General features: G+C 62.9%; 78 protein-coding genes (2 of these 78 only partly in view). 39 read left to right on the top strand and 39 right to left on the bottom strand.

The window, feature by feature from the left end:
- On the top strand, positions 1–3,107 hold the 3' portion of the coding sequence (locus AC51GT_RS13195) for an AfsR/SARP family transcriptional regulator (protein ID WP_496329043.1). 145 nt of this gene lie to the left of the window's left edge; only the last 3,107 of its 3,252 coding nucleotides appear in the window; its start codon lies off the left edge, out of view; it ends in the stop codon at positions 3,105–3,107.
- A gap of 1 nt (position 3,108) precedes the next feature.
- Here the strand turns inward: AC51GT_RS13195 and AC51GT_RS13190 are convergent, their stop codons facing one another.
- Entirely contained in the window at positions 3,109–3,930 is an 822-nt protein-coding gene (locus AC51GT_RS13190; protein ID WP_496329042.1) for an ABC transporter permease, read from the bottom strand.
- Positions 3,927–4,916, bottom strand: a complete 990-nt coding sequence (locus AC51GT_RS13185) for an ATP-binding cassette domain-containing protein (RefSeq protein ID WP_496323029.1) — start codon at positions 4,914–4,916, stop codon at positions 3,927–3,929. The genes AC51GT_RS13190 and AC51GT_RS13185 overlap by 4 nt, the downstream gene beginning before the upstream one ends.
- Before the next feature lie 105 nt (positions 4,917–5,021).
- On the opposite strand from AC51GT_RS13185, the gene AC51GT_RS13180 reads away from it, so the two are divergent.
- On the top strand, positions 5,022–5,315 hold the full coding sequence (locus AC51GT_RS13180) for a hypothetical protein (protein ID WP_496329041.1): 294 nt from the start codon (positions 5,022–5,024) through the stop codon (positions 5,313–5,315).
- A gap of 131 nt (positions 5,316–5,446) precedes the next feature.
- Here the strand turns inward: AC51GT_RS13180 and AC51GT_RS13175 are convergent, their stop codons facing one another.
- From AC51GT_RS13175 to AC51GT_RS13135, 9 genes are all read right to left on the bottom strand, one after another.
- Positions 5,447–5,707 carry a response regulator transcription factor gene (locus tag AC51GT_RS13175; RefSeq protein ID WP_496323030.1) on the bottom strand — a complete coding sequence of 87 codons (261 nt, stop codon included), beginning with the start codon at positions 5,705–5,707 and terminating at the stop codon, positions 5,447–5,449.
- Positions 5,708–5,833: 126 nt separating this feature from the next.
- Positions 5,834–6,922 carry a DUF8320 family protein gene (locus AC51GT_RS13170; RefSeq protein ID WP_496323031.1) on the bottom strand — a complete coding sequence of 363 codons (1,089 nt, stop codon included), beginning with the start codon at positions 6,920–6,922 and terminating at the stop codon, positions 5,834–5,836.
- On the bottom strand, positions 6,907–8,112 hold the full coding sequence (locus AC51GT_RS13165) for an ATP-binding protein (protein WP_496323032.1): 1,206 nt from the start codon (positions 8,110–8,112) through the stop codon (positions 6,907–6,909). Before AC51GT_RS13165 ends, AC51GT_RS13170 begins: the two co-directional genes overlap by 16 nt.
- The gene (locus AC51GT_RS13160; RefSeq protein WP_496323033.1) at positions 8,109–8,777 is read right to left on the bottom strand and encodes a response regulator transcription factor; all 669 of its coding nucleotides are present in this window, start codon (positions 8,775–8,777) and stop codon (positions 8,109–8,111) included. The genes AC51GT_RS13165 and AC51GT_RS13160 overlap by 4 nt, the downstream gene beginning before the upstream one ends.
- A gap of 180 nt (positions 8,778–8,957) precedes the next feature.
- On the bottom strand, positions 8,958–9,266 hold the full coding sequence (locus tag AC51GT_RS13155) for a hypothetical protein (protein WP_496329040.1): 309 nt from the start codon (positions 9,264–9,266) through the stop codon (positions 8,958–8,960).
- Positions 9,267–9,392: 126 nt separating this feature from the next.
- Positions 9,393–10,544, bottom strand: coding sequence for an o-succinylbenzoate--CoA ligase (gene menE / locus AC51GT_RS13150; protein ID WP_496329039.1), 1,152 nt, complete (start codon positions 10,542–10,544; stop codon positions 9,393–9,395).
- Positions 10,537–10,887 carry a DUF3349 domain-containing protein gene (locus AC51GT_RS13145; RefSeq protein ID WP_496329038.1) on the bottom strand — a complete coding sequence of 117 codons (351 nt, stop codon included), beginning with the start codon at positions 10,885–10,887 and terminating at the stop codon, positions 10,537–10,539. The genes menE and AC51GT_RS13145 overlap by 8 nt, the downstream gene beginning before the upstream one ends.
- Before the next feature lie 101 nt (positions 10,888–10,988).
- Complete coding sequence (locus AC51GT_RS13140) at positions 10,989–11,270, bottom strand: hypothetical protein (RefSeq protein WP_496329037.1); 282 nt, start codon at positions 11,268–11,270, stop codon at positions 10,989–10,991.
- 5 nt (positions 11,271–11,275) lie between these two features.
- On the bottom strand, positions 11,276–12,601 hold the full coding sequence (locus AC51GT_RS13135) for an inorganic phosphate transporter (protein ID WP_496323038.1): 1,326 nt from the start codon (positions 12,599–12,601) through the stop codon (positions 11,276–11,278).
- 213 nt (positions 12,602–12,814) lie between these two features.
- Between AC51GT_RS13135 and AC51GT_RS13130 the strand changes: the two genes are divergently transcribed.
- Positions 12,815–13,867 carry an LLM class F420-dependent oxidoreductase gene (locus AC51GT_RS13130; RefSeq protein WP_496323039.1) on the top strand — a complete coding sequence of 351 codons (1,053 nt, stop codon included), beginning with the start codon at positions 12,815–12,817 and terminating at the stop codon, positions 13,865–13,867.
- 75 nt (positions 13,868–13,942) lie between these two features.
- Here the strand turns inward: AC51GT_RS13130 and AC51GT_RS13125 are convergent, their stop codons facing one another.
- The 3 genes from AC51GT_RS13125 to AC51GT_RS13115 form a co-directional block, all read right to left on the bottom strand.
- Positions 13,943–14,872: a hypothetical protein gene (locus AC51GT_RS13125; protein ID WP_496329036.1), complete on the bottom strand. Its 930-nt coding sequence runs from the start codon at positions 14,870–14,872 to the stop codon at positions 13,943–13,945.
- Positions 14,873–15,030: 158 nt separating this feature from the next.
- Positions 15,031–16,905: an ABC transporter ATP-binding protein gene (locus tag AC51GT_RS13120; protein WP_496329035.1), complete on the bottom strand. Its 1,875-nt coding sequence runs from the start codon at positions 16,903–16,905 to the stop codon at positions 15,031–15,033.
- Positions 16,902–18,647, bottom strand: a complete 1,746-nt coding sequence (locus AC51GT_RS13115) for an ABC transporter ATP-binding protein (protein ID WP_496329034.1) — start codon at positions 18,645–18,647, stop codon at positions 16,902–16,904. The genes AC51GT_RS13120 and AC51GT_RS13115 overlap by 4 nt, the downstream gene beginning before the upstream one ends.
- Positions 18,648–20,602: 1,955 nt before the next feature.
- On the opposite strand from AC51GT_RS13115, the gene AC51GT_RS13110 reads away from it, so the two are divergent.
- The gene (locus tag AC51GT_RS13110) at positions 20,603–21,643 is read left to right on the top strand and encodes an alpha/beta hydrolase (RefSeq protein WP_496329033.1); all 1,041 of its coding nucleotides are present in this window, start codon (positions 20,603–20,605) and stop codon (positions 21,641–21,643) included.
- A gap of 65 nt (positions 21,644–21,708) precedes the next feature.
- On the opposite strand, the gene AC51GT_RS13105 is transcribed toward AC51GT_RS13110, so the two are convergent.
- Complete coding sequence (locus tag AC51GT_RS13105; protein WP_496329032.1) at positions 21,709–22,644, bottom strand: 1,4-dihydroxy-2-naphthoyl-CoA synthase; 936 nt, start codon at positions 22,642–22,644, stop codon at positions 21,709–21,711.
- A 36-nt stretch (positions 22,645–22,680) separates the two neighbouring features.
- Positions 22,681–23,664 (bottom strand): GGDEF domain-containing protein, encoded by a 984-nt coding sequence (locus tag AC51GT_RS13100; protein ID WP_496329031.1) that lies wholly within the window; start codon positions 23,662–23,664, stop codon positions 22,681–22,683.
- 124 nt (positions 23,665–23,788) lie between these two features.
- Here AC51GT_RS13100 and AC51GT_RS13095 point away from each other — a divergent pair, with 124 nt between their 5' ends.
- Positions 23,789–24,460, top strand: coding sequence for a PaaI family thioesterase (locus AC51GT_RS13095; protein ID WP_496323046.1), 672 nt, complete (start codon positions 23,789–23,791; stop codon positions 24,458–24,460).
- Between the two features lie 2 nt (positions 24,461–24,462).
- Here the strand turns inward: AC51GT_RS13095 and AC51GT_RS13090 are convergent, their stop codons facing one another.
- Positions 24,463–24,726 (bottom strand): hypothetical protein, encoded by a 264-nt coding sequence (locus tag AC51GT_RS13090; RefSeq protein WP_496323047.1) that lies wholly within the window; start codon positions 24,724–24,726, stop codon positions 24,463–24,465.
- Between the two features lie 136 nt (positions 24,727–24,862).
- Between AC51GT_RS13090 and AC51GT_RS13085 the strand changes: the two genes are divergently transcribed.
- Both AC51GT_RS13085 and AC51GT_RS13080 read left to right on the top strand, forming a co-directional pair.
- Positions 24,863–25,936 (top strand): enoyl-CoA hydratase/isomerase family protein, encoded by a 1,074-nt coding sequence (locus tag AC51GT_RS13085; RefSeq protein WP_496329030.1) that lies wholly within the window; start codon positions 24,863–24,865, stop codon positions 25,934–25,936.
- A complete protein-coding gene (locus tag AC51GT_RS13080; RefSeq protein ID WP_496329029.1) occupies positions 25,933–26,709 on the top strand; it encodes an enoyl-CoA hydratase in 777 nt (258 codons plus the stop codon). The genes AC51GT_RS13085 and AC51GT_RS13080 overlap by 4 nt, the downstream gene beginning before the upstream one ends.
- An 82-nt stretch (positions 26,710–26,791) precedes the next feature.
- On the opposite strand, the gene AC51GT_RS13075 is transcribed toward AC51GT_RS13080, so the two are convergent.
- The 9 genes from AC51GT_RS13075 to AC51GT_RS13035 all read right to left on the bottom strand — a co-directional run bounded on the left by AC51GT_RS13075 (position 26,792) and on the right by AC51GT_RS13035 (position 37,239).
- On the bottom strand, positions 26,792–28,168 hold the full coding sequence (locus AC51GT_RS13075; RefSeq protein WP_496329028.1) for a cytochrome P450: 1,377 nt from the start codon (positions 28,166–28,168) through the stop codon (positions 26,792–26,794).
- An 82-nt stretch (positions 28,169–28,250) separates the two neighbouring features.
- Positions 28,251–30,884, bottom strand: a complete 2,634-nt coding sequence (locus tag AC51GT_RS13070; RefSeq protein ID WP_496329027.1) for a helix-turn-helix transcriptional regulator — start codon at positions 30,882–30,884, stop codon at positions 28,251–28,253.
- A gap of 113 nt (positions 30,885–30,997) precedes the next feature.
- Positions 30,998–31,204, bottom strand: a complete 207-nt coding sequence (locus tag AC51GT_RS13065) for a hypothetical protein (RefSeq protein ID WP_496323052.1) — start codon at positions 31,202–31,204, stop codon at positions 30,998–31,000.
- 115 nt (positions 31,205–31,319) lie between these two features.
- Positions 31,320–31,586 (bottom strand): response regulator transcription factor, encoded by a 267-nt coding sequence (locus AC51GT_RS13060; protein ID WP_496329026.1) that lies wholly within the window; start codon positions 31,584–31,586, stop codon positions 31,320–31,322.
- Between the two features lie 113 nt (positions 31,587–31,699).
- Positions 31,700–32,695 carry a DUF8320 family protein gene (locus AC51GT_RS13055; RefSeq protein WP_496329025.1) on the bottom strand — a complete coding sequence of 332 codons (996 nt, stop codon included), beginning with the start codon at positions 32,693–32,695 and terminating at the stop codon, positions 31,700–31,702.
- Positions 32,692–33,915, bottom strand: coding sequence for a sensor histidine kinase (locus AC51GT_RS13050; RefSeq protein ID WP_496329024.1), 1,224 nt, complete (start codon positions 33,913–33,915; stop codon positions 32,692–32,694). Before AC51GT_RS13050 ends, AC51GT_RS13055 begins: the two co-directional genes overlap by 4 nt.
- Positions 33,882–34,544: a response regulator transcription factor gene (locus AC51GT_RS13045; RefSeq protein WP_496323056.1), complete on the bottom strand. Its 663-nt coding sequence runs from the start codon at positions 34,542–34,544 to the stop codon at positions 33,882–33,884. Before AC51GT_RS13045 ends, AC51GT_RS13050 begins: the two co-directional genes overlap by 34 nt.
- Positions 34,545–34,710: 166 nt before the next feature.
- Positions 34,711–35,688 carry a WecB/TagA/CpsF family glycosyltransferase gene (locus tag AC51GT_RS13040; RefSeq protein WP_496329023.1) on the bottom strand — a complete coding sequence of 326 codons (978 nt, stop codon included), beginning with the start codon at positions 35,686–35,688 and terminating at the stop codon, positions 34,711–34,713.
- Positions 35,689–35,730: 42 nt separating this feature from the next.
- Entirely contained in the window at positions 35,731–37,239 is a 1,509-nt protein-coding gene (locus AC51GT_RS13035; protein WP_496329022.1) for a sugar transferase, read from the bottom strand.
- A 538-nt stretch (positions 37,240–37,777) separates the two neighbouring features.
- Here AC51GT_RS13035 and AC51GT_RS13030 point away from each other — a divergent pair.
- From AC51GT_RS13030 to AC51GT_RS12990, 9 genes are all read left to right on the top strand, one after another.
- Entirely contained in the window at positions 37,778–38,845 is a 1,068-nt protein-coding gene (locus tag AC51GT_RS13030) for a Gfo/Idh/MocA family protein (protein WP_496323059.1), read from the top strand.
- On the top strand, positions 38,842–39,834 hold the full coding sequence (locus AC51GT_RS13025; protein ID WP_496329021.1) for an NAD-dependent epimerase/dehydratase family protein: 993 nt from the start codon (positions 38,842–38,844) through the stop codon (positions 39,832–39,834). The genes AC51GT_RS13030 and AC51GT_RS13025 overlap by 4 nt, the downstream gene beginning before the upstream one ends.
- Before the next feature lie 23 nt (positions 39,835–39,857).
- Positions 39,858–40,964, top strand: a complete 1,107-nt coding sequence (locus AC51GT_RS13020) for a DegT/DnrJ/EryC1/StrS family aminotransferase (RefSeq protein ID WP_496323061.1) — start codon at positions 39,858–39,860, stop codon at positions 40,962–40,964.
- The gene (locus AC51GT_RS13015) at positions 40,964–41,611 is read left to right on the top strand and encodes a NeuD/PglB/VioB family sugar acetyltransferase (protein WP_496329020.1); all 648 of its coding nucleotides are present in this window, start codon (positions 40,964–40,966) and stop codon (positions 41,609–41,611) included. The genes AC51GT_RS13020 and AC51GT_RS13015 overlap by 1 nt, the downstream gene beginning before the upstream one ends.
- Entirely contained in the window at positions 41,608–42,744 is a 1,137-nt protein-coding gene (locus AC51GT_RS13010) for a DegT/DnrJ/EryC1/StrS family aminotransferase (RefSeq protein ID WP_496329019.1), read from the top strand. The genes AC51GT_RS13015 and AC51GT_RS13010 overlap by 4 nt, the downstream gene beginning before the upstream one ends.
- 55 nt (positions 42,745–42,799) lie before the next feature.
- Positions 42,800–44,065: a glycosyltransferase gene (locus tag AC51GT_RS13005; protein WP_496323064.1), complete on the top strand. Its 1,266-nt coding sequence runs from the start codon at positions 42,800–42,802 to the stop codon at positions 44,063–44,065.
- Positions 44,066–44,082: 17 nt separating this feature from the next.
- A complete protein-coding gene (locus AC51GT_RS13000) occupies positions 44,083–44,673 on the top strand; it encodes an acyltransferase (RefSeq protein WP_496329018.1) in 591 nt (196 codons plus the stop codon).
- Positions 44,670–46,451 carry a glycosyltransferase gene (locus AC51GT_RS12995; protein WP_496329017.1) on the top strand — a complete coding sequence of 594 codons (1,782 nt, stop codon included), beginning with the start codon at positions 44,670–44,672 and terminating at the stop codon, positions 46,449–46,451. The genes AC51GT_RS13000 and AC51GT_RS12995 overlap by 4 nt, the downstream gene beginning before the upstream one ends.
- A 369-nt stretch (positions 46,452–46,820) precedes the next feature.
- Complete coding sequence (locus AC51GT_RS12990; RefSeq protein WP_496329016.1) at positions 46,821–47,861, top strand: hypothetical protein; 1,041 nt, start codon at positions 46,821–46,823, stop codon at positions 47,859–47,861.
- A gap of 47 nt (positions 47,862–47,908) precedes the next feature.
- Here AC51GT_RS12990 and AC51GT_RS12985 read toward each other — a convergent pair whose 3' ends face one another.
- From AC51GT_RS12985 to AC51GT_RS12970, 4 genes are all read right to left on the bottom strand, one after another.
- Entirely contained in the window at positions 47,909–49,240 is a 1,332-nt protein-coding gene (locus AC51GT_RS12985) for an O-antigen ligase family protein (RefSeq protein WP_496329015.1), read from the bottom strand.
- Positions 49,241–49,244: 4 nt separating this feature from the next.
- Positions 49,245–49,907, bottom strand: a complete 663-nt coding sequence (locus AC51GT_RS12980) for a hypothetical protein (RefSeq protein ID WP_496329014.1) — start codon at positions 49,905–49,907, stop codon at positions 49,245–49,247.
- A gap of 74 nt (positions 49,908–49,981) precedes the next feature.
- Complete coding sequence (locus AC51GT_RS12975; protein ID WP_496329013.1) at positions 49,982–53,344, bottom strand: glycosyltransferase; 3,363 nt, start codon at positions 53,342–53,344, stop codon at positions 49,982–49,984.
- A 10-nt stretch (positions 53,345–53,354) separates the two neighbouring features.
- Entirely contained in the window at positions 53,355–54,767 is a 1,413-nt protein-coding gene (locus AC51GT_RS12970) for an oligosaccharide flippase family protein (protein ID WP_496329012.1), read from the bottom strand.
- A gap of 1,965 nt (positions 54,768–56,732) precedes the next feature.
- Here AC51GT_RS12970 and AC51GT_RS12965 point away from each other — a divergent pair.
- The 4 genes from AC51GT_RS12965 to AC51GT_RS12950 are packed head-to-tail and all read left to right on the top strand — an operon-like array spanning position 56,733 to position 63,100.
- Positions 56,733–58,028 (top strand): hypothetical protein, encoded by a 1,296-nt coding sequence (locus AC51GT_RS12965; protein WP_496329011.1) that lies wholly within the window; start codon positions 56,733–56,735, stop codon positions 58,026–58,028.
- Positions 58,025–59,443 carry a glycosyltransferase family 2 protein gene (locus AC51GT_RS12960; RefSeq protein ID WP_496323073.1) on the top strand — a complete coding sequence of 473 codons (1,419 nt, stop codon included), beginning with the start codon at positions 58,025–58,027 and terminating at the stop codon, positions 59,441–59,443. Before AC51GT_RS12965 ends, AC51GT_RS12960 begins: the two co-directional genes overlap by 4 nt.
- Entirely contained in the window at positions 59,440–61,401 is a 1,962-nt protein-coding gene (locus tag AC51GT_RS12955) for a hypothetical protein (RefSeq protein WP_496329010.1), read from the top strand. The genes AC51GT_RS12960 and AC51GT_RS12955 overlap by 4 nt, the downstream gene beginning before the upstream one ends.
- Positions 61,391–63,100, top strand: a complete 1,710-nt coding sequence (locus AC51GT_RS12950; protein ID WP_496329009.1) for a hypothetical protein — start codon at positions 61,391–61,393, stop codon at positions 63,098–63,100. The genes AC51GT_RS12955 and AC51GT_RS12950 overlap by 11 nt, the downstream gene beginning before the upstream one ends.
- Before the next feature lie 59 nt (positions 63,101–63,159).
- Here AC51GT_RS12950 and AC51GT_RS12945 read toward each other — a convergent pair whose 3' ends face one another.
- Positions 63,160–64,374, bottom strand: coding sequence for a hypothetical protein (locus AC51GT_RS12945; protein ID WP_496329008.1), 1,215 nt, complete (start codon positions 64,372–64,374; stop codon positions 63,160–63,162).
- Between the two features lie 550 nt (positions 64,375–64,924).
- Between AC51GT_RS12945 and AC51GT_RS12940 the strand changes: the two genes are divergently transcribed.
- Complete coding sequence (locus AC51GT_RS12940; protein ID WP_496329007.1) at positions 64,925–65,803, top strand: alpha/beta hydrolase; 879 nt, start codon at positions 64,925–64,927, stop codon at positions 65,801–65,803.
- Positions 65,804–66,263: 460 nt separating this feature from the next.
- Here AC51GT_RS12940 and AC51GT_RS12935 read toward each other — a convergent pair whose 3' ends face one another.
- Entirely contained in the window at positions 66,264–68,411 is a 2,148-nt protein-coding gene (locus tag AC51GT_RS12935) for an acyltransferase family protein (RefSeq protein ID WP_496329006.1), read from the bottom strand.
- A 1,281-nt stretch (positions 68,412–69,692) separates the two neighbouring features.
- Here AC51GT_RS12935 and AC51GT_RS12930 point away from each other — a divergent pair.
- The 16 genes from AC51GT_RS12930 (at position 69,693) to AC51GT_RS12855 (ending at position 105,534) form a co-directional block, all read left to right on the top strand.
- The gene (locus tag AC51GT_RS12930) at positions 69,693–71,069 is read left to right on the top strand and encodes a sugar transferase (RefSeq protein ID WP_496329005.1); all 1,377 of its coding nucleotides are present in this window, start codon (positions 69,693–69,695) and stop codon (positions 71,067–71,069) included.
- Entirely contained in the window at positions 71,059–71,625 is a 567-nt protein-coding gene (locus AC51GT_RS12925) for an arsenate reductase/protein-tyrosine-phosphatase family protein (RefSeq protein ID WP_496329004.1), read from the top strand. The genes AC51GT_RS12930 and AC51GT_RS12925 overlap by 11 nt, the downstream gene beginning before the upstream one ends.
- 10 nt (positions 71,626–71,635) lie before the next feature.
- Positions 71,636–72,976 carry a UDP-glucose dehydrogenase family protein gene (locus AC51GT_RS12920; protein WP_496329003.1) on the top strand — a complete coding sequence of 447 codons (1,341 nt, stop codon included), beginning with the start codon at positions 71,636–71,638 and terminating at the stop codon, positions 72,974–72,976.
- Between the two features lie 485 nt (positions 72,977–73,461).
- Positions 73,462–74,031, top strand: coding sequence for a glycosyltransferase family 4 protein (locus AC51GT_RS12915; protein WP_496329002.1), 570 nt, complete (start codon positions 73,462–73,464; stop codon positions 74,029–74,031).
- Positions 74,031–75,038, top strand: a complete 1,008-nt coding sequence (locus AC51GT_RS12910; RefSeq protein WP_496329001.1) for a glycosyltransferase — start codon at positions 74,031–74,033, stop codon at positions 75,036–75,038. The genes AC51GT_RS12915 and AC51GT_RS12910 overlap by 1 nt, the downstream gene beginning before the upstream one ends.
- Entirely contained in the window at positions 75,035–76,255 is a 1,221-nt protein-coding gene (locus tag AC51GT_RS12905; protein ID WP_496329000.1) for a polysaccharide pyruvyl transferase family protein, read from the top strand. Before AC51GT_RS12910 ends, AC51GT_RS12905 begins: the two co-directional genes overlap by 4 nt.
- A gap of 62 nt (positions 76,256–76,317) precedes the next feature.
- Complete coding sequence (locus AC51GT_RS12900; protein WP_496328999.1) at positions 76,318–77,547, top strand: MATE family efflux transporter; 1,230 nt, start codon at positions 76,318–76,320, stop codon at positions 77,545–77,547.
- Positions 77,513–79,042, top strand: a complete 1,530-nt coding sequence (locus tag AC51GT_RS12895; RefSeq protein ID WP_496328998.1) for a hypothetical protein — start codon at positions 77,513–77,515, stop codon at positions 79,040–79,042. Before AC51GT_RS12900 ends, AC51GT_RS12895 begins: the two co-directional genes overlap by 35 nt.
- The gene (locus tag AC51GT_RS12890; RefSeq protein ID WP_496328997.1) at positions 79,035–80,123 is read left to right on the top strand and encodes an acyltransferase family protein; all 1,089 of its coding nucleotides are present in this window, start codon (positions 79,035–79,037) and stop codon (positions 80,121–80,123) included. The genes AC51GT_RS12895 and AC51GT_RS12890 overlap by 8 nt, the downstream gene beginning before the upstream one ends.
- A gap of 124 nt (positions 80,124–80,247) precedes the next feature.
- Positions 80,248–80,976 (top strand): polysaccharide lyase family protein, encoded by a 729-nt coding sequence (locus tag AC51GT_RS12885; RefSeq protein ID WP_496328996.1) that lies wholly within the window; start codon positions 80,248–80,250, stop codon positions 80,974–80,976.
- Between the two features lie 253 nt (positions 80,977–81,229).
- Positions 81,230–82,699: a tyrosine-protein kinase domain-containing protein gene (locus AC51GT_RS12880; protein ID WP_496328995.1), complete on the top strand. Its 1,470-nt coding sequence runs from the start codon at positions 81,230–81,232 to the stop codon at positions 82,697–82,699.
- A gap of 38 nt (positions 82,700–82,737) precedes the next feature.
- Positions 82,738–100,572: an amino acid adenylation domain-containing protein gene (locus AC51GT_RS12875; protein WP_496329103.1), complete on the top strand. Its 17,835-nt coding sequence runs from the start codon at positions 82,738–82,740 to the stop codon at positions 100,570–100,572.
- A 13-nt stretch (positions 100,573–100,585) separates the two neighbouring features.
- Positions 100,586–102,373, top strand: a complete 1,788-nt coding sequence (locus tag AC51GT_RS12870) for a DUF4012 domain-containing protein (RefSeq protein ID WP_496328994.1) — start codon at positions 100,586–100,588, stop codon at positions 102,371–102,373.
- Positions 102,354–103,298 carry an ATP-binding cassette domain-containing protein gene (locus AC51GT_RS12865; protein WP_496323095.1) on the top strand — a complete coding sequence of 315 codons (945 nt, stop codon included), beginning with the start codon at positions 102,354–102,356 and terminating at the stop codon, positions 103,296–103,298. The genes AC51GT_RS12870 and AC51GT_RS12865 overlap by 20 nt, the downstream gene beginning before the upstream one ends.
- Positions 103,298–104,185 carry an ABC transporter permease gene (locus AC51GT_RS12860; RefSeq protein WP_496328993.1) on the top strand — a complete coding sequence of 296 codons (888 nt, stop codon included), beginning with the start codon at positions 103,298–103,300 and terminating at the stop codon, positions 104,183–104,185. Before AC51GT_RS12865 ends, AC51GT_RS12860 begins: the two co-directional genes overlap by 1 nt.
- 386 nt (positions 104,186–104,571) lie before the next feature.
- Entirely contained in the window at positions 104,572–105,534 is a 963-nt protein-coding gene (locus AC51GT_RS12855; RefSeq protein WP_496328992.1) for a GGDEF domain-containing protein, read from the top strand.
- Positions 105,535–105,544: 10 nt separating this feature from the next.
- Here the strand turns inward: AC51GT_RS12855 and AC51GT_RS12850 are convergent, their stop codons facing one another.
- The 7 genes from AC51GT_RS12850 to AC51GT_RS12820 form a co-directional block, all read right to left on the bottom strand.
- Positions 105,545–107,002, bottom strand: coding sequence for a hypothetical protein (locus AC51GT_RS12850; protein ID WP_496328991.1), 1,458 nt, complete (start codon positions 107,000–107,002; stop codon positions 105,545–105,547).
- Positions 107,003–107,082: 80 nt separating this feature from the next.
- The gene (locus AC51GT_RS12845) at positions 107,083–108,456 is read right to left on the bottom strand and encodes an exopolysaccharide biosynthesis polyprenyl glycosylphosphotransferase (RefSeq protein ID WP_496323099.1); all 1,374 of its coding nucleotides are present in this window, start codon (positions 108,454–108,456) and stop codon (positions 107,083–107,085) included.
- Positions 108,453–109,556, bottom strand: coding sequence for a glycosyltransferase (locus AC51GT_RS12840; RefSeq protein WP_496329102.1), 1,104 nt, complete (start codon positions 109,554–109,556; stop codon positions 108,453–108,455). The genes AC51GT_RS12845 and AC51GT_RS12840 overlap by 4 nt, the downstream gene beginning before the upstream one ends.
- A 51-nt stretch (positions 109,557–109,607) precedes the next feature.
- Positions 109,608–110,711, bottom strand: coding sequence for a glycosyltransferase (locus tag AC51GT_RS12835; protein WP_496328990.1), 1,104 nt, complete (start codon positions 110,709–110,711; stop codon positions 109,608–109,610).
- A complete protein-coding gene (gene rfbF / locus AC51GT_RS12830; RefSeq protein ID WP_496323101.1) occupies positions 110,711–111,484 on the bottom strand; it encodes a glucose-1-phosphate cytidylyltransferase in 774 nt (257 codons plus the stop codon). Before rfbF ends, AC51GT_RS12835 begins: the two co-directional genes overlap by 1 nt.
- Entirely contained in the window at positions 111,481–112,638 is a 1,158-nt protein-coding gene (locus tag AC51GT_RS12825) for a DegT/DnrJ/EryC1/StrS family aminotransferase (protein ID WP_496328989.1), read from the bottom strand. The genes rfbF and AC51GT_RS12825 overlap by 4 nt, the downstream gene beginning before the upstream one ends.
- Before the next feature lie 23 nt (positions 112,639–112,661).
- Positions 112,662–113,690, bottom strand: a complete 1,029-nt coding sequence (locus AC51GT_RS12820) for an NAD-dependent epimerase/dehydratase family protein (RefSeq protein WP_496328988.1) — start codon at positions 113,688–113,690, stop codon at positions 112,662–112,664.
- A 221-nt stretch (positions 113,691–113,911) separates the two neighbouring features.
- On the opposite strand from AC51GT_RS12820, the gene AC51GT_RS12815 reads away from it, so the two are divergent.
- Together AC51GT_RS12815 and AC51GT_RS12810 are read left to right on the top strand one after the other, a co-directional pair.
- Positions 113,912–115,060, top strand: a complete 1,149-nt coding sequence (locus tag AC51GT_RS12815; RefSeq protein ID WP_496328987.1) for a hypothetical protein — start codon at positions 113,912–113,914, stop codon at positions 115,058–115,060.
- On the top strand, positions 115,057–115,343 hold the beginning of the coding sequence (locus tag AC51GT_RS12810; RefSeq protein WP_496328986.1) for a Wzz/FepE/Etk N-terminal domain-containing protein. The gene runs 1,198 nt beyond the window's last position; the window shows 287 of its 1,485 coding nt (coding positions 1–287); the start codon lies at positions 115,057–115,059; its stop codon lies off the right edge, out of view. The genes AC51GT_RS12815 and AC51GT_RS12810 overlap by 4 nt, the downstream gene beginning before the upstream one ends.

Raw genomic sequence — 115,343 nt, 5'->3', positions numbered from 1 at the left:
TGCCGGGCAGCCACCGGTCGCAGTCGGCGCTCATCGACGGTGTCTGGGGCGACAACCTCCCGCGGTCGCCGCAATCCGCGCTACACACGCAGATCTCACGCCTGCGGCCACTGCTCCCCGAGGGCGCCATCGAAGCCGGCCCGGCCGGATATCGACTGACTCTGGCGCCCGAGGACGTCGATGTCTTCCTGGTCGGCTCCTTGCTCGCCGACGGTTCGGCCGATGCGTTACGAGCGGCTGCCGCGCTGTGGCGCGGTGATCCTGGCGATGATCTCGGCGACGACGACCTCGCCCGATCGGTTCGCCAGGCCGCCGACCGTGTCCGCATCGAACTCGAGGAGCGCCGGGCGCAAAATGCGCTGGCCGACGACGACTTCGAGACCGCCAGGGCCTTGGCCCAGCGCCGATGCGACGCCGATCCGCTCGACGAGTCGGCGCACGCGGTCCTGATGCGTGCGCTGTCCGGGTTGGGGCGTGCAGCCGAGGCCCTGGCCGTGTTCGCGCGCCTGCGCCGGACGTTGTCCACCGAACTCGGAACGGATCCCGGGCCCGAGATCATCGCTCTCCATGAACAATTGCTGCATCCGGCCGTGGCTTCACCCGCGCGCAGAGCCGGACGTGCGACGTCGGTCGGATTGTTGGCGGAACCCAATGAGTTGTTGGGCCGCGCCGGGGACGTAGCGCACATTCTCGCGCTGCTCCACCGGTCCCGAGTGGTGACGATCCAGGGGCCGGGAGGATCCGGGAAGACACGTACCGCCAACCGCATCGGACACCTGGTCGCCGCCGATGGCGTCCGGGTTTTCTTGGTGGAACTGGCCTCCGTACGCAGTGAGGACGACGTGCTGGCCGCGGTGGCGGCAACGCTTGGGGTCGGTGAATCTGACACCGGTCCCGGTGGTCGGCCCCGGGTCGCCTATACGAACCTGCGGACCAGGCTGGCCGACGCGCTGACCGCGCAGTCCCTGGTCATCTTCGACAACTGCGAGCACCTGGTTGATGCCTGTGCCCGGATGGCAGCCGATCTCGTCGGCATGTCCGAGAATGTGCGGATACTGACCACCAGCCGTTCGCCGCTGCGGGTAGGCGCCGAGGTGATCCATCAACTTCCACCACTTTCCATCGACGAGTACGGTTCGGCGGCCACGGATCTGTTCGCCGCTCGGGCCCACGCGATCCGGCCCGACGTGAGCATCGACGTCGCGGAGGTCGCCGAACTCTGCCGGGCGCTGGATGGATTGCCGCTGGCGATCGAGTTGGCCGCGGCGCGGGTCCGGACGATGAGTGTTCGTGAGATCTTGCAGCGTCTGTCGCACCGATTCGACCTGCTGAGTACCGGCGACCGGTCGTCGCCTGCCCGGCATCGGACCCTGCATGCGGTCATCGAATGGAGCTGGGAGTTGCTCGACGAGCCGGCGCGGATCGCGTTGCGCCGGTTGTGCCGATTTCCCGGCGGGTTCTCGCGCCCCGCCGCCGGCGCAGTGGTCGGGGTCACCGGCTTCGAACTCGATGATGTTCTCGACGCGCTTGTGGATCAGTCGCTCCTGAACGTTGTCGAGAACGACGGTGTACGGTACCGGATGCTCGAGACGGTTCGCGAGTTCGGTGAGGAGCAGCTGGCCGTCGCTGATGAAGGGATGCAGGTCAATTCGGCGATAGCGGCATGGGCTCGCAGGTTTGCCGACGACACCCATGCGCCCTTCGAGGATGGGCGCCAACCGGAGGTGGTGGCCGCGGTCTCTGCAGAGGTCGACAACCTCGTCTGGGTCCTGCGCCGTTGCATGGAGGCCGATGTGGCTGTGCGGCCGGAGGATTGGGAACGAACACTTGTCAGCTGTTTCCCGGTCATCGCGGGATTCTGGGCCATCCGCGGGCTCCACGGCGAGGTGATGGCCTGGTCTCCCCGGGTGATCAAGGAATTGCCGCACCTGGATCGAGCCGCGGTCGACGCGATGGGTGAGGCGGAACGTGAGCGCAGGCAGGCGACATATCTGATTGCCGGTGGTCATTTGTTGATGTCCCGCCGGTTGCGTCCACTGGCAGTTGCCAAGTGGCAACTCCGGTTCCTGTACCGCGGTGATCGCGCCGACGATCGTCCGATGGATTTTGTGTCATCGCTGGTGCTGTCGCACAGCGGATTCGGCACACTGCGCCGACTGGTGGCCGGTGCGCGACGTCCGGCTCCGCAGGTGCGGATGATCGCGACCATGTTGTGCGTCAATGCCCGTGAGAACAAGGCCGATCGTCTCGGGGCACTGCGGATGGCGCGGGCGAATCTGGTGGTGGCGCAGGCCCGGCGGGACCACTGGATCACGGCGATGACGTTGGCCGAGATCGGTGGCCTGCATGGTCAGGCGGCAGAGTTCGAGTCGGCCATCGAGAGCTATCGCCGGGCAATCGAGTTGCTCGATATGATCGGTTCGGAGCACGATGGCCGTCAGACTCGTGGGCATGTCGTGGCCGCGCTGATCGGTGCGAAACGATTTGATGAGGCGCGCGCGGAGTTCGCGCAGTTCGCCGAGGGTTGGGTGCCCGCGGATCCGGACCCACGCGTCCACCCTGAGATCGCTGCCGGGATCATGTTGGCGGCAGCGGAATTGGAGTGGTCCGAAGGCCGGGGCGAGGCCGCTGCAGAGTTGTTCGAGCGGTCGGTGCGTGGACTGCTGGAGAATCATCCACTGGCGGAGCAGGATCCGTTTGTCGCGATGGTGATCAGCGTCAGTGTCTGTGGGATGACACTGGCGGGCAGAGCAGCGAAGACCGAACAGTACCTACCGAATCTGGCCAACGTGGCAAAGTACATGTTCGGTCCTGTTGGATTCGGTGACATTCCGCAACTCGGTTCGGTGGCGATGGCCTTCGGGACCTCGGTCTGCGGACGGTCGTTCGGCTCGCTCGAAGGTGCCCGACTGCTGCACCTGGCGAAGAGGGTCGGGTGCCGGCTGGACTACCCGGCGCTGGTCGCTGTGATGGACCGGCGGCAAGAGTTGGCCGGTCTCGGTGATGCGCAGTGGCGGGAACTGGGCGCAGAAATCGACAAGATGTCCCGCAGGCAGGCCGTGCAGGACATCTTGTCGATCACCGAAAGGTACGTTGCCGTCGCCTGATTCAGGCGTTGCGCATGTACGACTTCACGGTGAGCGGCGCCATGATCACGATGATGATCGCGGCCCCGATGAGAGACCAGAGCACGTGGATACCGACATGACCGTTGTTGGTCAACTCGCGTACGGCCGTGACCAGATGTGAGATCGGGTTGACCTTGACGAAGGCCTGCATCCAGCCCGGCATGGTGTCGGGTTGTACGAAGGCGTTGGACATGAAAGTCAGCGGGAACAGAATGAGCATCGAAACACCCTGCACTGCAGATGCTTTCTTCATTACCGTACCCATGAAGGCGAAAATCCACGACACGGCGAAGCTGCAGACGATCACCAGGAGCGTCGCGCCGATCACCCCGAACGCGTCGGGCCGCCAGCCCATGGCGATACCGACGACGAAGGTGATCACCGTGGCGATCAGGTACCGGACCACGTCGGCGAGCAGCGCGCCTGCCAACGGACTGATCCGGGCGATGGGTAACGAACGGAAGCGATCGAAAACGCCCTTGTCCATGTCTTCGCGGAGTTGGGTGCCGGTGACGATGCTGGTGACGATCACCGTTTGGACGAGGATGCCGGGGATGATGATCGGCAGGTAGTCGGCGACGCTTCCGGCCAAGGCTCCACCGAAGATGTAGGTGAACATCAGGGTGAAGATGATCGGTTGCAGGACAACGTCGAACAGTTGCTCGGGGTTGTGGCGGATCTTGAGCAGTCCGCGGTAGCCCATGGTGAACGACTGGGCGATCGTGTCGCGGAGCCCGATGCTGGTGGCGGTTTCTGGTCCGGATCGATCAGTGGTGGTGGGCTTTTCGATGATGGTGGTCATGCTGCGTCCTCCTGCGAGGTGGTATCGGATTCGGCGGGTTTGCCGGTGATGGTGAGGAAGACCTCGTCGAGGCTCGGCTTCTGGACGTTCATGCCCTCGACGACGATGCCCTGTTCACGCAGTGCGATGAGGATGTCGGGCAACAGATCTGGGTGGACCAGCGGGGCAGTGATCCTTCCGGCCTCGGGGCTGAGCGTGGCGTGTTCGGAAAGAATCCGCTCGATGGTCGCCAACGCGGCCGGTGCCAGGGACTTGTCGGCGGGCGTGAGTTGCAAGGTGGTCGAGCCGATGGAGTTCTTCAATTCGTCGGCGGTCCCGTCGGCGATGACCCGGCCGTGATCGATGACGGCAATGCGATCGGCGAGTTGGTCTGCCTCGTCGAGGTATTGAGTTGTCAGCAGGACGGTGCTGCCGCCGGCCACGAGTCGCCGGATGGTGTCCCACATCTGGGCTCGGGTCCGCGGATCGAGTCCGGTGGTCGGTTCGTCGAGGAACAGCAGCGGGGGAGTGGCGATCAGGCTGGCGGCAAGATCGAGTCGTCGCCGCATACCGCCGGAGAACTCCTTGAGTGGCCGCTTGGCGGCCATGGTGAGGCCGAACTCCTCGAGCAGATCACTCGCTCGCTGCCGCGAGGCTCGTCGACTCTTGCCCAGCAGCCGACTGAAGACGATGAGGTTCTCGGTGGCCGAGAGGTCTTCGTCGACGGAGGCGTACTGGCCGGTGACACCGACCAGCGACCGCACCGCGACCGAATCGTCGACGACGTCGTATCCGAAGATCTTGGCCTGCCCGGCGTCCGGGCGCAGGAGGGTGGCGAGCATGCGGACGGCGGTGGTCTTGCCGGCCCCGTTGGGGCCGAGGACGCCGTAGACCGTCCCGGTGGGAACCACCAGGTCGACGCCATCGACGGCTTTGGTGGAGCCGAAGTGTTTGACCAGTCCGCGGGCCTCGATGGCCGGCGCACCGGAGTGCAGGGGTGTGTTCATGCAACAGACAGTGCACCGACGTCCTGTCGTCTCACTGACACCGGCTGTCGTCGGCTGTCACCTCGTCTGACACCTCAGTGGGTGGAGGGTGTTTGCGCCGGTGCGATGACCGATCACCTGCACGAGTCGGATGTTCTGCCGGGTGATGTGGTCATGGTCGATGGGCATCGGGTGACCAGCCTGGCGCGGACCGTGGCCGACGTCGCGCGGGAAGGTGACTTTCTCGAGGCGTTGGCGGTACTCGACTCTGGCCTGCGGAGCGGGTTGTTGACGCGTGCCGATGTAGAGGCGATGGTCAGCGGTTCCATGGGTTTGTCGGGGGTGCGACGCTGCGCGATGCGGTGCAGTCGGCCGATGGATTGGCGGGAAATCCGGGAGAATCACTCAGCCGCGGACTGATGCTCGATTGCGCGCGTTGGGTGTTCACGTCATGCGCTGGACGTGGGCCGACCTGATGAATCCACGCCGGTTTCGGGCCCTGCTGAACAGAGGTCTGCGGTTGGGTGGGGGAGGGCGCGCACCCCCCCAACTCACAGTTCGTTCAGGTGGACGTGTCCGTCTTGCAAGGCGCGTGCGATCAGGGCTGCCTTGGTGGTGGCCGGGCGTCCGATGGCGGCGTATTTCAGCCGGATCCGGTTGATGTGGGTGCTCACGGTCGCGGGTGTGATGTACAGGGTCGCGGCAACTTCGGATTTGGTGTCCCGCATGGCCCATTCACGCAGAATTTCGATTTCGCGAGCTGTGAGTTTGGGCGCGGGTAGGGGCTCAGAAGTGTTCGACGGCAGCGACATGTTCGGGGGTACTCCTCGGATACCGGATGGGGCTATCCGGCGGATAACCCTAACCAGTGCGCCGGTGGCGTCGGTAGTCGCCAAAGGGTGTGCCACCCGTTCAGGGGTCATCCTTGGCGGAGCTAACTACATTGTCTGTGGCTGACCCGGGAGGTGAGGCGCCCGAGTGTCTTTCGCCAGGTTGCCCATGCCGTCGATGTCGATCCGGTGGGTTCCGGTCTCGTCGTGTTGATAGATGGTCGCGACGTTACTGCGGCCCGGCGGCATCACCCGGACCCGGACCTCGCCCTCGTCGGCGCTCTGCAGTGCCGCGATGACTTCGCGTCGGACGACCGATTTGATCGGTTCGGGGATATCGACCAGCCCGCCGTCGTCGATCAGCATCACCTCGACACCCCGGGCGCGGGCCGCGCGGGTCGCCGCTGACATTTCCGGGCTGACCAGTGCCGGTGCGCGGAGCTGGTCGCGCAGATTGGCTTCGAGTAACTCGCATGACTGGCGCTCGGCATCGGACAACGGAACCCCGGTCGCAATGCGAGCGAGAGTCGGTTGTGCGAGTTCGCCGAGTTCAGTGAGTCGGGCGTGCCGCTCCTCGAGGGCGGCGGCGACGGCGGACGCATCGGCCACCCGTTGGAAGCCGGCAGCCCGCAGCGAAAGCACCGATGCGGTGGTCGTCCGAAGCGCGTGGGCGATCAATGTGACGGCCAGGAGTGCTCCCGCGTTGAACACCGGTATCTGTGCGCCCGCCCAGATGCCCTGGTCGGTCGCGGTGGACCACCCGGCATGCACGACGACCGAGACCGCGACGCTGGCCCAGGCGAGGAAATACCGTCCACGGATACACATGAAGACGTAGATGAGGGTCGCGTACCCCGACACCCACACCTGATTGCCGATGGCCAGCGGTACCGGGACGACGAACAAAAGGATGGCGGCGGCCAGTGGGGGAGCCAGGGCGATCGCGATGGCGGGGCCGAGCGGCAGTGGATCGTGCGGCACGGTGATCAGGGCGATCGTGGCCGCGGCGATGATCCCGGTGACCAGCAGAACCGGCCAGCGGGGCGAAACTCCGGCCAGACTCTGGGCTGCCCCGAACAGCATCGCAACCACCACCAGGCCGACCATCGCGCAGGTCACCGGGGTACGAAGGCCCAAGATGTCGCGGACGTCCACGGGGTCGACGTAGCGCACCGGATCGGTCATGTTCTGTCCCATCGCATCCGCACCATGGTGCCCTGGCCTGGGGCGGAAATCACCTCGGCGCTCCCGCCGGTCAGTCCCTCCACGCGCGCGTGGATGCTCCCGGACACGCCGAGCCGATCGGGGCGGATGCTGTTCGGATCGAATCCGACACCGTTGTCGACCACCTCCACGCACAGCTCGCCGTCGGTCACGATGATGTTCAGCGCTCGCGTCGCCTCGGCACCTGCGTGTTGGATACTGTTGCGCGCCGCCTCGGCCGCCGCTTCGGCAACGGTGCCGACCACCGGTCCGGGAATCAGCTCATCGCGGGCCCGCCATGAGATATCCGTGTGCACAGCGATGGTTCCATCGACCTCGGTGACGGCGAAGATGATCTTTCGAACCGCGTCGTCGACCTCGAGCGGACGAACGTCGGCCTCACCGATGGCTTTGAGGACCTCCAGTTTGGACAGCGTGCTCGTCGCCTGTGCCACGAGTTCATCGGACATCGGATGCCTTGCGGCGCTCAGCAAAGTCGCCATCACGCGGTCGTGGGTCAACGCATCGAAACGGGCGCGCTCGTCGGCTCGGGCGACGGCGGCCGCGACGTCTGCCACGGCCTGGGCCGACTGGGCCCGGGTGGCGTCGAGTACGCGCCCGGATCGAAGCGCGGCCACCGCGATCGCGTAGGGAATCGCGCACAGGCAGACGCTCCAGGCGATGTCGGTGGGTACGTTCGCGGCGTATACGGGTATGCGGACGGCGTCGTTGACGAATTGCACCGACACCAGCACGAAGATCAGATAGGGCAGCGACCACCGAACGCGCCAGACCACGGCGGCGGTGACCGCGGCGAATCCGTTGAACTGGGTGAACCACATGCCGTAGTTGGCGTCGATGAGTTCGCCGTTCCACACCAGTGGCCAGGTCGCGACGGCAAGCCCGTAGCCGATGACCAGGGCTCGTCCCGACCACCGCACCCAGGCGACGTCCCCGCGACGGAAGGAGGCTGCGAACATCACCACGGCGGTGCCGTGGACGGCCAGGACGACTGCGATCGTCCACCAGAGCGGGACCACCTCGAGGGTGTCGACGATGGTGCCGAGGAATGCGAAGAAGCTGAATATGTACGCGACTCCGAGATAGCGACTGAACTGGCGAAAGATGTTGTCCGCGGAGCTGCCGGAGTCAGATGTGCTCAGCGATGAACCGAATTGATTCAACGACGGAACAATCTCGGGATGGGTAGCCACCCGTCCTCGAGAGCCCGCTTGTACAGATCGGTTTTGGTCGGGGCGGGCCGACCGGCGTCGGCGTATTTACGCCGGATCCTGGAGAGATAGGCGTTGACGGTCTCGATCGACAGGCCCGTGATGGATGCCACGCGCGCCGCCGGCTCCCCGGAGGCATACAGCTCCAGCACTTCACGTTGACGCGGGCTCAGGTCGACGGTGGCCAGGTCGGGGTCGGCGTCGATGGCTGCCGCCCAATCCATGGTTGCCACCGTATGTCCCTGGGCAGCAAGCCGGATGGCCTCCACGAGTTCTTCGTTGCGGGCGGATTTGCGCATCACGCCGGCAACCCCGGCGGCGATCGCCGACCGGACCAGATCGGGATAGTCGGCGGTGGTGAACACCAGGACGTTGATGTTGTGGGCGTGCAATTGTTCGGCGTTGGACTGCGGGCTGGAACCGTCTTCGAGACGCAGGTCGAGTACAACGACATCTAGATCGGTGGATACGTCGAGCAATTCACTGACGGTGGCCGCACCTGCGGCAAACGTCATTCCATCCGCTTCTTCGATGATTGTTTGCAGACCCTTGAGCTGCGACTCGAAATCCTCGACGACACCTACCCGGTAGCTGCGTCCTGAATCGCTGATGCTCACCTGTCCCCCCGGTCATCGCCGGGCCCCGCACACGAAGGTCTCGGGTAGGGGAGCCCGCGTTCATTTCCAGCCCCGGCACAAGAAATTTCCTGCACGGCTTCGGCTGCCGCGCGGCCGAAATTCCGGGTTGTGGACTAACTTTACCCATCGCAACCTGGAATGAAACATCGACCGACGTGCTCATGAATGTTTGAGGAACCGGCAAATTGGATTCTTTCGCCGATTGGTCTTGGCGATTTGCTTTCGCATAACAGTCGCTTGCTTGCCGCTGATGGCAATACGAATCAATCCGCAGCCGCCGTCGAATGGTTCGAGGGCTTCACCGATGACGGCCGAATTGTTATCTGGACCATCGACTTTCATCGCGTGGCCGAATGTGGTGGTGGACGGGATCAGTAGATCTCCGGGGATGATCGGACCGCCGCTGTCGTCGACCTTGCAGTACGCCGTCGGCGGGGCGACCGCTCTTCGGGTCAGGATGGAAGTCATGTCGACGGCCTTTCGGATCTGACGAGTGCCTGATTCACAGTTTGCTCTGTGAGGCTCGTGTGGGTCTCGGGTAGTCGACTACCCGATATCCCGGGATTCCATACCCGCAGACTCCGGTGGCGAGCGCTATCGGCGCAGGAGCACGCGCAGCGCGGCGCGATCGACCTTGCCCGGACCCCGCCTCGGCAACTCGTCGACGAGGTATACCTCGCGCGGTACGGCCGTGCGATCGAGTTGTTGGGCGGCAACGGCTTTGACCGATTCCGCGCTGAGTTGAGCACCCCGTGCCGGTACCACCGCCGCGACCACTTTCTCGCCGAGACGGTCATCCGGCAATCCGAGTACAGCGCACTCGCTGATCGTCGGATCCGACAGCAACACGGCCTCGACCACCTGCGGCACGATGGTCAGACCGCCCGTGGTGATCGCCTCGTCGGCCCGGCCGATGATGGTGAGCACACCGTTCTCGTCGACCTGCCCCAGATCGTCGGTCCGGAACCATCCGTCCTCGGCGAAAGCCGGATGATCGGGTAGTCCGCGGTAGCCCGAGGCGACCATCGGGCCGCCCAGGACGACACGGCCCGGCGGTGTGCCGTCGATGCGGATCTCGACCCCGCGCAGGGGTCTGCCGTCGTAGACGCAGCCGCCGCAGGTCTCGCTCATGCCGTATGTCCGGACGATGGGTATCCCGGCGTCGACTGCCCTGCGACGCAACGGTGCCGGGGTTGCCGCACCACCGACGAGTACCGCATCGACCTCGCTGAGCGCGGTGGTCGCGGCGGGATGCTCCAGGACTTTGAGCAACTGGGTCGGCACCAGCGAGGTGTAACGCCGCGTGGACGTCATCGAGGCGATCGCATCGACCAGGGCGGCGGCGTCGAATCCGGCAGACACATCCATGGTGATCGGGACGTGGCCGGCCCGGATGGACCGCAGGAGCACCTGCAGTCCGGCGATGTGGTGCGGTGGCAGCGCCAGCAACCAGCCGCCGGGACCACCGAGATACTCGTGGGTGGCGTCGATGGATGCGATCAGCGAGGTCGCCGAATGCAGTGCCCCTTTGGGCGTGCCGGTCGTCCCGGAGGTGGCGACCACCAGCGCGACATCGGGGTCGATGGGCTCCCCGGCACCCAACGCGGCGCACAGTCGGGCGGTCTCGATCGGGTCGGCGGCCGGGACCGGTAGGTAGCTGGCCGATCCCGCCAGCAGATCGGTCAATGCGCCGGTATCGGGTGTCGCCGACAACGGCAGTGGCTGCAGGACCCGCAGGTCACTCACCGGTTTCGGATCTACCGGCGGTATCGGTCAGCGGGTGGGGATCGAACGGCCAGCCCTTGGATTCGAGGTGCTTGCGGATCCGTTCCATGTCGGCTTCGAGGGGCAGTTCCGCGGTGATCTTGGTGATGAGGACCCCGGCGTCGATCGAGGTGATGGGCGCGGGCCGGTTATCGGGGATCTGCCCGCTGCTGATCAGCTGCCGGGAGACCGACGTGACCTCTTCTTCGGACAGCTGTCTGCGAAGTAGAGCGAACAGGGGCACGTAGTCACTGGACGGGACACCATTGGGATAGCCCTCTCGGAGCCAACTGACCACTCTGGTGAGAAATTGCGGCCGATCCATATTCGCCTCCTTCGCAACTCGAGGCGTTCCCCGGCAGCCTCTTCCAGACTGCCCGGGCTCACCCGATTTTACTGATCCAGCTCATCTACGTTCGTTTCTGATCAGCCCTCGACAGACGGAAACAGGTCGATGCCGAAGTAATAGTCGATCGTTCCGCGCGTGATCCACAGGATGCCGACCAGGATGACAGCTGCGATGATCGCGAACAGCACGTAGGCGATACCTTTGAACAGCAGATTCGGTCCGGTCACCGTTCCGTCGGCCTGCACGTCCCCGGATCCGGCCGCGTAGAGGCGGATGCCGATCGCGTAGATGGCGGGCAAACCGGCGCCGAGGATGAGGCCGACAACCAGAACGCGCAGGATCGATTCGAAGGTTCCCATCGGGCTCAGACCCCTTCCTTGTGGCTGAACGGTCTGGGAGATGCGGCGGCGTGTGCGTCGTCGATGATCGCGACCGGGATGTTCGCCTGCATGGCAGCGGTGATGGCCGCGTCGTCGGATTCCTTGGTGGCGAGTTCGGCCGGGATGACGCTGCCGGTGGTCTCGTCCCAATCGGCGTTGACGTTGTTGCTGTCGACCTTCTGCTGCTGTGCGCGCCAGTACATGTAGCCGCACGCGGCGACGAGGATCGCGAAGATGACGATCGCGCCGGCCGCGCCGCCGGTCAGGTTGGCGATCGCGAACGACACCGCACCCATCAGCCCGGCTGCGGGGAGCGTGAAGATCCAGGCCGTGGCCATCCGGCCGGCCACCGACCAGCGAACCGAGGCGCCCTTCTTGCCGATGCCGGAGCCGAGGATCGATCCGGTGGCGACCTGCGTGGTCGACAGCGCCATGCCGGCGGCACTCGACGTCAGGATGATGGCCGCCGACGATGCCTCGGCCGCCATGCCCTGCGGGGATTCGATCTCGACCAGACCCTTGCCCAGGGTGCGGATGATGCGCCAGCCGCCGAGGTAGGTGCCCAGCGCGATGGCGGCGGCACAGCTGAAGACGATCCAGAACGGCAGCCCGTGCTCCACGCTCGAGGCGTCGAGGTGTCCACCGGCGATCATCGCCATGGCGATCACGCCCATGGTCTTCTGAGCATCGCCGGTGCCGTGGGCGAGCGCGACCAGCGATGCGGTCGCAACCTGGCCGACCCGGAATCCCTGGGCCTTCTTGCTGTCGGCGATCGTCTTGGTGAGTTTGTAGATGAGGTACGTGCCGCTGGCGGCCACGATGCACGCGATGACCGGTGCCATCAGGCCGGGGATGAGGATCTTCTTGGTCAGACCTTCCCAGTTGACGCCCGACGAGCCGAGCGCGGCGATGCCGGCGCCGATCAATCCGCCGAACAGTGCGTGGGATGAGCTGGAGGGAAGTCCGAAGAGCCAGGTGAAGACGTTCCACAGGATGCCGCCGACGAGGCCGGCGAAGATGATGAGCATTGCCTTCTGGGCGTCGAGACCGCCGATCAGGTTGCCGGCATCGTCACCGCTGGTCTGCTGGATCTTCAGCACATCCTTGGTGATCGTGGCAGCGACCTCGACCGAGAGGAAGGCGCCGACCAGGTTCAGGATGGCGGCGATCGTCACCGCTGTCTTGGGCTTGAGTGCGCCAGTTGCGATGGACGTTGCCATCGCGTTCCCTGTGTCATGAAAGCCGTTGGTGAAGTCGAACCCAAGTGCAGTGATGACGAGCAGCACGAGGATCAACATTTCTGCGCTCATGCTGAATATTCTGCGGTCGACGTGGCGGAATCGCCTAAACGGTCACCGATCTGAAACACAGCCTGACCAGCGGTTAGCTTTGCTCCGCAAATATGTTCATTCATTGTTCACCTTTGTGCCGCTCCCCGGACGGGCTGAAGCGGGTTCAGGGTGATGTGACACACTTTTCGAAACCTGTCTCGTAGATCTGCGCGGCTCTTTGGGAGGACATATATGAAGATCGGTATGGGCATCAACTACTCGGGGGATTTTGCCGAGACGATCAACAATCTTGTCGACTTCGAAAAGGTTGGCCTCGACCGGATCACGGTTCCGGAAGCGTACAGCTTCGACGCCGTCAGTCAGCTCGGTTTCATCGCAGCCAAGACGACGACTTTGGAACTGGCAACCGGCATCTTGCCGATGTACACGCGCACACCGACGAACCTCGCAATGACCGCAGCCGGCCTCGACTACATCTCCAACGGTCGCTTCGTGATGGGCATCGGCGCGTCCGGGCCGCAGGTGATCGAGGGTTTTCATGGCGTGAAGTACGACGCCCCGGTCGGTCGCGCGCGGGAGACCGCCGAGATCTGCCGGATGGTCTGGCGCCGGGAACGGACCGAGTACAACGGCAAGTACTACAAGCTGCCGTTCTCGAAGGAAGACGGCGGGACCGGACTCGGCAAGCCGCTCAAGATCATCAACCATCCGATCCGCGAGCGGATCCCGATGCTGCTCGCCGCCATCGGCCCCAAGAACGTCGAACTCGCCGCCGAGATGTTCGAGGAATGGCAGCCCATCTTCCTGCATCCCGAGCACCTGACCACCGTTTTTGGTGAATCGCTCGCGAAGGGCAACGCCAAGCGCGACCCGTCACTCGGCAAGCTGGGGGTCTCGGCCACCGTCACGGCACTGATCACCGACGACAAAGATGAGCAGAAGAACGCTCTCGAAATGGTCAAGCACCACTCGGCGCTGTACATCGGCGGCATGGGTGCGCGCGGCAAGAACTTCTACAACGACCTGGCAGTGCGCTACGGCTACGCCGACGCCGCCAAGAAGGTCCAAGACCTCTATCTCGACGGCAAGAAGGCCGAAGCGGCCGCGGCGATCCCGGACGAGCTGGCGTCCGGCATGTCGCTGATCGGACCGGCGAGTTACGTCAAAGAGCGTCTGGCCGCGTTCGACGAGGCGGGCCTGAGCATGCTGCTCGTCGGTTCACCCGCCCCGACTCACGAGGCCCGTGTCGACCAGATCCGGCAGCTCAAGGAATTCACCAGCTGATCTGATCTCCGCTCAGTTTTCTCACGCTCGCGAGGTCTGCAGGCCTCGCGAGCGTGAGAACGGTGAGCGAGAAGGTCAACGTAGTCCTGCGCGGACCAACGCTTGGCGAAGAATCGCCGGCAGGGTGCCGTTGACGAGATCGGCCCATACCCATCGGACCACCTCTATCCCCATCCGGCGGAGGCCATCTTCTCGGATCTTCTCGGCGATGACCACGTCGGTGGCGGTCTGACCGGGCTTCATCGATCCACCACCGTATTTCATCAGGCCGTCGAACTCGCCGACGAGCCGTCCGCCCCAGTCGAAGTCGGTGCGGGCGACGAATCTGCCGTCCGCGGAGTAGAAACGGTGCTGCAGGCGGGGCTCGGAAATGTCGAGGCACGCAAGCATCTGGGCGCGACTCCACGACTCGCCGACGCTCTCCGACAAGGGATTCGCACAGGCGAGAGCGCGCCGGGCGCTTCCGACACCGCGTTTACCGCGTCGGCCGTCGATCAAGGTGGTGAGCCGCTCGCGGTCGGCGTCGAGCCGCAGTGCGCCGTCGAATGCGGCCAGACCCTGCGCGAACGTTCCCGCCTGCGCGGTATCGACAGCAGTACGTTCGATTGTGGTAACCGCCAGGCCATCGATCTCGGTGAGGTCGCCAGGCAGTAATAGTCCCGAATGCACGTGCCGTCGGGTTTCGATACGTCCTCCGCCGTCGCGCCCGTTTGTCAGATGCACTCTGTCGTAAGACGGTTGCAGCGTCGGCAGGCGATGTAGAAGGGCGGCGGATTGGTGCGAAACAGGCATGGCCTCGCCGCAACTGCGGACCGCGGCGACGATACGCAGGCGTGCCAGCCCGTCCGGCGTGAATCGGTGAGTGGCAGATACGTACACACCCGGCCAGATGCGGAGCAGTTGTCCGCTGTGTACTGCGCGCTTGATCTCCTGGTCGCTATGCCCCTGCGCTGTTGCCGTCGAGCGCCAGATCAGGCCATCGTTGTCCTCGGTGAAGTCCCCCATGCGATGACCATGGGGGATCTGCCTCGACGGAGCCGGCTAGGTGAGCCCGGTTCCGCTCGACCTGTGGATGAGTCCGGAAATTGGGGACGACTGCAGCCGCTCATTGTTCTCACTCACGCTCGCTCTGCAGGCCGAGCGAGCGTGAGAAGAGCGCGCGGCTACTCGAACTGGGATTTGTACATGATGGCGTAGCGGCCGCCGTGCTTCAGGAGTTCGGTGTGGGTTCCCTGTTCGGTGACCACGCCGGCCTCCACGACGGCGATGCTGTCGGCTTCACGGATCGTTGAGAGTCGATGTGCGACAACGATTGTGGTCGTGCGGTCCTGCAGGGTCTCCAACGCGCGCGCGATGAGGAGTTCGGTGCGGGAGTCGACCGCGCTGGTCGCCTCGTCGAGCACCAGGATTCTCGGCTCGGCGATCATGGCGCGGGCAATGGTGATGAGTTGGAGTTGCCCCTCGCTCAGGGCGGTCCCGCCATCGCCGATGATCGTGTCGTACCCGTCGGCGAGGGTGTCGATGAACTGCGCGACGTGGCTGTCCCGGGCGGCCTGTTCGATGGCGGCGCGGGTGGCGTCCGGGCGGCCGAACGCGATGTTGTCGGCGATGGTCCCGGTGAACACCCAGCGGTCCTGCGTGACGATGGCGGACTGGCTGCGGACGAACGACCGCTGTGCTTGCTCGAGCGGCCGACCATCGAGTTGCACCGATCCGGATGACGGATCGTAGAGCCGCAGAACAAGATTGGTCAGGGTCGTCTTTCCTGCGCCGGTCGGTCCCACGATCGCAACCGTGGAACCGCTGTCGATGTGGAGTGAGAGGTCATTGATGACGTCGACCGTCCGGTTCTCGTCGTCCGACGCCTGGCGATACCCGAACCGCACCTTGTCGAAATCTATTGCCGGCGGCTCGGTATGGCGGCCGATGTGTTCTGGCGTCACCTCGTCGATCGCCGGCGCATCCTCGGTGGGTTCTTCGAGCAGCGACCGAATGCGGCCCAGTGACACCAAACCCGACTGGAGTTGGCTCATCATCGCGGTCAGGTCGTTGAGCGGCTGACTGAACATGCGCGAGAACGAGACGAAGGCCTGAACCTGTCCGACATTGAGCGAGCCGGCAAGGACCTGGAACGCTCCGACCACCGCGACGGTGAGATAACTGAGCGTTGTGATCGCCTGCAGCACAGGCAGGATCGATCCTGAATAGGACTGCGCGCTTCGCGACGAACGCGCCAGTCCGGCGGTGATCTCCTCGAAGTCGTCACGTGCCCGTTCCTGCGCGCCGTAGACCCGCAGGGTGTGGAGCTGCGCGTAGCTCTCGTCGATGTGCGTGGTGAGATTCGTGGTGGCCTCCCACTGGTCCTGGAAGTGGGGTCTGGCCCGCTTCGCGATCAGCACACCGAACGTGACGATGAGCGGAATAGACGCCAGCACAACCAAACTCAGCTGCCAGGAGATGATCGGCATCACCACCAGCAACGCGACCATGGTCAGCACCGCCCCCGGCAACTTCACGAACAGCGGACTGAACACCGATGAGACGTTGTCGATGTCGGCGGTGACCCTGGTCAACATCTGTCCGCGGGCGGCGGTGTCGAAGTAGGCGACCGGCAGTCGGTGGATGTGCTGCTCGATGTCGGCCCGCATCCGGTTCATCGCCCGCTGGGTGATGCTGTTGACCATCGATGCCTGGACCCAATTGCCCAGGGAGCCGAGCGCATACACGACGACGAGCGCCGCGAGCAGCTTCCACACGGTGTCGAAGTCGATGCCCACGCCCGGCACCGCGTCGGCACCCCGGACGACGTCGGCGTATTCGTCTCGGCCCTCGGAACGCAGCCGGGCGACGGCTTCGTCGGTGGTCAGGCCCCCGGGAAGGGTCATACCGATGGAGCCGGAGAAGATCTGATTGATGATGCCTGCCAGGATCAGCGGCGCCGCGACGAGTGTGACGACATTGGTGAACGCGACCAGTCCCACGATGACCAGCTTCTGCCGCTCGTGGGCGAGCCTGGCCAACAACCACTTCAGGTTCATCGCAGTGCGGCCTGTGAGTCGAGGATCTCGCGGTACACCGAACTGGAGACGGCCAGTTCGTCGTGGGTACCCAGGGCATCGATACGGCCGTCGGCCAGGACGACGATCGTGTCCGCGCCGCGCGCCGACGACACGCGTTGCGCGGTCAGGATGATGACCGCGTCGGCAAGTTCTTGGCGCAGGCGATGTTTCACGATGCTCTCGATCTCGGGGTCCAGGGCAGAGAAGGGGTCGTCGAGCAAGAGCAGCCGCGGTTTGGCGACGATGGCCTGTGCGAGCGCCAGACGCTGGCGCTGGCCCCCGGAGAAGTTCTTGCCGCCGTGCTGCACCCGCTGGTCGAGGCCGTCTTCGTGCGAGAACACGAAGTCGGTGGCGCAGGCGACCTGCAGCGCCGACCGGAGGTCGTCGTCGCTCGCCGTCGGATTACCCAGACGCAGATTCGATTCGAGAGTTCCCGAGAGCAGGGCCGGCACCTGCGAGACGTAGGAGATGTCTTCATAGAGTTCGGATCGATGACGCTCGCGCACGTCGATACCATCGATCAGGACCTGCCCGGCGGTGACGTCGTTGAAGCGTGGGATGAGTCCGAGCAGTGTGCTCTTGCCGTCTCCGGTTCCACCCAGTACCGCGGTGAGGGTGCCCGGTCGGCAGTCGAGGTTGATGTCATGCAGGACCGGGTGCTGTGCCCCGGGGTAGCGGAAACCGACGCCTGAGAGTTTCACGTGGCCCGTCCGTGAGTCCGGGGTACGGCCGGCAGCCGGGTCCTGCACCGAAGGCTCGGTGCTGAGCACTTCATGGATTCGGCGAGCACTCACCTTCGCCTTGGGCAGCAGGGCAACCATGGCCGCGCCGATGGAGAGCCCGATGACGATCTGCGTGAGGTATCCGACGAATGCCACGATTCCGCCGACCTGCATCGAATTGTTGTCGACCAGGACGGCTCCGACGCCGATCACCGCGACGGCGCCGATGTTGGCGATGAAGATGATGCTGGGCAACAGCAGGGCCTGCAGCGAGCCGATACTCCACGCGGTCTTGGTGAGGTCGGTGTTGGCCGTCGCGAAGCGGGAGGTCTCGAGGTCTTCGCGGCCGAACGAGCGGATGACCCGGATGCCGGTGAGTTGTTCGCGGAGCACCCGTCCGACCCGGTCGACCGACTTCTGCAACTTCTCGTAGTGCGGGACGAGCTTGCCGACGATGACGACCACGATCACCGTGAGCGCGGCGGCGACGAGCACCACCAGAGGTGCCAGCCGGTAGTTCTCACCCAGGGCCATCACGGCGCCGCCGATGACCAGGACCGGTGCCGTGGCGAGGATGGTCATCACGACGAAGATCATCAGTTGCAGCTGGTTGATGTCGTTGGTGCTGCGGGTGATGAGGGACGGGATACCGAACCGGTGTAAGTCGGTGTCGGCGAAGCTCTGCACCCGCGCGTAGGTCTGGTTGCGGAGGTCGCGACCGACGGATGTCGAGATGTATGACCCGAGGATTGTCGCCAACACGGATACGACGAGGCTGACGACGGCCAGGGCAAGCATCATCGCGCCGATGGTTCGGATCGCGTCCATATCTGCCCGGCCGATACCGTCGTCGATGAGGCGGCCGTTGAGATTGGGCATCAACAGTGTTGTCACTGCAGCGGTGACCTGCAGGAAAAACAATAGAAGAAGTGGACCGCGGAGGGCGCGGGCATGTGGCCGCAATACCGTGGTCAGAACTCTGTCAGAATTTTTTGTCATACGCACCCACGCGTCCCCGGGGCCCGTCAGGGCGCCACCGGGGACGCGACAGGAAACTATGCGCTTGAACTAGCTCGCGCTACCGGAAAGGCCCTGGATGATGCCTCCGATCAGCGCGATGAATGCAAGCAAACCTGTTTCTGACGAGCTCATTGAGAGTTCCCTTCGACGTTGTTCTACATAGCCCATTTCATTTGGTAATGAGCCTGTGTAACAATGCCATCCCCGCAGCAGTTTGTCACCTTCCGTCAGAAAGGTTACAAAGGCGCCGGGCGGGCGTCGGAGAACTCGATTTGGTATAGCTCAGCACGTCCCTGAGATGCATAAACGCACCTCAGGGACGTGCTATCACGCCAGTTGCGCGGTGACCCTAAGGCGTCGTCGGCTCGGAGCTGGCAGCTCCCAGAAGGGTGCCGACGAAGGCGAGCAACTGAGCGAATAGGTTTTCGATGTCCTGCGATGATGCGAGCATGTTTTCTCCCTTTGTTGTGATTACTACTGCGACCCGTTGGCTTTGGCCTTTTGGAGCCCCCGACCAGGCGAGTCGTGATCAGATTGACACATACAGATTGATCGCAAGGACATTTGAGAAAACTGATGAAATGAATTCTCAACTGCGCCCGACCAATTCGCGACGTCCTTCTTTAGCGGAACAAAATCATATGGCGAAATTGGCTGAGCTTCAAGATCATTGAAAAGCTTTGGAGTAGACCGCAACTGGAGGTTTGTGCGGTGACGTCCGATTTGATCGCCGAAAACCTCTGAGCCGCAGGATCAATGGAAATTGCATGCGGGTGCATTTGACTCGGACCATTCCGTTCTCGAATCACCCAGCGTGTGAATAGAATTCGGAATCGCGAAGGCCGGGCATCGGGGGTGTGCGTGGGTGGGATCGCAGGTCGGAAATGTTGGGGGTTCGGCGAGGCGTCCTGGAGTGTGCCCGCGTGCTTCCGTGTTCAACAGGGCGGGCTCACCGCGGCCGTTACCGACTCGAGATAGTGCGTCCGATATGGGCGATTTGTGGGGCGAAGCCGCACTCGGGGGCGATCGCGCTGTGTGCCGGCCAAGGGCGGATGTTCGTGGCCGAATCGCTTCGCCTGGGCCTTCCGCTGAGCGGTCGGTGTGTCACTTCCCGCCCGTTCTCGAGAAAGGGTGGGCGTGCGGAGTCGCGAGGGTCGTGCGCCGCCATGTGACGGTAATTGCAAGTCGGAAAACGGGATACCGTTGAGAAATAGTTGGACGGGTCATCGGCGTGGTGCTCCTGCCGATACTTTCCCGGCGGCGACATTCTCCTTGCGCATTGGGCAGGTCTCGATGCGAGCCGATTCGTCGACCGCCCGATCGGGTGATACTCCCAGAGGTGCTGTCCCACCTGCTGACAGTGATCCCCCCGGACTCCCGTTGGGAGCCCCGGGGGGATTGTCTTGTGCTGCTTATCTATTCGGCGGGAGTTGTCTCGCTGCCGCCACCGAGGAGTTTCCCGATGATCGCAATGATTGTGCCAAGTCCGATTTCGGAGGACAGGTCTGTCGATCCCATATGCTTTCTACCTTCCGTAGACTTCATTTGGTTGAACACGACTCGTCGTAGGGGGCTCGAGTGTTGAACTCCCCGACCAACTTGAGCCAACTTCACCCTGCCATCGTAATTCAGATATGTCATGTGTTTTCGTCGGCTAATTTTCAAATGGTTTGAATATGTCGCTTTGAGCTGGAATTAATATGGAAAATTGGTTTTTGATTTGTGTCCCCAAATGTCGCGACCGGAGGCGATGACGTGTCGGGGGACGCCGCTCGGATGACAAGTGGATCGGAAGATTGCGATAGCAAATCCTGCTGGTTGTGCGCCATCTGGTGGGTACATCGAACAGTTGGTTCGGCCCCGACCCGGGCCGGTGGTTCCGGTATTACTTTCCCGCTCGACCGATTTCCGGCTAATGTCGCTTCGTGACCCGAATGAGTACAGGAAAGACCCGTCGGTACGCGCGCGTCGCGCTGACCGCAGCAGTGTCCTCGGTGATGGCTGCCACCACGCTGCTGGTGACGTCGCCGGCCACCGCTGAAGACCTGCCGCAGATCGGCATCGAATCGCCCGGTGGATCGAAGCTGGTGGGGGTTACCCCGACCGGCCCCAAGAATCTCGATCTACTCGTCTATTCGGCATCGATGGACCGGAACATCCCGCTCTCGGTGATCTTGCCGAAGGATCGGTCGGTGCCGCGGCCGACGCTGTACTTGATGAACGGTGCCGGTGGCGGTGAGGACAATGCGAACTGGCAGGCCAGAACCGACATCAACGGGTTCTTCGCCGACAAGAACGTCAACGTGGTCACCCCGAACGCCGGTGCTTTCAGCTACTACACCGACTGGCAGAAGGATGACCCGGTGCTGGGTCGCAACAAGTGGTCCACGTTCTTGGGCAAGGAATTGCCGCCCATCGTCAACGAAGCTCTCGGCACCTCGGGGCTCAACTCCATCGCCGGTATCTCGTCCTCCGCGACCTCGGTGCTGAACCTGGCGATCGAGCATCCAGGGCTCTACAAGTCGGTCGGCTCGTACAGCGGCTGTGCGTCGACCTCCAGTGAAGTCGGCCAGATGTACATCCGGATCACGGTCGACGCGCGTGGTGGCGGCGACCCGACCAACATGTGGGGGCCGTTGGACGGACCGGGCTGGGCGGCCAACGACCCCATCCTCAACGCCGAGAAACTGCGCGGTCTGAAGCTCTACATCTCGAACGCCACCGGCCTGCCCGGCAAGTACGAGACCCTCGAGCGCGCAGACGGTGATCCGACCAAGTTGCTGGATCAGATGATCGTGGGCGGTGGCATCGAAGCCGCGACCGGATTGTGCACCGCGGTGCTGGTTGATCGTCTCAACAAGTTGAACATCCCGGCGACGTACGATTTCCCGTTGACCGGAACCCACTCGTGGGGCTATTGGGAAGAGCAGCTGAATCTTTCATGGCCGACCCTGGCCCGTCCGATCGGCGCCTGACAACGCCAGGCAGTCAAACAGAACCAGGCCCCGCCGGATCCGGCGGGGCCTGGTTCTGTTTGTGACTAGTAGTAGAACGGGTAGTCGTCCCAGTTGGGATCGCGCTTCTCCAGGAAGGCGTCTCGGCCTTCGACGGCCTCATCGGTCATGTAGGCCAGTCGGGTGGCCTCGCCGGCGAAGACCTGTTGGCCCATCAAGCCGTCGTCGGTGAGGTTGAACGCGAACTTCAGCATGCGCTGGGCGGTGGGGGATTTGCCGTTGATGGTCTTGCCCCATTCGATGGCGGTCGCCTCGAGGTCGGCGTGATCGACCACCTCGTTGACCGCACCCATCCGTTGCATCGACTCGGCGTCGTAGGCGCGGCCGAGGAAGAAGATCTCGCGGGCGTTCTTCTGGCCGACCTGCTTGGCGAGGTAGGCGCTGCCGTATCCGGCGTCGAACGAGCCCACGTCGGCGTCGGTCTGCTTGAAGCGGGCATATTGACGTGAGGCCAGGGTGAGGTCGCAGACGACATGCAGTGAGTGGCCGCCTCCGGCTGCCCAGCCGTTGACAACCGCGATCACCACCTTGGGCATGGTTCGGATCAGGCGCTGCACCTCGAGGATGTGCAGCCGGCCGCCCTCGGCCTTGACCCGGGCCGAATCCACGGTGTCGGAGGTGTCTCCGCCGGCGTACTGGTAACCGGATCGGCCGCGGATGCGCTGGTCACCGCCACTGCAGAAGGCCCAGCCGCCGTCTTTCTCGCTCGGGCCGTTGCCGGTCAGCAGCACCACACCCACATCAGGGCTGCGGCGCGCGTGATCGAAGACGCGGTACAGCTCGTCGACGGAGTGGGGGCGAAAGGCGTTGCGTACCTCGGGGCGGTCGAATGCGATCCGCACGATGCCGTGTGCGCGACCTGCTCCGACGTGACGGTGATAGGTGATGTCGGTGAGATCGTCGAAACCTTCGACCGATTTCCACTGCGTTGGATCAAACGGCTGATCTGGTGAGGAGCTCATGGGTTCTGAGCGTAGTGGCAGAATTTCCCGTTCAGGTCAGGAGGTCTGCTCGAACTCTCTGGGGCCTTTGGCCCGTTTGGCCCGGTAGAGGTCGGCGTCGGCCTCGGCAAGCAATTGGGCGATGGTGACGGTCGCGGCGGGGGCGCAGGCGGCGCCGATGCTGGTGTCGAAGTGCTGTGGGCGGATCCGGGCGAGCACGTCGTCGGATCGTGTGCACGATGTGCCTTCGATGCAGATCGCGAACTCGTCGCCGCCCAGGCGCGCGAACACGGCATCCTCGGGGATCGAGGACCGGAGTTGGCGGGCGAACTCGATCAGGTGCTGGTCTCCGGCCTGATGCCCGAACTCGTCGTTGATGGCCTTGAAGTTGTCGACGTCGAGCGCGAACACGCTCAGGGTCGTCTGCGCGGAACGCGCCCGGCCGAGTCGGTGGGCGGTGGCGATCTCCCAGCCGGCCCGGTTCGGCAGTCCGGTCAGGGAGTCGGTGCACGCGATGGTGATCAGCGCCCGCGTCACCAAGCCGAACGATTCGGCCGCGCCGACTATGGCGAGGACAAATGCGACATAGGTCAGCGGCGATGCCGAAATCGACACCGAGAGTGCGAACACCGTGGACACGGTCAGGACGGCGATGAGTGTGCGGGCGAGAGCGATTCTCAGGAACGCGATCATGTACATCGACAAGAACATGGCGGCGATCAGGCAGACGAATGCCGAACCGGCGAGCACTTGGAATGTGATCACCGCGGGAGTCGCGATCATTGCGGCGATAATTGCCGGAACCTGATTGGCCGGTCCGCGTCGCAAATAGACCAATCCGAAGACTCCCATCGCCACCGCAACTATCGCGCCCGTGGGGTCGGCGCCGTCGACTTTCATGATGGGTGCCGGGAACAGGATGAACAGCAGACCGATGGTGTACAGGAATGTTGTTGCGGCCAAATAGATGCGGAGAGCTCGGAGCTGTAGCTGCCGCACGATTTCGGGGGTGGTGCCGGATACCAAGTTGAATCGGTTCACGCCGTACTCATGCTCCTCGGATCGGGCCGGCTTCGACGCCAATATCAGTAGTATTGCTTAGTAACGGAATGCGTGCGCGGTGCCACTTCGAGCAAGTTCGGGCTCGATGGATACTGTCGTAGCCATGAGCCAGGGAAACCCACTCGAAGAGACTGCCGGGACCTTCGGGGACGACACACCTCTCGAAGAGCGTCATGAGGGTGGATTTCGCCCGAAGTTCGATCTCGATCTGACCCGCGGCGGACCGCGATACGGCGAGTTCATCGAGCAGGTTCGCACGTTCATGGATCGGGTGAAAGCGGCTTGTCCGCCCGAAGATCTTGTCGATGAGCTGATCGACGAATTGAAAGTGATGAACGACCGGCTCGACGCCGTGGCCATCGACGAATGGCGGGCACCGTCGGGCGGACGCATCGATCTGCCGGCGCGCGGCAACATCACTCTGCCGCCCTATGAGGTCGATGAGGCCACGGCCGAGAGCGTGAAGGCGCGGATCACGTTCCGGCGCTATCACCTCGGTGGGAACAATGCCGCCCACGGTGGACAGGTCGCGGTGGCCTTCGACGACCTACTGGGTATGTCGGGCGCGCTCGGATCCGGTGGAATCACCCGGACGGCGTACCTAACCATCAGCTACCGCGCCATCACCCCGCTCGGCAAAGAACTCGTGATGAGGTCGTGGGTCGACCGCATCGAGGGTCGCAAGGTGTTCCTCAAAGGCAGCCTCCACGACGGCGACACCCTGTGCGCCGAGGCCGATGGACTGTTCATCAAACTCAACCCGGGTCAGCCGTAGACCTACCAGCGTCGGCGCTTCCGCAAGGCGTAGAGGGCGATGCCGAGTCCGACGGCGCTGAACAGGTCGGAGACGGTGAGGCCGTTGGACGGTGTGAACCGGATCAGGACGTGCCCCTCCCACGGCCCGTTGAACAGGACCCACGCAACCGAGACGCCGATCAAGACGAATGCCGCCGGGCGACTCGGCCGAGCCAGCGTCCATGCGCAGCAGGTGAACAGGAGATTGAGCACGACGACTCCGTAGAAGGCTGCGTGCGACATCATCAGAACAGTATTGCCGCGTCGAGCCCGTTGTTTCGGGAACTGCCGCCGTGAGCCTGGCCACCCGGCGGAGTCCTGGACCGGGTTACTAGGATATGCAAGTATTGTGAGCGCCGTCGCAGTCGATCATTGGAGTGTCATGTCAGATGAGAGCACCGTCCTGGTCCGAACGGAAGGCCGCATTGGCCGAATCACTTTGAACCGCCCGAAGGCAATCAATGCCCTCACCCATGAAATGGTCCTCGAGATCGACTCGGCTCTACGAAAATGGGCCGATGACGACGCCGTCGAAGCGGTGGTCCTCGACGGAGCGGGCGAGCGGGGCCTGTGCGCGGGCGGTGACATTGTGGCCATCCACCGCGACGCCTTGCAGTCCGCCACGCTCGAGGACGCGATCGTGTCGCCCTCGGGCAAGTTCTGGTACGACGAGTACGTCCTGAACGCCTACATCTCGCACTATCCGAAGCCCTATATCGCCCTGATGGACGGCATCGTCATGGGCGGCGGGGTCGGCATCTCGGCGCACGGCAACACTCGAATCGTCACCGACCGCACCAAGATGGCGATGCCGGAGGTCGGGATCGGCTTCGCTCCTGACGTGGGCGGCACCTACCTGCTGGCCAATGCCCCGGGTGAAATCGGTACATACCTGGCGTTGACCGCCGCGCAGATCAACGGTGCCGACGCCATCGCGATCGGCTTCGCCGACCACTATCTGCCATCAGAGAAGATCGCCGACTTCATCTCGGCCCTGACAACGCGTCCCGCGGCAGAGGCCATTGCCGAATACTGCATCGAACCGCCGGCGTCGGGCCTGATGACCAAGAAGCGTTGGGTCGACGATGCCTTCGGCGCGGACACCGCGGTCGGGATCGTGGAACGTCTGCGCGGCCACGACGAGTCCGATGCCCACGACACTGCCAATGTGGTTGCGGCGAAGTCTCCGACATCGGTCGAGGTGACCGTGCGGTCGCTGCGCGAGATCACCGCGGATACGACGCTGGAGACCGCGCTGGTGACCGAATATCGGGTGTCGATTCACTTCCTCGCCCATCACGACCTTGCGGAAGGCATTCGCGCGCAGGTCATCGACAAGGACCGCTCACCGAAGTGGTCACCGCCAAGTCTTACCGCCGTGGAGAAGGCCGACATCGATGCCTTCTTCGACCCGGTCCCCAAAGAACTCGAACTGACGAACGGAATCAACGGATGAGCAACTACGAAACGATCCTCACAGAGCAGCGTGGCCGGGTGGGCATCATCACCCTGAACCGCCCGAAGGCCTTGAACGCCTTGAACTCCCAGCTGATGAACGAAGTCGTCGCGGCGGCACAGGCGTATGACGCCGATCAGACTGTCGGTGCCATCCTGATCACCGGCTCCGAACGTGCATTCGCTGCCGGCGCCGACATCAAAGAGATGGCCGACAAGTCTTACGTCGACATGCTGGCAGTGGACTTCTTCAGTGCCTGGGACGGCCTGGTCAACGTTCGGACACCGGTTGTCGCGGCCGTGGCCGGGTTCGCGCTCGGCGGTGGCTGCGAGCTGGCGATGATGTGCGACATCATCATTGCCGCCGAGAACGCCGTCTTCGGCCAGCCGGAGATCAACCTCGGTGTGATCCCGGGAATCGGTGGCTCGCAACGTCTCACGCGCGCCATCGGTAAGGCCAAGGCCATGGACATGGTCCTGACCGGCCGCCGGATGAAGGTCGAGGAGGCCGAGCGCGCCGGACTGGTCTCCCGGGTGGTGCCCACCGAGTCCTACCTCGACGATGCGTTGGAAGTCGCCAACACGATCGCCGAACTCTCGCTGCCGATCACCATCCTGGCCAAGCAGGCGGTGAACCGGTCGCAAGAGGTCGGTCTCACCGAGGGAGTCCTGTTCGAGCGCAGGGTCTTCCACTCCACCTTCGCCACCGAGGATCAGTCCGAAGGCATGGCTGCGTTCGTGGAAAAGCGCGACGCGAAGTTCAATCACCGCTGATCGCGCTCACCGCATAGACGCTCGTTCTTCTCACGTCCGCGCAGTTGCAGACTGCGCGGGCGTGATTTTGTCTGCACAGCTGTCACATTGGGTTGCGGTCGGAGACCCGGGCGCGGATAGGTCCCTTCGGGATCATCGTAAATGGAAGGTCAACAGGGAAGTCGTCATCGAGGGCTTCGATGCGATGCTGACCGATGATGGTGGCCAACGCCAGGGTGGCTTCGAGCATTGCGAAGTGCGAACCGATGCAGCCGCGTGGGCCGCCTCCGAAGGGTAGGTACTGCCACCGGTCGCGGTCGTCCATATTCTCGGGGGCGAACCGATCGGGGTCGAACACCAGTGGGTCGTTCCACAGGTTCGGATCACGGTGCATGGCATAGATTCCCACGAGCGTCACGGTGCCTGCGGCAACTCGAAAGCCGTCCACGTCCACGTCAGCAACAGACTGTCGGGACAATATCGGTGCGGGCGGGCACAGTCGGAGCGCCTCGTGTAGGACCTGAACCGTGTAGGTCAATTCCGGGACATCGTCGGGGGTAGGTCGTCGGGTGCCGATCCGGGCAATCTCGTTTGCGACGCGATCCTGGATTTCGGTGTCGCGTCCGAGTGCCCAGAGTGAATACGTCAAGGTCGTAGACGTGGTGTCATGCCCGGCGAACATGAAGATGATCAGCTCGTTGCGAATCTCTCTGTCGGAGAGCGGTTTTCCGGTCGCAGGATCCTCGGCCTCGATCAGCGCGCGGACCAGCGGGGCGTCTCGGTCAGGATTATTGCGGCATTCGTGCAGGATGTTTCCAGCAAACTCGTGCAGTTTTGCCGCCGCAGCCCGTGCTTGTCGGCGCGCCGGCGTCGGCATCCACGCCGGGGCTTTGAACGGAAGTGTGGCGCGGTTGGTCACGTACCCCATCGCGGTGGCCAGCGACGTTGCGAGTTCGTCGGTGTGCTCGTCGAGGTCGATTCCGAAAACCGAACGTCCGAGTGCCCTCAGCGTTAGTGAATGGCACATCGCATCAAGGTCGACCGTTGCGGTCGAATCACTTGACCTGAAGCTGGACTCTGCGGCCTCGGCCATATTGTCGGCGTAGTGGGCGACATGGTTCTTGGTGAACACCTGCTGTATCGCTCGTCGGCGTGGGCGCCATTCGTCATGTGCAAGGTTGAACAGATTGCCGCCGATCAGGTTTTGCTGCTCGTCATAGAAGGGGAGCTTCTTTTCCAGGAACGTGTTGGGCCGGTTCAATACGTCATGCACACCTTGAGGTGAGGTGGTCACGACTATTTCGGGTAGGAGCCACGTCGGGGCGAGTTTATGGCGGGTCACCGGCCCTCCGGCGTCGCGTAGGGTTTCGCAACCGGTGTTGAAGCGCCGGGTGGCCTTGAATCGTTGGCGATAGGGCAGAGGGTTGCGTGGCGCGAGGGGAAGGGTGGCCACCTCGACGGGGTCGACTGTCTGGACCATGATCAAACCGCCCGATCAGGAATTGGATACGCGTCTGACGACCAGTATTTGTCCTGTGATCAGGCCCGCCGCGAGTAGTCGACTACCTCAATCGGGATCCGGTGAGGATCTGTGACAGTTCTTCGCGGCTGTTGACCCCGGCCCGCTGTGCGGCGCGGTACAGGTGGCCTTCGACGGATCGCACAGAGACGGTCAACCGGGTGGCGATCTCGCTGTTGGACAGGCCGGCTGCAGCCAGGGTGATGATCTCGCACTGCCGCGCCGTGAAAGGTACGGCCACCGTGGACTGCAGCTGCGCAGGAGTTGCCGTGTGGCCGCATTCGATGGCCAGGCGCCGGGACATCTCGGAGGCCAGGAGCGCCGATCCGCGCCGTTGCCTGCTGGTGAACATCCGGCCTGCCTGTGCCGCGGTGTCTGCGGCAGCCAGCCGGTCGCCCATGGTTTCGTAGTATCCGGCGGCAGCGAGCACGCCGGCCGCATCATCGGTCGCCAGTGCGGCCGCGTGCCGCGCGGCGATGAGCGCCCGAGGCCCGTCGACCCGAGAAGTCAAGTCGCCGAGACGGTCTGCCAGGGTGAGGCAGCCGAGTTGGGTGGCGGTCTGCAGTGCCATCACCTCGTAGGCGAATTGGCCGCGGCGCCGCGCATCATCGGCGGACGCGATTGCCAGTTTGATCGCGTGGCTGACCGCACCCTCGACGGCGTGGGTCCACACCGTGGCCAGTGCCAACCCGGCTTCCATGAAGGTGTACTCGGAAGGCCAGAGCTCCGACAGCGTCTGCAGAGTTGTTCGAGCGCTGGATATTTCACCGCTGACGGCCTGCGCTTCTGCCAGCCAGATGAGGCAGGCCGGGCTCAGGCCGTGCGGGTTCGATGTGTCGTTCTCGATTCCCACTCGCGTATCGAGGAGTTCGGTGATCGCGGTCTGCACCCGCCCGCTTGCCAGCGCCGCGTGCCCGCGTAGGAACGTCGCCTGGATGTGGGTGGCACCGCCGACGTCACGTGCGACCTCGGTGAATCGGTTGGCCTCGGCGAGGCAGCGGTCGACGCGTCCGGCTGTTCGGCAGGCGCGGGCGTGGATGGCTGCGAGCCAGAACTGTAGTTGTGCTGTCTGCCAGGAGTTCTCTGCTCTGACGAAGCCGCGTTGTGCGTATTCGGTTGCGGTATCGCACTTTCCGATGGCTCCGGCGGACATCACCATCGCGGCCGTGGCCATCATGGAGAAGAAGTCGCCGGCACCGGTCTCGGCCAGTGACGCCATCGCCAACCTGATTGCGTCGTTGGGTGATGCCTGCACCGAGAATATGCAGGCGCGGACCGCGTAGAGCTCCGAGCGTACGGCCGGGGTGAGTGTTTCCGGATCGATGTCATTGAGCAGTTCTGATGCTTCGGCAGGGCGGGCGAGCATCCAGACCAGGTTCGCCGCCCGCAAGATGTTCCAGCGGATGAAGTCCGGATGGCCCGGTTCGGCGGCGTGCTCGGTGAACGCCTGCTCGGCTCGGAGTCCCTGACCGGCCACCACCAGTGTCATCAGGTGAAAGTAGGCATCGTCTGGTGAGATGTCCAGGGCCAGTGCAGATGTGGCAAAGCGGGTGGCCAGGTCGACGTCGAGCGAGAGCAGTGCGATCCGCGATGCCCGGGCCAGGAGCGGGGGATCGGGACGAAGGTCGGACTCGATCAGGAGTACCGCGTGACGGAGCACTGCGGATGGCTCCTGGCGCGCACCGTCGGAGAGTGTGTTTGCGATCTCCGTTGCCAGGCGCCGGCGTCGGAGCAGACCGAGTTCGGCGCGTCGGACCTCGCCCAGCAGGGGGTGTCCGAGTCGGACGGTGATCGTTCCCGCCGGTGAAGCGCGGGTGCTGACGGCGCCCAATGATTCCGCGAGTTCCAGCGTCGGCTCGTCGACCAGTGAGGCCAGTTCGGCTGTCGTCAGCGGCTCGCTGACGGCCAGGAGGTCGACCAGATTCGATATCGCAGGTGGGAGCGTGGTCATGTTGGCACGGATCGTTTCTGCCAGGGTCGGAGAGATGCTCAGGTCACCTGACCAGAACCACAAGCCGGAGGTGTTGCTGAAACGGCCCGCGGCGTGTTCTTCGTCGACGAGTTGCCGCAGTAACAGGACATTTCCGTCGCACAGGGTGTGCAGCCGGTTGAGGCTTGTCGATTCGATCGGTCCGCCGAAAGCTCGTTCGAGGAGCCGGCGGGTCTCGTCCCGGGACAGCGGCTGCAGTTCCAGGCGCGGCAGATGCCGGTCCTTCCAGAGTGCGGCGATGGCATCGGGCACGGCTTCTCCGGAGCGTATCGACACCAGCACATTGGCGAGCCCGCGCACGGTCAGTTCATGGATCACGAACGCGGACTGGTTGTCGAGTAGGTGGGCGTCGTCGACCGCCACGATCAGGGTTGTCTCGTCCGACGACGTCAGCTGGTCGAGCAGGCCGCGAATCTGCCGAAGTGGCTGTGCGTCCACGTCGAAGTCGAGGTCGATGTCGGAGAAAACGGCCAGGGGTACTTCCCGCGACGACAATGTCGCGGACACCCGATGACACCGGTATCCCAGGCGGCCTGCCGCTGAGAGGGCCTCGGTGCACAGTCGGGTCTTGCCGACACCGGCGGCGCCACCGATGATGATGCCGCCACCACCACCGCGACGGGTGATCGCGGCAGTGGCGAGTTCGACTTCTTCGCGGCGTCCTGCGATCGGCCACTCGACGAACATGATCGGCCCCCTCGATCACAATTCACGATGTCTGAAAGCTCTGTCCGGTCTGGCTGCGACTGCCGCGTCGATACGTGTGACGCTAGGTCCGGCCGGCTGGGCGATCAAGCGAATTAGTCCGCTTGAATGCGTCGCCGGCGTAGGTGTGCCAGCTTTTGCTCGGCGACGGCGTAGAGCATCGGCAACGCGGTGATGTCGACGTCGAGGCAGTCGGCGACCGTTGGTGCCGGGATTCCGGCGGCCCGCAAACGAAGCGCGATCGAATACACCACCGGCAGTTCACTCATGGCGGTGTCGTGATCAGGCGTATCGGTGGCCACCCGTGCATCGTCATCCGATTCGGATGGCGGGGGTGGGGTAGCGGACTACCCCGATTGCGGGTGCCAATCGAGCGCCACACTCAACCCCGTGCGCTGCCGTGTGGTTTCCGGGATGTCAGAACTCGTCGAGCGTGACGTAGCCGTCTTGCAGGGCGCGCGCCAGGAGCGCCGCTTTGGTGTGTGCCGGACGGCCGCTGGCCGCGTATTTACCTCGGATCCGGTTGACGTGGGTATTGACGGTCGCCGCAGTGATGAACAATTCGCTGGCAGCGCTGGACTTCGAGTCATGTTTCACCCAGCAGCGCAGCACTTCGATTTCTCGCGCGGTCAGACGTGGCATGGCAAGCCCTCTGATGCTCAGAGGGGCAAGTGACAAGGTCATCAGAAGATCTCCTGGTGATTGGGTTCCCGGCCCAGGATGATCTTCTTACGAATGGCGGCGTTCGGATAGACACATCTTCTGGTTACACCAGAAATGCCTCATCGTTACCCTAACTAGCTAGCAAGGTCGGAGGCCGGATCCCCATGCACGTCAAGATCAATCCGCATCGTGCCAGACTTTTCGTCACTGCGATAGATCGAGATCAAACTGGACCGGCCGGGTGGTAGAACGCGGATTCTCAGCTGCCCGCCATCGGAGGTGTGAAGCACCTCGTTCACATGCTGCGTGACCCTCTGGTGGACCGCGGGCGAAATGTAGGTGAGCCCGCCGTCGTCGATCATCACGACATCGACACCTCGGCGCCGGGCGGCACGTACGTTGCCGGCGACCGACGCGTTGGTCAGTGCCGCCGCCTGTATCTGATCGCGGAGCTCACCCTCGAGCAAGGCACAGGTCTTCTTGTCGGCGTCTGAGAGCTGTTGACCCTCGGCGATCCGCGTGAGCATCGGCCGGACCATCGATTCGAGATCGGCCAGCCGCGATATGCGTTCCTCACGGGCGGCGTTGAGGGCGGCAGTTCGGGCCGCCTCGTCGGACTCGGCGCGGTTCATGGCCTCGATGGCGAGGATCGAATGCCGCAGGACCACCGCGAAGGCGGTGCCGATGACCAGTCGGCCAGGTACCAGCATCAACAAGACAAGGTCCGGGCGTCCCTCGGAGAACAGCGCGGACCACGTGAGGATCAGGACGTAGCAGCCGGTAAAACTAGCCCAGGACAGCAGGATTCGACCGCGTAGACAGAGAATCACGCACAGGATGGCCACAAAGCTCAACAACCAAGGTGGCCGGCTGCTCTCGATCAACTCGGGCTCAGCGATCAGTAGCGTGAGCACCGCTGCCGGTAGTGCCAGGCAGGCGATGGCCGTGGATCGGGGTTCAAGGGGGTCTTTGCGCCCGAACGTGATCGCGCCTGCGGAGAGGCAGAGGAACCCCAGCGTGACGATGACCGGCCAGACGGAGCTGTCGGCGGGCAGGCTGCCGAAGGCAACAAAGGCGGTGATCACGACAAAACTCAGGAACGCCAGGGCGACGACGATTCTGGCGGTCACGTCGATCGCAGCCAGGTCAGGACAACGGTGGTTCCATGGCCGGGTTGGGAACTGATCGTCGCCGAACCGCCCGCGATCTGTTCCATCCTTCCGCGAATCGACAGCGCAATGCCCAAACGATCTGAAGGGATGAGACTTTCATCGAATCCGACCCCGTCGTCTGAGATCTCGGTGATGAGTGCGTCGGTGCGCATTGTCACCAGGACCGAGCGTGTGGCTTCGGGCCCGGCGTGCCGGACACTGTTGTGCAAGGCCTCGGACATGGCGGACATCATCGCGTGTACGGCGTCTTGCGGATAGGTCGTCGACACTTCGATCGCTGCGGCGTTGCGTACCTGGCAGCCGGGATCCACGATCTCGGCGGCGGACTCGGCCTCCGCAATCACCTCGGTGGGGGCCATGGCGCGCTGCAGATCGTCATCGGCTCGAAGGTCGTCGAGTTGTTTGAGGGTGGCCAGCGCCTGACTCTGCAATTCGGCGTTGGTCCCCTCGCGGGACGCGGCCCACATGACCGACATGACGCGATCGTGCGTGATGGCGTCCAGTCGCGCGCGCTCATGTCGTCGGCTCTGCTCGGCGGCGGCGGCTTCGGCACGGGCTTTGGCGCGGACCTGGGCGCGATCGCGAAGCCTCCCGATTTCCAGGGCCATGACCGCGATGCTGAACGGAACGGCTGCCACGAACAGTCCCCACGCGAGGTCGGTGACGAACTCGGAGGCGGTGGTTCGCTCTGCCACGGACCCACTGATCAGGCGGGTTGACGTCACCGACACCAATAAATAGACGACCGCTGCGGGGAGCGGCATCGCAACGACTGCCGAAACGCTCGCGACGCCGACGATCGGCGTGATCCAAGCGCCGCCGCCGTTTGCGGTCGGCACTCCGTCCCACACGAGGGGGAACGAGGTGAAGACAACAACGTAGGCGATCGAGACCGCCCATGCGGTGCGATAGGTCCAACGGGTGTCCGGGATGAATGTGGAAACGAACATGGTCGCGGCGGGTACCACGATGAGTACCAGCGCGGCGATGGTCCACCACTCCGGAACCACTTCGGCGAGCGATCGGATCGGGGTGATCAGCAGTAGTGGGTACAGGCACATCGCGATCGACCCGAAGCGGCTGACCTGTCGGGCGGTGAGATCGATGGCCGATGTCGGAAGCGGCGACGCCAGCGCCGCCGGCCTCAGCGACGAAAGCGCCGCGGCATTGGTAACCATCCGTCCTCCAGTGCCCGTTTGTACAGATCGGTCTTTGTGCGTGCCGGACGACCTGCCTCGGAGTACTTCTGTTTGATCCGCCCCACATAGGAATTCACGGTTTCGGCCGACAGTCCGGTGATCGAGGCGACCCGCGTTGCCGGTTCACCCGCGGCGTACAGCTCCAGGATTTGCCGCTGTCGGGGGCTGAGGTCAACCGCTGCGAGGTCGGGGTCGGAGTCGATGGCGGTTGCCCACTCCATCGTGGGAACCACCATGCCGGACAGTGCCGACCTGATCGCGCTGATCAGCTCGTCTACGTCGACCGATTTCCGCAGGATGCCGAGCACCCCGGAGGCGAGTGCTTCACGGATCAGGAATGGCTCGGATGCAGAGGTGAACACCAAGACATTGGGAGTGAGTGTGTGTAACTGCTCGATATTGCCGCGCGGCCTCGAATCGTCGGAAAGTCGAAGGTCGAGCAGAGCAAGATCGATCGGTTCCCCCTGATCGATGAGCTTCGGCACCGTAGGCGCGTCGGCCACCACCGACAACCCATCTGCTTGATCGATGATCGAGACGAGGCCCCGCCGAGTGGTCGCAAAATCTTCTACGACTCCAATTCGGGCAAACTCGCGCGTCTCACCCATGGGTCACACGGTGAGAAATAGCGGATGCCTCCATTGGTGGAACCTACTAAGTCATGCCGCGCCTGAGCAGACACGACGTTTATTTTGCCGGTTCTGTTCGAACTCGGGCCCATGTACTTGAGCTGGTCAAAACATATCCTAGCGCTCACCTGCCCAAACCGCAGGATTAGGTGGTGATTGTGGACGGCGTCGACGTCGATACGCGCGTCTGTGAATGTGTTCCCGATACACGGGATTGTGACCCTCCAGTCGGGTCCAGACGGGCCTGATTCACCGCGTCGAACGGAGCCGTGGATCGAGACGGGACAGCGACTGTCGATTCGACAATGGCGGATCGGAAATCGCGGATGACTTTTGCGCGGCGCAATGTCAGCAATTCCGGCGGGCCCTCGAGTAAATATCGGCGAGCCAACCTTCGGGGATCGGATCCGAGCCGGTGAAGCCATTCGAGGCCCAGGCGTTGCAGCTGAACCGGGGCGCGGACGGTGGTTCCCGCCAGGAAATCTGCCGCCGCCCCGAAGGCCAGCAATGCGCGCGATCCGGTACGCGTGCCGAAGTGCTCAATCCACATTTCTTGGCGAGGTTTGCCCAATCCGACCACGAGTATGTCGACGCCGGCATTGCGGATCTCGTCGGCGTCCCGCACGCATTTGCGCGGGTCGGCCAGGTCGGAGCGATCAGGAGACCAGTAGCGCACGGGGCCGACGCCAGGGAAGTCCTGTTGAATTCGCGTGTCCAGCTTTTGGTGTAGGTCAGGGTAGCCACCGTAGAAACCGACGCTGCTTCCGGCGCGATCTGCTTCCGCAAGTATTGATGGCAGCAGGTCGGCGCCGGTCAAGCGCGGCCAGGGTCGCCCTGTCAGTTTCGTCGCGCGCGCAACGATGGGCGCCCCGTCGGCCAGCAGCGTCCAGTCGACACCGTCATCGCCGTGCCGATCAGGGTGGTCGAGCCGGGAGCCGCTGGGGGAGGCGAAATGATGAAGGTGATCGAGGTTGACCGACCCGATCGCCAGCGGTGTGGTCCGCGGACCGCTCAGGCGTCTGCGCACTGCATCGAGCACCAGCTCTTCCGTACAGAGCTCGACGGGGACGTCCCCGACCATCATTGTGACCGTCTGGGGTGCCCGGGTTGTTTGTGAGTGCATCGTCGCTCTCCTGAAAATGGGATGGTGTTGCGAGTGATCCGGCTAGTAGGCGCCGTGGCTCTTGATGACGGCATGTAAAGTGCGCCAGAGGATTACGAGGTCCTGCATGATGGACCAGTTCTCGACGTAGAGCAGGTCTAGGCGTACGGATTCGTCCCAGGACAGCTCGGATCGCCCGGAGATCTGCCAGAGTCCGGTCATCCCGGGGCGAACGAGCATCCTGCGGACCACCGGGCCGCGGTATTGCGCGACCTCTTCGCGCAGTGGTGGTCGCGGTCCGACCAGGCTCATCTCGCCGGTCAGGACGTTGATCAGTTGGGGGAGCTCGTCGAGGCTGAAACGCCGCAGAAAGGCGCCGACACGAGTGACGCGGGGATCCTGACGCATCTTGAACAGGACGCCGTTCCCATCGGAGTTCTCGGCAAGCGCAGCCTTTTGCTGGTCAGCGCCGTCAACCATGCTGCGGAACTTCCACATGAGGAACGGGTTATTGCCGAGTCCCATCCGCTCGGCGCGATAGAAGACCGGCCCGGGCGAACTGAACTTGACCGCAATTGCACAGGTCAAAAGGATGGGTGTCAGGAGCAGCAGAAGCGCGCCTGCTCCGATTCGGTCGACTCCGGCTTTGAGGAACCGGTTTGCGCCGGCATAACGCGGTTTGTCGATATGCACCATCGGAAGCCCGGCCACCGGGCGCAACATCATCCGGGGCCCCGCGATGTCCGTGACACCGGGCGCGACCACCATGTCGACGTCCATCGCCTCGAGCTCCCAGGACAGCTCGCGCATCACCGAATAACCAAGGGCCGATGCGGAAGTCACCGCGACGGTTGTGGCACCGGTCTGTTTGACGGCGTTGGTGAGCCCGTCAAGGTCCGCGGCCGGCGGTTGACGCGGCCCAAGCGGCGTCGCACTCGAACCATGGTGGCCGCTGGTGGAAGACGTATGGCCCCTGGTGTTCACCAGGCCGACCACTTTGTAACCCAGGATCGGATTGTCTTCGATGCGGTCGATCAATGGAATCGAAGAATCGGAATCACCCACCACAAGTATTCGCTGGAGGTTTGTTCCATTCGCCCGCTGGCGGGTCAGATTCTTACGCCACGCCCATCGCCCGAAGAGTAAGGAAATTGTGCCGAAGGGCAACGCGACTGCCACGAACCCGCGAGCAATATCCAGTTTGAATACCAAGTCAAAAATCGCCAAGAAACCGAAAGCCATAAAGCAGGCAGTAACTACGCGACTGTATTCTGTCGCGCCCGATCCGATGATTCTCTTGTCTGTGCTCTGCGTTGTTCGCAGTGCCACAATCCATGCCAGTGACAGCGCAATTGTCTCGATGAGTAGATGGCCTTTATGAGCAATTGCCAAATCGCCGTTTCTGGAGAATCGGATTATTACCGCGCCGGCCACCGCGCCGAGTACCAACGTCAGGTCGGTCCAGCGGATGCGTCGCACATACGCCGCCGCCCATCGCTCTAAAGTGCCGGTTACCAGCTCAAGGGGTGGTCTGTCGGTCTGGGTCGGTGCAGTGTGCGCTTCGTTCAGCATGACCGCCGTACCCCTTCCACTGTTCGTATTTCGAGTGTGGATGCAGGTTTTCTGATGCCACCAGTAATCGAATATGGGCGAAATTACCGCTGATCACTTGACTGACCACATAGTCCATTTGGGTTACAGGGTGATTCGGACAAATATGTGACGCGATAAATTTCAGAATTGGTTGTGAGTCGGTAGGTATCTATATCAATAGAAGATCATCCATAGCCAAGCTCAGGATGAACTTAAAGCTCAGATATGCATCACACGCGCCTATGTGAGGTGGGAAGTCATTGCCTTTACTTCGGGCTTTTCTGGCTGCTCACGAACAAATTCAATCAATCCGCCTACAAACGGTACTTATGCTAATCACAAGGAAGATCGTCTGAACGTATTCAGTTTCGAATCTGGCTCGCGATTTCGGCAATACCCCACGCATAATCGGCATTGTGACCCACGTCCGCGACCGGGAGACGGACACATCCGCCCGGACGAGCGTGCATCTTGGCTACCTCGGTGGTCGCCCACGCGTTCTATCAAGGAGCAATCGATGAAGAAGCAACTCGGCGTGGCAGTCGTCGGCGCCGGCTACTGGGGCCCGAACCTGGTACGCAACTTCCGGGCCTCGCCGGACTGGGATCTCGTCGCGGTGTGTGACCTGGACCAGCAGCGTGCTCGCGCGGTGATCGGTCCGCGGTCGACGGTGGTCGCCGAGTCGTCATTCGAGCGACTGCTGGAGCGAGATGACATCGACGCCGTCGCGATCGCCACACCGGCGCAGACCCACTCGGCGCTGGCGATGGCCGCACTCGAAGCCGGCAAGCATGTGCTGGTGGAGAAGCCTCTGGCCCCGAGTGTGGCCGAGGCGGGGGTGATGGTGGAGGCCGCTCGTGACGCGGATCGAGTCCTGATGATCGATCACACGTACTGCTACACACCGGCGGTGCAGTACATCGCCCAGGCCGTGCAGGCCGGGACGCTCGGCAACATCATGTACATCGACTCGACTCGGATCAACCTGGGACTGGTGCAGCCCGATGTCGACGTCTTCTGGGACCTGGCGCCGCACGATTTGTCGATTCTCGACTTCATCCTGCCGGGAGGACTCAATCCGGTTGAGGTGAGTGCGACCGGCGCCGACCCGCTTCGGGTCGGCAATGCCTGCGTCGGTCACATCTCGCTGACCATGATCGACGGCTCGACAGCCCACATCAATGTGAACTGGCTCTCGCCCACCAAGATTCGGCAGATGGTCATAGGCGGCAGTCATCGGACCGTCGTCTGGGATGATCTCGACGCGCAACGCCGGGTGGCTGTTCACGACCGGGGTGTCGACCTGGCCTTCGGCCGGTCCGAGGATGAACGGCAGGCCGCGCGAGTCTCATACCGCCTGGGAGACATAACGGTTCCGGCACTCAACGAGAAAGAAGCACTCGCGACGATGGTGGGAGAGTTTGCCGACGCGATCAGATCCGGGCGGACGGCACGCACCGACGGCGCGGCTGGCCTGCGGGTGCTGTCGGTGCTCGAAGCGGTCTCGGAAAGCCTGGCCGCGCGTGGGCGCCCGATCAAGCCGCGTCAGCACGACAAGGCTCTTGCCTTCCGGAGTGCGTCATGACCGCATTGACAGGTGCGTCCGTCCTGGTGACCGGTGGCGCCGGCACGATCGGATCAACAATCGTCGACCAGTTGTTGGATCAGGGTGTGGATCGGATCGTGGTCCTGGACAACCTGGTTCGTGGTCGCGAGGCGAATCTTTCTGTCGCGCTCGATGATCCACGTACCGAGCTGGTGGTCGGCGATCTACGTGATCGTGATCTGGTGAATGATCTGACCAAGGGGTCCGACCTGGTGTTTCATCAGGCAGCCATCCGGATCACCCAGTGCGCCGAAGAGCCGCGGCTTGCCCTCGATGTGCTGGTCAACGGTACCTTCACGGTGCTGGAAGCGGCCGCCGCGCACGGTGTGGACAAGGTGATCGCGGCATCGTCTGCGTCCGTGTACGGAATGGCTGAGCAGTTCCCGACGAATGAGCGTCACCACCACCACAACAACGACACCTTCTACGGTGCGGCCAAGAGCTTCAACGAAGGCATGCTCCGCAGCTTTCGGGCGATGTACGGGATGAAGTACGTCGCACTGCGGTACTTCAACGTGTACGGGCCGCGGATGGATGTGCATGGTTTGTACACCGAGGTGCTGGTCCGCTGGATGGAACGGATCGCGGATGGCCTTCCGCCGGTGATCTTCGGTGACGGGTCGCAGACGATGGACTTCGCGTACACCGAAGACATCGCACGCGCGAACATTCTGGCCGCTCTCAGTGACATCAATGAAGGGGTCTACAACATTGCCAGCGGCGCCGAGACGTCACTGCTGGAGCTTGCCGATTCCCTGTTGCGCGCCATGGATTCGCCATTGTCGGTAGAGCACGGTCCGGAGCGAGCCGTGAACGGGGTGGCACGACGACTCGCCGACGTCGCAGCGGCCCGGCGTGACCTCGGATTCAGCACGGAAGTGAATGTCGAGGACGGACTACGTGCGCTCGTGCGATGGTGGGAACCTCAGCGTGAAAGCATCGCGGCCAGGCGAGGCGTGGCCTCATGACTGCCGTGACCAGGCTAAACGTGATGCAGCCGTACCTTGGTGACGAAGAGATCGCGGCGGTGACCGAGGTCCTCGAATCCGGGTGGGTCGCACAAGGCCCCAGGGTCGCGGAATTCGAAACCCGCTTCGCTGCGGCGGTGGACTCCCGCAATGCGGTTGCAGTGTCGAGTTGTACTGCCGCCCTGCATCTGTCGATGGTGGTGGCAGGTGTAGAGCCCGGCGACGACGTGGTGGTGCCGTCATTTTCATTTGTGGCGACCGCCAACGCGCCGACGTATGTCGGCGCCAACCCGGTGTTCGCCGACGTCGATCCGATCACCGGCAACGTGACCCCCGCGACCATCAAAGCCGCACTGACACCGGGAACCACTGCGGTGATCGCCGTTGATCAGGGCGGCGTACCCGCCGACATCGCCGCCATCAAGGCGCTGTGCGAACCACGGGGCATCACGGTGATCGAGGATGCGGCGTGCGGGGCGGGTTCACGGCTCGCGAACCGCCCGGTGGGGGTGCACGCCGACATCGCGGTGTGGTCGTTTCATCCGCGCAAACTGCTCACCACCGGTGAAGGCGGCATGCTGACCACCAACCGGCCGGACTGGGCCGACCGTGCGCGGAAGTTACGTGAGCATGCGATGAGTGTGAGTGCAACACAACGTCACCAGAGCGTACTGGCTCCGGCAGAGCAGTACCTCGAGGTCGGATTCAACTACCGGATGACCGACCTACAGGCTGCGGTCGGCATCGTGCAGCTGGGTCGGCTCGGCGAAATGGTGACCCGGCGTCGTGTCATGGCGGGGATGTATCAGGATGCGCTCGCGGATATGCCCGGCGTGCGCTGCGTGGCCGACCCCGTCGGCGGGCGAGCGAACTTCCAATCGTTCTGGATCGAAGTCGGTGCCGGGCATCGCAACTCCCGTGACGAACTACTCGGTGAACTCGCAACGGTCGGAATCTCGGCCCGCAGGGGAATCATGGCCGCGCATCGTCAGCCTGCGCATGCGTGGCGCGAGCACGCTGACCTGACAGTCACCGAACGGTTGACCGATTCGACGCTGATCCTGCCACTGTTTCACCAGATGACCTCTGACGACCTGTTCCGGGTCGTGGACGTGATCAGGGGCAACTGATGCGATCGGTGATCTTGATCGGTGCCGGCGGCCTCGCCAGAGAGGTCATCGCATTGCTCGAAGACTCTTCGGAGTACAAGGCGATCGGTCTGCTGGACGACAACACAACAGTGCACGGCACCGACATTGGTGGCTTGCCCGTTCTCGGTGGGATCGACTCGGCCGGTGACCACGACGACTCCGACTTCCTGGTCTGCACCGGATCGGGCCGGTCGCGCCGGCTGATAGTCGAACGGTTGCTCCGGCTGGGAATCGACAGTGCGCGGTATGCCACTGTCATCGCCCCGGACGTGCGAATCCCCACGGATTCCGAGGTCGGTTCGGGGGCCATTCTCCTGGCAGGCACCGTGCTCACCACCTCGGTGTCGATCGGAGACCACGCCGTGCTGATGCCGCGCGTGGTCTGTACGCACGACAATCGGATCGCGGACTTCGGGACCCTTTGTGCTGGAGTGACTCTCGGCGGGTCCGTCGTGGTGGAAGAACAGGCGTATCTGGGTATGAACAGCGCCGTCAAACAGAACGTGCGGGTAGGAACTGGTGCGGTTCTGGGCATGGGCTCGGTGCTGCTGGTCGACCTACCGGACCACCAGGTCTGGGCGGGTAACCCCGCCCATCCCATCAATCATGGAGACAGCAGGGAATGACGATAGAGCGACTTGCCCCGCGCACCGAAGTGCCCTTTGTGGATCTCGTGTCGCAGTTCGACGACGTCGCCGCCGAGGTGATGCCGCAGGTGCGAGACCTGCTGCAGAGCGCCGGGTACATAGGCGGGAAACCGGTGGCAGATTTCGAGGCGGCATACGCTGCTTATTCTGGTGCGCGCCACTGCGTTGGCGTCGGAAACGGCACCGATGCCATCGAGATCGCGCTGCGCGCAGTCGGAATCGGACCGGGTGACGAGGTGATTCTGCCGGCCAACTCGTTCATCGCGACTGCCGAGGCCGTGAGCCGAGCAGGTGCGACGCCGGTGCTGGTCGATGTGGACCCGCAATACCTGCTGATCGATCCGGAGCAGGTTGAGGCGGCGATCACCACCCGCACCCGCGCGATCATCCCCGTCCATCTGTTCGGTCAGAGTGCGCCCGTTGCAGAGCTTGTTGAGATGGCGAACCGGCACGGTGTGGCCATCATCGAGGATGGCGCCCAGTCCCAGGGCGCAAGTCGATGCGGTGTCCCGGCCGGAACGATCGGGATCGCCTCGGCGACGAGCTTTTACCCGGGCAAGAACCTCGGCGCAGCCGGTGACGCCGGTGCGGTGCTGACGAGTGATGAATCAGTAGCGGATCGGGTCAGGACCATTGCTGCCCATGGGAGTCGGGAAAAGTATGTGCATGATCTGATCGGTCTGAACTCCAGGCTCGATGCCATCCAGGCCGTGGTCCTGCGGGCAAAGCTGGGACATCTGGAACGGTGGAATCAACTGCGGCGTAACGCCGCCGACCGATACGGCGAGTTGCTCGCGCCCTTCGAGGGCGTGCGCGTGCCCAGCTCGTCCCCGGGAAATGTCGATGTGTGGCACCTGTACGTGGTGCGGGTGGACAACCGCGACCGCGTACTCGAGGGACTCGGCGCTGAAGGGATCGGCGCGGGCATCCACTATCCGACACCGATTCATCTGACGGGGGCATACAGGGCGGGACATCGGACCGGGCAATTCCCGGTCAGTGAGCAGGCGGCGGGTCAAATACTTTCGCTGCCGATGTTTCCGCATATCTCGAGCGGTCAGCAAGAGCGCGTCGCCGACTGTTTGGGGATGATCGTCGGTGGCGTCAGATGAGGCAGTGCGTGCGACCACCACGTTGGTGTGGGAACCGTCGTCGAAGGTGAATCGAATGCGAATACTGGTCTATCCCAAAGACCTCCGATCCGGCGATAGCCAGCGGAGTGCGGTCGAACTGGGAGGGGCCCTGGCTGCGATCGGGCATTCGGTCACAGTGATCGGAGTGCCCGGGATGCTGGTCGAACGGGTACGCGAGCTCGATGTGGAGCTGGTTTTGCTGCCTTGCGGTCCGGTGAAGAGCACCTTGCAGACGGTCCTGCGGTTGCGGAAGGTCATCCGGGAGCGATCAATCGATGTCATCCACGCCTTCGAGTGGGAAGCAATATCTGAAGCGTTCATCGCCGCGAATCTGAGCAGCCGGGAAGTGGCAGTGGTCGGCACGATTCATTCGAGAGGCCCATCCCCGATCCTGCCGCACACGGTCCCCCTGCTGATGGGAGCCCGGAGCGCGGCGGCGGAGAAGCGGATCGCCGGCTTCGCTCGGGTGGGTGTGCTGGAGCCGTGGGTCGACACAGTGGAGAACGAACCGGGACTACCCGCCGCCACCGGAAACTTCCTGCAGCGCTGCCACATCGACACCAGCGGGTTGGTGGTGGCGTTGGTGACATCACTGGACAGTGAACGATCCATCAGCCGGCTGATGACTGTGATCGAGACAATCGGGGACATCGCGGCCGAAGGCACCTCCGTGCAACTGCTGGTGGTCGGCGATGGAGCACTACACGGGTCGGCAGCGGTGCGAGCAACCGAATTCAACGCGCGTTCCGGGCGTGAGGTGGTCGTGCTTGCAGGTGAATTGCTCGATCGTCGAGTTGCGTACGCGGCCGCAGACGTGGTGGTGGCGTCCGGCAGCTCGGTGGCTCATGGCATGGCCTTCGGGAAACCGGTTGTCATTGCAGGTGAACGGGGATTCTTCAGGCCATTGAGCCATGCGACCATCGAGGAGTTCACCTGGAGCGGATGGTACGGCGTCGGTAGCGGAACTCGTCTGGGCAAAACTGAACTACTGACTGCACTCGAGCCGCTACTCGAGAGTGAGCGACTTCGCGAGTATCGGGGCACGTATTCACGAGAAGTGGTGGCGGCCTACGGGTTGGGTGAAGCAGTTCAGCGGCAACTCCAAGAATATGTCGATGCCCTCAACACGAAGGTCGGCCGGGTCGCGAGGCTTGTCGACATAAGTCGGGTGGGTGTAGCCCTGCTGCTTCGGCGTGGATTGCGGCCGAGGTCGCGCCGCCGACCCCACCGGAACCGAATGGTCCTGCCCGACACCGAAAACACTCACCCTGACCACACCGTGAACGCGCGGTGCGGATAGCTATGAAGGCGACTGATATGACAGTGCTCAGTGACCACGACGTGCGGATCCACCCGCAGGCGTTGTGTGAAAGCGGCGATGTCGGCCCGGGCACCCGGGTCTGGGCGTTCGCCCACATCCTCGGCCAGGCACGGGTCGGGCGTGACTGCAATATCTGCGACCATGCCTACATCGAGGGCGGGGCGGTGGTCGGGGATCGGGTCACCGTCAAGAACAGGGTCCTGATCTTCGAGGGAGTCACCATCGAAGATGACGTGTTCCTGGGTCCCGCGGTCGTCTTCACCAACGACCTGCGTCCACGCGCTCACATCAAGCGTGGCGGTGATGCGCTGTCGACCACCCGGGTGCGACGCGGCGCGACGTTGGGTGCCGGCGTCGTTGTGGTGTGCGGAACAACAATTGGGGAGCATGCGTTCGTCGGCGCGGGTGCCGTGGTGGTCGCTGATGTCCCGGCCTACGGCTTCATCGTGGGAAATCCCGGCCGGAGGATTGGTTGGGCGTGCCTGTGTGGACAACGCCTGCCCGACGATCTGATCTGCGGTGACTGCGGGAGCACCTATCGATGCGATGTGGACGTGCTCGAACCAAGCGGGAGCGCTGCGTCATGACGAATGTCGGTGAATTTCTCGGAGCCGAAGGCCCAGTTGATGTGGCAGTGGTCGTGGTGACTTACAACAGCTGTGGAGACATCGGCTGGTTACTTGCAGATCTTCGACGCGAGGCCGGGACGAGTTCGATGCGCGTGGTCGTGGTCGACAACGATTCATCGGACAGCACAATGGAACTCGTATCCGAGGACGGTGATGTGATCTTGATATCGGCTGGTGCGAACATCGGCTATGCCGGGGGGATCAACGTTGCGCGCCGATATGCTGGTGACTGTCGCGCGATCCTCATACTGAACCCGGATCTGCGCATCCGGCCCGGTGCTGTGCGGATCATGCTGGATGCACTCGACAACGGACGTGCGGGTGTGATCATTCCCCGAATCGTTGACGAAGACGGCGAGACCTACCCGTCGTTGCGTATCGAGCCGACTGTTCGTAATGCACTGGGCGACAGTATGTTCGGACACCACTTCGCCCGGCGTCCCGGATGGATGTCGGAGACCGTCTGGGAACCGGCAGAGTATGAGTATCCTCATCGGGTCGATTGGGCGACCGGCGCCGCGCTGCTGATACGCGCTGATGTCGACAAGGCCGTCGGCGACTGGGACGAACGATACTTCCTGTATTCCGAAGAAGTCGACTATCTTCGGCGGGTGCGGGAGGCCGGCCACGCGGTGTGGTACGAACCGGCGGCAGCCGTGGCACACCGCGGAGCAGGGTCGGGTAGCTCACCTGCATTGTCAACGTTGATGGCAGTCAATCGAGTCCGCTATTTCCGTAACCACCACGGGAAGATCCGATCCGGATGCTTTCGGACAGCGGTCATCCTCGGAGAATTGTTGCGGGCGTACGACGGTGGTCACAGAAGAACACTCGGGTACCTCTGTGATGCTGCCCGGTGGCAAAAGTTGCCCAGTGCGGCGTCAACCCCGATTCGGATGGAGGGGCGCGGCCTCGGCGCGGTGATCGTGCCCGCGCACAACGAGGCTGCCGTCATCGGGCGGACGCTTGAACCGTTGGCCGCTGCTGCTTCCGAGGGGACGATCGAACTCATCGTCGTGTGTAACGGATGCACCGACGACACTGCGGAAGTCGCTCGCGCATACAAGGGCGTGACGGTGGTGGAAACCGCCGAGGCCTCGAAGATCGCTGCGCTGAACTTGGGTGACGACGCGGCCAGGTCGTGGCCACGTCTTTACCTCGACGCAGACACTCAGATCTCCATATCGGCTGTGGCGCAAGTCTTTGATGAACTCCGATCAGGCCCCGTGCTCGCTGCGCGACCCTCGTCGAGATTCGATGTGGAAGGCGCCGATGCGATTGTGCGCTCGTACTATCGCGCCCGCTCTCGGATCGCCTGGTTCCGCACGGCATTGTGGGGTGCTGGTGCGTACGGGCTCAGCGAGGCCGGGCATCGCCGGATCGGCCCGTTTCCGGACCTGACCGGAGACGACCTCTGGGTGGATGCCCAGTTCGAAGCGCATGAGAAAGCTGTCGTCGAAACAGCACCGACTGCAGTTGTTGTCCCGCGCGATAGGCGCAGCTTGCTGCACATGTTGAAGCGGGTATACCGAGGCAAGGCCGAGGTCGTTTCGGCTCCGGGCGCCGGGCGTACCCTCCATGCCGTGGTCAGCGGTATTCGCGGACCGCTATCAGCTTGGGATGCAGGCACGTACGTCGCACTCACCGTCGCCGCCAGGCGCGATGCGCGTCATGTTCGTCCCGGTTCATGGGAGCGGGACGAGAGCAGTCGCAAACAGGTTGCGGTCTCCGTATGAACGAACTCGGGGACGCCGGAGCTTTCGGCGCGCTCGAGATTCAGCACAGGATCCTGTCCGATACTGCAACCGCAGTCGTTATCAGATTGGTTTAGAGAAATGCGTATTCCTTCCTCGACGGCGGTTCGCGGGTTCGCGGCAATGGCAGTCGTTCTATGCCTGGCCACCACCGCGTGCGAAACGCAGGGGAATTCGGGGGCCGACTCCAGAAGCAGTGTCACGGACTTGCCGAAGGTCGCGTGGGAAGGCGGGCCCGAGTACTGGGCACAGTTCGAAAATGCCTCAGACTGGACGTCTCCAGACTTCTTTCCGATAGGTCTTTGGTACGGATCGTTCGACACTGCGGAACAGGTTCGGTGGGACCAGCAGTTGGGCATCAACTTCTACACCGGAGGACTGTGGAAGGACTCATCCTTCGAGACCCTCGAAAGCACCGGAATGTACTGGGTGGGAGGCAAAGTGAATGAAGGGTTTGATGAGACCTCCAAGAACTGGCCCGGGCAGATCACGGATGATGAGGTCGACGGACGTTTCCCGAATCCGGCCGACGGCCACGCCTATCTCCAGGAGATAGAAGACAAGCTGCGCGATCGCGGGCAGTTCCTGTACGGCAACTACACCCAGATGGTCGTCGGCTCTGACCTGCCCGTCTCGGCTCAGGAAAAGTATGTCAATGACTTCACAGATGTGGTGAGTCTCGACATGTACCTCTATACGATTCCGTTCTGCGACTGGGAACAGTACCGAGGAGACCTCTACGTGAACCCGATTCCACAGTCCACCTGCCGAACCGCTTCGAGCTACGGCCGCATGACCGACTCCCTGCGTACACGTGACTCTGCTGACGGAAAACTCCAACCGATATGGAACTTCGTCGAGGTACTGAACGGTGCAGGGGACGAGAAGTCGTATGTGCGCGAGATTGCGCCGGACGAGGTGAAAGGCGCGGCGATGGCATCGGTGATCAACGAGGCACGAGGAATTGTGTGGTTCCAACAGTCATTTGCCGGCGCCTGCCAGACCTCACAATCGCTGCGAAACGCCCAAGACCAGGGCGAGAGCTTTTGTGGCAAGGATCAGGTGGCAGCGATGTCGGAGGTGAACAACCTTCTCCGCTCGCAGGCAGCCGTTTTGAACACGCAGAGCTATGAATGGGACTTCGGGGATCGGACCGACACGATGCTCAAGGTCAAGGATGGATTTGCATACGTTTTCGCCATGACCGACGGCGAAAGCGGTGAACGTACGTTTGTGGTGCCGACAGGCCTGTCGGACTCGGTCGAGGTGGTGGGCGAGGACCGGAAGCTACAGGTCAGCGAAGGAACATTCTCAGACGACTTCGCTTCGGAGTCGAGCTACCACATCTACAAGATCGCGGTGGGTTCTTCGTCCGGCTCGTTCGGCAGCTGATTCGTGCAACCCCTCGGGCGGAATAGTAGCTCCGAGACCGGTACCGATCAGGACTTGATCGTCGCCGTGGTGGCGGCTTCTCCGGCTTCCGTCGTGTCCCGGCCGCGTGCGGACCACAGCAGACCGAAGAGAAGGAAGACGATGAATGTCGCCTGTTGAAAGGTGAACAAGTCGAAGGTGAAGCTCGATGCGAGGCACCCGATGAATGCCGCCCCGATCGCGTACGACTGGTCCCGGTCGCGTTCGGTGGTCGATCGACGCAGGCTGGATGTGATTCCGACAATGCCGCCCACCGTGAGCACCACCATGGCGGTCAAACCGACCAGTCCGCCCTGCACGATGGCTTGCAACCACTGATTGTCCAGGTAACGAAACTCGGTCGGTGGGTAGCCGCCCAATCCGAGTCCGAAGAACGGATCTTCCCGGAACTGTTCGCGTACGGCCTCATAGTCTTCGGTGCGCGTGCGAATGCTGTCGTCCGTCCCAGAGCCGGTGATCGTTGATATCAGCGAGTTCAATGGGCCCGGGTAGACGATCTTGTAGAACAGCAGGATGCCCACTCCGATGACTGCTGCATTGCCGAGGAATCGGAGTCTCATGGAGAAGGCGTAGAAGATCAGCGCGCCGATCAGCGTGATGACGCCAGTGCGTGAAACCGCCAGAGGTACGGACATGAACGCCAGGACGCACGCGATCGTGCTCAGCTGGCGCCGAATGGGTGTGCTGCCGAAACGGGCGAAATGGAGAGCCAATGGCACCGTGGCGGCCGCGACGACGGCAAATTCGATTGCATGATCAGAGGTTCCGAGCACTCGGACGGCCGCGCCGCGGACAGAGAGGCCGGACGCTTCGAGGTTTTCCACGAACCCTGGTGGCACAAGCATGAATCGGAGGTCCAGCGGAGTCAGGCCCTGCAGGATTCCGACGGCGCAGGCAAATGCCAATCCGGACACGAGCGTGCCCAGGACGATAGAGCGTTGGCGGAACGTGTGGACCGATTGGATGATGTACAGCGCGACACCGACATCCGCCAGCGTTATCAGCGCCGTCCGAGTCTTGCTGGATTCCACGACTGCGTTGCCGACGTCCAGCAGTCCCATTGCATATGTCAGCAGTTGTAGGAACAGGAACCCGAGCATCAGGAGTGTGCCGGTGTTCGGCATTGCCTGCTTCGGCTTTGCGCGCGCTTTCAAGAATCCGACCACGACCAGCAGCATGCAGATATAAGCAAGCATTCGTGCCGGTGAGCCGTGGCCACGCAGGGGGCCAGGCAATACGGAGATGGTCGGGATGACCGGAACGATGAAGCAGACGATGGCGGCCAGCCACGGGACAGATTCTCTGGTGACTTTGGAGACGGACGTGTTGGCCGTTGTCATTGCGCTACGTATCGCTGGTCTGTTTTTTCGGTTGCATGCCTGCAACCGGATGGTGATTGAGTTCGGTGACCGGATAGACCACCTGGTCCGCCGATTCTGCTCCATCGGCCGTCGCCTCGCGACGACGAGAGCGTCGTCGGATCGCCACGTCACCGGCTACTCCGATCAATACAGACAGCGCGATGCCCACGACGAATATGGCCACAGTGGTACGCGCCCGTCCTGGTTTACGCGCCTCAGGTGCGGTGGGGGGTCTGACCGGGTAAGTGGTCGCCTGGGTGGACGCGACAACGCCGGCGCCCTCTTGGATCTGCTTCAAAGTGTCCTGCGCCTGCTGTGTCACCAGCGTGAGGGTTTTCGCGACTTCCTCGGGATCCGAGGACGTGGATTCAACTGTCACCAGCGGCAATTGACCGCCCGGCACGGCGTAGACGGCGGTGACGTAGGTTGGAAGTCCGCCTCTGCTCTCGATCTGCATTCGCACGGCTTCGTCCTGGAGGCCGAGGGACAGCAGGTTCGAGAGCAAACCGATACCGCCGGTATCCATCAACCCATTGGAGGGCAGCCCAGAACCAGGGCTCGCAGGTGCGACCGCCGGCGCGATTCCGAGAACGGTGGTGCCAACATATTTCGTCTGCACGCTCGCATAAGTGATGCCGCTGATCACCAACGTCAGCAACACCAAGGGCAGAGTGATGTACCAGCGTCGGGCACATGCCCTGGCTACGTCGAACAAGTCCATTAGTTTGTCTCCTGATCAAGTCCGCTGGTCGCTGCGGCGGCGGTCTGTGCACGCCGAATTCGCTTCAGCGCACGAACTTTCGTCAATTGTTCTTCTGCTCGGTTGCGCGTTCGCGCCATTCCCTCGGCTCCAAATGCAGCAACTGCGGCCGACTTGGTGGCGCTCCGTGCGGCCTCATAGGCGGTCCTGGATGAACGTTGAACCGAAAGGTCGTAGAGCCGCTGCGAGCGGGTCGGCACGGTCACGTCCTCCAGCAGTTCCGGAAACCTGAGCCGGAAGTCGACCGGGGAGGTGAGTCTGCCGCGTACCCGATTGCTGACGTTACGGCCGTGAATGACTTGCAACCAACCTGGTTCGCCGCCGACCTCGATGACCGGTAGCTCTTTCGCGAGCAGGTTGTGCCACGTGGCCCAGCAACCACGCGGTTCTTCCCAGGTCTCGCTGACCGAACAGAACGCATTGTGGCGATCTGTCCGCCGATATAGCCTGCCTTCTCGTCGGATCAGTCCGTTGGTCAGGTAGATCGCGTACCGCTGCTGATCCGGCGGGGCAGCTTGCACGCGCTCGACGAAATCGTTCGCGAGTCCGTCGTCGTTGTCCAGGTTGGTGGTGATCAGAACTTCGCCCTTGCCGCCGGTGGCCTCTGCGATATCGGAGAAGAGTTCGGCATGGCTGACGGAGCCTCGGTAGATGGGTGTGAAGAGACCACCCGCACTGAGCTCCGATACCTTCTCTCGCAACCAGTGCGGCGTCTCCGGATCGAAGTAGATGATCCACGAGAAGCTTTGATTGGTCTGGCGCTCGACGGAGGGAGCGCAAAATCTGGTGAAGAGCTCCCATCGCTCCGTCAACCAGCCGTCTTCGAGGCGGATCCGTTGCTCCCTGCCCTCTGAGGGCAAGTTGAATCGTGTCAGCAGGGCGTGATCAATCCGTTGCCTGCCAGTGCTTTTGGAGTCCATGGCGTTTCCTGATTGGTTTTCCAAAGAGTTGTCGAGCAACTGACGAAGGGCGTCTGCACGCACTGTCCAGCTGTGTGTCGCGGCCAGTTCGCGTCGTTCTCGGGAGGCAACTGACCCGGCTGTAGGATTGCGGCAGAAGTTGTCGGCAACCTTGCCGAATTCGTGAGCGGAGCCCGTCACCGCAACAAGGTCCGTGGCAAGCCATCGAGTCGCCGGTAAGTCTGTCGAGGCAACCGGAATGCCGGCTGCGAGATAGTCGAGCGTCTTGAGAGGGAAACTCTGACTGTTGAACTCGTTGATCTTGTAGGGCGTCAATCCGACCGCTGCATGTGCGATGTAGGAAGCCGCCTCGGTCCTGTTCTTCGAGCCGACCCAGCTGATTCGTGGGTGGGTGAACAGCTGATCCAGTGCCGCGGTGCATTCCGGATCAGACTCCGTCCTGGGACCTACGAGGACCAGGTCGCTTCCCGCATCCGCCACTGCACGAATGGCAGCGATATCGATCCGCTCGTTGATCTGCCCGGCCAGCACGGCGTAGGGTCCGTCGGCGATCCCCGCGGGTCGCTCGCATTCCTGCGCGTACAGTTCCGGGCTGCACCCGTTGGGTACGAGGTGCACGTCGATCCCGGGCCGCAGCGTGGTGAGGGTTTCGGTCAATGCGGGTGTGACGGCCGTGACGACGTCGGCGGCTTCGAGGTTCCGTCGCATGACCTCAGTGATTCTCCCCCTGCCGATCCCCATCATCTCGGCACCTGCGGCCCAGTTGTCGGTGACCACGTAGGCCTTTGTCCCGCCGATTCTTTGGGGGAACGTGATCGTTGGCGATGCAACGACAACTGCGACCGGTTCGATGTGCGAGGCCCGGAGGTATGACCGCAGTCGGCGGTGGACGATGGTCTGCGTCAGACTCCTGCTCACCGGTTTCGACGAAGCAGGCAATCCGATCACGCTGAAACGGACCAGATTTTTGTTGATCGCGGACACATGCGCAGGCGGTCGGATTCTCGAACGTAGGTACCAGGTTGCCGGCACCGCCGGATCCACCCAGACAACGGGACATGAATCAGACAGTGCGAGTGCCAGATTTGCGTCTGTGCCGGGGATCTCGTCCCACCTGCTGCCGGCGAAGAACACGATCGCCTTCGTGCCGTTCACATGGTCACCTTCTGTGGTGCGTTCGGCTGCGACAGGCGTGGCATTGAAATCATCGGCTGTCGCCCGACCCATGACCGTGGATATCTCTCTGGCCACGAAGTAGCGGAGGTACCGGCCTGCCGAGCGCACACCATCGACGATTCGGAGGCGCCGAGCCGGGATGCTCGTCAATGCGTTCTCATAGTGTGCCCGTTGCTTTTCCGCGGCTTTTGTCAACGAGAATCGATCGGAGACCACGTCCAGCGCGAACGCCCCGAGTTCCTCGCGCTTCGCCTGGTCGTGCAATAGCGGAGTGAGGATATCGATCAACTGTTGCTTGCCGACCTCGGTACCATCACCGACCCCGTACCAACCCGACCACAGAAACTCATCTGCGGAGTTGGCGTCGAGGAGTTTCCAGTAGCCCTGTTCTCCCTGCACCACAACGGGTTTCGCAAAAGCGCATGCACGTAATGCTGAACCCCCCATGCCGAGCGACACATCGGCGGCGGCGTACGCAGGTCGCGGGTCGGCAAGCGAACCGGTCAGCACTATCGTGCCGGGAAAGCGTGCGTTCACTGTGCGAGCCCGGGCGTGAACGGTCTCTGCGGCCGGTCCGTCGCCCACGATGACGAGTTGGGCTCGCGTGACCGTCCTCAACTCGCCGAAGGCGTCGATTGCAGAGAGCAGGCCTTCGAGCTTCAGTTCGGTGGACAGTCTGCCGACCACCACCACTGTCGGCGTGTGAGGGTCGATATCCCATTCTTCAAGGAAGGCTCCGACCCCGGCGTCTTTTGCCGGATTGTTGAGTGTGAGGTCGACGGGGGGCTCAAGCGTGGAGACCCGTCTGCGACCGGTAGAGCGCTCTGCAGCCGCTATCTGCTCGGTCCCGACGATGAGGGGAACGCATTGAGGCAAGAAGTCCGCTACGGACATCGACATCACGGTACTGATGCTGCGCTTCCGGGTGAATGCGGCCGCCAGCCAGCACTCCAAGGCGGGCGGCCATTCGTAGCCGTGAAGCACATCGATCTCGCGTTCCCGGACGATCTTGATCAGGGCGTAGACCGCTGAGGGCGACGGGCGTCGACGCGGGCGGGGAGCCGGGACGAAGTCCAGACCCAGGTCGTTGATGTAGTCGACCATGGCTCCTGGATAGCCGAAGACCGTGACCTCTTGCCCCTGCGCTGAGAGAGCCGCCGCGAGCTCGATCGCGTTCAGTTGGCTGCCGCCGATCTCGAGGTCATGCGGGTACACCAGTATTTTCATCAGATTCCACCTATGCGGCGCGCAGGTTGCGCACTTCGGAAAGTTGGTGACGATCCCGGAACAACAGCGCCATCGCGAGGGCGACGCCTACAAGGCCTGCGGCAAGGCAGGCAACGCCGGGGTACGGCACGACAATGGAGAGAGCCCAGCTGGCAGCCAACGCAGCGATGCCACTCGCGGCGGGCAGCGCCAATCGTTGGAGGGCGTGTGTGACGGCAAGGCCGGTTGAGTGGATGAGAACGAAATAGAGGGGGAGTGCCACAAGTGCAGCGACCAGAACCTGCGCCAGCGCGACACCTTCGATCCCCACCAAGGTGGCACCTGCAAACGCGGCTGGGAGTAGGACGATCAACCAGCCGAATTGAATCGCGAAAATCTGCGTCGAGCGCCCGACGACGACGAGGTAGTCGTACATGAGTTCAAACAAGATCCGGAGTAGTGCGAAGACTGCGAGGAAAGTCAGGACCGATGCGGCGGGTGCCCACTCTGATCCGTAAACGAACTCGACGATCGGGCCGGCGGCGCCGGCGATGACCATGCAGGTAGGCACGGAGACGGCCGCGACCAGGCCGATCATCGTACGAACCGTCGAAGTCATGACCTCGGCGTCATGACGGACACGTGCGAACAACGCCGGCGCGACGCTGCGAAGTGGTTGTGACAGCAGGCTGACCGGCCACGACGAGAGGTTGTAAGCGAGCACATAGAAACCCAGCTGCGTCGCGCCGAGCGTGGATCCGACTATCAATTGGTCTGAGTAACCGGCAGCGAAGACGAGCACGCTGGCGGCAGCAAGTGGGAGTCCGAATCTCAGAAGTGGCCGAATCAGGGAGCGCTCGAATCCGAACCGCAGCCCGCCCGGCGCATAGGCGAGGAACATCAGCCCGGAAACAACTGTCGCGACGACTCGACCGATTGCCAGGCTCATCGCACCGACACCGACAAGCACCAGTGCCACGGAGATTGCGGCTCCCAGCCAGACGTTCACCTGGTCGATCGCCATCCGTTCCTTTTGCCGGAACTCTCGTTGCATGAGGGCCGCCGGAGCCGCGACCATTCCGTTGAGGATGATGCAGACCGCCATGACCCGCACGACATCTGTCGAGGCAGGATCGCCCATGGCGGACGCAAACTGCGGGGCGCAGAGGTAGGTTGCCGCGAACAGGATCGCACTGCTGGCCACCGAGATCGTCATCACCGTGGGAGCGATCACCCGCGGATCGCCCGGCCACCTGACGATGGCCAGGCTGATACCCAATTCGTTGAAGCTGAGTACTGCCAGCAGGGCAACTGTTGCGACTGCGAATGTGCCGTACTCGGTCGGTCCCAGCTGGCGGGCGAGGAAAATGCCGATTGCCAGGGTGCCCAAACGTGAGAGCGCAGTATTTCCGAAGCTCCAGAGCACCGCTTTGGAGGCTGACATGCCCAACTCATCGTGCGGTGACCGATCTGTTGCCGGTGTGTCCTGGTTGCTAACCACCGGTCACACCCATGGCACGTGGAAGGTCTGCTGCCTGCCGCCCGGACGCCGGCACTGGACGCGAGGTGGGGGAACCAATGACAGCGGCACGGAATGCCTTATCCATGGGTCTCCTTTGAATCGTCCGGCTGCAGTCGCGACCTCGATTGATTTTCCAGCCGTGTAGGCACTCTATTCCAAGACTGGTCGAATATTCCGACGAAAGTGCCTCTGGATCGACGAGAAGAGGCCGCGTGGCTTCGCTCGAACCACCTCGACCGGACGCTGCACATGTGGGCTGCAGAGTTGTGTGGTCCGGGGTAGGTTGCAGGGGAAGATATCGTGTTAAATGATTGCAGCACAACAGCTTCTGAGAACTCTGACCTGAAGACCTCGGCGATCAACGTCGAGCCACGAGGGCATGGGTGCTGGACGGGCCGAACTGGAAACCATGCACCTATGAATCGAATATGAACGTGACAATCACATGTCTGCTCATGGGATATGTGGAAATATCGGCCGTTTATACTACGGGTTAATTCGCAATCAAATTTCTGTCTTCGAGTGAAGATTCAAGCGTTCGGACTACCCGAAAGAATCAATTCGGGCGCTAGCCATTCTGCCCGGATTGATGCTATGGCGGCGTGGACGTCCGCTCTCGGTGGCCACGGCTCGGGGGCTGCTTCGCGGTGAGCTCGAACCGTCAGGCGGTTCGCACCGGTTGCCCGATTCTCGTGGTGTGTTGCCCCGTAGCGTCAGGCCACACGTCGACGGCTTCGCCGGCCGTCGGGGGACTGGGCCCGAACGGGCAAGGGGCAAGGTCGGCGCAGGTGCCGGGAGCGGCGAAAGGCGCATCGGTTGGGCCGCGCGAGGGAAAGCGGCCGGACCCGGAACGTGCTGACTCCGGATCCGGCCGCCGAGCGCTTTGGTTATGAACTACCGAGCGCGCCAACGAGCGAAGTGGCGATGAACTCGGCGATGGGGCCGATGAGCTCAATGAACCCGAAGAATGCTGACGACATATGCGTTCCTTCCGTTTACTGTGGGTGGCTCGTAATGCCTCGCGGACGTTTATCGAACACAAATATTTCGACCGCGAGAACTTGAACCGTAAATATGATGACGCATGTGTGATGAAAATCGCTGCATTCCGTGATAGTTGCGGAGACTCGACACTGACTTTGACGTGAGTCTGGGCGTCGCTCCGGATTCGGAGCGCTATTCTTTGCGGGGGTTGGTTCGAGTCGTCTCCGATTTTTCTACCGGGAACCGAGGGTTCCCCGGCTGGCGGGCAGCGTCGCACCGAGTAGCGCGCTGTGGTTTGTCGTTCGTGGAATGTGAATCCCCGACTGCGCACCTTTGACGCACCTTCTGAGGTAACTCATGCACCAATTGGATGAATATCTGGTTTCACCTCACACACGCGGACGTCAACCGCCCAAACTGGACTGCTAAATGCAGTTATGATCGCGACAATCACGCCGATATGACCGTGACACTCATATGTTGAAGTTGCTGCGTTACTTCAACACTCGGGGGGTGTGACCTCGATTCGGCTCGAATTGACAGTCCGTGTCAACGCATGTGTGAATTGGTAAGTAGTTAGCCGAGTGAAAAGGTATATGCCGTGAGGAAATGCGCGGGAACGTCGACATTGCAGATGATTCGCGGCGGGTTTGACGATCTCGAAATGTGCTTCCGTCACTCGAATGAGTCTGGCTCGGGGAAGTCGCGATGACGGTGGATTCGCCCGACGTTTATGACTCCAGCGCCCCTTCGCCACCTTCTCGCCTGCCGCGTCAGCAATTGTCGAGGTTTCTCTCGGCCGTCGGGCGCCCCCGCGACTTCTCGTTCAACACCCGGGTTTTTGTCACAATCGGCAGTACCGTTATTGCGTTTTGGCCCGTGTGGGTTGCCAATATGGAGTGGGTGCTCGCGGGATCGGCCGTGGCGTACCTGTTCTTTGCTCCGGTCTGGTCCGGGATGATCACTTACAGCTTGGATCGGACTCCGCGCGGTAAAGAGATCAACGACGGGGAGTTCGACCGGATCGTTGCCGTGGTGTTCGGCACCATCGGCATCATCTGTGCCAACGCGGCCATACCTCGGCTCCCGGGGGTGGCGGCGTTTTGGCATGCCGACCTCATCCCACCCCTCATCTGGATCTTCTGTGTGTCGATCGTGGCGTTCGGTATCCGTCGCGTCGTCCGCGACTACCTGACCTGGGTCTTCATGGTGGCCTGCTTCCCACCCAATTTTCTGATGCTCGGGAAGCTTCTGGGTGGATCCACCCTCGCCTTCGGTGCGGTGACCGTCTTCTACGGTGCGACGGCCGCGTTCCTGGCGTTGCGCGGTTCGCCCTTGAAGTGGCCGGTACCGCCGGCGTTTGTGGTGATCGGAATGGCGGGCACCTGGTTGCTCAAGGAGCAGCCGACCCCGGTGGTCTATCTGCTGCCGACTGCCGTGTGCACTGCTGGTGTGATCGTCCTGGTGGCGCGGCGCGTTCACGTTCCGACCAGGATCTCGCTGCCGCAACGGTCACTTGTATCCGTCGTGGTGGCGTTCTCGCTGGCGTTCGTGATCTTGGCGACCGGACCACGTCCGCTCGATCTGCCCGATGCGGACCGACTGATGTGGGCCCAACCCGACTGGATCGACAAGCTGGCGACCAGCGGCGTCGTTGTCGGTGAACCTCAGACGTTCGAGTGGGGTCCGACGTTCATGGGTGATGACGGTTCGGTTGTGCGCCACCGGGTGCAGATCGGTGATGAGGTGGCATTCCTTGACGTCTTCACCAGCCCGCATCTCGGCCGGTTCTCCAGCTTCCGGCGCGGGATCTGGTACGCGTCGGCGCCTCCGGTGGTGCTGGGAGCCGGATTTGTCGGGAACGATCGCGAGGTCACCCGATTCGGAGAACTCAGCAACCAACTTGATACGGCCACGACGCCGGGGCAGTCGCTCTGGGCGGCACGGTCCTGGCTGTGGCGCACCAAAAACGGTCCCGATACGCAGTATCAGACGGTGTATCTGCTCGGTTCGCGCGAGGAGGGAGCGCCGGAGAGGGTTCCCGAACCGTCGTCGTTGAACTACACCAACACCGTGTTGAAGCCACTCGAGTGGCTGCTGATCGCACCGACGTCGGACCAGGGCACCCGAACCAACCTCGAACCGCAGTTGACCGGTATGGCCGAGATCATCGTGGATTCCGCGCAGGATCGCCGATGAGCGCGACCTTCGAAGGTGATCGCACGGTCCCGTTGCCCGATGAGTTCTCTGCGCGCCGCCCGTTCACCGGTGGTCAGCAGGTCGGTGGTGTGGTGTTCGTTCTTGTCGTTGTGGTGGCGTCGATCCTGAGCTGGCGGGCGGCGCTGAGTTGCCTCGCTTCGGTGGCGTCGATCTATTTTCTGATCTCCACCATCGACAAGACAGTGCTGCTGCTGCGTGGGCTGTACGGCAAGGGGCTGGTGCAGGTCTCGGACGAGGAGGCGTTGGCGATACCTGACGAGGACCTCCCGCGGTACACGGTGCTGTTGCCGGTATACGACGAACCCGAGATCGTGCAGACCCTGGTCGAGGGTGTGGGCCAACTCGACTATCCGGCAGACAAACTCGACATCTTCCTGGTGCTCGAGGCCGACGACAAGGCCACGATCGCCGCGTACGAAGCCGCTGAACTGGCGGGTGTGACCAAGGTGCTCGTACCGCCGAGTGAACCCCGGACCAAGCCCAAAGCCTGCAACTACGCGATGGCGCTCGACCTCGACCGCAGTGAGTACGTCACCATCTACGATGCCGAAGATGTTCCGGATCCGCTCCAATTACGCAGGGCGGCATGGGTATTTGCGCACAGTCCATCGGACGTGGCGTCGATTCAGGCGCGGCTCGGGTACTACAACGAACGTGACAACCTGCTCACCAAGTGGTTTGCGATCGAGTACGACCAGTGGTTCTCGTACATGCTGTCGGCGCTGAGCGAATCCAACTGCATCATTCCCCTGGGTGGTACCTCCAACCACATCCGGACCTCGGTGTTGCGGGCTCTCGGCGGGTGGGACGCCTACAACGTCACCGAAGACGCCGACCTCGGTATCCGGCTCGGCCGCCAGGGCTACCGGACTCTGGTCCTCGACTCGCTGACCGAAGAGGAAGCGAATCCCGATGTGGTGAACTGGATTCGGCAACGCTCTCGGTGGTACAAGGGGTACGTCCAGACGTTTTTGGTGCACGCCCGTCAACCGCTGTCGCTGTACCGCCAGGTCGGTTTCGTCCCGCTGTTGCGGATCGCCAATCTGACGGTCGGCATGCCGGTGGCCAACGTGCTCAATCTGGCGTTCTGGGCGTCGCTGCTGGTCTGGTACGCCGGGCACCCGGATTTCATGCTCAACCTGTTTCCCGGCCCGGTCTACTACGTCTGTCTGCTGATGTTCACCGTCGGCAATCTGTTGACGATCATGCTGGGCATCATCTCCACGCGCGCGCGAGAGAAGCCGTATCTGTTGGTCGCCGCGCTCCTGGTGCCGGCGTACTGGATCTTGCAGTCCCTCGCAGCGGTGAAGGGTCTGCTCCAAATCGCTTACAAACCTTCGTATTGGGAGAAGACAGTCCACGGGCTGTCTTCGAAGAAAGTGGACAAGAAGTGAAGACGTTGCGTCGTTTGTGTGGTGCTCTCCTGGTCGTGCTCGGCCTGGTGTGGGGTGTTGGGCCGGCGTGGGCTGCGCCCGGCGACGAAGCCGAAACCAGCACCACGCTGGACTGGCGGCAGCTGGGGATGGGATCGGCGGTCTCGTTCGGCGCGATGAATGCGCCTCAGACCGTGACGATTCCGGTTCCCGACGGTGTTCGACCCACGACACTGACCGGGCAGTTGCAGCCGGCGGTGAACGTCGTCAACGGCTACGTCGAGATCCAGAGCGGTGATGGACAGTTCATCGGCGCGATACCGGTTCCGGCGGCCGATGCCGCAGCGCGGGCGACCCCGTTCACCGTCGACCTCTCGGCGGCAGGTGTGCAGGGCGATGCCGCCGTGATCAGGCTGGTGCTTCGTTCGGCTGATGTCGACGAGGTCTGCGGTCCGATCCCACAGTTGACCTTGAGTAATCTGGCGGTGAGGTTTGCGGGCGGGCCGGTACTTCCGGCGACGGTGGAACAGTTCTTCCCGTCAATACTGCCGAACGCCGTCGTGTACGTGGATCCGGTGCCGACCGCTTCTGAGAAGCAGGCGGTTCTGAGTCTTGTTGCAGCACTGACAGATCACTACCGTCCGATCCCGATCGACATCTCGGTCCGGACGCTCGGCCGCAACATCGAACCACCACAGGCGAAGTTCGACAACTACTCGCGAACCATCGTGGTCCGGGACTCCGTGGACGGGGCGATAACGCTGAATCCGAACGGCGGCGCACCGTATCTGGCGATCACCGGCGAAGACGAGGCGTTGGCGAAGCAGGTCGAACTGTTCACCACCGGACTGCTGGCGCTGGCACAAGTCCCCTCAGTGGCCGTCGACTCCGCGGATGCGTCCTCGGTGCAGGGTTCCAATACGGTGATGTTCGAGCACTTTTCGGAGAATCTCAAGCTATCGGTGCTGGGCCAGGCGACCCTCTACACCGGGTTCGATCCCGCGGTCTTCGCGTTGAGTAACCCCGGTACGGTCGATGTTGATCTGCGGGCCATCTACACGCCGGTGCAGAAGACTGAAAAGTCCACGGTGCTGGTGCAGGCCGACGGGCAGACGATCTACTCGGCGGCCCTTGGCGAGAGCGGGAAGCTGCACGCCCAATTCACGATTCCGGCCCAACGCGTGGCGTCCGGCGCGGAGTTGGCGATCGTGGTGTCGTACGAGCCGGCACCTGGTCCGTGCAATCCGCGGACCGTGCCGTTGACCTTCGAGGTGGAGCCGAGTTCGACGGCCACGGCCCACACGCGCGATGGGGCGGTCGGGGGTTTCTCGGCGCTGCCGCTGGCGTGGGCACCCACGTTCCAGGTGGCGACGGACGATGCCGACCCGAGTGCGCTCACCCATGCAGCTGACATGGTTGCTGCGGTACAACGGTTGTCCCCGGAGATCCTGCGGCCCATCGTCGTCGATCTGGACACGGCCGCACGCAGTGGTTCGGGTGCGCTGATCGTGGCGTCAGCTGAGCTGGTCGCCACGGCAGGGCTGGATCCACCGGTCGACACGGTGGGGGAGACCACCACCATCGACGTGCCGGCAGCGATTGTGGCGGAGATCCCGAGCGGGCTCGGCAGCATCCAGTCATACGCACAGGGCGATCGGACGCTGGTCCTGGTGACGACATCCGGCGACTGGGCATTGGTCGACCCCTTGTTCGGGTATCTCGACTCCCTGGAAAGCGGCTTGAGCAACCTGACCGGTGACGTCCTGGTCGCCGGTCGTGGGGGAGTGCCGACGGTCCTGACCGTTCACGATGACGGACTGACGGCTTCCGGACCCGGCGTCGGAGACAGTTGGACGGTGTGGGTATGGGCCGCTGTGGTGGTCGGAATAGGTCTCGGCGCAATGGCCGCAGTGCTGTTGGTCTTGCGGCGCCGCCGCTCCACCGCCGCAGATCCGACCACCGCGGATCATGACAGTTGAACTGATCGCGCCGACCACGGGCGGTGACGCCGAGGCGGTCGACATCGGTCAGCGGGACCGGTTGCGTGGGAAAAGCGAGAAACGCTGGGGTCTGGCGCTGTTCGTGTTCGCCGCCGGTGCATACCTCGCGGTGGGTTACTACCTCTATCTGGTGGTCGGGTACATCAACCCCGACGCCAGCAGCCGGGTCGGTAATGCCGGCTACACGATCATGAGTCGTGATCCTCACCTGGGCGCCATCGGTTTCGTGTGGAATCCGCTGCCCAGTCTTCTGGAAATACCGCTCTTGCCGTTGAGCGCGTGGTGGCCGGAGTTGAAGACGGTGGGCTTCGCCGGCGCCGTGATGAGCGCGTTGTTCATGGCAGGTGCAGTCTGGCAGATACGCCGGATCGGACTCGACTGTCAGGTCCCGACGGCCGCGAGATGGCTTGCGGTAGCAGCCTTTGGGTTGAACCCGATGGTGATCCTGTACGCCGGGTCGGGTATGAGTGAGGCGCCGTTTTTCTTTCTGCTCCTGTGGGCGTGCCGGCGCTTGCTGCAGTGGATGCGAACGGCACGCGTCGACGACCTCACCTGGGCAGGCATCGCGCTGGGTTTGGCGTATCTGACGCGGTACGAGGCAGTGGTGGCCGGTGTGGCTGTCGCCATTCTGGTGGCCGGTGTGTCGGTGCTTCGGCAGCATCGTGCCGGGCGAGCGCTGAAATCAGCTGCAGCACTGGCTGTTCACGACGTGGTGATCGTCACCTTCCCGTTGGCTGGTGCCTTTGCGCTCTGGGCGCTGACCGGCTGGATGTTGGACGGCTCCCTGTTCGCCCAGTTCACCTCGCAGTACGGTAACGCGGCCCAGGTGGAGGCAGCCGGTATCGTCTCAGCCGAGAGCACTGGGTACGTTCCGCTGCTGAAGACCATTGCGGCGAACCTTTTCGGGACCGAACCGCTGATATTCGTGGTCGCGATTACGGTGGTGGCCTTCTCTGTTCGGAATCGGACGCTCCAGGCCGCAGCGCCACTCGCGGTGTTCGGGTCGGTGCTCACCTTCCAGTCGTACGCCATTCTGTCGGGATCGACGTTCGGCTGGTTCAGGTTCTTCATGGGTTCCATTCCCCTGGTCGTGGTGGCATTGATGTGTACGTGGCGACCACCGGGAGCTCGGTCCGCTGCCAAGTCGTCTCGGTGGCGACGACCATCGGCGCGGGCCACGGTGCTCATGGCTGCGGTGTTGTTGACCTCGGTACCGGTGACGTGGAATTCGATGCTCAACCCGGCGATAGGTAAGGAAGAGTACGGATTACGGTCTGCATTCTGGCCCGAGCAATATCCCAAGTCGGAGTATTGGTTCTACTGGTTCGGTGAAGTCTCGAGGAACACCGTTCGATGGTTTGATGCACAGAACCTCCCCGAAGGATCGATCCTCGTCGACACCTTCGGTCTTTCGCGCATGTGGCTGTGGTCGGAACACCCGAAACAGTTTGTGGTGCGCAGTGACTACGACTTCTTCACCAAGCTCAACGATCCGGCTCGCGAGGGTGTGCGATACATTCTGGCGCCCAGGCCATCCGGACTCGGTGAGCTCGATTCCATCAATGTTCGGTATCCCACTTTCTGGGAAGATGGCGCCGGGTTTGCCACTCTGGTGATGACCATCCACGGCCCCAATGGGGGCGCTCAGTTCCGCATCTATTCCGTTGCCGTCGACTGACGTGTGACCGGCCGGGGCGATCCGAGTCCATCGCCGAGATCAATGCTGGCGAAGGCGATTTACAGAGCGCCGTCGGAGGTCGGTGTAACTGGCGTGGCCGTGGACGGGGAGGGTGACGGCGATGATGTAGGCGTGCTGGTTGTCAGGCGCGTCTGCTGCGTGAATGTCGGCGGATTACGCTGCGCGACAAGTTCGGTTTCGGTTGCGGGCCGTGAACGCGAGGTGGGCGCGCGACGGGCGGGCTCCGAGGCCTGGATGGTTGGTAGCACGGGACGCGCTTGGCCGGTGGTGGCCGCGGGAGTTCCGGGCGGCGGGCTGCTCCGGGTGGTCGCCGGCGACGAGCGACTCCGCTGCGGGGTGGAGGTGCTGCGGACGGCCGATGGCACCGTCGACGACACCGACGTGGAACTGAGCACTGGGCGGCCGGTGTTCGCCGGTTCGGATGTGTCTCCCATCGTCACTGCGGCGACGACGCCCACCGCCACCAGGGCGAGCCCGACCACAGTGGCCGCGATCAACAGGCCTCGGCGACGGCCCAGTGGTCGTGCGGCGGCCCCAGGATTCGTGCGGGGAGAACGCGCAAACAATGCGGCGCCGCGTGCAGCAACGTACGTGCTGTCTCGCAGTATGCGGACGGGCTGGTTCAGGGCGGTGGCGAATGTGGCGGCGAGGTCGGCGATTCCCGCGCCTGCGCCGACCAAGGCGATCAGCTCGGTGTTGTTGCCGCTCAACGGTAATTCCGCGAGTGCGGAGGCCAGCGACTCGGCCCCGGCAGTCTCTGTGATGGGTATCGGCGTCGCTCCGGGCGGTTTCAGGTTTGCGGTGTCGACAATTCTCTTGTTTGACGGATCAACGAGGATGAGCGGTTGATGGCGTACTGGCCGGCCGGTTGCGTCGACATTCGCGATCACCACGCGCCCACCATGTGTGAACAGGTCTGACGCGGCGGCGGCCAGCGCGGTCGAGGTTGCCATGATGGTGCTCCGCGCCAACCACAGCGGGGCCATTGGCCCGTTGCCCTCCGGTGCGTCGGTGGGGAGCTTCATCAGACCGGACAGGTATTTCTGGGTGGCGGGGTTGGTGCAGGCAATGCCGATCACGCGAATCCCACTGGGTGCTGATTCGACCAACTCGTCAAGACTCGCCAGCACATCGGAGTGGTACCCGATCGGAACGCGAGCCCGGGTCAACACTTCGCCGGTGCGGGCGTCGATCACCGCGGAGGTGATCTCGTCGGTATCGATAGAGATCCCGAGTACAGCAGCGTCGTGCATCGATATTCTCCACTCGATTTGGTTGATGTTGCCCATCGGAACCCCGCACGCAGAGTCTGGGCAGTGCTCAAAATCAGGTCTGAACCAAGAGAATAGCGGTTGTTGACTCCGCGCGAGACCTGAGAAGTGCTGCGTGTGATTGCCTGGCGCGCAATGTCATTAGAAGGATCCAGGGGAAACCGATCATATTTTTCATACGTTCAGACGACGCACACTTTGGTAATGCGGTGGATAACCCGCCTAAATGACTTTGGGAAATGCCGGTCTGCCTCGAAAGTATCGGGTTACACGTCGCCGTCGAATATGCCGACGCCTGCCATACGGGTTAGCCTGCTACGGATGTAGTTCTTCTTGATGTCATTGGATGGGGGCTAGGGAATTGTCGACCACGTCGTTCCTTGCACGTGTAGGGATCTGTACGGCTGCCACTGCCTGCCTGTTGGCGGGAACCGGTACTGCGGTCGGTGAGCCCGCTCCATCTCAGTCAGGTGCTGCTGACAGCGGTGACATCGGGTACTGGGATCGAGAACTATCCCGGAGGGACGGATCGTTGCTGAGCAGATCAGCCGCGGCGCCGCGCGAGTTCAAGGTGCCGGTGTGGTCCGAGTCGATGGGTCGGGACGTGACGGTCCATGTTCGTCGGCCGGCGGACACATCGACGCCGGCCCCTGTGCTGTACCTACTCGACGGGGGTGGGCGCTACGGCGGAACCGATATCGAGGAGTTCCTCGAGGACGATCACGTCAACCTCGTGGCACCGACCGGCGGCATCAACGCGTACTGGACGGATTGGCAGAAGACCGATCCCGACCTGGGCGTGGCCAAGTGGAAGACTTTCATGACCGAGGAGCTGCCGCCGGTCATCGACGAGATGCTCGACACGACAGGGCGTAATGCCGTAATCGGCATGTCGCGGGTGGCGACCTCGGCGCTGCAACTCGCGATCGCGAAACCGGGTCTATACCAAGGAGTTGCCGCGTATAGCGGGTGTGCCAACGTCAGCGACCCGGTGGGGCAAGCGTTGATCCGGATCACCATGAACCATGTTGGAGTTGGCGAGCCCGAAAACATGTACGGCCCGCCGAGTGATCCGGCCTGGGCTGAACACGATCCGTTTGTGCATGCGGAGCGGTTGCGTGGAACTAATGTTTTCCTTTCCGCAGGCACAGGTTTGCCGGGCGAATACGATCGTCTGAACAATTCATACATCGATGGCGATGTCGCTAAACTTGCCGATCAGATAATCGCTGGGGGATCAATCGAAGCCGTCACCAACGCGTGTGTGAGGGCATTTGCGATGAAACTGACAGCGTTGGGCATGAAACCAACCACGCATTTCAGGCTGACGGGCACGCACGCCTGGAGCTATTGGAACGACGACTTCCATGCGTCATGGCCGATGCTGTCGCGTTCGCTTGGTATCGGCTGAGGGTTGGCCGCCTACGCGGGTTTGGTCAGTTCGGAAAACTCCGTCTCACGGTGTTCTCGGGCGTGAGAGCGTTGTCCTGATCAACAAGGTAGGCGCCGGGGCGGCCACCGGAGAGCGCGGAGCGCACAGATTCCACGCAAACGGTTTGTAAGGTGCCGCACCGTGTTCGATGACTCCGTGTGCCTCTGGGGATAGCGGGTATCGCAGGGAGGCGGCACTGGCCGTCCCACGCTGTACTCGCGTTCTCCACGGATTGATTAGTAGCGCGTCGGCAAGCGTGTCAGTGCCGGCGTTGGCGCCTCCATGAAGCTGGACCCAGGGCAGGAGTCCAACAGAGAGTCACCCGGACACTGCGGTGCGACACCTACGCTGCGGTGTCCCGACGGCACGTATTTGCAGACGTGGTGATTGCCTGCCGGTACCTTCGGGCGATAACGCGAAGACAAGATTCCGACGTCCGCTATCCGAATGTGCCGTCTTGTTTGAGAGTCGCCGCGAAAGCTGGTGACATTAGCGTGGCGTACTCAGGTGTCATGTGCGTTGCGTCGCTGCGCACGGGAGTTGTACCGACAAAACTGGGGCAAAATCCGTCCGAGGTGCAGAACCATTCGCGAGAGTCGATGAACGAGGCACCGATAGCCGCCGCTACTCGCTGTTCGGCAGATGCCCGTTCAGTCCACGCGCTCGAGACTGTCACGAGACAATCCGCGGGGGTGCTTGATCGGTTGTAGCATTCGGCTGGCTTAATTCCGGTCGGAGGTGCGGCCAGGATAACCACTCTTCCGACATTCTGAGAGAACTGGCTAGTGAGTCGAGTCAGCCCCGCTGCCCACTCAGCGGAGTCTGTGTTCCCGTAGCCGTTCGCAACGATAACTACATCCGGCCGTGTCTCGTTTATGGCTTTCACGGCTGCTTCCTTCCGGGCGGGGCAGGCCTTATTGAAGGCGTTGTCGTCTTTAAACGTGATGTCAACGAATCGGCATCCGAACATTGCCTCGCTACGGATATTCCAGCGCCCCTCGCTTGCTAAAACAAAGTTCCTGATTGGCTCAATGTAAGTCATCGCCACTGAGTCGCCGACAAGTAAGATCGTCTGTTTAGCATTCACATCGCCCCACGTGCACCGCGCCGCGGGGAGACGCTTCACAGCACCGCATGGCACGATATCCGCTGGGGCCTGTTTGCCCTCGATCGCCTCGTCCATGGTCGGGTCGAGTTTTGGCCAGCTTTCGGCATCCACCGCTGCACTGATTTCCTCAGAAAGAACGGTGCCAGGTGCTTCGGAGTCTTCTGCTGGTGCTGCAACCGCCGGACTCCTCGCGGGAGGTTCATTCGGTGGTGTAATCGGTTGGAGTGCTACGGCGGCCAGGCCGGCAGTAGCCAGGGCCAATGCAAGCGTGCCGAGGATTTGGTTTGGGCGGCTCAGCTTCTTGGGTTGCGTCCGCCATCGAGACTTTCGGAGCACTTTGTTGTCAGCCCGCTCCGCGGCGGTACTCAACCAACCGGATTCGCGAATGGGGTTTTCGAAGAACGTGTAACTAGCGATCGCCAAGGCGAACATGAAGGCCAATGCCCCGACATAATAGTAGACAGTCGTGTCAATCAGCACGCCGAGCAAAACGATTACCGGCCAGTGCCAGAGGTATAGCGAATATGAAATATCACCGATGTAAGTGCTGACGCGATTGGTCAATACCTGGAGAAAGCGATGCTCGCCACCGACACCGGCCGCTATGACGAACGCTGAGCCTAGAACCGGAACTAGCGCCCATGGTGCGGGAAATCCGCTTCCCGTCTCCGAAATCGTGAAGGCGCCAACCAGAATTGCCAACAATCCAACCCATGCGATAATGGGCCGCAAGGCGGCTGGTAGTCGTTCGAAGTACGAGATGGTGATCGCGAGAAGCGCACCGACTCCGAGTTCCCAAACGCGGGTGAATGTCGAGAAGTATGCCCAAGTGGGGGTACTCGCGGTGTTTATCACCGCGTAAGTGAAAGAAGCAATTATGATGATGCTCATGGTGGCGGCGGACAACGCCAACCGTGCTCGGCGCGAGCCGGACCTGGCTGCCACTATCGTTGCGATGACCAGGATAACGGCTGGCCATACGAAATAGAACTGCTCTTCCACGCTCAAGGACCAGTAATGTTGGAGAGGCGAGACTCCAGCAGTCGAGCTAAAGTAATCGGTTCCCTCGATGGCGTATCGCCAGTTGGAAACGAAGAAGAACGCAGCAATCGCGTCGAGCCCAGTGGATTCTGCTCGTGCCGCCGCGAATATGAAGTATCCAGCGACGGTTGTCGCGACTAGAACAAGAGTCGCTGCGGGAACAATTCTCCGGACTCGACGTCGGTAGAAACTTGAGAAGGAAATCCGACCCGTCTTCTCAAAGGTGTGCAACAGCGAGCCGGTAATCAGGAACCCCGATATCACAAAAAATACATCAACACCTATGAAACCACCTGTCGGCCAGCCGAAAAGATGATCAAGCACCACGAGCAATACCGCAACCGTCCGCAGGCCCTGGATGTCGGGACGCTGTGGCTTGGTGGCCGACGCTGATTTCTTGTCGCGCCGACGATAGCCCTGAGATTCGAGCACTTTCATCGATTTCCTCAAACTCTTCCGGCGAAAACTCTCCGCCTCCACTGAATGGCCGAATACTAACCGAGTCAGCGCCGGTCTCCTATTTGAAGGACCGACGCATTTGGTGCGAATGATAGCTAAATATCTGTTTATGATGGTTGCTCAGCGTTGTGCGAGTCGAAAGCGGTGGGCGCTGGCCCGCGATGACTTCGCGACCACTAGGGGCTGTGGCTATCGGTCGTTCCGGTGGGCCCCTAACGGGAGGGTTCACGCCTTCGAATCGCGATCCCGCCAAGCGCAAGCTGTTGCCTGCGCAGAAGCGCACACTTCGGACTGACTATTTATCGCGCAGTCCGATTGGCTATCGATAGTAGTCAAAGAAGGGTAGTGGACGACCCGGGACGGTGCCGACGGGCTCGGCTACCTCGGTGATGAGTGACAGGGGGTTGACTTCCCCGCAGGTTTGGACGCCACCTCATCGATAGGCTATAAATGACCGTAACGGTCATTGGGGGTTGCGTTGCGTCCTAACAGGTGGGTCGCAGTTTCTGTGGGTGCTCCGGGTAGCAGTGGGTGATTGACTCCCGCATGTGGCTGACTGGTGGAGGCCGCGCTGGACGTATTTAGTGACCGGTGTAAATGAACTATGTGTGACATTTCGCCGCATTAGACAATTGCTGACCGGTGATCCGAATTTCTAGATGTGCCGTATTCCGCTGATTGCTGTGGATGATTAGATGGGTCGAGCTAGTTGTAGGGAGCGAAATAGCCGACTTGCAATGCCGAATCCCAACCGTCGGCCCGCAGGGTGATTCGCCGACCACCCCGAAACCCGTATGACCTGCGACAATAATCCGGGGAACGCGCTTTGGTTTGCCGTCTCCTAGGCTGACGGAAAGCTGCGATTGCGGTTATAGTGACTTGTGTCACATTACGCGCCCAGCCCATTTGTAACCGGCCGGTTTCGTATGTAAATCGTTAGACTTGGCTCGCGAATCTATTGCTGACGCGTTACTCTTCAACTACTCGGGTGCGCCTCACTCGGTATTTATCAGGAAGCGTTCGCAAAGTTAATCCATTTTGTATATCGACGTTTTCCCGATGGTTGCCTGGGTTCGCAGCCCTGTCGCCGCCGGGCCGGCAAATCAAGCGTCGGGGAGGTAAGGTATGACACGGAGCACAAGGGTCTTGAGTAGCGACTGGAGTGCCGCCGCGCCGTCGCCCGCCGCTATGACGCGCCCAAGACTGAAAACCTGGGCAGACACATACGTCCGCCGTGTGCAAGCTTTTGACACTCTGATCGTGGGTGTCGCGGTACTTGGCGCCCAGCAAATACGCTTTGGGTTCCCTTCGATTGCCGATCCGGTCGGACGGTTCGGTACCCCCGCAATCGCAGTCTCGGCGGGCTTCATATTTGCGTGGGTTGTAGCGCTCCGTGTCGTGCAAAGCGCCGACAAGCGCGTGGTCGGGTCGGGTCCCGAGGAATACAGCCGAATTGTGCGCGCCTCGCTAGCGGTATTCGGTCTTCTAGCGATCGTGGATCTGCTGTTCAAGTGGGATGTGGCGCGGGGCATGCTCGCGATCGCCCTGCCAGTCGGAACCTTCGCCCTACTCCTGGCGCGGTGGGTATGGCGCTGGAACCTTTCTCGCCGCCGCAGTCATCGGCAGAGCATGAATCGGGTGCTCGTCGTTGGCACCCCGACCTCCGCGGGACCGCTGATCACCCACCTCGACCGAAATCCGAGCCTCGGGTACGAGGTGGTCGGTCTATGCGTTCCGCCAGGGCATCCCGCAAGGCACCGCGACGTGGTAGCAATCGGCGACCGCGAGATGCCAGTGTTTGGTGATTGCAGCGATGCCAGGGACGGTGTCGCTAAATCGGGAGCAACGGCCGTAGCGGTCACCTGCGCCGAGACCCTCGGTCATTCGGTGATGCGCGAACTTTCGTGGGACCTCGAAGGAATGCACGTCGACATGCTCGTCGCACCAGGCGTCGCCGATGTGGCTGGTCCGCGGATGATGGTGAGGCCGGTCGCTGGGCTTCCGTTGTTGCATATCGACAAGCCTCGTTACGAAGGCGCCAACAAGTTCTTCAAGGCTGCGTTCGACAGGCTCGGTGCAGCAACGATACTCGTGATGGCGCTGCCGGTGATGATCGCTTGCGCTGTCGCAGTGAAGGTCAGTTCTCGAGGTTCAATCTTCTATCGAGCAGAGCGGATCGGGCTTAACAACGCGCCGTTCCAGATGTGGAAGTTCCGCACGATGGTGCAGGACGCGGACAAGCAAAAACTTGCACTCGCCGCCCTGAACGAAGGTGCCGGCGTCTTGTTCAAGATGAAGGATGACCCTCGAATTACTCCTGTTGGAAAATTCCTGCGCCGATTCAGCTTTGATGAGTTGCCTCAGTTGTTCAATGTTCTTGGCGGAACGATGAGCCTGGTCGGGCCGCGGCCTCCGCTTCGCAGCGAGGTGGAGCAGTACAGTGGACTCGTCGCGCGGCGGATGCTCGTTCGACCAGGCATAACTGGTCTCTGGCAAGTATCTGGGCGATCCGACCTTAGTTGGGATGAGTCTGTCCGACTGGATCTTTCGTACGTTGAAAACTGGTCGATCATGCAAGACGCGATGATCCTATGGCGGACCCTAAAAGCCGTCGTGGGGAGCGACGGTGCGTACTGAACCGATGAAAGTCATGTTTGTATGCACCGGCAATATCTGCCGATCGCCCGTTGCTGAAAGAATGTTGCAGCACCGAACAGCCGGAACCAGGCTGAACCTGTTCGTCAGCAGCGCAGGCACGCGCGCACTGAATGGTAAGCCGATGCATCCCGAGAGTGTCCGGGTGTTGCACGAACGAGGTATCGATGCGGCTGAGTTTACGAGCCGAATGCTCACTCCCGCCATGGCAGCTGATGCTGATGTAGTTCTGGGATTGACAAGGGAGCATCGGGCGGCCGCGCGGCAGCTCGTGCCCGTCAGGTGGCGAAATATGTACGCCCTACGCGAGGTCTCCGGCGCGAGGTTCTCAGACGACCTGGCGACCGCGAACAAACACCGTCCAGGTAAGCCGTTCGATCCCGCGGATGTTCGATTGGATATCGATGATCCGATCGGCCACAGCGCGGACGTCTTCGACAGGGTGGCTGCCGAAATCGAAACGTCCATGGACGGGTTGGTGGCGTGGCTAGAGGCTCGACTCGTGTGGCACAACACCGTTAAACAAGAAGCGAAGTAGGAGATTTCCAATGCGTATGACCGTTCTCGGAACCGGCTATCTGGGTGCCACCCACGCCGCCTGTATGGCAGAACTCGGTCACGAGGTGCTTGGTGTCGATGTCGACCCGTCGAAGTTGGCCAAACTCCAGGTAGGCGAGGTCCCGTTCTTCGAACCCGGATTGGGTGATGTGCTCAAGCGCAACATCGACGCGGGACGGCTGCGGTTTACGGACTCCTACGAAGAAGCCGCCGAGTTCGCGGACGTGCACTTCCTTGCAGTTGGAACACCGCAGAAGCGGGGGGAGTATGCAGCTGATCTGACGTACGTCGATAGCGTTGTCGAAAGCCTGGGTCGGTTGATTACTCGGCCGTCGATCATATTTGGCAAGTCGACTGTGCCGGTGGGCACCGCTGAGAGGCTGGGTATCCGAGCTCGAGAACTGGCGCCGCTTGGTGTCGATGTCGAGGTGGCGTGGAATCCTGAGTTCCTTCGCGAGGGCCATGCTGTCGTCGATACATTGCGTCCGGACCGACTGGTTTTGGGGATCGATAAGACCAGGATGAGTAGAGCGGAAGAGGTTGCGCGAGAGATCTATTCGGACACGATCGCGGCCGGCACACCCTTTGTCCTTACCAATTTGGCCACAGCCGAGTTGGTCAAGGCATCAGCCAATGCCTTCTTGGCGACTAAGATTTCGTTCATCAACGCGATCGCTGAGGTATGCGAGGCAGCTGGAGGCGACGTCACCGAGCTTGCAGACGCAATTGGTCACGATGACCGGATCGGTCGCAAGTTTCTGAACGCGGGTATCGGTTTTGGGGGTGGCTGCCTACCGAAAGACATCCGGGCGTTCATGGCGCGTGCTGGCGAGCTAGGTGCAGATCAAGCGCTAACGTTTCTCCGAGAGGTCGATAACATCAATATGCGTCGCCGTAGTCAGATGGTGGAGATGGCGCGGGAGGCTTGCGGTAGCTTTCTCGGGGCGCGCGTCGCAGTCTTGGGTGCCGCGTTCAAGCCAGAATCTGACGATGTCAGAGACTCGCCAGCATTGAATGTTGCAGGACAGATCCAACTCCAAGGCGCGGCTGTTTCGGTATACGACCCCAAGGCCATGGATAATTCTCGAAAGCTATTTCCGACGTTGGACTACCGCACGACACTTGAGGAAGCTTGTGAGGGTGCAGATGTCATCCTGGTCCTGACCGAATGGCCAGAGTTCCGAAAGATGGAGCCGCGCAGACTATCGGGCATTGTCAGGGCAAAGCGGATCGTCGATGGAAGGAACTGTCTTGAAGCCGACGACTGGGTGAGTGCTGGTTGGAATTACAGAGGATTTGGGCGCAAGTCGCCTGAAGTTCGGAGCGCCTAGTGGGCCCGGCGTATCCACGCAGGGTTCGTGTATTCCACGTAGGAGTTGCTGGTGATGTGCCTGGAGGTATGGCCCAGGTGTTGGCTGGCTACGTTTCGTGGGACTATGTCAACTGCGTCGTTCGTTCGATCCGTTCGACTCGAGGTAAACGTGACCCGCTAGGACCGATACTTTGGCTCGGTGCAGCAGTTAAGCTCATTGTCGCCCGTGTGAAGTATGGCCGTTCGGTTGCAATCTTTCACGTCTCCCAAGGTGGGTCCTTCGTGAGAGAAGGCTCTCTGGCATGGTTTGCTCGCCTGCTGGGCATGTCTGTTGGAATACATATCCATGGCAGTAGCTTTCCCGCGTTCGCGGAACGGCGCCCCCGCCTTGTGAGGGCCTCGTTGCGCGCCGCCGGAACGGTATTCACTCTGACTGACGCAACTAGTGGCTGGGTCGCACAAAATGTGTACCCAGCTCCTCGCATCGTAAAGGTGCCAAACGCGGTGGCAGTTCCGCGGACTTGGCCCATAAAGGAAGCCGTCATACTATTCGCAGGTGAAGTCGGCCATAGGAAGGGTGTTGATGTTCTCCTCGAAGCGTGGAGAGAGTTTGACGCTAGCTCTGAATGGAAACTGTTGATTGCCGGACCGCTTTCTATGGACGTATCGGACTACCAAGACTTTTCGAACGTCGATTTCTGCGGGTCACTTCCGCATGCGGAAGTTGTTGCACTGCAGTCCATTGCGTCGATCGCAGTGCTCCCTTCGAGGGATGAAGCGTTGCCGATGTTTCTGTTAGAAGCTATGGCCCAGCGATGCGCTGTAGTCGGAACAGATGTGGGTAGTGTCGCTGAACTGCTAGACGGTGCTGGCTTGGTTGTCGATTCTGGATCAATCGAACAACTGCAGTCCGCGATAAGAAAGCTCACCGATGATGCCCTCCTGCGGGAGGATATTGCGGCGCGCGCGGCTACGAAAATTGAGCAGTGCTATTCCGCTGAGCTGTGTGCTGCTGAGTTGGAACGAGAGTGGGTACAAATGAGTCCCGAGATGAGAAAGCGTGGTGCAGCCTGATGGCCGACCGTCATAAGTCGAGCGCGCCGCGGGCAGTCCTCGCCGCCTCCACGGGGGGGCATCTAGCGCAGTTGGTGCGTTTGCAGTCTGTGTTAGGCATCGCCGAAGACCCGCTGTGGATCACTTTCGACCATCCTCAATCACGGTCACTACTTGCGAATCAGCGTGTGAACTATGTGCCGTACATCGCGCCTCGTGATCTCACGGGTGCAGCGAAGGCTGCGCCGGCCGTCCGGCGCCTAATGCGGGATAATGACTACGACATCGCAATCAGCACAGGCGCAGCGATCGCGGCGGTGGTGTTACCAATTGCGCGCCTGCAACGGCGCGATGCATGGTACGTAGAGAGCGTCTCACGCTTTGATGGACCATCGCTTACGGGCAGATTGGTGTCGAGAATACCCGGTATCGAAACCTTTACGCAGCACGAAAATTGGTCAGATGAAAAGTGGCGTTACAGATTCTCGGTACTCCATGATTATTCTTCACTGCCGTCAAAATTTACTATGCCAAAGAATCGCCGAATGCGGATCCTGGTGACGCTCGGTACTATCAAGCCTTATCGTTTCGATCGACTGGTCGACCGACTTCTGAACATTATTCCATCGGAACACGAAATAATATGGCAAGTTGGCGAGACTACGCGCGACGACCTGCCAGGAATCGTGCATCGAACGATACCTGCGGCAGATCTACAACGTGAGATCCTTGCCGCTGACGCGGTTGTCAGCCATGCAGGAGTTGGCTCTGCGATGCAAATAATGGATCTCGGTAAGTGCCCAGTTCTCGTTCCTCGACGTAGCGTCCATGGTGAACACGTTGACGATCATCAAGAACAGATTGCTCGTGAGTTGTCTAACAGGGACCTGGCAGTCTCCGTGGACGCGTCTGACATGACCTTTTCGGATCTACTGATCGCCGCTGGCACAAGTGTCAACGCTGAAGCTTCGGCCTCGAATCAGATTTCGAAGCGTAATATCGCCCGTGACTCTCGGGAGGCCGGATGAAGATTGTTGTTACAAATACGGTCCTCAGCAACTCGGGCGACGCCGCGATCTTCGAAGGTATCCTTGAAGCATTGAAGGCGGGTCATCGCGACGTTTCGGGTGATTTAGTGATCTTCGATAGCAATGCTGAACGAACGCAGAAGCTTTATCCTCATTTGGACATACGTCAGCAGTACGTGTACCCGGTTGCGTCCCGGTGGTCCTTTTTGCAGAAGGTTCGGAAGGTAACGCGCCTGGCGATTTTGTTGCTGCTTGAGTTGATTCCCCCGGTCCTGCGTGAAGGGATTTTGCGTGGCGTATCGGCAGTGTTCGGTCACAGTGATCTAGCCAGGACCTATGACGGATATGCTCGTGCTGATCTAGTCATCAGTAGCGGTGGAACGTATTTGGTCGATCACTACAACTTCAAACCACGTGTCGCCGAGTTGGGTTTCGCGAAGTCGACCGGTGCCGGACAGGTCGTGCTGTGGACGCAATCAGTTGGGCCTTTCGAAACCGCCAAATCACATCGCGATGTTCGACGGCTCGGAAAGTATGTCGATAGGGTTCATTTTCGCGATAAACGCTCACATGATGCGTGGATGGCCGCGGTAGATTCCGGCGGCGGCTTCGCTACCGTGAATGCCGACGCAGCATTCATGCTGTCGCCGCCCAGCGATGTCGAGGGAAGACGTGATCAAGTGATCTTTTCTGTGCGGGCTTGGAATACCGGGCTTGACGGAAGCGACTTTGACGCAACGGAGTACGAGAGCGCATACCGAGCATGTGCAGTAAAGATGGTCTCGCAGGCATACCACCCTGTTGCCTTATCAACGTGCCAGGGCCTTCCGGGGTATAACATTGACGACTCGACTGTCGCTGCGAGAATCTTCGACGGTACTTCGACCAGAATCGACCGGTTACATCGCTCGCCAGATGAGTTGATGAGCGAGATAAAGAAGTCGTCGTTAGTCGTGACGACACGTATGCACCTGGCGATTCTCGCGCTGGTCTGCCGTGTTCCCGTAATAGCCGTTGCATACGAGTTTAAGACGATTGATCTCTTCAGTTCGGTCGGACTGGGCGACTGTGCAGTGCCTATCGAAGAGTTGACAGAAACGTGGCTCAATCGCCAAGTGGATCGAGTGCTGGCTGAGCCACGTCTCTGGACCCTCTCTGAGAGTCAAGTCAGTGACCTCCGAGCGAGCGCCTACGTTCCGGCGATCGGGATTGTTTGATGACTTCTGTTGACACGCACGTAGCTCCCAAGCGCGGAGTGGTAGGCAGGCTGGGCGCGTCCGTGGCCGACCAGGCTCTCGCCAGCATCTCGAGCCTTGCGATGTCAGTCGTGGTAGCCAGCCAGGTGTCGCTCAGTGAGTTCGGCGCGTTCGGACTTGTCTTTGCGACATTCCTACTTATTCGCGGGGGTGCCCGCGCAGCAGTTGGAGAAGTGCTACTGGTCAAGCGGTCCGAAGATCTGGTCCATGATGCTCGTGCTGTGCTAGCCGCAGGCACTGTATTGGGTCTCGCCGGTTCCGCGGTCTGTGGTGTGGCATCCTTCGTCCTCGACGGATCATTAAGGTCCGCCTTCGGTTCTTTAGCGGTTGTAATCGCCTTCACTGTCACCCAAGATTGTGTGCGCTACCTCGCGTTCGCCGAAGGTCGTCCGTCGCGGGCACTAGTGGCAGATTCTCTTTGGTGCGCCGTGCAGTTTGTTGGATATGCGCTTGCGATCGCTGCCGGCGCGGCGAACTTGGTTGTACTAATTCTCCTTTGGGGTCTGGGGGCGGCCTGTTCATTGGCGTTCCAGCTTTGGTGCTATCGGGTTTTGCCCGGATTTTCAGCGGCCGGGCGGTGGATTGCGGATCGGAAGGAGCTGTCTCCGCGGTTCTTCGTAGAGTACTTGACAATGGCGGGCGTTCAACAGGGATCAATATTCATTCTTGCAATCGCGGCAGGTCTTGATCAGGTCGGTGGATACCGTGCAGCTCAAGTTATCCTGGGACCGGTCAATGTCATCGCCCTTGGTGCGGCGGTTGTGTTCTTACCGATGGCCGCTGCGCGTGCGAACTCCGAGCGCAGGGACATCATTAAGTTCAGTGGGCTAGTTTCGATCATCTTGGCAACTGTGACCGTTGCATATATCGGCATTAGCCTTCTTATTCCCGACACCATTGGAAAGATGGCATTAGGTGATTCTTGGGCGCTGGGCGGCAGCCTGGTGATGCTCGTGGGCGCGACCATAGCTGTCAATAACATTAGCTACGGCGCGACGTCGATGATTCGTGGAATGCATCAAGCGCGGGCTTCGCTAATGTTGAGGCTGGCCTTCGCTCCGGTAACAATCTCTGCCGCGGCTGTAGGGGCAGCTTACGGTGGCGCCGAGGGAATGGCCGTTGTGCTTATAGTGGCTTGCTCACTTCAATGTGCTGGTTGGTGGTTACTTCTGAACCGGCTAGTCTCGCTTCGAGATCGCCGACTAATTGAGGTGTCTGATGTGGGCACCAATCGCCACGACAGGGGCCAGTGAAGTGCTAAAAGTAGAATCGATAACCCCGAACGCGCCGGCACTGGGGTCAGCCCTTTTCTATGCCGCGATATCCTTTACCGCAGTAGCAGTTGGCGGGTTGGCCGCGTACGCTCCCGGCACCGCTTTGGTATTTGCGGGCTTGATTCTCCTCGCGGCTATGGCTGCATTCTTCCCAAAATTCTTCGTAGGTGTATGCGGAGTTTCATTCTTGTTTGTGAGGACGCTTGAGTATCGCTTTGGGTCTCACCTAGTTGGATACCTGGATGAAACCCTGGTTTGTATTGCGGTTGCCGTACTTCCCTTCGTGCGGATAGTCTCTGGGCGCCGACTCCGAACTATACCCGGATTCGTCCCTTTTGTGATCTTCCTTGCATTTGGTTTGGGTTCTGCGGCCGTTAATAGTGTGCCCGCCGGAGTGATTATTAGCGGTTTGTTGTTGGCCGGCAAGGGCATTGCGTTTGGTGTCGCAGTGGCGCAGATCGAATGGCGTCCAGACGATCTTCCGAAGCTCGCGAAGGTTTCATGCTGGGTAATGTCTTTCGTTATCGCGTGCGCCGTCGTCAATGTGCTCGCGCCGGGATTTTGGTTGAAAACAGTATTGGAAGCACCGTCATTTGGCCCGAGGTTTGGTTTGCAGCCGATTCTGGGTCCGTTCGTGCACCCAGGCTACTTCGGAACGTGCTTGGCGTTGTTCGCGCTGGGACTTCTTGCGTATCGGTTGCATGTGCGATCCAGCCTCGGCAATACCGTTCTCTTGTCTGCGGCTATCATATTCTCCATCTTAACCTTCAGGCGAAAGGTTTTAGCTGCTTTGGCAATAGGCACTGCGTTCCTATTGTCTCGGGTATGGGGGCTGGTGGGCTTCGTGGCGGCCCTGGTTTTCGCCCCAGTGTTCATTTTCCTTTCTTGGGGATACCTGACGTCGGTCGTTTCGATGACTTATTCTGAATACGTAGTTGGGTTCGACCAAGTTGCACGCGTCCGTCTGTATATTGACGGTGCTCAGCTCACGCTCGACAACTTTCCTTTTGGTCTTGGTTTTGGTCGGTTTGCGACAGCCGCAGCTAGGGCCGAGTACAGCCCGGTGTACTACGAATTGGGTTATCAGCATATTTGGGGGCTGGGGCCGAATGCCGAGAACGGCAAATTCTTAACGGACACCTTTTGGCCGGGCGTCTTTGGTGAATCAGGTTTGCTCGGCGGCGGCGCGTACATCGCTGGTCTTGTCGCGGTGTTTTGTTCGGCCCGGCGTTTCTCGCGGCGAGGTTCTGTTGCCGACGCAACGAGCCGTTGGATGGCAGTGGTTGTCTGTGCTTGGACGGTGGAGCTCACCGTGGAGTCGTTGGCAGGGGCCGTCTTCACTGCTGCTCCCACGTACGGAATCTTCTTCGGAGCAATAGGAGTGTTTGCCGGGATTAGTTCCTACTATGATGAGGCACAATCCGAGGTTCGTCGGAATGAGGGCGAGCCCAGCGGAGCGCTTGCGAATGAGTAGCGGCAGTCGCGAGGTCGTTTCGGCCGAGAAGGGTCCTGCACGCGTCGACTGGATCGATTGCGCTCGGGCGGTCTGTGTGATCCTCGTCGTGGTCCATCACGTCGTTCGGCAGTTCGTTGAAGAGGCGAACGGCAACTGGGAGGTCGCAACCAGGGTCTGGTCTGAAATTGATTTCGTATTGACGCCGATCCGTATACCGTTGTTCTTCCTGATTTCTGGTCTTCTCGCCGGACGGGGTCTGGCAGCAGCTGGGCTGGGTGTGAGAAAGCGCTATGTTGTACCGCTGTATCTGTACGTCGTTTGGTCAGTGCTGCTCGCTGGTCGGGAGTTTGTGAGCCCACCGGCCGAGGGAGAGGCAGCTCACGGCCCGGTCGCACAATTCTTCGCTCAGTTGATGTTGGTCTGTAGCGGCTATTGGTATCTATGCGCGCTGCCGCTGTATTTCCTTATAGCGCGCGTCACTCGAAATATCGTTTTAGGTCTTCTGCTACCTCCCCTCGTGGTCCTGTATCTCTTGCGAGACCCGATGACCGATTGGTTTGTTAAAGCGTCGGATAACTTTACAGACTCGCCGAGCCTCATAGGGAGTATCGTCGCCAACGTTGTATTCTTCGTGTTTGGCGCAAGATGCAGACCTGGAATATTGACATTTTCACGCCGCGATTTCGGATGGCTTGTCAAAACAGCAGGAATTGCTTTGTACAGCGTGTCGGTGTGGCTTGTTTATAAAACCGAGTTCTCGGGCGTTAGTTTTCTTGCGTCAGTTATTGGGATTGCGGTTGGGATCGCGCTGGCCGTTGACTTGGCGCGCGCCTCATGGCTACGTCGGATTCTGAACCCGATAGGCGCTCGCACTCTCCCCGTTTATGTCCTGCAGTTCTTTTTCGTATCGGTTCTCAGTTTCATCTGGTCAAAGTTCGCGCCGAGTGTCTTAGAATTTCCTATCGCTTTCGGTTGGGCTTATCCATTGCTGACCGTCTTATTTATAGTTTCGGCATCGCTTTTTTTCTTTGAATTGTGTCAACGGTCACGTTTGAGATACCTCTTCGAGCCTCCGGCGTTCCTACTGTGGGCGCGATGATAACTCGGAGTTCTATGCCGTGAGGCGCCAAAGAGCTTCCCGAATATATCTAGTGCGTGGGGCAGTATTGAAGTGGTTAGTCACGGTTCTTGTATCCCTGCTTGTTTTGGGTTCACTAGGTCGAATGACATTGAGTCAACGATCAACGCCGCTGGGTACTCAGGTTTCGTGGCTAAAGAGCCATATAACCGACGGTTCTTCTGTCGAGCAGAGTTCCGTGGAACAGGGACCCAATACCTGGACGAAGTTTGTTGCGACTGGGCCATCCTCGGGAGATGCCGGTACTGACAGGGCAGAGCGTGTGTCAGGAGAGGAAGGGCGTGTCAGTGAAGATTCGCGTCCAATGATCTTCTCTTGGGATCTGTTGATTCCAAATCCTATACCGCTTACGGTGGGCAACGACTGGTTGATATTCACTCAATGGCACCAGGACTACCGAAGCTGCCCGCCGAATGTGGCTCTGCGGATGTCGGCTCCTGTAGTCGAGCCGTCTCCGATAATCGAGCTGGTTGTAAGAGGCGGCAGCCTGAACAAGCGCACTTGTGAACCGGGCTGGTCTTACTCGGCGAAGGTCATGAACGTGACCTTCGGTCTCAAAATGAATATCGATGCAAAAATCGTGTGGTCTGCCGACAGGACAGAGGCCGTAACTGTTATCTGCGTCGATGGAGAAATTCGCGCGTCGTTGATTAATGCACCAAATTTGTATGAGGGCATGGGGGCTTATCTGAAACAGGGGATCTATCGTTCCCGTAGCGAACGCCGGGACGCGCTGATGCTGAGTCCGGTCACGGTTGAATTGGGATCGGGCAAACGTAGCCGACAGGAGGTGGCCGGGTCTTGTCGGTTTTAATATGCGCGATCGACGGAGACCCGCCTGCAGGGCCTCTAACTCCACTATCGGTCCGGACACTGACCGGCAATAGTATTTTGAACGACCTGTCCTCGAAGTGCGTGCGGAGCCGGCCGCGGCTAGGCTGTAGATTCGCTAGACGTGATTCACTGCGGCTGCCGGGTTGGAATTCAAGGGTTACAGAAGGGTCGGCCCTCTAAATGAGCGAGCGACGATTGGAACGGATTCAATGACAGAGGCGCAGGGAAATCGGATGGCGGGCAAGGACGCGCTGCGTACGGCCGTCGCTACCGTGAAGCGGGGCTGGCTCGTTATAGTCGTGACGACTATTGTCTGCTGTGCAGCGGGGCTGATCATGAGCCTGATACAGACGCCGATGTATAAGTCTACGGCGACCCTATATGTGACATCTGGTTCAGAAAGTACTGCCCAGTCCGCGTTTCAGGGTTCCCAGGCTGCGCAGCAGCGGGTTACGTCCTATACCAAGCTGGTCGACTCGGATGCAGTGGTGACGAACGCCCTGGGCTCGACGGGACTGGACATGACGAAAGCAGAAGCGCGGGGAGCGTTGACTGCGTCGGCTACTGCGGACACAGTGCTGTTGAACGTGTCGGCGGAGAGCAGTAATAGGGCTGAGGCCGCAGAACTTGCTAATGCGGTCGCCGATTCGATGTCGCGATACGTGGTTGAGTTGGAGACTCCAAGTGGTGGCGGTGCGCCGCTGGCGAAGTTGACAATTGTCACCCCCGCGGTAGAGGCTTCAGCGCCGTTCAGCCCGAAGACTAGTCGCAATACGTTGATGGCGTTGGTCCTTGGCGTTCTGCTGGGTGTAGGAATAATCTTCCTGCGCGACCGTGCGAACAACAAGGTCCGTAACGAGGATGAGCTGGCTTCTGTCAGCGCGTCTCCTGTGCTAGCTGCGGTGCCGCGGGACGACCTGTTGTCGCAACAAGGACTGATCGACTTTAGTTCTGGAGCAACACTTGCTGCGGAGGCGTATCGCAAGTTGCGTACGAACCTGGCGTTCACGAGCGTTGACAAGCCACTGCGCCGCATAATCGTGACCAGCGCTCTCGCCGCTGAGGGGAAGACAACCACCGCGATGAATCTTGCGGCGGCCTTGGCGGAGACTGGCAAGAAGGTCGTGTTGGTCGATGCGGATCTCCGCAGACCGCAGGTATTCCATCGCACCGGTGGCATGGGCGACATCGGCTTCACGAACTTCTTGAAGGGCGATGGATCGATTACTGATCTGCTCCAGGCGAGTGAGGTCGAGGGCTTGCAGATTTTGGCTTCGGGCCCTCAGCCGCCGAATCCCGCAGAACTCCTCGGGTCCAAGAAGGCCGGACAGGGTATTGATGAATTGTCGACGATGTTCGACTACGTGATCATCGATTCCCCGCCGTTGCTGCCGGTGACGGACGCAGCAGTGCTTGCGCAATGGGCTGATGGTGTGTTGTTGGTGGCTCGTGCCAATCAGTCTCGTCTGCCTGATGTTGCGTCGGCTATTGCTCAGCTTGAGGCCGTGAACGCAGAGTTGGTCGGCGTAGTGCTGACCGACGTCCCAACCCGTGGTGGAGCGTACAAGTACGGCTATTACTACACCTCATCGGATGTTATGAAGAAGCCCGGTTTCTTCGGACGCTTCAGCAGCAAGAAGCAGCCTAAGCACCAGGACATCGAAGTTGCTCTCGAGCCGGTGTCGCCCGGAAGACATAGGTGACAACTCGCCTCAACTCTGGTGAGGAGTGGGTCGTGGGCATGGTGGTTCGTCAACCGTTGACCCGTGCACAGCAGGCGCTGTGGGCGGTTCAACAGGCGATGCCACTGTGCCCCATCAACATCGCCGAATACATCGAACTGACCGGGTTCGTCGACGTTGACCTGCTCCGGACGGTGACCCAAGAGGTCGGCCGGCAGACCGGGATCGCTTTCACCCGGTTCGAACAGACCGACAATGGCGTCGAGCAGGTCATCGACCGCGAGTTGAGCGACCACATCACCGTGAAAGACCTTCGCGGTCAACCGGACCCGATGACTGCCGCGCAGCTGTGGATGCGGGCCGACTACACCCGGCCTGTCGACCTGTTCGCCGATCGTCTGATGGCATCGGCGATCCTTCAGGTTGCCGATGACACGTGGTTGTTCTACCAACGCGGACATCATCTGGTGTTCGACGGGGCCGGCGCATTTTCGATGTTGGAGATGGTTGCCGGCACCTACGGTCGGCGCTTCGCCGAGGGCACTGGCGTGCCGGTTCCAGCTCGGGACCTGGCCGGCCTCGCCCAGGCGGACGTTGACTACCGATCTTCTCCACGGTACGAGAAGGACCGGGAGTATTGGCGTCAACAGGTGGCGCAGCTGGCACCTCCAGTCACCTTGTCTCACCGTGTGGGCCCGGCGGAAGCCGGGCCGCTCCGTGTCTCGGGGGTTGTTCCCCGTGAAACCGTGAGCTCGCTGAAGCGCGCCGAGACATCGCTGCGCACAACGCTGCCGGTGCTTATCGCAGCCGCGGCCGCGGGCTATCTCGCGCGCGTGACCGGCCGCGGTGATGTGGCATTGAGCTTGCCGGTGGCCGCACGGACCACGGCTTTGCTGCGGAAGAGCTTCAGCACGGTGTCCAACGTCGTACCGCTGCCGACGGGCATCGGGGCGGAGACAACCGTTGAGTCTGCGGTGAGCTCAACCCAGGCCGCGATGATGGGTGCCCTTCGGCACCAACGTTTCCGGTTCGAAGACATGCTCGAGCTGATGCCGGGCGACAACTCCCCGCTGGCCGGTCGGGAGTTCACCGGCCCCCTGCTGAACCTCATGCTCACCGTTGACGCTCTGCAGTTCGGGGATGCCGACGGATCGCTGCATATTCTGTCGACGAGCGCGGTCGACGATCTCGCGATCAACCTGTACCGCACCGGAAACCCGAGCGAACCCGACGAGTTCAGGTTCGACCTCGAAGCAAACCCGAACCGCTACACCGAGGAAGAAGTCCGCGGCCACCACACCCGACTCCTGAACTTCGTGGCGTCGGTGGCCGACGCGGCATTACACGAGCCTGCACAGACTTTCGACGACCTTGCGCTGATGGCACCGGGTGAACTCAGCCGGGTGCCGAGCACGCCGCACCCCGCCCCGGCGCCCACAACCCTGCGCGAACTTCTCGACGATGCCGCCGGCCTTCACGGCGCCGTGCCCGCAGTCCACGCCACATCGGTGCAGTGGAGTTATGCCGAACTGTCGTCGCGGTCCCGGCAGTTGGCCCACCACCTCCAGGCGCGGGGCGCCAGGCCGGGCACCACCGTGGCCATCGCCACCGGACGAGGCCTCGACCAACTGCTCGCATTCTGGGCCGTGGCCCAGACCGGCGCGACGATCATGCAGATCGATCCCGCACACCCGCGTGAGCGAGTCAAAGCCGTACTTGCCCAGGCTGAACCGATCGTCGTTCTGACGGCTGCCGGTGGAGTTGAGCCCGAGTCCGGCGACCGCTGGTGGGATCTGTCCGACGTCGAGCTTGCCGGTACACCCGACACACCGGTCGAGCCGGCTCGTCCGGTGTCTGTCGACGATGTCGCCTATCTCGTCTACACCTCTGGCTCGACCGGAACCCCCAAAGGGGTGCAGGTCACCCACCGGGGGCTGTCCGCGCTGCTGGAGCAGCAACGACTTCTCGGCGTCGTCGAAGGATCGCGGGTCTCGGGTTTGGCGTCACCGGCCTTCGACGCCTCTGTGTTCGAGATCCTGCTCGCTGCGTCGGGCGGTGGCGCATGGTGTCCGGCGCCGACCGATGTTGTCGCCGGCCAGGAGCTGGCGGATTTCCTCGTCACCGGTGCGATCACGCATACGGTGATCACCCCCAGCGTGTTGGGCACGATGGATCCCGACCAACTGCGCGCCGACGTGTGTGGCACGTTGATGTTGGCCGGAGAGGCCTGCCCACCAGACGTGGTGCGCCGCTGGGGGAGTGGCCGCGATGTGTTCAACCTGTATGGTCCGGCCGAATCGACGGTCATGGCCACGGCAACCGCGCCCTTGGCGGCCGGTGATCAACGCCCGGCAATCGGAGCGCCGATCGCCGGCATGACCTGTCTGGTCCTCGATCACCGGTTGCGTCCGGTGCCGGGCGGCGTGGTCGGCGACCTCTACTTGGCAGGGCCCGCACTGGCGCGGGGCTACGCAGACCAGTCCTCGCTCACAGCAACGGCGTTCGTGGCCAACCCATGGAATCCGGACGGCGGACGGATGTATCGCACCGGTGACCGCGTCCGCTGGGATGAGACCTTCGCGCAGCTTCATTACGTGGGTCGAAGTGACGATCAGGTCCAGGTTCGCGGGGTACGCGTGGAACCGGGCGAGATCGCCATGGCCGCGCTGACCCATCCGGACGTCAAGCAGGCCGCGGCTGTTGTGGTCGACGTCGGCCGCGGGGACCAGTTGGCTCTCTACCTGGTCACCGGTTCCGAGGATCGACGGCTGCCCAAACGCGTCCGCAAGCACATCGCCTCTCGGCTGCCGACGTCGATGTGGCCGGCGCACATCGTGGTCATCGATGCGCTGCCCGTCACCACCACCGGAAAACTGGATCGCGCTGCCCTTCCACATCCCGACCTCACCGAGGCGCGCTCGCACCGCCCGGCCGAAACAGAGACCGAAAAGGCGCTGGCGCAGGCCATCTCGGAGATCCTGAACATTCCCGACCCATCGATGGACGACGATGTGCTGGCACTCGGTGGCTCGTCGCTCGATGCCACCCGCATTGCGGCACGGATCAGGGAACTCACTGATCGCCCGCTCGGCCTCCGCGATGTCCTCCAGGCCGCGGACCTGGCCGAGTTGGCCGAGATCATCGACCGCACCGCCACCCAGGCGGCGCAGAGCCACGACGTGACCACCAGGGCAGCGCGCCCACCGGCCACGCCAGGTCAGGTGTCGCTCATCCTTGCGGACCGGCTACAACCCGGATCCACCGCGACTCATCTCGGCGCGGACGTCGAACTCCGTGGACCGCTGGACCGCACTGCACTCGCGGCCGCGCTCGCCGATGTCGTCGACCGGCACGAAGCGTTGCGCACCGTCATCCGGATGGAATCCGACGGCACCGCCTGGCAGGACGTCGTCGATACCCGAGATGCCCTGACTTCGATCAGTGTCGACGTGACCGGCAGCGAATCCGAGGTTGCGGACGACCTGATCGATCCGACCATCCGGCCGCCGCTGGTCGTGCGGTTGACGCAGATCGCGCCGGAAACGCACCGGTTGTCGGTGCGCACCCACCATGCGGCGGTCGACGGCTGGTCCCTGGGCGTCCTGACGGCCGACCTGGCAACCGCCTACCGGGCCCGCCTGGCGGGATCTGCACCGGCCTGGGCGCCGACGACCCAGTACGTCGACGCGACCGTCGGCGGCGCCCCCGCCCCGGAAGTTGTTGCCGCGCAGCTCGAGCTGTGGAAGAACGAACTCGCCGATCTGCCACCGCGTCCCGAGCTGCCCGCGGATGTGAGCGCCGTGATGGCGGACGCGCTCGCCCCGGCCGCAGTGGTGCGGCGGACCCTGGGTGCATCGATGTCTTCTCTGCTCGCTGCGGCCGCCGCCGAGCGGGGGATCAGCACCTTCGCGTGGCTGCACGCCTGCCTCGCCGTGACCGTGGCCCGCTACACCGGCGCCGACGACTTCGTGATCGTGGTTCCACAGGCCGGGCGGGCCGGGTCGCACCTCGACAATGCCGTCGGAATGTACGTCAATCCGGTGGCGATTCGCTCGCGCAACAGCCTGGCCGGCACGTTCGAGGACGTCCTCACTCAATCGGCCGAAGCGATCGGGTTCGCGCTGAACTCTGCTGATGTCCCGCTCGGCGCGGTCGCGTCTGCAGTGGAACCGAGGCGCGACGTCACCACAACACCGCTGTCCGACATCCTCCTGACCTACCAGAACCATCCACTCGGACAATGGAACATCGACGGTCTCGACATCGAGGTCCATCCCCACGAGCCGGTCCACGCGCGAGTCGCGTTGCAATGGATCGTCGACGAGACCGCGGACGGACTCCGTATCGAGCTGACCTACCGCAGCGACCGGTTCAGCGCACCGATGGCCGCAACTCTGTGCCATGCGTATGTGACGGCCATCGCCCAGTCGGTGGCCGCGCCGAATGCGACTCCCGCGCAACTCGTTTCAGGGCAGCACGTGCCCATTCCCGCGGTGGCGTCCGCGTCCAGCACACTGGTACACCGGATTCTGGAGGTGGCGCAGCAGACTCCGGACGCGGCAGCGCTGGCGTTCGGGGACGAGACATACACCTATCGCCGACTGGTCGACGATGCTCGGGCGCTGGCAACCGTCCTGGTGAACGCCGGCGTCACCCGTGGTGACCTGGTGGCTGTTGCCCTGCCCCGCGAGGGCCGGGCTCTTGTTGCCCAACTTGCGGTGATGTGGGCGGGCGCGGCATACGTGCCGCTCGATCCCGGCTACCCGGAGCAGCGCATCCTCGCCATCCTCGAGGACGCGCAACCACGGGTGGTGCTGGTGAGTTCGGCCACGCGCCACCGTATTCCGGAAGGAATGCGGCTCATCGATGCCGACGTTCGGGACCATGTCGGGGGCTCGGCGCCGGAACTCGACGATCTCGCGGCCACCGACGGCGCCTACGTCATCTTCACCTCGGGCTCGACTGGACGACCCAAAGGTGTTGCCGTCACGCACGGCAACGCCCTCGCGCTGCTGGATGCGTGCGAGCAGGTCTACCGCTTCACGGCCGGGGACGTATTCAGCTGCACCCACTCGACAGCCTTCGACGTCTCCGTATTCGAGATCTTCGCGGCCTGGACCTCCGGTGCGCAGGTGGTCCTGTTCGACCAGCTGACGGTCCGCGACCCCCAGGCTCTCTGGCCGTTGCTCCGGCGCCACGGCGTCACGATCCTGTCGCAGACACCGTCGGCCTTCTACCCGCTGGCGACGGTGGCCGCCGGTGGCGGTGAACTCGGCCGGTTGCGTGCGGTGATCTTCGCCGGTGAGGCGCTGCGTCCCGAACGGTTGATGGACTGGCACAACACCTTCGGCGATGGCGTTTTGCTTTCGAACATGTACGGGATCACCGAGACCACGGTGCATCTGACCGCCGGTGCGGTAACACCCACGGATCGACGGTCGCTGATCGGTGAACCACTTGCGGGGTCGGCATTGCTGGTGCTCGACCGCAATCTGCAACCCGTGCCGGCCGGCGTGTGGGGCGAGCTGTACGCCTGTGGGCCGCAGGTGACCCGTGGATACGTCGGTAGGCCGGGGCTGACCGCCCAACGATTTGTGGCCTGTCCCGCCGACCTCGGTGGTGGCCGGATGTACCGAAGCGGCGACGTGGTCCGGCGGACCCTCGAAGGCCAACTCGAATACCGCGGGCGTTCGGACCGGCAGGTCCAGGTGCGTGGACACCGGGTGGAACCCGGCGACATCGCCGCAGGGCTGCAGGCGATCCCGGAAGTGGCCGAGGCCGAGGTGGTCATCCGCAACACCGAATCGGCGGGCGGCGGCGACATCACCGGCTACGTTCGGCTCAACGACGAGCTACCGATCGACCAGCGGCCCGGCGAAGAACACCTGCGGGCGATGGCCCAGCGGCTGCTGCCTGCCTACCTCGTGCCCGCGCGCATCGTGGTGGTGCCGCAGTGGCCCCTGAACGCCTCCGGCAAGCGTGACATCTCGGCGCTGCCGGAGCCCCCGATCCGGGTTTCCGCTGGTAGTGCGGGGGACGGGGACCTCGACTCGCCGGTCCGTGCGGTGGTGGCCGAGGTGCTGGCCGTCGATCCCGACACGATCAACTCGACCGTCAGCTTGTTCGATCTCGGCGCAAACTCGCTGTCCGCCATGCACATCGCGCTGCTGCTGTCCGAGCGGACCGGACGCGATGTCAGTGTTCGCATGGTCGCCGGTGCGGCAAGCATCGACGACCTGCAGGCCGCGGTGAACGCGGCTCCGCTGCACAGCCGCGACAAGGCTTCCGCGGGCAACACTGCACCGCCGCCGCCGACACCTCAGCAGCGGGCGCTGTGGGCGCTCAGCCGGATCGACGCGAGCAGCGCCGTCTACCATCTGCCCGCGGTGATCGAACTCCCGGCGGCGGCAACACCGCGGGCGGCGGTCGACGCATTGATGGATGTGGTCGCCCGGCACGAGGTGTTGCGCACGGTACTGAGCGATCACGGCGGACTCCCGCAGCCGCAGCTGCTACCGCTTGACCAGATCCGGAATCGATTGACCGGCATGCTGACACCTCGGCCGCTGCCGGACGCCCATGCGGAGTCGAACCTGAGGTCGGAGGCGCGCAGGCCGTTCGATCTGACCACCGACCTCCCGTGGCGCGGTGATCTGTTCGAACCGGCCGGTCCCGATTCCGGACTCCGGCTGTTACTCGTCGCGCATCACGTCGCGGTCGACGGCTGGTCGATGACAGTTCTGGCGCAGGACTTCGGCCGGGCTCTTCAGGCCCGGGTGGCCGGTAACGCCCCGCTCTGGCCGGCGCCGGCTGCGCAGTACCGCGATCACGCGTGGAGCACGATGCGATCGATGGGGACGCAGGAGCGGTCGACCGCGCGTCGTGACCGGGTGCTGGAGCACTGGTCATCGGTGCTCGACGACGCCCCGATCCACCTGCCGCTGCCGTTCCGGGCACATCAGGGTCAGGCATCACTGGGGCCCGAGCCCGCTGAGTATCTCGACGTGACGATCCCGGCGCGAACACGTACTGCATTGCAGCGCTTGGCCACTGGCGAAGGTGCAAGTGCCTTCCACGTACTGCACGCCGCGCTGGCGGCCGCGATCGGCCAGTTCACCGGTACCGACGACATCATCATCGGGACACCCACCGCCGGCCGCACCACCGAAATGCTCTCGGCGGTCGGCATGTTCGTCCAGACCGTGCTGTTGCGCACCGATGCCCGGCCGGCTGCCTCTCTACGGGCGGCCATCAGCGCCAGCCATCAGGTGGTCGCCGACGCGGTGGACCACGCCGACGTCGCCTTCGAAGAGGTCAAAGCGCACCTGGCGCCGGCCCAATCACTCGGGTCGGACGCCTACCTCGATGTGATGGTCGCGTATCAGCTCGCCCCGGAAGCCCCGGCAGGGCAGGATCTGTCGGTCACCCCGATCAGAATCGGCCACGCTCGCGTCCCGCTGGAATTCACGATCACCGACCACGGTGACGGTGCGGCCATGGAGGTCACACTCAGCTACGGCCTGTGGCATGTCGACCCGGCCATGGCGCAGCGGTTGGCCGTAGCCTTCCTCCGGACGGTCGAGGCGATGGCGGACGCGGCCGATCCGGCTGCGGTGACCATGCACCAACTCACCACGCCACGGACCGACGAATTGGCGCACGCTGCACTGTCGCTCGAGCAGCCGAAGCCCGATGACTTCGTGGACGTGACCGAAAGGATTGTGCTGCAGGCGGAAGCGACGCCCGACGCGATCGCCACCGTGGACATCCACGGCAGCACCACCTATGCCGAACTCGTCGAACAAGCCTCTGCTGTCGCCGGCGTGCTCAGCGCCCGAGGAGTACGCCGGGGAGACCTCGTCGCGGTGATGGCGGACCGCAGTCGTGACACCGTCGTGGCGATGGTCGGAGTTCTGCTCGCCGGTGCAGGGTATGTGCCCATCGACCCCAACTATCCGGCCGACCGGATCTCCACAATCCTGAGCGACTCGAACCCCGTCGCGGTGGTCGGACACACCCGGCATGCCTCGATCACCCCCGAGCTCAGCGACATCATCGACATCACGGTGGTCTCACCGTCCGAAGAGGCGATGCGCGAACTCCAGGATCGGGATTCGGCGCCGCTGCCGCACGATCCGGCGTACATCATCTACACCTCGGGTTCCACGGGTAAACCCAAGGGCGTCATGGTGACCCGATCAAACATGACGACCCTATTGCAGTCGGCACTGTCGGTGGTCGATGCGACCCGCGGCGACGTGTGGACCTGGTTCCATTCGGCCGCGTTCGACTTCTCGGTCTGGGAGATCTTCGGGCCACTGACATCAGGTGGACAGGTGATCGTGGTCGACCATGACACCGCACGCGAACCCGCGGATCTGGTTGAGCTGCTGCGTCGCCATGGCGTGACAATCCTGAACCAGACCCCGACGGCGTTCTCGCGTCTGGTGCAGCTGCCCGATGCGCCACTGCCGAATTCGGTCCGGCTGGTCCTCTTCGGCGGTGAAGCGCTCGATCCGAAGGCGCTGTCGGACTGGCACTTCGGACATCCCGACGTCCGGTTGGTGAACATGTACGGGATCACCGAGACGACGGTGCACACATCGGTCACGGACGTCGACGTCACGGATGCGCGCAGCCTGATCGGATCCGCGCTGCCGGGTCTGGGGCTGCTGGTCCTCGACCGGTACCTCCGGCCACAACCGGTCGGTGCCACCGGCGAGCTGTATGTCACCGGCCCGCAGGTCACCGCGGGATACGCAAATATGCCCGGGCTGAGTTCAATCCGCTTCGTCGCGGCGCCGTGGGGTCCGCCCGGAACCCGGATGTACCGCACCGGCGATCTCGCGCGGTGGGTTGACGAGGAGAACCTCGAATATCTGGGCCGGAGCGACGCGCAGCTGAAGATCCGTGGCCACCGCTTCGAGCCCGGCGAGATCACCGCTGTCCTCCGCTCACAACCGGGGGTGTCCGATGCAAAGGTGCTCCTGCACAACCGCGGTCGCGCCGGCGACGAGGTACTGATCGGCTACGTCGTCGTGGACTCCGACGAGGTGTCCACGGCCGCACTCCGGGTGGCGTGTGCCGCGGTCCTGCCCGTCCACCTCGTCCCGGCACAGGTGCAGATCGTCACCGACTGGCCGACGACGTCCACCGGCAAGCTCGACGTCTCCCGCCTGCCCGCACTCACCACCATCGAGGCCAGGCTGCCGCTGCGGGGCGCCGAGGTGGGTGTCGCCGCTGCCGTTGCACAGGTGCTCGACATCCCGGTGGCCGCCATCGGCCCGGACACCAACTTCTTCGAACTGGGTGGCAATTCGCTGTCGGCGGCCCGGCTCTCGGCGGCGATCAGTGCGCTCACCGGCTCTGACCTGCCGGTCCGGTCGATCTTCGAACGCCCGACGATCGCACTGTTGGCCACGGCGGTCGACGATGCCGGTGCGCACGCGTCCGTGCTTCCGATGGTGCATCCGGTGGCCAGGCCGCGCCCGGATCGGCTGCCGTTGACACCGCAACAGCAAGCTCTCTGGCTGCACTGGCAGGTCGCCCCGGATCGCACCGACTACAACCTCGGTGGGTTGGTCTCGGTCGAGGACATTCCCGCCGACCGGGTCGAGGCACTGGTGCGCACGATGATCGCGCGGCACGAGGCCCTGCGCACCAGCTTTCCGGCAGATCAGGACGGCCCCTGGCAACAGCTGTGGGAATCCGGTTCGATCGAGCTGGACCTGGACACGCAGGTGGTCGCCGATCCGGTGGCCGCGTTGTCGGAGCTGGACCGGCCGTTCGATCTGACCGCGGAATTGCCCTGGCGGGTCGCGTTGTTCGAGTCCCCGATGCATGGGATGCAGCTCGCCGCGGTCGTTCACCACATCGCGGTCGATGGTGAATCGATCCGAATCCTGCAGCAGGAGGCAGCGGACATCGGTGCCGGAATTCCACTGGTGTCACAAGACTTCGGATACAGCGACTACGCGGTCTGGTCCGACGACGTGCTCGCGCACAGCGGTGAGATCCTGCGCCGATACTGGGAGGGTGTGTTCGCCGAACCGGTGGCCAGGCCGCAACTACCAGGCCTGCGACCGGCGTCGGGCGAACCCGGGCCCAGCTCGACCGCCGAGATCACCGTTGATCAGGGAAGGTACTGGCAACTGCGCGAACAGGCGCAGGCGCATCACAGTTCACCGTTCATGGTCATCCACGCGGCACTGGCGGTCCTGCTGTCGCGGCTCGGTGACGAGCCGGACGTGGTCATCGGCACCGTCGCGGCCGGCCGGGACGTACCGGAGTTCGCCCGCACCGTCGGCATGCTTGCACGAACGGTCCTGTTGCGCACGGCCATCGACATCGAGAAGCCGTTCTCGGCGATCCTGCGTCAGGTCACCCGCACCGATCTCGACAGTTTCGCGCATGCGGCATATCCCGCCGACGCAGTCGCCGCGCTGGCCGATCCCGATCACGGCCGCGGTTCACGCCCGGTGGTGGACGTGTTCCTGGCCGACCTGGGCGAGGCGCCCGACGATGTGCTCCGCAGCGGGACCGAAGAACCCCAAGCACGTTTCGGCCTGGATCTGATGATCGTCGAGGTCGACGGGACCCTGCAGATCCGGCTGGCCTACTCCGCCGACCGCATGGATGCCGCGGACGCCGACCTGTTCATGGATCGACTCGCGAACCTGCTCTTTGCAGTGCTCGACGATCCGGACGCTGCGCCGGCACAACATCTGGTGGGAACCGTCGAGGAGTACGAGCCGGTCCCCTCGGTGTCGGTCGGCCGGACATTGCCGGAACTGTTGCAGCGCAACGTGACTTCCAACCCGACGTCCGTCGCCTGCGAGGACGGCGACTGGCAGCTGAGCTACCGCGACCTGGACTCGGCCAGTACCACTGCCGCCCGGGCACTGATCGCACGCGGCATCGGGCCAGGCGATGTCGTCGCGATCTGCGCACCGCGATCGATGTGGTCGGTGATCGCCACGTGGGCGATCGCCAAGACCGGCGCAGCCTTCGTCACCCTCGGAGTCGGCGACCCCGAGAGCCGCCAACGTGCCATGGCCACCGCGTCCGGGGCAACACTGGGCGTGCACGCACCCGATCGACGACCGGCACTGGACCTCGACTGGCTCGACCTTTCGCAGATCGTTGCAGCACCGGCCGGTACGACCGGTGCGCTGCCGTTCGACACCAGCGAACGAGCGCGCCCGATCATGCCCGCCGACGTGGCCTACATCATCTTCACCTCGGGATCGACCGGAGAACCCAAGGGAGTCAGCGTCACTCACGCCGGACTTCCGGCATTGGTCGACGCGGTGGTCGAACACACCGGTCTGCGGCCGTCGAGTCGGGTGCTGCACAACTACGCCACCGGGTTCGACGCGCACCTCATCGAACTGATCCCGGCCTTCGCCGTGGGAGCCACCGTGGTCGTCTGTCCGCCGGAGATCATCGGTGGCAGCGAACTCGGTGACCTGCTCGAACGCCGATCGATCACCACCTTCTTCTCCACACCTGCGGTGATGGCAACGATCGACCCCGAGAACCTGACCACGGTCAGAGTTGTTGCCACCGGCGGGGAATCACTGTCCGCGACGGTCGCGCACCGCTGGGCGTCGCCCGAGCGCCGGATCGTAAACTTCTACGGTCCCACCGAGGCCACGATCGCGGTCACCGCCAACCCGTCCGTGGTCGCCGATGCGGTCATCCCCATCGGTTGGTCGATGGCCGCTGCCGCCACCTACGTTCTCGACAGCAGACTGCGGCCGGTCCCGCGGGGTGTTGTCGGTGAGCTGTACCTGGCGGGCGCCGCCCTGGCCCGTGGCTACGTGGGGGCCAGTGCGATCACCGCGGGGCGGTTCGTCGCGAACCCGTACGGAGCCCGCGGTTCACGGATGTACCGAACCGGGGATCTGGTGCACCGCAACGAATCCGGTGACCTGGTGGTGCACGGACGCAGTGACAGTCAGATCAAGATCCGCGGTATCCGGCTGGAACCCAACGAGATCGATACGGCGCTGGAGTCGTTGCCCGGCGTCGAACGTGCCACCACCGGTATCTCGTCGGCGGGTGCGCAGCCGGTGCTGGCGTCCTGGCTCATCGCCGATCCCGATCGCCCCTGCGATGTCCAGGATGTACGTGAGCGCTTGCGGGAGATCCTGCCTGCCACCCACATACCCACCCACATCACGGTGGTCGACCACTTCCCGATGACCCCGAGCGGCAAACTCGATCGGCGCGCGCTGCCGGTGCCCGCGCCGACGGATCACACACTCACGCCACCACAAACACCGACCGAGCTCGTTGTCGCAGCCGTGTGGGCCGAGGTCCTGGAGATCCCGGTGAACACGATCGGGCGGCAGAGCGAGTTCTTCGCCGCCGGTGGAACCTCGCTGTCGGCCAGCCGGATTGCCGGCAGACTGCGGGAACAGACCCGCCGTGACGTGACCGTGCGGCAGGTGCTCGATTCGCGAACCCTCGCCGACCTCGCCGGGGCCATGGATACGTTGCCGGCCGTACTGCCGGCCGGCGAGGCGCCCCGGCATCTGCCCGTGCCCACGGATCTGGGGCTGGCCTATCCGCAGCAGCGACTGTGGGTGCTCAACCGGATCGACCCCGACTCGACCGCGTACCTGATTCCGTTGGTGCTGCGACTCGACGGCGACCTGGACACCGCACGCCTGGCCGAGGCGGTCGCCGGGATCCAGCGCAAGCACGACAGCCTGCGCACCACGTACCCGCAAACCCCGCAGGGGCCACGGCAACTCATCGGCGATCCGGATCGGGTGATCGCCCCCTCGATAGTCGAGCTCGCCGCCCAGGACGTTCCCCAGCGGATCGTCGACCTGGTCACCGCGCCCTTCGACCTCACCACCGAGCCCGGTTTCCGTGGCGAGATCCTGGTCAGCGGTGAGCGCGAGACCTGGTTGGTCATCACCCTGCACCACGTGGCCGCCGATGGGTGGTCTATGCCGCTGCTGGTCTCCGACCTCATCAGCGCATACGCGGGAAATCCAAGTCCAGCAGCACAATTGACGTATGCCGACTTCACCCAGTGGCAGAATGCGCGGCTCGGTGACCCGTCCGATCCGCACAGTCGGTATACCACGCAGATCGCGTTCTGGCAGCGTGAACTCTCCGGCGTCACCGGACCGGTTCGGTTGCCCGGCCGGCTCGCGAACAGCCCCGCGCGCGCTGCCGGGGGAGCGGTCCACGCCTCGATCGACGCGACGACGCTCGGGAACCTCACCGGGGTGGGCCGGTCGGAGTCGGCCACCCTCTTCCACGTCGCCCACACCGCACTGACAGCGCTGCTCGCGCAGCGCACCGGTGACCAGGATCTGGTCATCGGGGTACCCGTGCTGGGCCGAGACGACCCGGCCTGGGAGTCGGTGGTGGGGATGTTCGTCAACACCCTGCCGCTGCGCACCACCATCGACCCCGATCAGCCGGTCCGCGAGGCGTTGCGCCGGGTGCGGGACACCAACCTGACCGCGCATGCTCACGCCGACGTCCCGTACGACGCGGTGGCGCGAGCAGTGACCGGTGGGCGCAGCGGTGTGGTCGGCGGCGCGGGCGCAGATCCGCTGATCTCGGTACTGCTGGTGCATCAGGAGGCCCTCGGTTCACTGTCGGCCGACCACCTGGCAGTGCCCGGACTGGACGTCGAAATCGTCACGGACAGTGCATCTCTCGTCGCCCCGAAATACGACATCGAGGTGGTGTTGGCGTCGGGTACCGACGGGACGCTCGACATCACCCTGGTGCACGGCCCGGCCATACCGAAAGAGTTGGCGACCGCATTGATCGCCGACTATCAACAACTGCTGCACGCGATCGCCACCGCGCCGGGTCAGCCGTTCCCGGTGTTGCACACCGCCGACACCGGTGCCCGCGCGCCGGCGGACGAGGCAGGCGAGGTGGGCGTCGCGCTGCCGGCTGCACCCGTCGCCGGCGACCCGGAACTCGAACGCGTCGTCACCGCGGCGATGGCCACCGTCTTGGGACTGCCCACCGAAGAGATCGGCCGGACCGACAGCTTCTTCGACCTCGGTGGCAGTTCACTCTCGGCCACCCAGGTGGTCGCCATCATCGGAGAGGCGACGGCCGCCACCGTGCCGGTGCGACATGTGTTCGCGGCACCGACCCCGGCCGCGTTGGCAGCCCTGCTCGGCTCCTCCGAAAGCGTTGCCGCCGAGACACTTCCCCCGTTGACGGGTGCGGGTGCGCCCGCAGATGTCGGCGGAATCCCGCTTTCGCCGGCCCAGCACCGCCTGTGGCTGGTGCAACAGATGCTGCCGGAACGCCCGCTCTACGCGGTCCCGGTGGTGGTCGGTGTGCCCGCGGCGGTGGATCCGGTCGCGGCCTGGCGTGCGGTCGCCGCTCGGCATGCACCACTGCGGACGCTGTATCCCGAGTCCGGCGGTGCGCCGGTGCAGGTGACCCTCGAGGACGCCCCGGAGGTCGTCGATCTCGGTGACCGCGAACTGACCGATGTTGTCGGTACCCTGCTCGCCACGCCCTTCGACCTGACGGCGTCGGTCCCGGTGCGGGTGGCATTGGTCCAGCAATCCGGACACCGATTCCTGGTGATCGTCGCCCACCACATCGCGATGGACGGGGAGTCGGTCAGTGTGCTGCACCGCGACCTCGCCGCCGCACTGGCCGGAAACCCGCTGTCGCCGTTGCCTGTCGACTACGGGCAGGTGGCCCGTTGGCAGCACCTGGTCAACACCCGGATGCGGGCACCGATGCTGGAGTTCTGGCAGCATGCCCTGGCCGGCTACCCGGGAGTCCTGGAATTGCCCGATTGCGCCCCGCGGGACCCGCGACGGTCATTGGCGACCGCAACGGTGTCGGTTCCGGTCGATCAGAGCATCACCGACGCGGTCGCCCGGACCGCTCGGCGCCTCGGTGTCAGCGAATTCCACGTCCATCACGCCGCCCTGGCCCTCACACTCTCGATCGCCTGCGGCACCGACGATGTCGCGGTCGGCACACCGGTGTCACTGCGGCGACATCCGGAGACCGCCGACATGGTGGGCATGTTCGTCTCGACGGTGGCGCTGCGAACAACGCTGCACACCGGGATGAGGACGGCGGACCTGATCAACCTCGTCCGCGACACCGACCTGGCCGCACTCGATAATGCCCTGCTCCCGTTCGACGAGGTGGTCGCGCAACAAGATCCGATCCGGGAGATGGGCCGGCACCCGATCGTCCAGGTGACACTGGCCGTCAACGACGAACCCGGCGGCCAGGTCCCCGACGAGCTCAGCCCCACCTCCGAGTTCGACCTCCAGGTGACGGTCGGCCGCGACGCCGCGATGTTCACCCACGCCACCGCCCTGTACGACAAACGAGCCATCGAAACCCTGGCATTGCGCTGGAACGTTGCCCTGCAACTTGTTGTCTCCGACGACAACCCGTCACTCGAGACCGCCGACCTTCGGACCGAAGAAGAGTGCGCCGACCGCCTGCACCGCAGCACCAGTGGGCCCGCTCTGACCCTCGGTGAGATGCTGCAGGCCTCGGTGCTCCGCCGGCCGAACACGGTGGCCGTGGACGACGGGACGAGAACCCAGACCTACGCCCAACTCGACCGGTGGTCGTCCGCACTGGCGGCCGAACTGGTCGCGGCCGGGGTGCGCACGGGTGACCCGGTGGCAATGATGTTGCCGCGCAGCCTCGAATCGGTGGTGGCCTTCTGGGCGATCGCACGCCTCGGCGGGGTCTACCTACCCATCGACCCGCGGTATCCGGCCGAACGTATCGAACGGATGCTGTCGGCGAGCGGCACCCAGGTCGCCATCGCGTCCCGCACGGCGTCGCAGTACACCTGCGCCACGATCGAGGTACCCGACCCGGAGAACCTCGGCCGGTCGGCGGTGGACTGGGTGTCGGTGACCCCGGGCCATCCGGCCTATCTCCTGTTCACGTCAGGGACCACCGGAGTGCCGAACGGTGTGGTCGTGGCGCACCGCGGACTGCGCGCTCTGGTGGAGCCCACGGTGTTCACGACGAGCCCGCAGGAGCGGATCGCGCACATGGCCAGCCCCAGCTTCGACGCATCGATCATGGAAATGGTGTGGGCGTTCGGGTCGGGCGTGACCCTCGCGGTGGTCCGTGCCGACGACGCCGGCGGCCGCAGTCTCACGCAGCAGCTCCGGTGGCTCACCGTCGACCAGGCCATCATCACCCCCTCGGTCCTGGCCACCCTCGACGAGACCGCATTACCGCGGCTCCACACGATCTACGTCGGTGGTGAGGCCTGCCCGCCGGAACTGGTCTCCCGGTGGAGCAATGGCCGCAGCATGATCAACGGGTACGGCCCCACAGAGACAACGGTCATCGGAACCTCGCATGGACCCATGCAGGCGGACACCGCCTCCATCATCGGTCGGGGCCTGCCCGACATGAGGACCCATGTGCTCGACGCCCACCTGCGCCCCACACCAGATGGAGCGCTCGGAGAGCTGTACTTCGCCGGCCCGGGGTTGGCCATCGGCTATCACCGGGACACGCCGCTGACGGCCTCCCGGTTCGTCGCCGCCGCGGATGGGCAGCGGATGTATCGCACCGGAGATCTGGTGCGCCGGTTGCAAAGTGGTGACCTCGAATACCACGGCCGGGCCGATCGTCAGGTCAAGATCCGCGGCCAGCGGATCGAGCTGGCCGAGGTCGACGCGGCCCTGGTGGCAGCGGGCGCCCGAACCGCGTTGACCGTGCTGCGCGCCGGACCCGCCGGCCCGGTGCTGGTTTCCTACGTGACCACGGACGGTTCGGACCTGACGCCCGAGAACCTGCTGGATGCGGTGGTCACGACCCTGCCGCATCACCTCGTTCCCGCCGCGATCGTTCCGATGACCGAACTTCCGCGCACCCCGGTCGGCAAACTCGACACCGCAGCACTTCCCGAACCGTCCTGGTCGGTCGTCGGCGGGACACCGCGGACCGACACCGAATCGGCTGTGGTCGAGGTGTTCCGGGATGTTCTCGGAATTCCGGAGATCGGGATCTACGACGACTTCTTCGCGATCGGTGGCAACTCGCTGCTCCTCGCCTCGGCCGCGGCGGCCTTGACCAAGCGGCTCGACCGTCCGGTACCGGCCGCTGTGCTGTTCGCGCAGTCGACACCGGCAGCACTGGCCGCGGCCCTCGACCACTACGCCGATCTGGTGTCGGCACTGAGCTCGGTGGTGGAACTGTCCACCGGCGAGCGGCGGGGCACACCACTGTGGTGCATCCATCCGATCAGCGGTCTGGTACTCGACTACCGCCCACTGGGGGAGATGCTGCCGATCCCGGTATTGGGCTTGCAGATGCCGGGTCTGGACGATCCCGCTGCGCCTCACCTGTTCTCGATCGAGGAGATGGCCGCGCATCACGTCGAGAGCATTCGGCGCCACCAGGCGTCCGGCCCATACCGTCTTCTCGGCTGGTCGCTGGGAGCGATCCTGGCGCACGAGGTCGCCCGCCAGCTGACCGCGGCCGGTGAGACCGTCCAGATGCTGGTGCTGCTCGATCCCCGACTCGATCTCGACGCCCATGGCGGCGCGGTCATCGACGAGACACTCGAGCGGACCCTGCGCGCCATCGACCCCGAGCGGTTCGAGCAATACCGGACCCGGTGCGCCGAGGCGATCGCGGCGGCGATGGCCTACCGGCCGGCTCCGGTGACCGCCGGGATCACGGCTTTTGCCGCAGCGCTGGACAATCCGAACCCGGCGCAATGGCGATCGCTGGTATCCGGGGCGATGGTCATCGAAGAGATCCCCGTGGCCCATCACGCGATGGGTGCCCCCGAGGCGATGGCGACGATTGCCGAGTTGGTGATCCGGCATCTCCCGGGCGACGACCATGTGACAGATTCCGGTGAGACATCGGAACCGACGAAGTGAGCAGGAGAACCAGGTGACGGACGCAGTACCGGAAGGGCCCACCACCGAGAAGAAGTCTCACCGACTTCGATGGTGGATCGGTGGGGGGCTCGCCGTCCTGGTGCTCCTCGTGCTCGCCGGGTTGTATCTCGGCTACCTGGCGTTGAAGGCCAAGGACTCGATCGACTCGGCGCGCGGACACGTCACCACCGCGCAGCGCGCCTTCCTCGCCGGTGAGACAGACAAGGCTGCGACATCGGCCGACGCGGCGGTGAGCGCCGCGAGTTCGGCCAAAGACGATGCGCACAACGTGGTCTGGTCCGCGGCAGCGGCGATACCCTGGCTGGGGGATCCGCTGAAGTCGGTCCAGGAGCTGACCGAATCCGTGGACGCGCTGGCCACCGACGTGCTGTCACCGACCATGCAGCTGTCCGATGTCATCAGCCCGGACAATCTCCGCGCGGAGGACAGCGCCATCAACACCGCCGCACTGGCGCAGGCACAACCGGAGTTGGCGCTCATCGCTGATCGCGCCGAGGCGGTTCTGGCGGATGTGGAGGGCACCGACGGCACGTGGTTGAGCACCGTGTCCGATGCGCGCACCCAATTGCTCGATCAGCTCACCGAGTCGGCCCGGTTCATCCGCGGTACCGACACCGCGGCCAGGCTGCTGCCACCGATGCTGGGCAACAGTGGAGAGCGTAACTATTTCTTCGGATTTCAGACCCCGGCCGAATCCCGGCCCACCGGAGGGCTTCTCGGCGCCTACGGTGTGGTGAGTGCGGAGAACGGTCGCGTCGATGTCGAGGATCTCGGTGCGAACACGGACATCGACGCCCCGCGGAACCCGCTCGACCTCGGCGAGGAATTCAACTACAACTACGGCATCAACCGCCCGTACAACGATGTTCGGAACAGCAACATCAGTGCACACTTCCCGTACGCGGCGCAGATCTGGATGTCGATGTGGCAGCAGCAATCCGGGATGGAACTCGACGGTGCGATCGCGCTCGATCCGATCGCGCTGAGCTATCTGTTGGACGCGGCCGGCCCCATCACCCTGGCCGACGGACAGAAGGTGACCGGCGACAACGTCGTCGAGCTGACCTTGTCGACCTCGTACGAACAATTCGAGAACGACAACAGGGCCCGGAAGGCCTACCTGCAGGAGATCGCGCAGATGGCGGTCTCCAAGATCTCGTCGCTGCGCGGGAACACCGCAAAAGTGCTGGAGGCCTTGGGGCATGCGGTCCACGAGGAACGGCTCATGGTCTACAGCGCCGACGAGGAGGAGCAGAAACTACTTGCCGCCGCCGGCCTGACCCACGAGGTGGCCGAAACCACGGCGCCGTACGCCAACGTCGTCCTCGGCAACCTGGCCGGGAACAAGATCGACTACTACCTCGAACGGTCGATCAGCTACCGGTCCGGCAGCTGTGAGGGTGAGAAGCGCACATCAACCGTCGAGGTGAAGCTGACGAACACCCTGACCGATACCAGTCTGCCGCCGTACGTGGCGGGAAGTCTCGGCAATCCCCAGCTGAAACTCCCGCCGGGGACGAACTATTCGGCGGTCACGCTGTACGGCACCACCGGAGGCGCCATCGACGGGGTCACCGTTGACGGACAGGCGATGCTGTACTCCACCGGCACCGAGCGCGGACACCCGTTCGCGACCGCGCAGGTGAAGATCCCCGCAGGCAAAACGGTGACCGTCGCCTACCAGGTCACCGAGCCGGTCTCCGCAGGCGCGGCCGTCGTACCCGTGCAGCCGCTCGTCGACGACCCGGAGGTGAAGATCGATGTCCCCACCTGTGAGTGAGAACGCGATCGAGGTCTGCGACCTCCGGATGAACTACCGAGGTGTGGACGCGCTCAAGGGAATCGATCTGGTGGTTCCGACGGGCACCGTGATGGGTCTGCTCGGTCCGAATGGTGCAGGCAAGACCACCACGGTCCGGATCATCGGCACCCTGCTCAAGCCGACCGGCGGCTCCGTGCGGATCAACGGCGTCGACGGCCTGGCACACGCCCATCGGGCACGCAGCCTCATGGGATTGTCCGGGCAGAACGCCGCGGTCGACGACAATCTGACCGGACTGGAGAACCTGGTGATGATCGGCAGGTTGTCCGGCCTGGGCCGACGCCGAGCCGTCGTCCGGGCGCGAGAGCTGTTGGAGCAGTTCAACATCGTCAAAGCGGGTTCGCGTCGGGTGGGCACCTATTCCGGCGGTATGCGTCGCCGGATCGATCTCGCCGGTGCCATCATCATCCGCCCACCGGTACTGCTGCTCGATGAACCCACAGCCAGTCTCGACCCCATCAGTCGGACCGAATTGTGGTCGGAGGTAAGGGCTCTGGTCGGCTCGGGCACAAGTGTCCTGCTGACCACGCAGTACCTGGAAGAGGCCGATCAGCTGGCCGATGCGGTGACGGTGATCGTCGGCGGTGAAGTCGTGGCCCGCGGTACCCCGGCCGAACTCAAGGCGACCCTGCGGACGGCGCAGGTCCGCCTGCAGCTCTCGTCCGCCACCGATGCCGAGTCCGCCAGGGACATCGTCTCGCGGCTCGACGGCGCATCCGGGGTCGACGTCGAGGGAACCACCCTGACGTTCTCGGCCGCCGACGCCGGGCCCCACCTGGCCCGTGCCATCTCGATGCTGGCCACCGGAGGCATCGGCGTCGACGACGCCGTGACCTCCGAACCCACCCTGGACGACGTGTTCGTATCCCTGGCAGGACGCTGATGACCGAACTGAAGCCCGCGACCGAAACGAAGCCGGCCAAGCCCTTGTCCGAATCCCAGCTGTTCTCCGGATCCATGGTGGGCCCACGACCACGCACTGTGATGACGTTCCTGATCGACTGTGAGGTCGTCGCGGTCCGGAACATCCGAACCATCCTGCGCAACTGGCAGATGATCCTCGGAGTCGTCCTGCAGCCGCTGATGTTCGTGCTGCTGTTCTCGTACGTGCTCGGGGAGGCGCTCGGCGGTGACCGCTACCGCGAGTTCCTGATCGGCGGGATCATGACGCAGACGGTCGCCTTCAACGCCGGATTCACGGCGCTGGGACTGGCGACCGACATCAAGGACGGCATGATCGACCGATTCCGGGCGTTGCCGATGTCACGCCTGTCGGTTGTGGTCGGCCGGACGATCTCCGATGTGTCGGTCAACATCGTCGGATTGGTGGTGATGTCGCTGGCCGGTCTGGCGATCGGCTGGCGGATCGACACCAGCTTCTGGGAGGCGCTCACGGGCTATGCCATTGCCCTGTTCTTCGGCTTTGCGCTGTCGTGGGTCGGTGCGGTGGTGGGTTTGGTGGCCGGCTCGGCGGAGGCCGCGCAGAGTCTGTTGCTGACCGTCCTGTTCCCGTTGACGTTCGTCTCATCGGCCTTCGTTCCGTCGTCGACTCTTCCGGCACCATTGCGGGAGATCGCCAACTGGAATCCGGTCACCGCGGTGGCGCAGAGCCTGCGTGAATGCTTCGGTAACCCGACGACGGTGAACCCGCTGTTACCCAACCCGGTGACGTGGGCGTCCGAAAATCCTCAGGCATACTCCCTGATCTCCATCTGTGCCCTGCTTCTGATCGCGGTACCCCTTGCGTCGCTGGCGCTCAAACGCCTCTGAACACCCGTGTGAGCAGGAAGATCGGGGCTCGTGACGCAGGGCATGACTGAATCATCCGAATAGAGGGTTTTCTCAGGTTCACTTGGCAGAATGGTGGCCATGATCGTGTTCTGGGTCACTGTTGCGGTGATCGCCTGGCTTGTTACGTCGGTTGTGGTAGCAATCGCTGTCGGTCGCGCAGTTCGTCTGCGCGACGTCGCTGAAAGTTCCGGCGGCCGCACCGGTGATGGCGAATCTCAGCCCAGGGCGTCTTGATTGTCGTTAAAATGCACGAATTCGTGCCCGATCTGCTGTGCATACCCCAATTGCAGCGCGAACACGGGAAAATTGTGTGATCGTAAGGATCAAACTTGTGGGGTTGGGAAGTCAGGGGTAGCAAGATGCGGGTGATCGAAACGAGGGCCGGAGTGCGGCAGGACTGGTCGGGCTGGGATGCCCGGTCGCTGGCGACCGTGATGGATTCACTTGTCGGTGGACTGGTTGTGGTGACCCCCGAGGGCAAGGTCGAGGCTGCGAACGAAGCCGCCGACCGGATTCTGGAACTCTCCGACCGGCGATCGAAACTCGAGTTCAACGAGTCGGGCCCCGTGACGTTCCGCAGCGATTCCGGCGCACGCCTGGTTGCCGGCGATTTCCCCAACCAGCGCGCCATCGCCACCGGCGGTCCGGTCTCGGACATCGTCCTCGGCGTCGACCGGATCGACGGCAAACGCGTCTGGCTCGACTGCAGTGCCACCCTGCTCCACCCCGACGACCCGGAATCCCTGGTGATCGTCTCGTTCAATGACGTCACCGAATTGCGGACCATGCGCGAGCGCCTCGCGATCGACGGCGAACGCGACGCACTGACGGGCCTGCCCAACCTCAAGTACGTGATCCGGTACATCAACGAACTGCTGGGGACCGTCCGTTCGCTCGATCGTCCCAAGGTCGATGTGGTCATGGTGATCAACTTCGACAAGCTCCGGCAACTCAACGACTCCCTCGGACACCTCGGCGGCGACCGGGCACTGGCGATGACGGCCGAACGGTTGCGCGACGAGTTGCCCGAGCCGCATCTGATCGGCCGGGTCGTCGGGGCCGAGTTCATCGCGGTCCTGCGCGACGTCGACGAGGAAGACGTCGAAGACGTCTCCGACTTCGTGCACGTCCTGTTGACCGAGCCGTCCGAGATCGACGGCACCCACGTCCGGCTCCGGGCAAGTGTGGGGATGGCACGTATCCGGCCGGGCGATCGGCGCAGCGCCGAGGACATCATCAGCGCGGCCGACACCGCGATGTATCACGCCCGGACCAAGGGTGGCGGTCACACGGTCGACTTCGACGCCCTGAACCCCGCCGATCAGTGACGGTGTGTGATCACCGAGCCCGTTTGATCAACGACCCGGAGTTGTAGCCGGCCCCGTCGGCGCGCAGTTCTGCCTCGGCCAGGCGTCGTCGGAGTTCGGCGTTCTGTTCTCGCAGCGCCCTGAGTTCGGTTGTTGTGCCGCTGCTCATCTCGATGTCCCCGTACTGGCGGCGGGTGTGGAACAACGTGGCCACCGACATGTCGAGTTCGATCGTGATCGCCTCCGCGGCCATCTGCTCGACGGTCTTGGCCTTCGCCGTCCGTCTGCCATCGCGGCGTTTGTCGCCCATCCCGGGGATCGGCAGCGGGCTGCGGGGTATCTTGTGCGATCGGTAACGCCACACCATGCTCCAGGTCTCGCCGACATAGATGGTGAACGCGATGCCGGAGATGACCGTCAGTGCGACCAGCATCGCGTCGCCGTGCAGGAAGATGATCGACGGCACCATCGTCGCCGCGCGGAAGATGTCCCACATCATCCGGAAACGGGTGCGCCCCAGGAACGGCAGGATCCGGTCGATCGGGATGATGACGATGTTGAGGCAGTTGTAGACGGCGGTCGCGGCGAAGAAGGACCACAGGTCGCCCGAGGTGGCGGAGTCGGGGAGTATGCCCGTGATCAGCACTGCCACAACACTTGCGACGAGGCACCCGAGGCCGAGCGCGGAACCGAACAACAATCCGTTTCTGGTCCCCGATCGGACCGTCATCCGTGACTCTTCGCGTATCCCTCGGGCGACGGTGGTGTCGATGGCCGGGGTCAGGATCTGCCCGGCGATGGTCTGAAAACCGTTGGTGACCCGGGTCGCCAACGCCCAGGCGGGTGCGAAGCTGCCCATCGTCCCGGAGGCCAGGGCGCCGGCCTGCATCGAGAGTCCGTTGAAGAACTGTCCGGTGATCAACGCGCTGCCGCTGCGGATGTCGTGGCCGATCGAGCGGAGTCCGTAGGGTATCCGCGAGAAGGTCAGCCGCCGGATCTTTGTGCGCAACAACGCTATTGCTGCCGAGAGTCCGTACGCCGCCGCGATGCAGGCGATGAAGCTCAACTTGTTGCCGGCGGCCAGGCACAGCACGACGTTGCCGGCCAGCAGGATGCAGGCATAGGTGAAGCGCATCGTCATGAACTCGGGGTAGCAGTCGGCGGCCACCAACACCGCCTGCGCGATCAGGTAGGACGCCTGCGCCACCAAGACGATGGCGACACTGGCGATGAGGGAGCCGGTGGAGTGTTCGCCGGCGGTATAGACGACCACGCCGGCCAGCAGCGCGGTCAGGCCGAGGGAGCCGGTGCAGAGCAGTGCCGAGCGAACCAGGCTCTGTGATCGACGTTCCCCGAGATGCGCGGTGGGCAGGCGGTAGCCGATGGCCAGAGTGGATACACCGGCGGTGATCGTCGAGAACGCCACCACCACGAGGATGAACACCAGAACGTCGTCGAGACCGAAGAACGCCGGAAGAACGCCGGACACCAACGTCATTCCTTGCGCCACAAATCCCACCCCTACGGAGCGGAGGTTGTTGATGCGCGAGAGAATCTGCATTCCGGGCGCTACGAACCCGTCCGATTCAACACGGAACGAGCAGTCAGGATGATGATCTTGATGTCGAGCCAGACCGACCAGTTCTCGATGTAGAAGTTGTCGTAGAGCGCCCGGTCATTGATGTCGGTGTCACCGCGGAGTCCGTTGATCGCCGCCCAGCCGGTGAGCCCGACGGTGACCCGGTGCCGGTCGGTGTAGGAGTACACCGAGTCGCTGAACTGCGCCACGAAATGCGGACGCTCCGGTCGGGGTCCGACGAGCGACATGTCACCCCGGGCCACATTCCACAGCTGGGGCAGCTCATCGAGAGACGTCTGCCGGAGAAACCGGCCCAGCCTGCCGGTGCGCGCGGTCTGGTCGGGCTGCCAATCGGTATCCGAGGTGCGGGTGGCGACCGGACGCATCGACCGGAACTTGTAGAGGGTGAACGTCTTACCGTGCCGGCCGACGCGATCCTGCCGGAAGATGACCGGTGCGGACCGGTCGTTGAGATACACCGCTGCCGCAGCGGCGGCCAACAGCGGTGACAGGAGGATGAGCGCGGGCACCGTCAGACAGAGATCGAGCAATCGCTTGCAGTACCAGTAGAACGTGCGCTGGGCGTTGCGCCTGACCTTGATGATCGGGATCGTGTGAATCCGGTCCATGCCGGGGGTCAGATGCAGGAACTCGAAAAGCCGCGGAACGATGTAGATTTCGCAGTTCATCTCACCGCAGGCTCGGAGGTCTGCCACGAGTGAGGAGTCGGGGCGGTTCCGGAACGTGACGATGATCGTGCCGATCTGTTCGCGCCGGACGATCTCCGCGAGCGGGATGCCCGAGACGACCGGGATCCGGAACTTCTCGGTGTCGAACATAGGGTCGTCGTCGATGACCACCACCGGCTCGAGTCCGAGCTGTGGCTGCCGGACCGTGCTCTCCACGAGTGTCGCGGCCACCGTCCCGCCGCCCACGATGGCGGTGCGACTTCGTGCGCCGAGACGACTGCGCCGACGTCGGCGACGCATCCAGTAATAGACAAGGCGGATGGAGAACAACACGGCGGTCAGGGCACCGACGGTGAACAGGGCGCGCAGCGTGGAGGACTCGTGCGCGAAGACAACAAAAATCGCCAGGACCGCGATGGCGACCGTGCCCGCCAGCTTCGGCAGGTTGTCGAGCGCAGAGAGCGTGATCGCGCGGGCGTAGCCGCCGGAGAACTCGAGGAACAGGGTGACGACGAGTGCGGCGAGCAGGGCGACCTCGAAGGAACTCGCCCCGAGCGTGATGACGGCGGTGACCGCGGCAAAGTCCAGCATGACCAGGGTCGTATCGGTGCGCCGCAGGGTTCTCGAGCCGAGTTGGACCGCGGCGCGGCTCGCTGAGGTTTCGGTGGTGCTCATCGGCGTTCGGCTTTCTGTCCCGACGTGAGCGATCGGGTCAGCTGCGCCGTCGCACGCGATGACGACCGGTGATCGAAGAACATCTCGACACGGGCTCGTCCGGCCAGACCTTCTGATCCGGCCAGTTCGGGATCGTCGAAACGTTTGCCGATCTCCGCTCCGAGACCGTCGAGGTCACCGACCGGGAGCACCGCTCCGGCCGTGCCCACCGACTGCTTCATCCCGCCACAGTCGAAGGCGACGACGCAGGTACCGCTGGCCATCGCCTCCATCGGGACCAGCGCCATACCCTCGGCCCGGGACGGGACCACCACGACGTCGGCGGCCGCCATGTACGCGGTTGCGTTGCCGCGGTTGCCCACCCATCGCACCGACGGATGGCGACCGTGGGTGCTCTCTTGCAGTTGCCGCGCCAGTGGACCGTCACCGACCATCACCAGCTGGGCCCTCGGGTGGGTCGATATCACGTCCTGCCACGCCTGCAACAGCATGTCCTGACCCTTCTGCCGGGCCAGCCGGCCCACACAGACCGCCAGCGGACCGTCGGGCAGATCCAGACTCGCACGAAGCGTCGCGACATCGGTGGACGGCCGAATCCGCTCGGAGTCAACACCATTGGCGATCACCGAGTAGTTCCCCTCGATTCCCGCCGAGATGCCGACACGACGTTCTTCGTCGCTGACACAGACCAGGTGATGGGCCCACCGCGCACCGAGACGTTCCCAGGTACGGGCCAACCGGGTCAGTGGGGAGTCCGCGGCCTGGAAGGACCACAGGTGGGGCTGGAAGATCGTCGGCACCTCACCCCGCAGGGCGAGCCGGCCGGCCAGGCCCGCCTTGGAACTGTGCAGGTGGACCACGTCGGGGGCGGTGGCCCGAAGTATCGCGCGCAGGCGCGTGGTCTCGGTCAGGGTCGCCGGCCCGGGGGTACGGGTCGCCGGCCACGGATGCACGGGTACCCCCAACGCGGCGGCGCGTTCGGGAAGTGCGCCGACGGGCGGGCAGGCCAGCATCGGCGACCAGCCGCGCGATATCTGGTCGGCGAGCAGGGTCGCGACGACCTCCGCCACACCGGCGTCCACCGGCTGTGACACATGCATGATCTTCACGGGCGTTGTCCTGCCGACGGATTCGAGTGGACCGGAGGAGAATCACTGGAGAACGAGATGTCGCAACAGCGCATCGTAGCTCTCCATCATCAGCTTCGGGTTGTATCTGGTCCGGATGGTCTCCATGCCGAGGTCGGCTTCACGCGCACGGGCCGAACCGTCGTGCAACATCTCCCGAAACGCCGCGGCGATCGCATCGACATCCTGTGCGGAGACCAGGCGCCCACCACCGGTGCCCAGGATCTCGCGGAGTCCGTCGACATCGGTGGCCACCACCGGCCGCCCGGCCGACAGCGATTCCAGGATGGAGATCGGCAACCCCTCCCAGTCGCTCGTCAGTACCGAGATATCGCATGCGGCAAGAAGCTTGGGGACATCCGAGCGCACACCGCTACCGAAGAACCGCACCCGGTCACCCAGATCCAGACGCCGGGCCTGGGCTTCGAGCTCGGGCCGCAACGACCCGTCCGAAGCGAGTATCAGCAACTCGTCGCCCGGCAGCTGGGCCCAGGCGTCGAGGAGCACGTCGTGCCGCTTCTGGGGTTCCATCCGCGCCAGACACAACGCGACCGGTTGATCGGCGGGTATCCCGTATTCGCGGCGGCAGGCCTGGCGGTCCGGGCGGGGCATGTCGGTGATCGCGTTGCGGATCACACTGAGCTGCAGGGGCCGGCGGCCGGCGACGGACCGCAGCCGGCCGGCGATGGCTTCGGACACTGTGACGATGTGATCCGCGGTCGCGGCCAGGATCCGGGCGGAATGGCGGTAGTCGTCGTCGGCCACACCGTGAAAGATCGAGAGCACCGGGACCTCGCGTTGCGCCAGCCGGGTGAGTGCGCTGGCCGACACGTTGTGGGCGATGATCGCATTGGGCCGGTATTCGGAAATCGCCTTGGCTGCTTGGATTCTGGCCCTCATCAGACCGCCGAGCGATCGTCGGGGCGGCTCGACGAAGAACTGCGGCACGCCCGCCTGGGCCAACATGTCGGCCCGTTGGCCACCACCGGAGGCCACGGCGGATCTCCATCCCATCTGCTCGCCACCGCCGACCAGTTCGGCGACCACCGATTCGGCCCCGCCCACACCCATCTCGCTGATCACGTGCAGCACCCGTAGCGAACTCGGCGCAGTGCCCCCGGTGCTCATCAGGACCAGATCTTCCACGGGGCCTGGCCGGCGTCCCACATCTGATTGAGGTTGATCTTGTCCCACATGGTGTCCATCCCCAGCCAGAAACCGTCGTGCCGGTACGACGACAACTGGCCGTCGGCGGACAGACGTTCCATCGGCCTGCGTTCAAAGATGGTCGGGTCGCCGTCCTCGATGTAGTCGAGGATCTCCGGCTCGGCCACGAAGAACCCGCCGTTGACCCAGCCGCTGCTGCCCAGTGGTTTCTCACTGAATGTGGTTGCGCCGCGGTCACCGATCTCCAGGGTTCCGTAGCGGCCGGGAGGCTGCACCGCGGTGACCGTGGCGATCGTGTTGTTGTTCTTGTGGAAGTCGACGACCTTGCGGACATCGAGATCGGCGACCCCATCGCCATAGGTGAAGGAGAACGTCTCGTCGCCGATGTGCTCCCGCGCCCGCAGCAGTCGACCGCCGGTCTGGGTGTCGAGGCCGGTGTCGAGCAAGGTCACCTTCCACGGCTCGGCCTTCGACTGCAGGGTGGTGATGGTGTCGGTCGCCAGGTCGATGGTCACATCGGAGGTGTGCAAGAAGTAGTTCGCGAAGTACTCCTTGATCATGTAGCCCTTGTAACCGAGCAGCACGACGAACTCCGTGATGTCGGCTGCACCATAGATTTTCATGATGTGCCACAAGATCGGCTGACCGGCGATCTCGACCATGGGTTTGGGACGGGTTTGCGATTCCTCGCTGATGCGGGTGCCGCGACCACCCGCAAAGATGACAGCCTTCATGGGTTGTCCTTTTCTGTGTGTAAGAAAGTGCGCAGCAAGCTCACGACCCGGTCGACGTGCTGTTCGTCGAGCATCAGCGCGGACGGCAGGTTGATCGATCGCTGGGCGATGTCATAGGCCACCGAATTGGTGGCACGTGCTGCGGCGACCTGGTCCGGATAGGCCGAGAACGCCTGCAGGGAACTCAGTGGTGGAAAGAAGGGGCGCGTATCGACACCGTTGTCGTCGAAGTACGCCATCATCTCGCGGGTCGAGGTACCGAACCGTTTGTCCACGACGATGTTCGTCATCCAGTAGGTGTTGACGCAGTCGTCGCCCTGGGAATTGAGTTGCACGCCGTCGAGGCCGGAGAGCCGGTCTCGATACCAACCGAACAACTGCCGTTTCTTCGCGACCAATTCGTCAACGCGCTGCAATTGGGCGCGACCGAAAGCTGCTTGCAAACTACTCATCTGATATTTGAATCCTGGAATATCAGAGACCAATTGTGCGTGTGCGCCCGGTCGACGTCCGAGATTGCGCAGTTGAGCCATCTTCTCGAACAGGTCGGTGCGGTCGGTGACCACCATCCCGCCCTCGCCCGAGGTCAGCGTCTTGGTGCCGTGGAAACTGAAGACACCCACATCGCCGAGCATCCCGGCCGGAATGCCGTGCCGGACCGCGCCGATCGCCTGGGCGGCGTCCTCGATGATGGGGATGTCGCCGGCGAGTTCGCGGATCGCGTCCATGTCGGGGACATCGCCGTAGAGGTCGACGGTGACAATCGCCTTGGTCCGGGGGCTCAGCCGTTGTGCCACCGAATCGGCTGACAGGCACCAGGTGTCGGGGTCGATGTCGGCGAACACCGGGGTCGCACCGGTGTAGGTGATCGGGGCGGCCGTGGCTACGAAGGTGGTCTCCGGGACGATCACCTCGTCGCCGGGGCCGAGATCGAGGGCGGCCATGGCCAGGTGCAACGCCGAGGTCGCATGAGGGACGGCCAGTGCGTGGCGGGCTCCGAGGTGGGAGGCGAACTCCTGCTCGAACAGCCCGACGGACTGGCCGGCGTTTCCGTACCAGTCGTGCAGCGCCGCGTCCGCGACGAACTTGGCCTCGAGTTCGGTGACCCAGGGCCCGGCGACAGGAATGCGTTTGGAGAAGTCGTGCACTGCCATGCCTACTCCATGGTCTGGTTCGTTCATATCGTTACAACGCTGCGTAGATCGATGTCGAGGGTGCCGGCGTCGAGGAGCTGCTTGATGGTTCGCAGCCGGAAGTACTTGGGTCCGTTGAAGAGTTCTTCGGTCATGGTCCCCGAGTAGGCGTTGTACAACTCTTCGATACCGAGGGGAACGGTCCACTGCGGGCGGTACCCGGGCAGGCTCCGTTCGATCTTCGAGAAGTCGACCTTGTAGTCGCGGATGTCCGGTGCGGCACCGTCGCCGAGGCTCACGACACAGTCGGGCACCACGCCGGCAACCAGATTCGCGATATCCCTGACCTGGTAATTCTCGCCGACGCGACCGACATTGAAGGCCTCGTTGTGGATGGCCTCGCGGGGTGCGTCGAGGACGCAGGCGAAGGCGTGGGCGATGTCGAGTACGTGGACGAGCGGGCGATGCGGTGTGCCGTCGCTCTCCATCACCACCTTGCCGCTGGTCACCGCGTGCGCGACCAGGTTGTTGACCACGATGTCGCAGCGCAGTCGCCGAGACAGGCCGTACGCCGTCGCGTTACGCAGATAGACCGGCGAGAAGTTCTCGTCGGCGAGCTCCGACAAGGCCTGTTCGACGCGGATCTTGGACTCGCCGTAGGGCGTGACGGGATTGAACTCCGCGTTCTCGTCGACCTCTTCGTCGCCGCCCTTGCCGTAGAGGCTGCAGGACGAGGAAAAAAGAAATCGGGACACCCCGGCCGCTTTAGCGGTCTCTGCTAAATGCACGGAAGAATCCAAATTGATCGTGTATGTCAGAATTGGATTGAGATCCGATAGAGGGTCGTTAGATAGCGCTGCTAAATGAATTACCGCGTCAAACCCTTCGAGATCCTCCGGGGTCACGTCCCGTAAGTCCTTCGCCACCACCGGCAGAATGTCCGGCGCCCCAAGGAAATCCCCGGTCGCGAAGTAGTTGTTGTCCAGGCCGAAGACCTCGTGGCCGAGCTGGGTCAGCATTGAAGACATCTCGGTTCCGAGATATCCCAAGTGGCCGGTGATCAGTAGTTTCATATTCGCTTCAATCGGTGCAGGAAGATTTTGGAGTGACGATACTACGTAATTGAGCTGACGATAAATGTGATAAATCACTGTGCCCAAGAAGGGCACATCTGAGCTATTGTGTGAAAAGAAGCGCCACGAGTCGGCGCGTGCCCGCATCGCATGTCCGGGGGGAGAGTGCGAGATCGACCCCTCTGGGGTGGTTACCAAGACTAGGATTCGTCCGCGAAAACATGTTTACCTCAACAGGTCTGGCCGGTATCGGCTACAGGTACCAGCGGTATCGCCGGGTGTTCATGGCGCTGGCAACTGTGTACGCCTTTGTGTTCGGACTGTTCGTGGTTATGCACCGGACGATCATTCTTCCGGCCAAATTCTCCTCTGACGGCGACGTGATCGGGCAGTTGGCCGCGGGCCGGATCGTCATCAGGGAAGACGCCTCGTACACGAATACCGCTCGGGTGTACGACATCTTGGGCCTGGGTTCACACGCGACGAGCGCCTCCGTCCTGGGACTCGCGGCGGCGACGGCGGTGGTGCTCCTGTGTCTGGTGCGCACGAAGGGATTTCGCGGCGGACTGCCGGAAGCGGCCCTGGCCGGTCTGATAATCGTCCTGGCCGCGGTGTACATCGGGTACTACTCCAAGGAGTTGACGGTTCTGCCGTTCACGGCCCTGGTACTCCTGGTGCCCAGTGGGGTCGCCTTCGATGCGGTTCTGGTGGCCGCGATGCTCGTCTATGCGCAGGTCTTCCGCCAGTACTGGGTCATCATCGCGGTCGTGTACGTGGCGCTAAGGATCGTGAATTGGCGTCGCATACGGGTGATCTCGAGTGTGGCGATGGGGGTGGCCTCGCTGGTTGGACTGGCCGTGGCGTTTGCCGTGCTGCTCGGATTACCCGTCGATCACTATCGCGAGATGGTGAACAGCGCTCGGGGTGCGGGACCGGATTCGATGACGGCCATTGGTTCGTTCACCGATATCGCCGATCCCGTCGGCGGCATCGTGAATGCGATTGCCAGCTTTGCGTTCTTGTTCGTACCCATCCCGATGGTGCTGCTCGGTGGCGCCTACTACGCCGGTCTGGCGGTACTGATCGCCGGCATCTGGGCATACTTCTTCGTGTCGCTGTGCCGGGTCGGACGGGTATTGCCGGGCGCCTCGACCGAAATCAATGTGTTGGTCAGAAGGTCGACCGCATTTGTGCTCGCCTTTGTCACGGTGCAGTCGATATTCGAACCCGACTTCGGTTCGGCGCTGCGTCATCAGGTTCCGATATTGCCTTTGGTATTGCTGGTGTGCCTGGTCGCACGCGGCTCGCCGGGGCCTGCTGACAGCTCGAACACCCCATACCAGGAATCCACCATGGAGCAGAAGACATGACATCCCGAACATCGGATCGACGAGATGCCAACTGGCTCAGGCTCTGTGCCGACGCACTTCGCAATGGTTGGATTCTGATCGTGGCGATCACCGTCGTGGTGGTGCTGGCGGGGTTGGGCTACACGCTGACGCAGAAGTCCGAGTACGAGTCCACCGCGACCCTGTACGTCAGTTCGGTGGCGAACCAGAGTGGTGAACGAGAAACGCCGGAGGGACTACAAGGACTCGTCGCGACCTATTCGGCGCTGGCCACGTCCACCGAGATCGTCACCGCGGCGCTGCG

The sequence above is a fragment of the Williamsia sp. z34 genome (assembly GCF_059553395.1).
This window is presented reverse-complemented; position numbering and strand designations above follow the sequence as displayed.

Bases quoted from the DNA above. Each gene is read 5' to 3' on its own strand.
- AC51GT_RS12865 (WP_496323095.1), top strand. From the start codon at position 102,354: ATGTCCCCACCTGTGAGTGAGAACGCGATCGAGGTCTGCGACCTCCGG.
- AC51GT_RS12935 (WP_496329006.1), bottom strand. From the start codon at position 68,411: ATGAAAGTGCTCGAATCTCAGGGCTATCGTCGGCGCGACAAGAAATCA.
- AC51GT_RS13115 (WP_496329034.1), bottom strand. From the start codon at position 18,647: ATGACAAAAAATTCTGACAGAGTTCTGACCACGGTATTGCGGCCACAT.
- AC51GT_RS12840 (WP_496329102.1), bottom strand. From the start codon at position 109,556: ATGCATGTGTCACAGCCGGTGGACGCCGGTGTGGCGGAGGTCGTCGCG.
- AC51GT_RS13070 (WP_496329027.1), bottom strand. From the start codon at position 30,884: ATGTTCGTCGAGTGGCCGATCGCAGGACGCCGCGAAGAAGTCGAACTC.
- AC51GT_RS12845 (WP_496323099.1), bottom strand. From the start codon at position 108,456: ATGAGCACCACCGAAACCTCAGCGAGCCGCGCCGCGGTCCAACTCGGC.
- AC51GT_RS12920 (WP_496329003.1), top strand. From the start codon at position 71,636: ATGCGTATGACCGTTCTCGGAACCGGCTATCTGGGTGCCACCCACGCC.
- AC51GT_RS13125 (WP_496329036.1), bottom strand. From the start codon at position 14,872: ATGGGGGACTTCACCGAGGACAACGATGGCCTGATCTGGCGCTCGACG.
- AC51GT_RS12960 (WP_496323073.1), top strand. From the start codon at position 58,025: ATGAGCGCGACCTTCGAAGGTGATCGCACGGTCCCGTTGCCCGATGAG.
- AC51GT_RS12985 (WP_496329015.1), bottom strand. From the start codon at position 49,240: ATGACAACGGCCAACACGTCCGTCTCCAAAGTCACCAGAGAATCTGTC.
- AC51GT_RS13045 (WP_496323056.1), bottom strand. From the start codon at position 34,544: ATGGGTGAGACGCGCGAGTTTGCCCGAATTGGAGTCGTAGAAGATTTT.
- AC51GT_RS13010 (WP_496329019.1), top strand. From the start codon at position 41,608: ATGACGATAGAGCGACTTGCCCCGCGCACCGAAGTGCCCTTTGTGGAT.
- AC51GT_RS13085 (WP_496329030.1), top strand. From the start codon at position 24,863: ATGTCAGATGAGAGCACCGTCCTGGTCCGAACGGAAGGCCGCATTGGC.
- AC51GT_RS12895 (WP_496328998.1), top strand. From the start codon at position 77,513: ATGTGGGCACCAATCGCCACGACAGGGGCCAGTGAAGTGCTAAAAGTA.
- AC51GT_RS12945 (WP_496329008.1), bottom strand. From the start codon at position 64,374: ATGCACGACGCTGCTGTACTCGGGATCTCTATCGATACCGACGAGATC.
- AC51GT_RS12815 (WP_496328987.1), top strand. From the start codon at position 113,912: ATGTTTACCTCAACAGGTCTGGCCGGTATCGGCTACAGGTACCAGCGG.
- AC51GT_RS13035 (WP_496329022.1), bottom strand. From the start codon at position 37,239: ATGCTGAACGAAGCGCACACTGCACCGACCCAGACCGACAGACCACCC.
- AC51GT_RS13120 (WP_496329035.1), bottom strand. From the start codon at position 16,905: ATGAACCTGAAGTGGTTGTTGGCCAGGCTCGCCCACGAGCGGCAGAAG.
- AC51GT_RS13040 (WP_496329023.1), bottom strand. From the start codon at position 35,688: ATGCACTCACAAACAACCCGGGCACCCCAGACGGTCACAATGATGGTC.
- AC51GT_RS13105 (WP_496329032.1), bottom strand. From the start codon at position 22,644: ATGAGCTCCTCACCAGATCAGCCGTTTGATCCAACGCAGTGGAAATCG.
- AC51GT_RS12880 (WP_496328995.1), top strand. From the start codon at position 81,230: ATGGCGGGCAAGGACGCGCTGCGTACGGCCGTCGCTACCGTGAAGCGG.
- AC51GT_RS12910 (WP_496329001.1), top strand. From the start codon at position 74,031: ATGGCCGACCGTCATAAGTCGAGCGCGCCGCGGGCAGTCCTCGCCGCC.
- AC51GT_RS13170 (WP_496323031.1), bottom strand. From the start codon at position 6,922: ATGGGACAGAACATGACCGATCCGGTGCGCTACGTCGACCCCGTGGAC.
- AC51GT_RS13080 (WP_496329029.1), top strand. From the start codon at position 25,933: ATGAGCAACTACGAAACGATCCTCACAGAGCAGCGTGGCCGGGTGGGC.
- AC51GT_RS13000 (WP_496329018.1), top strand. From the start codon at position 44,083: ATGACAGTGCTCAGTGACCACGACGTGCGGATCCACCCGCAGGCGTTG.
- AC51GT_RS13180 (WP_496329041.1), top strand. From the start codon at position 5,022: ATGACCGATCACCTGCACGAGTCGGATGTTCTGCCGGGTGATGTGGTC.
- AC51GT_RS13190 (WP_496329042.1), bottom strand. From the start codon at position 3,930: ATGACCACCATCATCGAAAAGCCCACCACCACTGATCGATCCGGACCA.
- AC51GT_RS12890 (WP_496328997.1), top strand. From the start codon at position 79,035: ATGAGTAGCGGCAGTCGCGAGGTCGTTTCGGCCGAGAAGGGTCCTGCA.
- AC51GT_RS12825 (WP_496328989.1), bottom strand. From the start codon at position 112,638: ATGGCAGTGCACGACTTCTCCAAACGCATTCCTGTCGCCGGGCCCTGG.
- AC51GT_RS13135 (WP_496323038.1), bottom strand. From the start codon at position 12,601: ATGAGCGCAGAAATGTTGATCCTCGTGCTGCTCGTCATCACTGCACTT.
- AC51GT_RS13050 (WP_496329024.1), bottom strand. From the start codon at position 33,915: ATGGTTACCAATGCCGCGGCGCTTTCGTCGCTGAGGCCGGCGGCGCTG.
- AC51GT_RS13175 (WP_496323030.1), bottom strand. From the start codon at position 5,707: ATGTCGCTGCCGTCGAACACTTCTGAGCCCCTACCCGCGCCCAAACTC.
- AC51GT_RS13030 (WP_496323059.1), top strand. From the start codon at position 37,778: ATGAAGAAGCAACTCGGCGTGGCAGTCGTCGGCGCCGGCTACTGGGGC.
- AC51GT_RS13110 (WP_496329033.1), top strand. From the start codon at position 20,603: ATGAGTACAGGAAAGACCCGTCGGTACGCGCGCGTCGCGCTGACCGCA.
- AC51GT_RS12875 (WP_496329103.1), top strand. From the start codon at position 82,738: ATGGTGGTTCGTCAACCGTTGACCCGTGCACAGCAGGCGCTGTGGGCG.
- AC51GT_RS13130 (WP_496323039.1), top strand. From the start codon at position 12,815: ATGAAGATCGGTATGGGCATCAACTACTCGGGGGATTTTGCCGAGACG.
- AC51GT_RS13005 (WP_496323064.1), top strand. From the start codon at position 42,800: ATGCGAATACTGGTCTATCCCAAAGACCTCCGATCCGGCGATAGCCAG.
- AC51GT_RS12950 (WP_496329009.1), top strand. From the start codon at position 61,391: ATGACAGTTGAACTGATCGCGCCGACCACGGGCGGTGACGCCGAGGCG.
- AC51GT_RS12860 (WP_496328993.1), top strand. From the start codon at position 103,298: ATGACCGAACTGAAGCCCGCGACCGAAACGAAGCCGGCCAAGCCCTTG.
- AC51GT_RS12970 (WP_496329012.1), bottom strand. From the start codon at position 54,767: ATGTCAGCCTCCAAAGCGGTGCTCTGGAGCTTCGGAAATACTGCGCTC.
- AC51GT_RS12885 (WP_496328996.1), top strand. From the start codon at position 80,248: ATGACATTGAGTCAACGATCAACGCCGCTGGGTACTCAGGTTTCGTGG.
- AC51GT_RS12905 (WP_496329000.1), top strand. From the start codon at position 75,035: ATGAAGATTGTTGTTACAAATACGGTCCTCAGCAACTCGGGCGACGCC.
- AC51GT_RS12995 (WP_496329017.1), top strand. From the start codon at position 44,670: ATGACGAATGTCGGTGAATTTCTCGGAGCCGAAGGCCCAGTTGATGTG.
- AC51GT_RS13075 (WP_496329028.1), bottom strand. From the start codon at position 28,168: ATGGTCCAGACAGTCGACCCCGTCGAGGTGGCCACCCTTCCCCTCGCG.
- AC51GT_RS12820 (WP_496328988.1), bottom strand. From the start codon at position 113,690: ATGAAACTACTGATCACCGGCCACTTGGGATATCTCGGAACCGAGATG.
- AC51GT_RS13095 (WP_496323046.1), top strand. From the start codon at position 23,789: ATGAGCCAGGGAAACCCACTCGAAGAGACTGCCGGGACCTTCGGGGAC.
- AC51GT_RS13090 (WP_496323047.1), bottom strand. From the start codon at position 24,726: ATGATGTCGCACGCAGCCTTCTACGGAGTCGTCGTGCTCAATCTCCTG.
- AC51GT_RS13060 (WP_496329026.1), bottom strand. From the start codon at position 31,586: ATGACCTTGTCACTTGCCCCTCTGAGCATCAGAGGGCTTGCCATGCCA.
- AC51GT_RS13015 (WP_496329020.1), top strand. From the start codon at position 40,964: ATGCGATCGGTGATCTTGATCGGTGCCGGCGGCCTCGCCAGAGAGGTC.
- AC51GT_RS13185 (WP_496323029.1), bottom strand. From the start codon at position 4,916: ATGAACACACCCCTGCACTCCGGTGCGCCGGCCATCGAGGCCCGCGGA.
- rfbF (WP_496323101.1), bottom strand. From the start codon at position 111,484: ATGAAGGCTGTCATCTTTGCGGGTGGTCGCGGCACCCGCATCAGCGAG.
- AC51GT_RS12835 (WP_496328990.1), bottom strand. From the start codon at position 110,711: ATGAGCACCGGGGGCACTGCGCCGAGTTCGCTACGGGTGCTGCACGTG.
- AC51GT_RS13155 (WP_496329040.1), bottom strand. From the start codon at position 9,266: ATGACTTCCATCCTGACCCGAAGAGCGGTCGCCCCGCCGACGGCGTAC.
- AC51GT_RS13025 (WP_496329021.1), top strand. From the start codon at position 38,842: ATGACCGCATTGACAGGTGCGTCCGTCCTGGTGACCGGTGGCGCCGGC.
- AC51GT_RS13020 (WP_496323061.1), top strand. From the start codon at position 39,858: ATGCAGCCGTACCTTGGTGACGAAGAGATCGCGGCGGTGACCGAGGTC.
- AC51GT_RS13145 (WP_496329038.1), bottom strand. From the start codon at position 10,887: ATGGATCGGCCGCAATTTCTCACCAGAGTGGTCAGTTGGCTCCGAGAG.
- AC51GT_RS12975 (WP_496329013.1), bottom strand. From the start codon at position 53,344: ATGAAAATACTGGTGTACCCGCATGACCTCGAGATCGGCGGCAGCCAA.
- AC51GT_RS13140 (WP_496329037.1), bottom strand. From the start codon at position 11,270: ATGGGAACCTTCGAATCGATCCTGCGCGTTCTGGTTGTCGGCCTCATC.